Consider the following 113,873-nt stretch of genomic DNA (forward strand, 5'->3'; position numbering starts at 1 on the left):
TGTAACAATTCCACCTGTAAATCAAAACGCAGCGCGCGATCCAGTGCTCCAAAAGGCTCATCCAGCAACAGCAGAGAAGGGCGACCTGCTATGGCCCGGGCAACTGCAACGCGTTGCTGCTGACCACCGGAAAGCTCACGCGGCAGACGATTGCCATATTCGCTGAGGCGCACCATTGCCAGCATCTCTTCAACACGCTGTTTACGTTCAGCACGCGAAACTTGCTGACAAGCGAGCGGATAGGCGATGTTTTCGGCGACAGTGAGATGGGGAAACAGAGCGTAGTTCTGGAAAACCATGCCGATACCCCGCGCCCTGGCCGAGACCAGGGCCAGATCCTGATTGCCCAGTTCAATTTTTCCAGCTTTAGGCTGAATAAGTCCGGCTATTGCCCTTAACACGGTGGATTTACCACAGCCGCTTGGCCCCAGCAGTGCCACTATTTCACCGGGTTCAATCGTGAAAGAGACATCGCTGATTGCGTTGTTGCCACCGTAGCTGTGAGTAAGGCCCTGAACGTTCAAGCGCTTACGTTCGGACGAGTTCTGCATATCTGCCATAGTGCTTCCCTGGTTCTGAGTCGCGAGATGAAACGAAAAATTCACATGGAAAAGGAGTTGCAAGCGGTATGCCAGGATCACAGGTCGTTGGGTTTATTTATCATAACTAATGGAATTGTAATGATAATTATCTTTTAAAATATGTGCGAAAGTTTGTGCGAAAATTAGTGATACTGAATTTCATTAAGTAAATTCGGAATTATTTTTCACTAAATTGGTGCGTCCTTATCATCAGAATGGTGCAGAACCACCGGTAATGGGGCAACGGGGGAGGGAAAAATGGGGGTTTTCAGGCTGCGATCGGGATTGGTTGACTGAAAATCCTCTATCAACAATATTAATTTTATTGAATAATGTTTCTCACTAACTTAATAATTAACTTTATACAAAAAATTATTAAATTTATTTTGTTGTTTATCAATGAATTAAAATTATTTTCCAGGCCGATGGCATGCTGCTTGCAGGTGCTGTATCGACACACCATCCCAAAAAGGAGTACGACATGAAATTAGGTATCGACGGTTTAAAACTGCCTGAAGCAAAAAAACGTGGTCCCTTAGCGAGTCTTGAACATGCAAAAGCACTGGGTTTGAGTGGGATTTTTTTCAGCACATTACTGGATATGAGTCCCGATCTGGACAAAGGGCGGTTACGTGATATCCGTGCGAAAGCAGATGAACTGGGTCTGTATCTGGAAGGGGGACTTGGTAAAATCAACCCTTACTGTAGCGCTGAATCTCCTGAGCTGCGTGACATTGGCAACGGCGATATCATCGCCGGTTTGACGCGAATGATAGAGGCGGGGGCGGAGATAGGTTGCTGCGAGTTGTGGGTTTCTCCGGGTAACTTCAAACCAGCCTATCCAGGGCGTCTGGCGGTGGATCGCTTCCGCACCGACGTGACCTGGGATGAACAATTGCTGGCTATGGAAAAGGTGTTGCGCAAGCTGGCACCTGTCGCACGCGCCAATGGTGTGCATATGAATATTGAAACCCACGATGAAATCACCTCATTTGAAATTTTGCGACTGATTGAATCTGTGGGTGAGGAGTGCGTTGGCGTTGTACTGGATACCGCGAATATGTTGCAACGCGGAGAGCATCCCGTCTTTGCTGCCCGTCGTCTGGCCCCCTGGGTGCGGCAGACCCATATTAAAGATGCCTATATTGGGCGCGCGCCTGGCGGTCTGGATTTTCAGCCCCGTCCCTGTGGCATGGGGATTGTCGATTTTGCCGCCATCCTGCCGCTGCTGGCTGAGGTAAACCCGCAACTGCATCTGTCGCTGGAGATTGCCCAGTCATCTGACGATAAACGTCGTGCGGCCAATCCGCGTCAGTGTATCCAGATTGATGACCCTCTGTGGCGCGTTGGCCACCCTGATCTGACCGGGGAGGAGCTGGAAGCCTATTTTGCCATGTTAAACGCTTATGAGAAGCGGGTCACAGCAGGGGAAATTCCCGATTGGGCGAGCTATGAAAGTGCCAATTATGGCTACCCCAGTTATGAGCACCAGCATTATGGTTTTGCACAGGCGTTAGGATTTATTGAACAATCTGCCAGCCATATTCGCAACATCTGTGCCGAAAAGGGTATCGTGTTAACACGATAAGTTACGCAAGAATATTATCACAAAGATAGATAAGCCGTTTTACGGGCTGTTATGATAGTTGCAGTCGACGTGTTGGATGAAGTAGGGAGAGGATAATGAAAAAGACACGCAGTCGAGTGACGCCAGCAACCAGTAAGGCTGCCAGTAGCGCTGACAGCCATGATGATGTCTCAGAGCGAATTCGTATCACGCTGGCCACGGCCATCGGGGAAGGGGCGCTAAAGCCAGGTAGCAAGATCCTGGAAGAAGCCATCGCTGAACATTTTGGCGTGAGCAGAACAGTGGTGCGGGGCGCACTTGGCGTGCTGGAAAGTGATCATTTGCTGGAAAGAAAGCGCAACCGCGGCACCTTCGTGGCTGAACCCAGCATAGATGAAGCGAAAAGTCTTTTTGAAGCGCGGCGTAAATTAGAGGCGATCTTGCTGGCGTTGATCGTCGAGCGGGCAACCATCGCAGAACTTAACGCGCTGGAAAAACTGGCGGATGAAGAAGAGCATATTCATCAGCATGGCGACGAGAAATCAAAAACGGTGCTGTCAGGTAAGTTTCACATCGTTCTGGCGGAGATGGCGGGTAATGCCGTGCTGACAGAAATGTTATCTAAAATCGTAGCCCGACTGTCGCTGGTGATGGCGTTATATGAAGAGAATCATAAAGATGATTGTGGGGCAGACCATCACCGCATGATCGTCGCGGCGCTGAAAGAAAAGGACCTTTCGCGTGCGCAGCAATTGATGGATCACCATCTGGCCGACATTGAGGGACGGGTCAGACTGACTGAAGGGCAGGGCGATCGTTACTCCTTCCTGTCGGTGCTGGAGAACTTCTCCTGAATGTGGCGGCGCGATAAAACGCGCCGCCACAAATGATTACCGGGCGTTAAAATCCTCGGCATCGACATCGTAACCCGATGGCTCCCAGCGAATCGCCAGCAGCGCCAGCAGACCAGCCAGCGGTGCGAGGAAAATCACCCAGAACACTCCGGTGCCGAACGCGGCGACCAGCAGCGGGAACACAAACAGCGACACGGTAGAACTGCCACGCATCAGCGTCTGGTTAAAACCAACGCCCACGCCGCGCAGCGAGGTCGGATAGCTCAGCGACGCAAAGGTCATGGTATGTGAACCGGGACCGAAGCCCTGGCCGAACAGGAACAACGCCAGCATGGCAATCGCCACCGCCGCCTGTTCGCCCCCTTCAGGACGACCAATTAGCGCCAGCCCCAGCAGCGCCACGCACTGACAGGTGTAGCCGGTCACCGACATTTTCCACGCACCGAGACGAGGCACCAGCCGTACCGCCAGCAAACCGCCAACAAAAGCAAACAGCAGGTTGAGCGCCAGCGACACCAGAATGGTGGTCAGCATCGACTGCGCAAAGAAGCTGGAGATAATCACCGGCAGACCAAAAGCCACGGCGTTATACGCAAAGGAAGAGGCGATGGAGGTGACGGTCGCCAGAATGGTGCGGCGGCGATAAACACCCTGCAACAGCGCGCCATAGTTACGCCAGCTGGCTTTACGTACGCGGGGTTGTTGGCTCAGATCGGCATCGTCTGCCACCCGGGCATTGATATTGTACGAACGGCGCAAAATCTCTGCCGCGCCGTGCAGGTTGCCCTGGTTAGCGGCCCACACCGGAGACTCGCTCATATAACGGCTGCGGATGGCGATAATCACGATCGCCGGGACCGCACCAAAGCCGAGAATCAAGCGCCACAACCAGTCGGTATGGCTTTCCGGCAACACCGCATACAGCAGCAGCACCAGCAGGTAGGAGATACTGATGGCCGCGTACCAGGTGGGGCACCACATCGCCACGCTGGCGGCTTTATTACCCTGACCGCGCAGTTTAGAAAACTCGGCAAGGAAGGCCATCGCCACCGGTAGATCGATCCCGACGCCCAACCCCATCACAAAGCGCGCACCGCCAAGCACATATTCGTTGGGGGCAAAGGCACAGGCCAGCGCTGCCACCACAAAGAAGAACATATCGGCCATAAACACCCGGTAGCGGCCAATTTTATCCGTCAGATAGCCGCCAATCAGCGCGCCAACGATAGCGCCAAAGGTGATCGCCGCTGCCACCATACCGGTGCCGGTCGGTGTCAGCTGGAACTCGCGGGCCACATCTTTGATACCAAACGCCAGCGCACCCAGGTCATAGGCATCGAGAAACACCCCGCCCAGTGCGATAGCGATGACGATGCGTGCGTTACTGCGCGACTGCTCGCTGTTATTAATCAGGTTTGATACATCGGACGCACTGCGGATCCATTGTGTCTCACCCTGAGGTTGATTCCCTGCCAGCGCCACATGGGCGGGAGAAGTTAAGTCGGACATGATGTTGTTGTCTGTATTTTTGTAAATTTGGGCCTATGAGAATAATCCTCAGTTGGCGGCTGAAAAATTCCATTTGGTTATATGAGCAATGAAATGGTTATAACTGATTTGAAATGGCTAGCAGAAATTGACCGAAGTGAAACCCTAACCGCTGCTTGACCGCGCCCATCCCGGTTCGCCAGGCTACGCTTGTAACTCACCACACGATAACAATACTGAGGGCGAACGCCATGATTAAGCAGGGTTTACTGGGACTGATCGCATTAGCAATGAGCGCCACCGCAGCACAGGCCGCCGACCCGGTGCGGGTGGGGTCGAAGATTGATACCGAAGGTTCGCTGCTCGGCAATATCATCCTGCAAGTGCTGAATAAACATGGAGTGCCGACGGTGAATAAAATTCAGCTCGGTACCACGCAGGTGGTGCGCGGTGCCATCACCGCCGGCGCGCTGGATATCTATCCTGAATACACCGGCAACGGGGCGTTTTTCTTCAATGATGAGAAAGACCCGGCGTGGAAGAATGCACAGCAGGGTTATGAGAAAGTGAAAACCCTGGACGCGGAGAAAAACCATCTGGTGTGGCTCACCCCAGCGCCAGCTAACAATACCTGGACCATCGCGGTACGCAGCGATATCGCCGAGAAAAACAATCTCACCTCGCTGGCGGATCTCAGCCAGTACCTGAAAAAAGGCGGCACCTTCAAACTGGCGGCCTCGGCAGAATTTATCGAACGCAGCGATGCGTTACCGGCGTTTGAAAAAGCCTACGATTTCAAACTTGATCAATCACAGCTGCTGTCGCTGGCGGGCGGTGATACGGCGGTCACCATCAAAGCCGCCGCCCAGCAGACTTCCGGGGTGAATGCGGCGATGGCTTACGGCACCGACGGCCCGGTGGCGGCGCTTGGGCTACAAACCTTAACCGATCCCAAAGGCGTACAACCGATTTACGCACCGACCCCGGTGATCCGCGACGTGGTGCTGAAGCAGTATCCTGACATTGGCAAGTGGTTGCAGCCGGTGTTCAGCAAACTTGATGAGAAGACGCTGCAACAACTCAATGCGCAGATTGCGGTGGATGGCCAGGATGCCAGCCAGGTGGCGCAGCAGTGGTTACAGCAGAATAAGTTGCTGTAACGGGTGGCACGATTATTCAGGCGACCGCAGCCGGTTTTGCTGGTACTGGTGGTGTTGATCAGCGTGGCGCTTGCCGCGCTGCCAGTGCTGACCTATGCGGCGAACCGGCTGGTTTCAGGTCAGCCGCTGATGCTGTGGCAGATACCCTTGGGCGGATATCTGCTGCTGCCGTTGCTGGCGTTGTGGCTGTTGGTCTTCTTGCCAACCCGGCGCAGCGCGTTGCTGCTGTTGCTCGGCTGCGAATGCCTGTTTGTGCTGCTGGTCTGGCTGAGTGGGCATCAGGCGACACTGCTGGCGCAAAGCGGCAGCCGGCTGGCGCGTACCGCGTTTGGCAGCGGTTTCTGGAGTGCTGCGGCGCTGACGTTGCTGCTGGCGGCAGAGGCGATTCGTCAGCGCCAGCGCCAGACAACGTGGCGCATCTTACTCAACCTGCAAATGTGGTTGCTCCCGCTCGCCCTGTTACTGAGCGGCCATCTTAACCCGCTTTCCCTGTTAAAAGAGTACGCCAATCGCAGCACGGTATTTGATGCCGCGTTCATCCAGCATCTGACACTGCTCGGCGGGACCTTGTTGCCAGCCATACTGATCGGTCTGCCGCTCGGCATTGTTATTGCCCGGCGTACGCGCTGGCAGCAAACCGCTTTCAGCGTATTAAACCTGATCCAGACTGTCCCCTCGGTAGCGTTGTTTGGCCTGTTAATTGCCCCCCTGGCCGGGCTGGCAGCAACGTTTCCGTTGCTGGCGAGTTGGGGGATTGCGGGCATCGGTATGGCTCCGGCGCTGATAGCGCTGGTGTTGTACGCGTTGCTGCCGCTGGTGCGCAGTGTGGTGGCCGGTTTGCAGCAGGTGCCTGCGGAGGTACGGGAAACCGCGCGTGGCATGGGGATGAGCCGTTGGCAGCAGTTCTGTTTTGCCGAACTGCCGCTGGCGCTCCCGGTGTGGCTCTCCGGTTTGCGTGTGGTGGTGGTTCAGACGCTGGGGCTGGCGGTGGTGGCGGCGTTGATTGGTGCCGGTGGATTCGGGGCCATTTTGTTTCAGGGATTATTAAGTAGTGCACTGGATCTGGTGCTGCTCGGGGTGATCCCGGTGGTGGCGCTGGCGGTGATCGCCGATGCGCTGCTGCGCCTACTGGCTGCGCTGCTGGAGAGACAATATGATTGAATTTCATCAGGTAAATAAAGTTTTCAACGGCAAAGCAGCGGTGCGCAATTTGTCGCTGCATATTGAGAAAGGCAGTTTCACGGTGCTGATTGGTACTTCGGGTTCCGGTAAATCCACCACCCTGAAAATGATTAATCGGCTGGTGGAGCATGACAGCGGGGAGATCCGCTTTGCCGGAGAAGCCATTGAACGGATGGATGCCCGTGCCTTGCGTCGTCGCATTGGTTATGCGATTCAGTCCATCGGGCTATTTCCGCACTGGAACGTCGCGAAAAATATTGCCACCGTGCCATCGCTACTGGGCTGGTCACAGGCGCGTATTCGTGAGCGCGTGGCGGAGCTATTGACGCTGCTCAATCTGGACAGCGAGTTGGCGACACGTTATCCGCATCAGCTTTCCGGCGGTCAACAGCAGCGTGTGGGCGTGGCGCGGGCGCTGGCGGCGGACCCTGAGTTGCTGCTGATGGACGAACCCTTTGGCGCGCTCGATCCGGTCAACCGTCAGGCGCTGCAACAGGAGATGCTGCGCATTCACCGCCTGTCCGGGCGCACCATCGTGTTGGTGACCCATGATATCGATGAGGCGCTGACCCTGGCCGACCAGTTGGTGTTAATGGATGGCGGCGAAATTGTTCAGCAGGGCAAACCGATTGAATTGCTGACGCAACCCGCCAGCGATTTTGCGCGTGAATTTTTTGGTCACAGCGAACTCGGCGTACGCTTGCTGGCTCTGGGACGGGCAGGGAGCGCGGTTCGCCGCGGTGAGTGGCTGGAGGCCGAACCGATCGCCGCCGGGTTAACCCTGCGTGAGGCATTGTCGCAGTTTATCGCCCGGCGCACTGACAAGCTGCCGGTGGTGGATCAACACCAGCAACCGCTCGGCGTGCTGCACTTCAGCGATTTGTTGCGTCAGCGCGAGGCGAGTTGATGAGCTGGCTGAAAGATCCGCTGTACTGGCTGCTGGCGTTGTTTCTGCTGCTGCTGCTGTGGGGACTGCCGCACAGCGCGCCGCTGTTTGCCCACTGGTTTCCACAACTGGAGCGGCCTTTATATCAACAGGATAGTTTTTGGCGGCTGGCGCTGGCGCATCTGTGGCTGGTGGTCAGCGCCAGCGTACTGGCGATTGTCGTTGGAGTGAGTTGTGCGGTGTTTGCCACCCGGCGTAAGGGGAGGGCGTTTCGGCCGCTGCTGGAAACCCTCGCTGCCGCCGGGCAGACCTTTCCGCCGGTGGCGGTGCTGGCGATTGCGGTGCCGGTGATGGGGTTTGGCGCGACCCCGGCGGTGATGGCGTTGTTTCTGTATGGTTTGCTGCCGATTTTGCAGGGTACGTTGGCTGGTCTTGATAGCGTACCGGCCAGCAATCGCGAGATTGCCACCGGTCTGGGCATGGGGCCGTGGCGGCGTTTATGGCAGATCGAACTGGCGCTGGCGGCACCGGTCATTATGGCCGGGGTGCGCACCTCGGTGATGATCAATATCGGCACCGCAGCAATCGCCTCAACCGTCGGCGCGGAGAGTCTGGGATCGCCGGTGATTATTGGCCTGAGCGGCTTTAACACCGCCTATGTCATTCAGGGGGCACTGCTGGTGGCGCTGCTGGCGTTGGTGTGCGATCGTCTGCTTGAACGCGTGCAGCGCTGGCTTAGTTGGCGTGCAGAATAAGGCTGTAGCCTACCAGCATCAGGCCGCCCATGCCGCCCAGTGCCATCACGGCAAACAGGGTAGAGATGAAGATTTTTTGCCAGTTCATGTCAAAACCTGAGAAATGTCATTGAGGGCGGCATGATAACGCGCACATCAGCCGAGGCAAAGGCCGATGTGTGCGTTTTTACGCGTTGGGGTCGTGGAGGTGAACGTTAAAGCCCTGGGCCTGCCAGTGCTCCAGTTGTTCATGCTGACGACGGGTGAGCTTTTTGCCGGTCCAGACAAACAGATTCTGACCGGGGAATAACTCCGGGCGCGGCAGTTCCAGCGGTTCCGCCAGCACATCCATACGCCATCCCTGTTGCGAGAGACGCCAGGCTTCCAGCCAGATGCGGGTGCGATCGTCAACGCCCCAGCCAATCATCAGTGCATCTTTGCCGGCTTTTTTACGCGATCCGGTCAGGCAAAACGCCACGTAATCTATTAACGCGCCATCAAGCAGGCTGCACATGGCGCGTGCGGTGTTTTGATCTAATCCGAGACGCTGGCGAACCGGCACAATCACATGATCAATCAGCGCATCCACCGGATGCTCACGTCCGACCGTGGCGATCTTGGCACGCAACTTTGAAGGTCTGACATGGCGCAGTACGCTCATCAGTTCTTCCTGCAACGTATTCCAGCCGTCGTGCACATTGACGCTTTCCCCTTCCAGCAGGGCCTTGACCTTGCCAACGGGCACGCCGCTTTCTATCCAGCGCTTGATCTCTTCAATGCGCTGAACATCTTCGTCGTCAAACTGACGGTGACCACCTTCGGTGCGCTGGGGCTTTAACAGACCGTAACGTCGCTGCCATGCGCGAAGTGTTACCGGATTGATTCCACAGCGTTCGGCAACGTCGCCGATACTGTATAAGGCCATATCTTCCTCAATATACTGACCTGCATCGCCACACCTTAACCGCGGCGAATAAGTTGTACAACATATTTTTCCTTGTACAACTTGACGGAGATGGTGTTTTCAGGTTTTATCTCAATTATGAGATTATTTCCCATAATTGAGAGGTGATGATGTCTGAACCGGATACCGAAGATCGGCTGGCCGCTCGTTTAGCTGAATTGCGCCTGCAACGCGGCTGGTCACTGGACGAACTGGCGATGGCCACCGGCATCAGTCGGGCCACATTGTCGCGCATTGAGCGCGCCGAGACCAGTCCAACGGCAGCATTACTCAATCGACTTTGTGTCGCCTATGGCCTCACCATGTCGCGCCTGCTGAGTGAGGTCGAAGACGACGCGCTGTTGTTACTTAAACCCGAACAGCAGCCGGTGTGGGTCGATGAACTGAGCGGCTTTCAGCGCCGCAACGTTTCGCCGCCTGCCACTCATTTTAGAGCAGAAATGGTGGAAGGGGTGTTACAACCCGGTTCGCGTATTGATTATGACGCGCCGCCGATTCAGGGGCTGGAGCAGCATATCTGGTTACAGTCCGGCGAGCTGACCATCAGCATGGATGCGCAAAGCTGGACTTTGCAGGCGGGTGACTGCCTGCGTTTCCATCTGACCGGCAAATCCTCCTTTACCGCGCACCCGCAGGGTGGTGCACGTTACATTCTGGTGGTATGCAAACCATGATTGAGATCGAACAGCTTAGCGCCAGCCAGGCGCAGCCTCTGGTGGGGGCGTTATGTGATGTGTTGCAGGGATGTGTGGCGGAGGGGGCCAGCGTCGGGTTTATCGATGCCAACGATCGTGCGGTGATGGAACGTTTCTGGCAGGACAAAATCTTCAGCCTTGCCAGCGGCGACAATCAACTGCTGGTGGCACGCCTGCACGGAAAGATCGTGGCGACGGTCATGGTGGGGTACAGCGCCATGCCGAACGGTCGCCACCGCGCAGAGATCAGTAAGCTGCTGGTGCACCCGCGCGCGCGTCGCATGGGGATTGGACGTCGGTTGATGCAGCAGGCGGAACAGTTGGCGGCAGAGAACGGCAAAACCTTGCTGGTGCTGGACACGCGCAGCGGCGATGTGGCGACCGATCTCTACCTGTCGCTCGACTGGAAAATTGCCGGCTCCATTCCCCACTATGCCGAATCCACCGCCGGGGTGCTGGACGCCACAACGGTGATGTTTAAAACCTTGCGGCTGCCTGCATGATCGTGGTGACGCCGGAGTCGATTCAGCAGCCGGACGCTGAATGGTTGCTGGATCGTCTGTCAGCTACCCTGGCACAGTTGACCGGTAGCAGCGGGCGTGCCAGCTTTGATCCCGACGCAATGCAGCAGCCGGGCAGCTGTTTCGTGATCGCGCGTGATGAGCAACGCAGGCCGGTGGGCTGTGGCGCGTTTCGCCCGCTGCAACCGGGGGTGGCGGAGCTGAAACGCATGTATGCGTTAAACGCCGGGCAGGGCATTGGCGCAGCGATTTTGCAGTATCTGGAGCAGCAGGCGCGGGCGCAAGGCTATCAGGCGATGTGGCTGGAGACGCGCAAGGTGAATCAATGCGCGTTAAGGTTTTATGCCCGCCAGGCGTATCAGCCAATTGCACCCTTTGGACATTATGTGGGTAATACGGCGGCGCAGTGTCTGGGGAAAGTATTGGATTGATTTTTGTACATATCATGCTGTTCAATGTCAGCCAAAACCCGCGCGATAAATCGCGCCGCTACGTCAGGTGCGAACATCGGTAGCGGCGCGATTTATCGCGCGGGCGTGCACCAAATCAGTGCGCCGCTTCCGCCTCCGGGATCGACAGCGCCTGCATAAACAGCTTAATAATCGGATTTATTTTGCGGCCCTTCTTCATCATCAGGCAGAACGGATTCTCCATACGAATCGATTCATCCCCCAATTCACACAACTGGCCGCGTGCAATAAACGCCGCCGCGTAGTGTTCGGGTAAATAGCCAATAAAATGCCCGGTCAGAATCAGCATGGCGACGGATTCAACCTGAACAGCCTGTACGCCGCTGTCCTGTAATGGAATAAGTCGTCGTGCATCGCGCGGCGTAACATATAAATGATTTATGACTTTTTGTTCGCGTAATAATGCCAGCGATATTTTATGCTCGGCGCTGTCGGAATAAAGTGGATGACCAGCAGAGCAATATAATTTCGAATATTCTTTATATAACGGGAAGTAATCGAAATCACTTTTCATTTCATAAACCGGCGCAATGCCGCAATGAAAACGCCCTTCGCTAATACCGCGTTCAATATCATCTAATTGTGCCGTTTGCAGACGGATTTGTACCTTTGGTGCATTTTGGTGCAGCTGTTGCACCGCGCTGGTGACCGGGGAGTGCGGGTCGGAGATGGTGTTATCTACCACGCAAATCGCGATGTCGCCCAGCAGCTCGTTGCGGCTGTTGTGCAGCCGCTCGCGGAACAGATTAAGCGAGACGAACAACTCCAGCGTCGCCTGATAGACGTTGATACCGTACTGCGTCAGTTCAAAGCCTTCGCGCCCACGACTGCACAGCGTCATGCCGAGGCGAATTTCCAGATCGGAAACCTGTTTACTGATTGCTGCCAGACCAATATTCAGCTCGTGGCTGGCGGCAGTTAATCCACCGGCTTCTACCACGCATTTAAATACGCGCAGCAATTTTAAATCGATATTACTTAATGCCAGCACCGCATTGTCGCTGCGATTGATTGCATTGTTTCCAGACTGGGAAACTTTACTTTCCATCTTTGCTATTCAACTCCGGAATTATTGCGGTGAAAGTGTAGTGAACCTGAAATGTGCCGCGTTTACCAGCGTAGCAATAAAATAAGTTTTTATTATCGCTGGTGCCTAATTTATCTCGCTATTGATTATTGGTAAGGGGAAATTGCATGTCTGAGAAAGCAGAACTGTTATGGGGTGCGCGTTTTAAAGCCGCACCGGCGGCCAGTTTAACCGCGCTGTCGCGTAGCCCGGATTACTACTTTGCCCTGGCTCCTTACGATTTTGCTGGCTGCCGTGCCCACGCCCGTGAACTGGCGCGTGGTGAACTGCTGAGCGACGCGGAACTGAGCACCATGCTGGCGGCAATTGATGAGTTGGATGCTGAGTTCCGCGCCGGTCAGTTGCATCCCATCGCGGCGGATGAAGATGTGCATACCTTTGTTGAGCGCGCACTGACCGAACGCTTAGGGCCGCTGGGCGGCAAGCTACGCGCCGGTCGTTCACGTAACGATCAAACCGTCAACGACCTGCGCCTCTACCTGCGCGATAACGGCCGTAAGGTGGTCACCGCGCTGCTCGGGCTGCAACAGGCGTTGGTCGAGCAGGCGGCACAGCACACCGAAAGCGTGGCGCCGGGCTTTACCCATCTGCAACAGGCGCAGCCGATTGTGTTTGGTCATCAGTTGCTGGCGCATGCGCAATCCTTCGCCCGCGATATCGAGCGTATGCAGGACTGGGATCGCCGTAGTGCGCGCTGCCCGCTCGGCGCGGCGGCAATGGCCGGTTCCGCCATTGCGCGTCAGCCAGAATTAGCCGCCGCCGACCTGGCCTATCTCGCGCCGTGCGAGAACTCAATTGATGCGGTTGCCAGCCGTGACTACGCCGCCGAATTCCTGTTTGTCACCAGCATGATTGGCATCAACCTGTCGCGCCTGTGTGAAGAGGTGTGCATGTGGGCCTCGCGTCAGTTCCGCTGGGTTGAGCTGCACGACAGCTACGCCACCGGTAGCTCGATCATGCCGCAGAAGAAGAACCCGGATATCGCCGAGTTGACGCGTGGCCGTTCGGGCCGCCTGGTCGGCAACCTGACGGCGCTGCTCACCACCATGAAAGCGATGCCGCTGTCTTACAACCGCGACCTGAGCGACGACAAACGCAACGTGATTGACGCCGTCGATACCCTGTTGCTGGTGCTGCCTGCGATGGCCGGCATGATGGCGACGCTGAAATTCAACACCGAGGTGATGCGCGAGCAGGCCCCGGATGGTTTCACCCTGGCGACGGAAGTGGCCGACTGGCTGGCGATGCGCGGCGTGCCGTTCCGTGAAGCACACGAAATCACCGGTCAACTGGTACAGCTGTGCGAGCAGCAAGGTTGTGGCCTGTCCGATCTGAGCGATGCGCAGTTACAGGGGGTCGATAGCCGTCTGACCGCCGAAGTCCGTGGCGCACTGACGCTCGAATCCGCGCTGGCAGTCCGTAACGGTTACGGCGGCACGGCACCGGTGCGGGTACGCGAGCAACTGGCGCGTCTGCAAACCCTGATGCAGGCCCAGCAACAGTGGGCTGACGACTACGCTGGCCCGCGCGCCTGAGGAGACGCTGATGTCGCAATCGACCACCACCGCAACCAACAACGTCAGTAGCCAACCGCATTACGATCTCGATCGTTATCAGGTGGTGCCGCGCCGTTATTATGGCCGTATCACCGCCTCGGCGGTCATCCTGATCCTGCTGGCATTGCTGGTTAACGCCTTTGCGCACGGCAATATCGAATGGTCGTTTGTCGGCCAGTTCTTTACCGCCAAAGCGATTCTCGACGGGGTGGTCAACACCCTGATTATGTCCGTGCTGGCGATGGGCTTCGGCGTGTTGTTCGGGGTAATCACCGCCATCATGTACATGTCGCCCAACCCGGTGCTGCACTACATCGCGGTTGGTTACGCCTGGATCTTCCGTGGCACGCCGCTGATTCTGCAACTGCTGTTGTGGTTCAACCTGGCGTTGGTGTTTCCCACCATCAGCATTCCCGGTGTGTTCAGCGTACAAACCGTCACCGTCATGACACCGTTCCTCGCGGCACTGCTCGGCCTGAGCATCAACCAGGGGGCGTACACCTCCGAAGTGGTACGTGCCGGTCTGCTGTCGGTGGATACCGGTCAGTATGAGGCGGCGAAAGCCATCGGTATGCCGCGTTTGCAGGCGTTGCAGCGCATTATTTTGCCGCAGGCGATGCGCGTCATCCTGCCGCCGGTAGGCAACGAATTTATCAGCATGATCAAGACCACCAGTCTGGCGAGCATGATCCAGTACTCGGAACTGCTCTACAACACCCAGAACATCTACTTCGCCAACGCGCGCGTGATGGAACTGCTGTTTGTGGCCGGTATCTGGTACCTGATTGTGGTGACGGTGCTGTCGTTTGGTCAGAGCCAGCTGGAACGCTACTTCTCACGCGGCCATCGCCGTCGTCACTAAGGAGTGAGAGAGATGAGAAACATCGTGCGCGCCGTCAAGGTGAACAAATATTTCGACCAGTTCCACGCCTTGAAGGATGTCAGCCTTGAGGTGAATTACGGCGAGGTGATGTGCATTCTCGGGCCATCCGGCTCCGGTAAAAGCACCTTTCTGCGCTGTATCAACCAACTGGAGAAAATCGACCAGGGGGGGATCTGGGTCGATAACGAACTGGCGGGCTACCGTATCAACGGCAACAAACTTTACCCGTTGAGTGATAAGCAGATCGCCCGCCAGCGCCTGCAAACCGGCATGGTCTTTCAGCGCTTCAATCTGTTCCCGCATAAAACCGCGCTGGAAAACATCATCGAAGGACCGTGCCGCGTGCTGCTGCGTCCGAAACGTGAAGCCAGCGAAGAGGCGATGGCGCTGCTGGATCGCGTCGGACTGGCGCACAAAGCCCACGACTATCCACAGTCGCTGTCCGGTGGCCAACAGCAGCGTGTGGCGATTGCCCGTGCGCTGGCGATGAAACCGAAATTAATGCTGTTTGATGAACCCACCTCGGCACTCGATCCGGAAATGGTCGGCGAAGTGCTGGCGGTGATGCGTCAACTGGCAAAAGAAGGCACCACCATGCTGGTCGTTACCCATGAAATGGGCTTTGCCCGTGAAGTGGCGAACCAGGTGGTGTTTATGGATGAGGGACGCATTATCGAGCAGGGCGCACCGGAAGACATTCTGTTGAACCCGCAAAACCCACGGATGAAAAACTTTATCAACGCGATTCTTCTTTAACTGACCGGGGTGATTTGAATGAAAAAACTGTTACTGAGCGCCGTAAGTGCCGCGCTGTTGCTGCAATCGTCGGCCTGGGCCGATATCGCTGTGCCAGCGTCGATCAAAGAGAAAGGTTTGACCGTGGCGATCATGCCGAACTATCCGCCGATGGATTTTAAAGATCCGGCCAGCAACCAGTTGACCGGCGTCGATTACGATCTCGGCATGGCGATTGGTCAGAAGCTGGGCGTGAAGATCAACTGGCAGGAGATCGCGTTCGAACAGATGGTCAACGCCGTGGTGACCAAACGCGTTGATATGGTGATGTCCGGTATGACCGACACCAAAGAACGGCAGAAGGTGGTTAACTTTATCGACTACTTCAAAACCGGCCCGCAGTTCTACACCTTATCCGCGCGCAGCGACATCAACAGCGCGATGGATTTGTGCGGCAAGCGCGTAGGCACCAGCCGTCGCACCACCTTCCCGCAGGAAATTGCTAACTGGAGCAAAGCCCACTGCGAAGCCGCCGGTAAGCCCGCCATCATTGTGGTCGGGGCGGAAGGGACGGCGGATGCCCGCACTCAGTTGCGTCAACGTCGTCTGGATGGTGCGGTACAGGGCAGCGAAACCCTGCCGTACATCATGAACCTGGAAAAGGGCACCTTTAAGCCGCTCGATAAAGCCTTCTCCTTCCAGTACACCGGCATGGCGATCGGTAAAGATGCATCGGATCTGACCACCGCCGTGCAGGGCGCGCTGGATGCGATGATTGCCGACGGCACTTACCAGAAGATCCTCAGCAAATGGGGTCTGGGCGACAACGGTGTGGCAAAAGCCACGGTAAACCAGGGCTAACAGGAGGCGGCTGATGCAACAACCGGGCGCAGTGCGCTGGCCACAGGGCAAGCGCGGCTGTATGGCGCTGGCGTTTGACCTTGATGGTCCCACCGGCGATGCCATGTTGAATGGCAGCCTGTGGTCGACGCCGGAGTATTTCACTTTTGGCGCTTACGGGCCGTACCGCGCGCTCGGGCGTTTGCTCGATCTGCTGCGGGCGTTTCAACTGCCCGCCACCTTCTTTGTTCCCGCGTGGGTGGTGGAGCAGTGGCCGCAGCAGTGCCAGGCGATTATTGAGCAGGGCCACGAAGTGGCTTATCACGGCTATCGCCACGAATCTTTCTGGGCGATTTCGCCGGAAGAACAACGGGCGGTGATGGCAAAATCGGCGGCGATCTTTAAACAATATCTCGGCATTACCGCTTGTGGCTTTCGCACGCCGTCAGGTGACTGGCATGCAGAAACGCCGCAGATCCTGCGTGACGCTGGGGTGATCTACTCCAGCAGTATGCGCGGCGACGATCGTCCCTACAGCATCCCGGTAGCCGGACATACGCCGCTGGTGGAAATCCCCGGCAAATGGGAGATGGATGATTACGCCTCGCTGGCCTATACGCGCCAGCCGGACTTCCCGAAAGGCGGCGATCGTATTGCCAGCTATGCCCACACCCGCGACAACTGGCAGCGCGAATTTGATGGCGCGATGGATGAGGGCTTATGCCTGACCACCCTGTTCCATCCGAAAATCTCCGGTCAGCCAGGGCGGTTGCTGCTGCTGGAACAGCTGTTTGAACATATGACAGCGCGCGATGATGTGTGGTTTGCGCGTTGCGATGCGGTGGCGCACTGGTACTTGCAGGAGCAGCAGCATGACTGAATCTTCCCGCTGGCCGCTGGGCTTCCAGTCGGCGGCGATTATCACCATCGATTTTAACGATATTCATGGCATTCTCACCCAGGCACCGGCGGTGGCAGGGCGCGACAAAACCCTGTCGGTATGGCGCTATGGCACGCTGCGCGGCGTCGATCGTCTGTTGAGTTTGCTGGCGGAAAAACAGCTTAAAGCCAGTTGGTGTCTGCCAGCGATTGTGGCGGAGGAGCAGCCGGAGCTGGTGCAACGTATCATCGTCGATGGCCATGAAATCGCCTGTAGCGGCGACCGCCATGAGGATTTCTCCACGCTGACCCTGGAACAACAAATTGCCAGCATCACGCGGGGTTGCGACAAACTGGCGCAGCTAACCGGCCAACCGATTCAGGGGTTTCGTACCCCGGCAGGGCAGTGGAAACCGGGGCTGGCCCAGGCGTTGATTGAGCAGGGAATTCGCTGGTCCTCCAGCTGGCGCGGAGACGATCTGCCCTATTTCCACCCCGGCACCCGGTTGGTGGAACTGCCGATGCACTACACGCTGGAAGATGAACCCTATTTTGCCTTTAACCTCAGTCCGGCGATTCCACCGGGACAGTCGCGTATTGCCCCCTATGGCGAAACCCTCGACAACCTGACCCAGGATTTCCGCGGTTTCCATCGTTTTGGCCTGTGTTATCTGCTGCGTTTGCACCCGGAGATTATCGGCACGGCCGGACGCATTGGTCTGCTGCGATCGCTGCTCGATACGCTGCAACAACACAACGTATGGATCGCTACGGCGCAGCAGGTGGCAGCGCATTGGCAGAGCCAACCCGACAACGGCGCGGATCATCCGGCTGAAGTTTTCACCCGCATCATCGGAGAGAACAATGCTTAATCAGCTGGCGAGTTTTATTGCTGAAACCCGTTTTGACCAGTTGCCTGTGGCGCTGGTGGAGCAGGCTAAACGTCACTTCCTTGATACCCTTGGCGCTTCGCTGGCGGGTAGCGATAGCCCGATCTGGCGTGAGTGCCAGACGTTGGTCGAGGCCGAGGGCGGTTATGCTCAGGCGCAGGTGTGGGGCAGCGCGCAACAGGTCAATGCCCGTCAGGCAGCGTGGCTGAATGGCGTGGCGGCGCATATGTATGAGCTGGACGATACCGGGGGCTGTGACCATTCCGGTGCGGTGGTGATCCCGGCGTTGCTGGCAGTACTGTCGCTGGCCCCGCAGCCAGTGAGTGGCCAGGCGCTGCTGACCGCAATGGTGATCGGTTATGACATTGGGCGTCGGGTGCTGGAGGCTTGCGGCGGTTATTCGGCGCATAACGGTGCGGGCTGGCACTCCACCGCCAGCTGTGGCGTGTTTGGCGCGGCGGCAGCGGTGTGTTCGCTGTTGCAACTCACCCCGGCGCAAAGCGCTTCGGCGCTGGGTATTGCGGCCAGTTTCAGTGGGGGATTGTGGGGCTTTATTCACGACGGTTCGCATACCAAAAAACTGCACGCAGCGCGTGCGGCAGAAGGTGGGGTACAGGCAGCACTGCTGGCGCAACGTGGTATCAGCGGTCCTGCGGCGGTCTTCGAGCCGCGCTGGGGTGGTTTCCTGCAAACCCTGGCGCTGGACACTCAGCAGCCCGAGGCGCTGGTGGCCGATCTCGGCGTGGTGTGGAAGCTGGCGCGCTGTTCGATCAAACCCTATGCCGCCTGTCGTGGCACCCATTCGGCAATTGATGCGCTGGGTATGCTGTTGCAGCAACAAGCGCTGGCGACCGCAGATATCGCGCGCATTGTGGTGGGGCTAAACCCCTTCCTGCTGGAGATGTGTGGCACCCGTGATGTCGCCAGCCTGGCGGCGGCGCAGATGAGTTTGCCTTATGCGCTGACGGCGCGCGCGTTGTATGGCGCGGCAGACCTGGCCAGCTATGATGAGGCAAAACGCCAGCATCCTGATGCCGAAGCCTTGATGGCGCGGGTGGAGCTGGTGATCGATCCTGAACAGAACCGCGACGCTGAACCCTGGGTGCGGCTGGAGACGGTGCAAGGTGAGCAGTGGCAGCAACATGTGGCGGTGCCGTCCGGAGCACCCGCCAATCCGCTGAGCCTGGAGGCACTGCTGGCGAAATACCGTAGCCTCGCGGCGCGCGTCCTGCCAGAAGCGCAGGTGGTGCAGTTGGAAACGGTGTGCATGGCGTTGGATGACATTAGCGATGTCAGTCAGATTGCGGCGTTACTGGCAGTCAAACAACATTAACGTTGCGCGATGAATCGCGCCGCTACACATATTGGTACATCTCGTAGCGGCGCGATTTATCGCGCGGTTACTGTGTTGCCAGTTTCTCAACGCGTGCGATTGCTGCCAGCAAGCGCTCATCCGTCACCGTTTCCGCCATATTCGCCATATCCGGCGCATGCACCGATTCACGTACAATCAGCGCCAGCTCGGCTGTGTCCAGATCGGCAATTTCAGTCAACGTCAGCGGTACACCGCAATCGCGTGCCAGACGCATTTCTGCCAGCACTTCGTCATCGCTGCGCTGTTCCAGCGCCAGCAGACACAGATTGCCGAAGCCGACCAGCAGGCCATGACCAAACTCTCGCGTCTTATCGCAGAAGGTAAAGCCTTCGTAGATAGCATGAGATGCCGCTGCGTGTGCTCCGTTGCTCATCAGCGAGGTTAAACCCGCCCAGGTAAAGATGGCATCCAGTACCTGATCCAGTGCGGAGCTGCTCTCACCGCGCAGCACGGCGGCATAGGCGGCCGGGCCATGTTCGGCAATCACGTCATAACAAATTTTGCTGTGCGCCAGGGATGACAGCGCGTTGCCTTCTTTGGCCGGATGGCGGCTGCTGACGGCACGGAACTCGTACCATTTCGCCAGCGTATCGCCCAGCCCGGCAGCCAGCCAGCGGGGCGGGGCTTTTGCCAGCAGCGTGCTGTCGATCACCACCGCTGCCGGAGCCTGTGGCAGTGGGAAGATATCAAAGAAGTTACCGTTATCGTCGTAGCGGATACTCAGCGGCGTCACCGCCGAACAGGTTGCGGCGATGGTGGGGATGGTCACCACCGGCAGGCCGAGCTGCGCCGCCACGGCTTTACAGGTATCCAGCGATTTACCGCCGCCAACACCGATAATCACCTCTGCTTGCAACTCGGTGGCGATGGCTGCCAGTCGGTTGATCTGGTTGAGCGACGTCTCGCCACCAAACCACTCCTGCGCCAGCAGCGTCACATCCGCCGCCAGCAATTGGGCGCGTACCTGCGCTTCCACCGCTTGCAGCGCCTGATGACCGCCGATCAGCAGCGCGCGTTGTCCGAGGCTGGCACAGATTTCACCCAATTGATTAATCACCCCCGCGCCGCGTAACACGCGGGCCGGGAACACCAGATTCATTTGTGTCATTGTTTCTTCTCTGTATAACGGACGCCAGGCAACACGCACAGCATCTCATAAAGGATATTGGCCGCCAGTTGGGAGGTCATGCCGCTCAAATCATAGGGAGGCGAAACCTCAACCAAATCGCCGCCGACCAGGTTTAACCCACGGCAACCGCGCACGATCTCCAGTCCCTGCATTGAGGTCAGGCCGCCCACCTCCGGCGTACCGGTGCCGGGCGCCCAGGCGGGATCGAAACTGTCGATATCGTAAGAAAGATAAACCGGGCCGCTGCCGATACGTTCACGCACCTCCGCCATTAACGGTGTCAGCGAACGATGCCAGCACTGCTCGGCAGGGATCAGATGGAAACCCTGATCGACACCCCACTGAAAATCATCCGCTGCGTAACCCTGCGCACGTTGACCAATCTGTACCACGCGTTGGCAATCCAGCAAACCCTCTTCCACCGCGCGACGGAAGGTGGTGCCGTGGGCAATCTTCTCGCCAAACATCTCGTCATTGGTGTCGGTATGGGCATCAACGTGAATTAGCCCCATCGGACCGTGTTTTTTTGCCAGCGCACGCAGAATCGGCAGCGTCAGGGTGTGGTCGCCGCCCAGCGTCAGCGGAATCAGCGGCCACGGGTTTAGCGCGCTGTAAAAGTCTTCAATGATATCGACCGACTTCAGCAGGCTGTAAGTATTGATCGGCACATCGCCAAGATCGCCCACGCGCAGCGAGTCAAAAGGGGCGGCACCGGTTGCCATATTGTAAGGGCGGATCATCACCGAATCGGCGCGGATGGCGCGTGGCCCGTAACGGGTACCGCTGCGTTGCGAAGTGCCGATATCCAGCGGGATACCGATAAACGCCACATCCAGATCGGCGGGGGACTCACTGGCCGGTAAACGCATCATGGTGCCGCGTCCGGCGAAACGCGGCATTTCATTGCCGCCCTGCGGTTGGGGAAAATGGGTCATGACCGGCTCCTTAACTGAACAGGCTGACATCATGACCCGATGCGCGAGCGGGAAAAATCCTTGACAGCAGATAATCACTTCAGAGATTACTTAACTTTAACCAGCAATCACTGAAGGAAAAGGGAGGCACTGACGTAGCGGCGCGATAAATCGCGCCGCTACGTCACAATATTATGCAACCGTTACCCAATCTTAAACTGCTCCAGGTGTTCGCCAGCGTGGTGGAAAACCAGGGCTATTCACGCGCCCAGCAGGCGCTGAACATGACCACGCCGGCGATCAGCGCCTATATGAGCGAACTGGAAACCCAACTGGGGTTTATTCTGTGTCAGCGTGGGCGCGGTGGCTTTACCCTGACCAGCAAAGGGGAAGAGTTTTATCGTTACAGCCAACAGATGCTGACCACGCTGGCAGACTGGCAGACGCAGGTGGAGACGCTGAAAAGCGCGCAGGGCGGTGCCTTTTCCCTCGGGGTGGTGGATGCCACCGTCACCGACAGCACGCTGGATTTACCTGCCGCTATCGCCCGCTTTAATCAGCGTTTTCCGGCGGTATTTTTCAACCTCAGCGTGCGCGATCCCAATGAACTGCAACAACAGCTACTGGAAGATCGCCTCGACCTGGCGATTGGTCACTTCCCGCTGCGCGCCAGCAATCTGGTGACGATTCCGCTGTACGACGAACAGCATTGGTTGTATTGCAGCCCGCAGCATGCGCTGGCGCAGGGGACGCCGGATGTGCGCACCGTGCAGCAAACCGGGATGGTGACGCGACGCTACTGGAACCAGCAGGAACTGAACAAACGTGGTTTCCGTCAGACGAATGCATCGGTGGAGAGTATCGAAGCGCAGTTGACGCTGATCCTTAGCGGGCGGTTTATTGGTTATCTGCCGGAGCATTACGCACGTAGCTGGGAACAACAGGGGGCGCTCTGTCGTCTGCTGCCGCAAGATTTCCACTTCCGCGCGCCGTTCTCCTTTGCTTTTCGCCGTGGCCGGGCGCGCGAAACGTTGATCCGTGCGATGCGAGATATTCTGAATCCAGCGCGAAAAAATAGCAGCGAAAGCTGACGCTGTGGCGATACTGTGTAAAAATACAGGCCATTTTCCCGAAAACAGTTAAGACAATGGCCCTGACAGCAGCGATAAAAAGCCAGATTGCGCAATGGTATAAGGCGCTGCAACAGCAGGTTCCTGACTTTATTCCGCGTGCGCCACAGCGCCAGATGATCGCCGAAGTGGCGAAAAGCCTGGCCGGTGACGAAGGCCGTCACCTGGCGATTGAAGCGCCCACCGGGGTGGGTAAAACCCTGTCATATCTGATCCCCGGCATTGCCGTCAGTCGTGCCGAGGAGAAGCGACTGGTGATCAGCACCGCCAACGTGGCGTTGCAGGATCAAATCTTCAGCAAAGACCTGCCGCTGCTGAAAAAAATCATTCCCGACCTGACCTTTACCGCTGCATTCGGGCGTGGGCGCTACGTTTGCCCGCGCAACCTCGCCGCGCTGGCGGCCAGCGAAGATCAGCAAGGGGATTTGCTGCTGTATCTTGATGAAGAGGCGGTAACCGGCTCCAAAGAGGAGCAAAAGTTATGCGCCGGACTGGAAAAGCAGCTCAGTCGTTACCAGTGGGATGGGCTGCGTGATCACACGGATGTCGCGATCAATGACAGCCTGTGGCAGCGCCTCTCCACCGACAAAGCCAACTGCCTGGGCCATCATTGTCGCTGGTATCGTGAATGCCCGTTCTTTGTGGCGCGACGTGAGATCGAGCAGGCGGATGTGGTGGTGGCGAACCATGCGCTGGTGATGGCGGCGATGGAAAACGAGTCGGTACTGCCGCCTGCGAAACATCTGATGCTGGTGCTGGATGAAGGCCACCATTTGCCGGAAGTCGCGCGTGATGCGCTGGAGATGAGCGCAGAGATCACCCCTGGCTGGAGCAGCCTGCAACTGGATCTGTTTGTGCGCCTGGTGGAAACCATCATGGCGCAGTTCCGCCCCAAATCCCCGCCACCGCTGACCAATCCGGAGCGGCTGAAAGGCCATTGCGATGAGATGCGCGAGCTGTTGCAGACGTTATGCAACGCCCTGAATCCGCTGCTGCCCGACCATAACCAGCCAGGTGAGTTTCGTTTTGTGCTGGGGGAACTGCCGGAAGAACTGCTGACGCTGTGCGCCCGCTTGTTCAAACTCAGCGATGCGCTGCGTGGTCTGGCGGAAGGGTTATTGAATGAGCTGGGCGATCAAACCGGTAAAGCCGACATCATGCGGCTGCATAAAGCGATTTTGCAGCTCAATCGCCACTTTGGCTGGTTTGAATCCATCAGCAAGCTGTGGCGACTGGCGGCTATGGAAAAAGCCTCAAATGCACCGGTGTCCAAATGGGTGACGCGTGAATTGCGCGACGGCCAGGCGCATCTGCTGTTTCACTGTGCCGGGATACGCGTTAGCGATCAGCTGGAGAAACTACTGTGGCGTAAAATCCCCCATGTGGTGGTGACCTCCGCCACGCTACGCTCGCTGAATAGCTTTAACCGGCTACAGGAAATGTCAGGGCTGAATGAGAAGGCGGGTGACCGCTTTGTGGCGCTTGACTCGCCTTTCCAGCATATCGACCAGGGCAAGCTGGTGATCCCTCAGATGCAGTATGAACCGCTGATGAGCAGTGAGGTGGAACATATCGCCGAGATGGCGCGCTTTTTCCGTGCGCAAATGGCGGAAGAGAAACATAAAGGGGTGCTGGTGTTATTCGCCAGTGGCCGTGCCATGCAGCAGTTTCTCACCCACGTCACCGACTTACGCCTGTCGATGCTGGTGCAGGGCGACCAGCCACGTTATCGGCTGGTGGAGCTGCATCGCCAGCGCGTGGAGCAGGGCAAAACCAGCATTCTGGTTGGCCTGCAATCCTTTGCCGAAGGGCTGGATTTGAAAGGCGATCTGCTGTCGCAGGTACATATCCATAAAATTGCTTTTCCCCCGGTGGACAGTCCGGTAATTTTGACCGAAGGGGAGTGGCTGAAGAGCCTCAGACGCTACCCGTTTGAAGTGCAGAGTTTACCCAGCGCCTCATTTACCTTGATCCAGCAGGTAGGCCGTCTGATTCGCAGTCACCAATGCTTTGGCGAGATCGTTATTTACGATCGACGTCTGATCAGCAAGCCGTATGGCAGCCGTCTGCTGGCCGCATTGCCGGTGTTCCCGATTGAACAACCGCCGATGCCCGAGGCCACATCCAGTGCAGCGCCACGCAGAAGGCGCGCAAGCAGAAGGAGTTGAGCATGTTGTATACGCCACGGGCGTTTAACCAGCCGGATGCTGAAGCGCAGCGCCAGCTGGTGCAGCGCCATCCGCTGGGGCTGTTGATCTCCAACGGGAACGATGGCCCGCAGGCAACGCCGTTGCCGTTTTTATTGCAGGTCGATGCTCAGGGGGAGTGGGTGTTGCAGGGGCATTTGTCCCGCGCCAATCCGCATCTGAAAGCGCTGGAGGATGGCATGCCGGTGCTGGTGGTGTTCCAGGGGGAACAGGGTTATATCACCCCGGCGTGGTATGAAGAAAAAGCGCGCAGCGGCAAAGCGGTGCCGACCTGGAACTACCTGACGCTTCACTGCCGTGGTCCACTGATCCGCCATGATAATGCTGACTGGCTGCGGGCGCAGGTCGAGCGGCTTACCGCGCAGCAGGAACAGGGGATGCCGCAGCCGTGGGCGGTGAGCGATGCCCCGGCCACTTACATCGACAGTATGATCAAAGCGATTGTCGGGGTGGAGATTCGCGTGACCCAGCGCGAAGGCAAGTGGAAACTCAATCAAAACCGCAGTCTGACGGATCGCCAGCAGGTGGCCGACGGTTTAGCACAGCAGCACAACACCTCTTTGGCCGCCGAGATGCGGCGCACTCTGGAAGCGGAAACTCCTGATGGAACTGAATAAAATTATCAAAGAAATCGGGCGCGGGAAAAATCACGCGCGCGATATCGATTTCGACAGCGCCGTGGCGTTGTATAGCGCGATACTGGCCGGAGAAGTGCCGGATCTTGAACTGGGCGGTGTGCTGATCGCGTTACGCATCAAGGGAGAAGGTGAGGCGGAGATGCGTGGCTTTTATCAGGCGATGCAGCAGCAGATGATGCGCCTGCAAGCACCTGCTGACCGCCCGATGCCGATCGTCATTCCCAGCTATAACGGCGCGCGCCGTCAGGGCAACCTGACGCCGTTGCTGGCGTTGCTGTTGGTCAAACTTGGCTTTCCGGTGTTGATGCACGGCGTCAGTGATGACCCAACGCGCGTAACCAGTGAAGCGGTGCTGGCGGCGCTGGATATCAACCCGGCCACCAGTGCGCAACAAGCGCAGGCGCTGTTGGATAACGGCGAGCTGGCGTTTATCACCATCGATCATCTGTGCACGCCGATGGCGAAACAGCTATCGCTGCGCTGGCGTATGGGGGTGCGCAATAGCGCACACACCCTGGCGAAACTGGCAACGCCGTTTGCCGAGCGGGCTGCGCTGCGGCTTGCCAGCGTATCGCACCCGGAATATGTGCCGCGTGTTGGCAAATTTTTTCAGGATATCGATGCGCCCGCGTTGCTGCTGAACGGGACTGAAGGCGAAGTCTATGCCAATCCGCAGCGCTGCCCTGCCATCAGCTATATTCAGGGAGCAAATGCCGAGGCTGAAGAGTGGGTTGCGCGTCAACCGGAATGGGAGGTCGCGTTGCCGGAGTCAAAAAATGCGTTGGATACCGCCACCTGGATCCGTGCGGTGCTGGCGGGGGAACGTGCGGTTCCGCAGGCGCTGCGTTTGCAACTGGCCTGCTGCCTGGTCGCCAGCGGGGAAAACGCCAGCCTGGCTGACGCTGAACAGCGCCTCAACCAGGCCGGTATCTGAAGATCAGGCTTTCGCCAGCGTACTCTCCACCAACTGCTGCCAGAAGGTGATGCCGATGGGCAGCAGTTCATCATTGAAGTCGTAACAGGCGTTGTGCAGCGGTGCAGAGGGTGTCGCACCATCGGCACCCAGCCAGAAGTAGGCACCGGGGCAGGCTTCCAGCATACAGGCGAAATCTTCCGATGCCATCGACGGATTCACCTGCCAGTGCACCTGCTGCTCACCGAGTAAGCTTACCGCCGCCTGACGCACCTGTTCAGCCGGTTGTTCATGGTTAGCGGTGACCGGATAACCTGGATACCAGTGAATCTCGCCGCTGACGCCAAACGGGCGCGGCAGCGTACTGACAAAATCCTCAATCAGGCCACGTACCCGATTACGCACATCGGTTTGCAGACAACGTACCGTGCCGCGTAACACAATTTGCTCGGGAATGACGTTAATCGCTTCGCCGCCGTGGATTTGCGTCACGCTGACCACCGCCGATGCCAGCGGTGACAGGCGGCGTGACGGAATGGTTTGCAGCGCCAGAATCAATTCTGCGGCCACGACGATGGGATCGGCACCGCTTTCCGGCATTGCCGCATGGCAGCTCTTGCCGTGCAGAGTGATTTCAAACGAATCGAGCGATGCCATCATGGCACCGGCATTGACCGCCAGCGAACCAACCGGCAGGCCAGGCCAGTTATGCATGGCGTAGACGGCATCCATCGGGAAGCGCTGGAACAGGCCTTCTTCCACCATTTTTCGGGCACCACCGAGGTTCTCCTCGGCGGGCTGAAAGATAAAATGCACCGTGCCGCTGAACTGACGTGTGGCCGCCAGGTGACAGGCTGTCGCCAGTAACACGGCGGTGTGACCATCATGACCACAGGCGTGCATCACGCCCGGCTGGCTGGATTTCCACTCTGGATGGCCTTTTTCGGTGATCGGCAGCGCATCCATATCGGCGCGCAGGCCAATCACCGGTCCGGGGCCATTTTCCAACGTACCAATCACCCCGGTGCCCGCCAGCCCTCGAAACACCTGCAAACCGGCATCCTTCAACACCTGCGCCACCAATTCGCTGGTACGTTGTTCCTGGTAACCCAGTTCAGGATGTTGATGGAGCTGGCGACGCCAGTGCAGGGCGTTTTCCAGCAAAGTGGCAGGCAGGGTCATAGGGCAGGATTCTCCATTATCAGCAGTACGTCCGTGGGCAGGTACCGCAAGAAATTATGTTCCCACTGTAGTGGCAAGCGCGGAGAGCGTCTATCGCGAAACGGGATAATTTGGCTATAGACTATATCCAAATGGAATAAGTAGGTTTTATCCACTGCGAGATAAATTTTATCCCCAGGGACCCCTTTGTTGTGCTTGCTCAACCTGGGGTTAAATCTGATTGTTTTATCACTATATTATGAAGTTCTTAACTCTCTCTGATATTTTCACGCCTTAGATATCAGTGAGATAACTGCTGTGATAACGTCCGGACACTCTCATCACTATGGTGGTTGAACTTGTCGTTAAAATACTGATGCAAGCCAAACCGCAACTCAAGGAACAGATTATGACGATCGAACAACAGTGGCGGCAGGAATCTTATCTGCAAGGGTTTAAAGAAGGGTTTATGGAAGGCTTTCTGGAAGGTTTTCAGGAGAGGCTTCAGGAAGGTAAATTGCAGGTGGCGCAGCGTATGCTGCGGGAGAACGTAGATATTAAAACCATCATGAAATTCACCGGTCTGAGCGAGAAAGACTTACAGCAGATCAATGCCTGAACCACGCAAATTTTGCCGAGTCTTGTGGAGTGATAAATTGCGCAAAGACAGGCAAAAAAATGGCGGGCCTGACGCCCGCCAGCCAGGTTATTTCATCATCGGCAGATTTAGCCCATGCTCTTTCGCACAAGCCTGTGCCTGCTCGTAACCCGCATCCGCATGACGCATGACGCCAGTGGCCGGATCGTTCCACAACACGCGGGCCAGACGCACATCGGCTTCGGCGCTGCCGTCGCAGACAATCACCACCCCGGCATGTTGTGAGAAGCCCATACCGACGCCGCCGCCGTGATGCAGGCTGACCCAGGTCGCGCCGCCTGCGGTGTTCAGCAGGGCGTTGAGCAGTGGCCAGTCGGACACTGCATCCGAGCCATCTTTCATCGCTTCCGTTTCACGGTTCGGTGAGGCAACGGAGCCACAATCGAGGTGGTCACGGCCAATCACAATCGGTGCTTTCAGCTCGCCATTGCGCACCATCTCGTTGAACGCCAGCGCAGCTTTATGGCGCTCACCCAGTCCCAGCCAGCAGATACGTGCCGGTAAACCCTGGAACGCGATGCGCTCCTGCGCCATATCCAGCCAGCGGTGCAACGTTTTGTGGTGTGGGAACAGTTCTTTCAGTTTGGCGTCGGTTTTATAGATATCTTCCGGATCGCCCGACAGCGCCACCCAGCGGAACGGGCCTTTGCCTTCGCAGAACAACGGACGGATATAGGCCGGAACAAAGCCAGGAAAATCAAAGGCGTTTTTCACCCCTTCATCCAGCGCAACCTGACGGATATTGTTGCCGTAATCGACGGTCGGGATACCCATATGGCAGAAGTCGAGCATCGCCTGGACATGGGTTGCCATTGAGGCGCGCGCCGCTTTTTCTACTGCTTTCGGGTTGCTGGCACGCTCGGCCTGCCAGCGGTCCACATCCCAGCCAATCGGCAGGTAGCCGTTGACTGGATCGTGCGCGGAGGTCTGGTCGGTCACGATATCCGGTTTCATGCCGCCCGCTTTGGCGCGTTTTACCAGCTCTGGTAAGATTTCCGCCGCATTGCCCAGCAGGCCAACTGAAATGGCTTTTTTCGCTTTGGTGGCTTCGTCGATCAGCTGCAACGCTTCATCGAGGGTATAGGCTTTGTGGTCGACATAACGGGTACGCAGACGGAAATCGATGCGCGATTCCTGGCATTCAATTGCCAGCACACAGGCACCGGCCAGCACGCCAGCCAGCGGTTGTGCGCCGCCCATGCCACCCAGACCGGCGGTCAGGATCCAGCGGCCGCTCAGGTCGTTATCGTAATGCTGACGGCCCGCTTCGACGAAGGTTTCGTAGGTGCCCTGCACGATGCCCTGAGCACCGATGTAGATCCACGAACCGGCGGTCATCTGGCCATACATCATCAGGCCGGCTTTATCCAGCTCATGGAAATGATCCCAGGTGGCCCAGTGCGGTACCAGGTTGGAGTTAGCCAGCAGCACGCGCGGCGCGTCAGCATGGGTACGGAACACGCCAACCGGTTTACCCGACTGGATCAGCAGGGTTTCTTCCGGCTGTAACGCGCGCAGCGAACGCAGAATCTGCTCAAAGCATTCCCAGTTGCGCGCTGCTTTACCGATGCCGCCGTACACCACCAGATCTTCCGGGCGTTCCGCCACATCAGGATCAAGGTTGTTCTGGATCATGCGGTAAGCCGCTTCAATCAGCCAGTTGGCGCAGTGCAGTTCACTCCCCTGTGGGGCTCGGATTTCACGGGCAACTGCCTGGGTCAGAGTTTCGCTCATCATCAGTTCCTTTATTCAACATTGGTGGTGCGCATGCTCGGCAGCAGCGCAGAAAGGGCTTCCGGCCAGGCATTGCTGCTGGCCCACAGGCGCATGGTGTCAATATCCGGCGCCAGTAAACGGTCCTGATCGAGGAAGGCGACTTGCGCGCGAATACGGCTCATCTCCTGCTCGATAAGGGTGGAACTTTGCAGAGGGCGATGGAAATCAATGCCCTGCGCGGCAGCCATCGCTTCAATCCCCACCACGGCGGCGGTGTTGAAGCACATGCTGCCGAGACGGCGCGCAGCATAGGTCGCCATCGAAACATGGTCTTCCTGATTGGCGGAGGTCGGCAGGCTGTCAACGCTACCCGGATGGGCCAGCGATTTGTTTTCCGATGCCAGCGCCGCTGCGGTCACCTGGGCGATCATAAAGCCCGAGTTGACGCCGCCATCGCGTACCAGGAACGGCGGCAGGCCGGATAAACCGGTATCCAGCAGCAATGCGAGGCGACGTTCGGAAATCGCACCTACTTCGGCCACTGCCAGCGCGATGATATCAGCGGCAAATGCCACCGGTTCGGCATGGAAGTTACCGCCGGAAATCACATCGCCGCTGTCGCTGAACACCAATGGGTTATCCGAGGCGGCGTTGGCTTCAATCTGCAAGACGCGCGCGGCGTGGCTCAGGTTATCCAGGCATGCCCCCATAACCTGCGGGACGCAGCGAATGGAGTAGGGGTCCTGCACCCGGCCACAATTGGCGTGTGAGCTGAGAATTTCACTGCCTTCCAGCAGCGCGCTTACGGCGGCGGCGACACTGATTTGTCCCTGCTGACCGCGAGCCTGGTGGATACGGGCATCGAAAGGTTTGATCGAACCTTTGATGGCTTCCAGCGACAGCGCACCGGCCATCAATCCGGCGGCAAACAGGTTTTCCCCTTCAAACAGGCCACGCAATGCCAGCGCGGTGGAAACCTGGGTACCGTTCAGCAGCGCCAGTCCTTCTTTCGGACCCAGCACAAACGGCGTCAGGCCGACACGCGCCAGACCTTCGGTCGCCGGGAGCAGCACGCCATCAACACGCACCTGACCTTCACCCAGCAGCATCAGCGACAGGTGCGCCAGCGGGGCCAGGTCACCAGAGGCACCCACTGAACCTTTTTCCGGGATACACGGCATCACACCGGCATTAAACAGCGCCAGCAGCGCTTCGATCAGGGCGATGCGGACGCCGGAATGGCCGCGTGCCAGGCTGATGATCTTGGTGGCAACCACCAGACGGGTAACATTATCAGGCAGCAGTTCACCCAGGCCGACGCTGTGCGACAGCACCAGGTTACGTTGTAGTTCGGCAAGACGATCCGCCGGGATTTGCGTCTGTGCCAGTTTGCCAAAGCCGGTGTTGATGCCGTACACCACGTTGCCCGAGGCGACGATGGCATCTACCGTGGCACTGGCGCTACCGATCGCGGCCCGCGCTTCATCAGCCAGCGTTAATGCGACGCCACCCTGGTAAATCGCGCGCAGTGTGGCGAGGTCCACTTCACCGGGAACGAGGCGAATATTCTGAACCGAACCTGACATAGTCTACTCCTGTCTATACAAGTAAAGCGGCAATCACGGACAACATTGGCTTGTGGAAGTTTTGTCGGCGATGCCATGAATAATGCGAGTGAAGCATAAGTGTCTATTCTTGTCTATACAAGTAGCAAGCGCTGTGCCAGATTGATCACATTCTGTGAACAGCGTAGTGATGCGGATTGATATCCAGGTCGCGTGGCGCTTTGCACTGTAATAAGGCAAATGCTGCACAAGCAGTGGGCTGGTTGCACTGCGGGATGTATATACATTTACCGCCTGAGACAGTAAACTCTGGGCACTATCAGGAAAAGGAACAGGATATGGTTGAGCAAACGGCAATAGCACAATTGGCCGCGGCCATGGGTGATGAGCCTGCGCCGATTTACCAGCGCGTTAAACAGGCGATCATCAGCCAGATCCGTGAAGGTCACTGGAAGGCCAATCAACGTGTACCGTCGGAAAGCGAGTTGGTGAACGAGCTGGGCGTCAGCCGTATGACCATCAACCGGGCGTTGCGCGAACTGACCAGCGAAGGTTTTCTGGTGCGTATGCAGGGCGTGGGCACCTTTGTCGCCGAGATGAAGGGCTACACCGCGATGCTGGAAGTGCACAACATCGCCGATGAAATCGCCCAGCGCGGCCATCGCCACAGCTGCAAAATTTTGTCGCTCGGGCAGATGAAGGCCGACCCGGAGCAAGCGGCGGTGCTGGGTTTATCCACCGGACAGACGTTGTACCATTCGTTGATCGTGCATTACGAAAACGATATGCCGGTGCAACTGGAAGATCGTCTGGTCAACCCGCTGGTGGCACCGGATTATCTCAGCCAGGATTATCATCAGTTAACGCCTTACACCTATTTGATGCGCGTCGCGCCGTTAACCGCCGGCGAGCATATCGTTGAAGCGGTGTTGCCGGATCTGCGCCAGCGTAAGCATCTGGCGCTGGATGAGCACGAACCCTGTTTGCTGATCCGTCGTCAGACCTGGAGCGATACCAAAATTGTTACCTACGCGCGCCTGCTGTACCCCGGCTCGCGTTACAAGTTACTGGGTCGTTTCAGAGGACACGGCTGAGTGCGGTAAACAGCAGGCTGGCATCGGCAGAATACGGTGCCAGCTGCGTCTCTTCATCCAGCCACCACATCCCCTGATTCACCTCCAGCACCTCACCTTCGGCGCTTTGCCAGAGACCAGACAGCACCCAGGCCACACCATGCGTGGCCCGCACCGCCTGCTGCTGCACCGTCACCAGTGCCTGCCAACTGTCGCGGCGTGTCATGATGTTGAAATCCTGACAGGCGCTTGCGCCGATACGGGCATCGATCGCCCATTCACCCGGGAACGGCCAGGGTTGATGCGGCTGAAGTTGTTGCTCGCCCTGCGCGCTGGTCAGCAACACGCTGTCACCGTGCAGCAGGGTGATCACCCGATCAATACCGGGGAAGGGGGAAAAGGGACCATCAGCGGCGATAGTGGCAATGCTGGCGCGCCAGGCAAAATCCGCCACACCGGGCGGATAACTGATGATCTCGCGAGTTTCGCCGCCGCCGTTGCGCCAGCGGCTGACCGGTAAGGTGTCGTAAGCGAAACGGGTTCTCATCGTAACGCCCTCATCGCTGCGGCAAAACGTGCCGCACAGGCTTCCTGCGCCGGGTGCTGGCCTTGTTCAATCACCGCCTTGCCCGCGACAAATACATCACGAATTTGCTCGCGCTGTCCGGCAAACAACCAACGATTGAGCAGCGAGGCGTTTTCAACGCTGCCGAGCCAGGCATCCTGATGCAGCACCAGCCAGTCGGCACGTTTACCGACCGCCAGCTCACCGCTCTTGATACCGCAGGCCTGTGCGCCGCCTTGCGCCGCCTGTTGCCACAGCAGATCGCCAACGGAAGCCTGATCGGGGGTGGTGATGCGGTTACGACGACGATCGCGTAGCCGTTGGCCGTACTCCAGCCAGCGCAATTCTTCGAGCGTGCTGAGCGACACATGGCTGTCGGAGCCAATCCCCCAACGACCACCACGGGCGATGTACTCCACCGCCGGGAAGATGCCGTCACCGAGGTTAGCCTCCGTGGTCGGACACAAGCCCGCCACCGCGCCGCTGGCTGCCAGACGCGCGATTTCGTCATCATCGAGATGGGTGGCATGAATCAGACACCAGCGTTGATCGACCTTAAAGCGATTCAACAGCCAGGCCACCGGACGTTCGCCGCTCCACGCCAGACTGTCGTTAACTTCTTTTTCCTGCTCCGCCACATGGATATGCACCGGCAAGTGATCCGGGCTGGCGGCCAGGACCTCGCGCATCTGCGCTTCATTCACCGCGCGCAGCGAATGGAAGCACAGGCCGTGATTAAACAGCGGTTTGTCAGCGACCCAGGTTGCCAGCCGTTGCTGCTGGTGCAGATACGCGTCGGTCTGCTGAATAAAGCGGCGCTGCCCGTCGCTGGCCGGTTGCGAACCAAAACCGCTGTAGCTGTAGAGCACCGGCAGCAGCGTCTGGCCAATCCCGGCGGTCGCCGCCGCGGCCATCAGTTGTTGCAGCATGTCATCATCGGGATAGGCTTTGCCCTGAGCGTCATGGTGCAGGTAGTGGAACTCCGCCACCTGGCTGTAGCCGCCTTTCAGCATCTCGATATACAGCAACGCGGCGATATCGCCGACCTGTTCTGGCGAGAGGCGCTGCACCATGCGGTACATCAGATCGCGCCAGGTCCAGAAACTGTCCTGCGGATCGCCAGCCACTTCCGCCAGACCGGCCATCGCGCGTTGAAACGCATGCGAATGCAGGTTGGCAATGGCCGGGATCACTGATCCCGCGAGGCGCGAGGCGTTACCCGGTTCGCTATTGGGGGTGAGATCGGTAATCACTCCGGAAGAATTAACAGAAATCAGCACTTGCTCATGCCAGCCATCGGCCAGCAATGCCCTGGGGGCAAAAAAAGTCGTCATGGTTGATCCTACACGGCGGTTGGTTGTATATACATATACATACTTTGATGAGCAGTGTAAATCGCCAAAGGCGAAGGGGACACGGGGGATGGCAGAAGCGAAGCAGATCGACAGCCTGTGGCTGGGCGCAGATATTGTGACCATGCGCGAGGGCCGCTACAACCTGATTGCCGACGGCGCGCTGGCGGTGGATCAGGGAAAACTGGTGTGGGTAGGCCCGCGCAGTGAGCTACCGGCATTTAACGCGCGTGAGCAGCACCAGTTTGAGGGGGGCATCATCACGCCGGGTTTGGTGGATTGTCACACCCATCTGGTATTTGGCGGTGACCGCAGCGCGGAATTTGAGCAGCGCCTGAACGGTGTCAGCTATGCTGAGATCGCCGCGCAGGGCGGCGGCATCCTCTCCACGGTACGTGCGACGCGTGCGGCGACTCAGCAGGAACTGGTGGCCTCGGCGCGCTGGCGGCTGGATCGCCTGCTGGCGGAGGGGGTGACCACAGTTGAGATCAAGTCCGGTTACGGGCTGGATGAAGCCAGTGAACTGACGATGCTGCGTGCCATTCGCGAGCTGGCGCAAAGCGTGCCTGCCGATGTGCTGGCGACCTGTCTGGCGGCGCATAGCTTTCCGCCCGAGTTTAAAGACAACCCGCAGGGCTGGGTGGAGATTATTTGCGAGCGACTGTTGCCGCAGGTGCAGGCGGAAGGGTTGGCGGATGCGGTGGACGCGTTCTGTGAACATCTGGCCTTCTCGCCACAGCAGGTCAGCGCGGTGTTCGATAAAGCCAGGGCGCTGGGGATGCCGGTGAAACTGCATGCCGAGCAGCTCTCCTCACTGGGTGGTGCGGCGCTGGCCGCAGGTTACGGCGCATTGTCGGCAGACCACCTCGAATATGCCACCGAAAGCGATGTGCAGGCGATGGCGCAACATGGCACCGTCGCGGTGCTGCTGCCGGGCGCGTTTTACCTGCTGCGCGAAACGCAGAAGCCGCCGGTAGCGCTGTTCCGTCAGTATGGGGTGCCGATGGCGCTGGCCAGCGATGCCAATCCGGGTACGTCACCGGCATTATCGCTACGTCTGATGCTGAATATGGGTTGCACGCTGTTCGGCATGACGCCGGAAGAGGCGTTGGCAGGTGTGACCCTGTGGGGCGCACAGGCACTGGGTTTACAGCAGACGCATGGTTCGCTGGAGTCAGGCAAAGTGGCGAACTTCGTCCACTGGCCGTTGGCGCGTCCGGCGGAGCTGGTTTACTGGTTGGGCGGCGAATTGCCGTGCCAGGTTATCTATCGTGGAGAAGCGCAATGACACCGTTTCATTTTACTGAAGGGAAGCTGCCGCTGCTGGTCAGCATTCCGCATGCCGGGACGCAACTGACGCCAGAAGTCGATGCCGGATTAAGCGACGCCGCTCGTGGTTTGCCGGATACCGACTGGCATATCCCGCTGCTGTATGATTTTGTGCGCGATATGGGAGCCAGCGTGCTGATTGGCCACTACTCGCGTTTTGTTATCGATCTCAACCGTCCGCCGGACAATCAACCGTTGTACAGCACTGCCACCACCGGGTTGTACCCGGAAACGTTGTTTGATGGCACGCCAACCTTTGCGCCAGGCAAAACGCCGACGGCGGCGCAACGTCAGGGGTATCTGGATAATATCTGGCATCCGTACCATCAGCAGATTCAGCAGGAACTGGCGCGTATCAAGGCGCAGCACGGCTACGCGTTGCTGTTTGATGCGCACTCAATTGCTTCGGTGATCCCCCGTCTGTTTGAGGGGCGTCTGCCGGATTTGAATATCGGGACCAATGACGGTGCCAGTTGTTCATCAGCGGTGACGACAGCGATTCAGGACGTGTGCAGCGCGCAAACGGATTACAGTTGGGTGATCAACGGACGCTTTAAGGGCGGCTATATCACCCGTGCTTATGGGCAGCCAGAGCAGGGCGTGCAGGCGGTACAGCTGGAGCTGGCGCAGATCAATTATATGGATGAAACCCCACCTTTCGCGTGGCAGCAGGCACGCGCCGCCCAGTTGCAGAAGGTGTTGAAGCCGTTGTTGCAGGCGTTTTTGCAGCAGGGTAAAGCGTAAACCCCCCACGATAAAGCGTGCCGCTATAAATGTTTGCACGTTACCGTAGCTACCGTCTTGAACGTCAAGCGGTAGCTGCGTAATTTTCATCCCACTTCATCCGCGTTTTCAGCACCCCGAAGCACTGATGAACCAGCTTGCGCATCACCGCTCCAAGCGCGGCCTTGCTGGCTTTGCCCTTCGCGATTAGCCTCTGGTACAGCGCCTTCGCTGGGGCATTCCACCTGATCGCTACGATCGCCGCCATATACAGTTTCGCCCTTACGTCTGCCGGGCCTGTTTTTGACATCCGCGCACGCCCCCTGACTGAGCTCCCGGACGTTTTTTCCACCGGTACCACACCCAGCCACGCAGCGACCTGTGAAGCACTCCGGAACGGACACGAGCGCAGCACCGACAGCATTGTCGTGCCCACCACGCTGCCTATTCCTTTTATCGATTCCAGCAGCTCACGGTCTTCCTTCAGACCCGGATGATTATCTGTGTGGTCTGAGATGAGCGCTTCAATACGCTTCAGCTCGTCCCTGTGGGCTTTCAGGGTTCTCTCCAGCGAGTCAATGATTTCAGGCGCTGTGCGGGTTGAATGGGCTTTTTCCAGTCGGTTCTCCGCCCGCTGGACATCAGCCTGAAGTGAGTCCCGCAGACGCACCAGCTCCCGAAGTTTACGGACCTCCGGGGAGGGTGGCACCCAGGCATCAGGCTGTTTCAGCTCGCCATAACGGGCCAGGATGTAAGCATCAACGGAGTCGTTTTTAGTCAGGATAGCCATTCCACGGGCGAACTCCCTGACCCGCTGAGGATTGCTGATGCAGACCGTGACGGGGGTATTTTCATGAAGACTGAAGGCGACGTTTTCGTGATAAATGCCGGTCGCTTCGAGCACCACCATCACCTGTTCAGGATGGCATTTTTGCCTGATTAACCAGTCATTTATCTCCCGGCCGGCGTCGGGATGATTTTTGAGGGTTTTGGTTTTCTTTTTCCCGTTGCCGGGCAACAGGCAGAGGTCGAGTTTGTTTTTACTGACATCAATACCGAGATAAATCATAAGACAGCTCCCTTTCACATGAACCATCACGCCATCTTGCCTTGTACATACGAAGTCAGAGCTTCTGGTTACCGTTCAGAGTAGATGCTGGCGTGAAAGGAGAAACGGAGGGCTTTAAGCTACGGCACAAGATCGGGTCTTAAGCGGCGCGACAAGCTGCCTCCGTTTCGTGTAACGGGTAGCTAACCAGTTACAACTTCAAGATACAAGCGGCGCGATTTATCGCGCAATGTTTTGGCGCGGAAAGCAAAACCCGCGCGATAAATCGCGCCGCTACGATGCGTGTCTGTTACTGAAACCTTGCGCCAGTGTGGTGCGAGCCTTGCCACTCCATAGTGCAACTCACCGTTCCGTTGCTTCATATCCCCTGATTCCACCTGGCATTACGAGCTGGCACAACGTTTGCTAGGTTGTATGTACAAGTACAGACCGCATCGCCATTCACACGATTTATTGCATCTGGCTCACAAAAAACTCAAGCCGACAATGATCTGGCGCAGGCTAACTTGTATATACATGAAATGTCATTTGCGAAAAAACGCAAAGACAGCACCTACCGATTATCGACCAGGAGAAGCCGCATGACGCACCGCACCACATTTCGCCGTTTTTGCCTCACGACCCTGTTTTCCAGCCTGCTGCTGAGCGGTGTTGCCGTGCAGGCCAAAGAGTGGAAATCGATCACCATTGCTACCGAAGGCAGCTATGAACCCTGGAACCTGACCCTGCCGGGCGGCAAACTGGGTGGCTTTGAACCTGAGCTGATGACCGATCTGTGCAAACGCATGGGGGGTCAGTGCAAGCTGGTGGTGCAGAACTGGGACGGGATGATCGCCGGACTGAACGCCGGAAAATATGATGTGATCATGGATGCGATTGTTATCACCCCGGATCGCAAAAAAGTGGTCAGCTTCACCACGCCGTATGCCTCTACGCCAGCCACCTTTATCACCGTAAAAGATTCTCTGCTGCCGCCAGACAGCAAAATCATCAAGCTGCACGACGATGCCAAAGAGATCGAGCCGGCGATTGCACCCCTGAAAGCTGCGTTGAAAGGTAAAACCATCGGCATTGCCTCCGGCACCGTCTACACCCCGTTTATCGATAAATACTTCAAAGATGTCGCTGACGTACGCGAATACACCACCTCGGCGGATGCCATCCTTGATCTTCAGGCCGGTCGTATCGACGCGGTGTTCGACGATGTCACCTTTGCGCAGTCGATGCTGGCGCGTAAAGAGAACAGCAACCTGACCTTCAGCGGCCCGCAACTGGGTGGCCCGATTTGGGGTGAAGGCGAAGCGATGGGCGTGCGCATGGCTGACAGCGATCTGAAAGCCAAACTGGATGCCGCCATCCATGCGGCGCTGGCCGATGGCACCGTGAAAACCCTGAGTGAGAAGTGGTTTAAAACTGACGTAACCCCGTAAGTGAGGTCAACCATGATGAGCCTGTTGAGTTTTGGTGCTGACGGCTGGGGCCGTCTGATCCTGAGCGCTGCCCTAACCACCTTGCTGCTGTCGCTGGCGGCGTTGCTGATTGGCGCGCTGGTGGGATCCGGCATCGCAGCGGCGAAACTCTCCACGCAACGCTGGCTGCGCTGGCTGGGCGAAGCCTATTCCACGGTGTTTCGTGGTATCCCGGAATTGTTGGTGATCTACCTGTTCTACTTCGGTGGTTCCGGATTGATCACCCTGATCGGTCAGATGTTCGGTGCGGATGGTTTTATCGAAGCGCCGCCGTTTCTGATTGGTGCTCTGGCGATCGGGCTTATCTCGGGTTCTTATCAGGGTGAAGTCTACCGGGCAGCGCGGCTGGCGCTGGCGAAAGGTGAGATTGAAGCTGCCGTCGCCATCGGTATGCCGCGATGGCGCATCGCCCAACGCATTTTGCTGCCACAAGTGGTGCGCTATGCGTTGCCCGGCATGTCAAATGTCTGGCAGATGAGCCTGAAAGATTCGGCGCTGGTGTCGGTAACCGGCATCGTTGAATTGATGCGCGCCAGCCAGATCGCCGCCGGTTCTACCCGTGATTACTTCACCTTTTATTTAGTGGGCGGTGCCTGTTATCTGGTGCTGACTCTGCTTTCCAACCATGCGTTTCGCCGGGCGGAATTACGCCTTGGCCGCGCCTGGCAAAGTCGCACTGCGGCGCAGCATTAAGGAGCAGCAGTATGATCGACTTTGCCTTTCTGAGTGACACCTTTCTGAAACTGAGCGCCGCGCTGCCGGTCACGCTCGGCCTGTTTATCAGCGCCTTTCTGTGTGGTGGGGTGCTGGCGTTGGGCATTCTGACGCTGCGCATGAGCCGCTGGCGGGTGCTGAGTGGCTTTGCGCGCGGCTATATTCTGGTGTTTCGTGGCTCACCGCTGTTGATTCAACTGTTTTTGATTTACTACGGTCTTGGTCAGTTCGGCGTGATCCGTCACAGCTTTGTCTGGCCGTTTCTGCGCGAACCCTTTACCTGTGCCGTGCTGGCGTTGTCGCTGTGTACCGCCGCCTATACCGCCGAGATCCTGCGTGGCGCGCTGTTGGCGGTGCCACCAGGTCAGGTAGAGGCGGGGCTGGCGTGCGGCATGTCGCGTGGCCTGCTGCTGCGGCGCATTATCGCGCCGATTATGTTGCGTTACGCGCTACCGGCTTACTCCACCGAGGCGATTTTGCTGGTGAAATCCACCGCCCTTGCCAGTCTGGTCACCGTCTGGGACGTGACCGGTGTGGCACAGCAGATCATTCAGCGTACCTACCGCACTATGGAGGTGTTCCTGTGTGCGGCGGCTATCTATTTGATTCTTAATTTTATTATCGTCCAGCTTTACGCGCTGCTTGAGCGCCGTCTGACCCCGGTGCATCGCGTTGAAAAAAAGCCGTTGCCCGCCGTTAAACCGATTGCCGGAGAGTGATATGCACCATTTACCCCCGATTACCCTGTCGGCCACCGACATCCATAAATCCTTCGGCGCGATGGAAGTGCTGAAAGGCATTAATTTACAGGCGCGCAAAGGCGATGTGATCTCCATTCTCGGTGCCAGCGGATCGGGCAAAAGCACCTTGTTGCGCTGCATCAACTTGCTGGAGACGCCGGATGCCGGTGTGGTCAGCGTGGGGGGCGAAACCATTGAGATGAAGCGCCACGCCCGTGGTCATCAGTTGGCGGCCAATCCGAAACAAATTGAGCGTCTGCGTTCACGGCTCGGCATGGTGTTCCAGAGCTTCAATCTCTGGTCACACATGACGGTGCTGCAAAACGTGATTGAAGGGCCGCATTACGTGCTGAAGCGCGACAAAAAAAGCTGCATCGCCCAGGCCGAGCAACTGCTGGATCGCGTTGGTCTGCTCAATCGCAAAGATTTTTATCCGGCGCAGTTATCGGGTGGTCAGCAGCAACGCGTGGCGATTGCCCGTGCGCTGGCGATGGACCCGGAAGTGATGTTGTTTGATGAACCCACCTCGGCGCTGGACCCGGAACTGGTCGGCGAAGTGCTGAAGGTGATGCGTAGCCTGGCGGAAGAGGGGCGCACCATGCTGGTGGTCACGCATGAGATGGGCTTTGCGCGCAACGTATCGAACCGCGTGGTGTTTATGCATCAGGGCACCATCGATTGTGAAGGCGCGCCGGAAGCGCTGTTCGGTGAACAGGGTTCGCAGCGGTTTAAACAATTTATTTCCAGCCATCAACGTACGGAGCAACCGGCATGAGTGGCACGGTAACCTGGGGCGACAGCCCGTTAAGCTGGCAGGATGTGGTCGCAGTGGCGCGTCACGGCGCGGAGTTAACCCTGAGCACCAGCGCCTGGCAGCGCATTGCCGACGGGCGTGCCATCGTGGACGAGATTGTCGCCAGCGGCCATATCGCCTATGGCATCAACACCGGGTTGGGGGCGTTGTGCAACATCACTTTGCCGGAAGAACAACTGGGGCAGCTGTCGCGCAATACGCTGCTGAGTCACGCCTGTGGTGTCGGGCCGCAGCTGCCTGCGGATGACGTGCGGGCGATTATGTGTGCCGCTATCGCGAACTACAGTCACGGTAAATCCGGTGTCTCGGTGGCGCTGGTGCAGCAACTGCTGGCGTTACTGAATCAACATATTATCCCGCAGGTGCCGTCACAGGGGTCGGTCGGTTATCTCACGCATATGGCGCATATCGGTCTGGCGCTGATTGGTGTGGGGGAGGTGACGTATCAGCAACAAGTCATGCCTGCCGAACAGGCGTTGGCGCTGGCCGGTTTAACCCCGTTCCGTCCGGGTGCGAAAGAGGGGCTGAGTCTGGTCAACGGCACGCCCTGTATGACCGGCATGGCGTGTCTGGCGCTGGACGATGCAGCACGCCTGCTGGACTGCGCGGATGTCACCGGGGCAATGAGTTTTGAAGCGCTGCGTGGGCAACTGGCGGCTTTCGACAAGGAAATCATCGCGCTGAAGGCCAGTCCGGGCATGCAACTGAGCGCCGAGCGGCTGCGTCAGTTACTGAGCGACAGCCCCTTGCTGGCGGCCAGTGTCGGGGTACGCACTCAGGATGCGCTCAGTCTGCGATCCATGCCGCAGGTCCACGGAGCGAGTCGCGATCAGTTTGATCATGCTGCACGCCAGGTCAATATTGAACTGAACGCCTGCACTGACAACCCGCTGGTGCTTGGCACGCCGGAGAACTGGCGCGTGGTGTCGCAGGCCAATCCACACGGTGAATCCGTGGCGATGGCCTGTGATTTGCTGGCAATTGCCCTGGCGGAACTGGGGAGCATTGCGGAGCGTCGGCTTGACCGTCTGGTGAATCCGCTGGTGAGCGGGTTACCGGCGTTCCTGGTGGCGCAACCGGGGGTGAATTCCGGCATGATGATCGCGCAATATGTTGCGGCTGCGCTGTGCGCGGAGAACCGTCAACTGGCGCAACCGGCGGTGCTGGATAACTTTGTGACTTCCGGTTTGCAGGAGGATCACCTGAGTCTTGGTACCGGCGCGGCGCTGAAGCTGCTGAAACTGGTGGGGAATGTCTGGCAGATCCTCGCTATCGAATATCTGCTGGCGGCGCAGGCACTGGATTTCCACGGTGAAGACCAGCTGGCAAGCGGCACGGCGCAGGCGTTGCGTCGCCTGCGTGCGGTGGTTGCCAACTGGCAGGAGGATCGCTGGCTGGCACCGGAAATGGCGCGTGCTGTGCAGGTCCTCAAAACCCACCAGGGTTAAGCGCGGCGGGCGTCCGGTCGCACCAGATCAAAGCGCAACGCTTCACTGATGCCGTAGTAGGCCGAGGGGCCACCGGCACGCAGGATGGGTTGCGCTTTCGCTGTTTGATAGATGCCGTTTTCCAGCAGTTGTTCATCAATATGAATCGCCACCACTTCACCCAGTACCAGCCAACTGTCCAGCTCCGCACCCTGCACATCCTGTAAACGGATGCACTGCGTCAGCCGACACTCAAAGTTAACCGGGCTTTCCGCCACCATGCTGACGTTGACATGCGAAGCGGGGGTTGGCGTTAAGCCAGCCAGCGCAAACTCATCCTGCTCAGGGGGAATTGATGCGGAGCTTTCATTCATCGCTTCGGCCAGTGGACGCGTTGCCAGGTTCCAGACAAATTCGTTGCTCTCGCTGATATTACGCACGCTGTCTTTCCAGCCGCTGCTGGCAAAACCAATGATGGGCGGATGGTAGTTGAAGCAGTTAAAAAAACTGTAAGGGGCAAGGTTGCGCACCCCGTTGGCACTTTGCGAACTGATCCAACCAATGGGACGTGGGCCGATGATGGCGTTGAGGGGATCGTGCGGTAAGCCGTGACCGGCACGGGGTTGGTAGGTATAGCGCTGACGCGTCATAACATCTCCTGGCGTGGCTGAAATAGGGCAAAACGCGCAATAAATTGCGCCGCTACGGAATTTAACAGCGTAACGCAAATGGGCAGAGATTTTCTTTTTTTCCCAACACGGAGTATCTTACGCCGCGTTATCGATCGGAGAACCTATGAACAAACCAGCCGCCACCTCGCCCTTCCACCCGCGTAACCGCCATCAAGGCCGTTATGATTTTGCTGCTTTAACGGCGGCGCATCCGCCACTGGCAGACAAGGTGCGCCCGAACGGCTACGGCGAGCTGTCGGTGGATTTTGCCGATCCGCAGGCGGTGATGTTACTTAATCAGGCGCTGCTGAAGCTGTTTTATAACCTCAACTGGCAGTTGGCGGAAGGCTATTTGACGCCGCCGGTACCGGGCCGGGCGGATTATATTCATGCGCTGGCCGATTTGCTGGCGACTGATAACGGCGGGGTGATCCCGCGCGATGTGGACGTGATGGATATTGGTTGCGGTGCCAACTGCATCTATCCGTTGATTGGTCATGCCGAGTACGGCTGGCGCTTTACCGGCACCGATATCACGGCAGAAGCGATCACCGCCGCCAACCAGATTGTTGCCAGCAATCCGGGGTTACAGCGTGGCATTCGCCTGCGCCGTCAGAAGCAACCCGAGGCGATTTTCGCCGGGGTGGTGCACAAAAATGAACGCTATCAGGCGGTCCTGTGTAATCCACCGTTCCATGCTTCGGCAGAAGACGCTGCGGCGGGCAGCCAGCGTAAAGTGCGTAACCTTGGCTTGAAGAAAAGCACGCCGCTCAACTTTGGTGGTCAGCATAACGAGTTGTGGTGCGACGGCGGCGAGCGCAAGTTTGTCGGTCAGATGATTGCCGAAAGCGTTGCTTTTGCTGACCGTATTGTGTGGTTCACTTCGCTGGTGTCACGCAAGGAGAATTTGCCCGCGCTGCGCGACCAACTGCGCGATCTTGATGCGTACGAGGTACGCATTATCGAGATGGCGCAGGGACAGAAGCAGAGCCGGTTTATCGCCTGGACCTTCCTGCCGCCAGCCTCGCGCGCTCAGCGACTGAAGCGCTAAATTCACGCGCCCGGCGGCAACGCCTGAAAACTGGCGGCGGATGCGACATCGCTGCCGGTTTGCATCACCTCCACCGTCTGATGCGGCGCTTTGATGCCCGCAGCATCGAAGTGTTTTTTCACCTTATCATCCAGCGCAAACCGCACCGACCACTGCTTCAGCGGTTGGGTGGTGAAGGAGACACGCACGGTGAAGGATTGGTTGGTCAGCCCGACCAGCCCGGCAAAGCTGGGTTCCCCAATCACCATGCCGCGAATTTCCGGATTTTCCAGCAATTCTTGCACCGCCGCTTGTAAGGTGGCATTCACTTTCTCCGTGTCTTCGCTGCGGTCAACATCATAGTTGGCGACGAACGAGCCGATGCCGCGCACAAAGTTGGCGAAGGTGGTGATCGAGGACCAGGGAATAATATTTAACGCACCGGTATCCTGGCGTACTCCGACGGAGCGAATCGACATCCGTTCCACCGTGCCGGTGATGGTGCCGATAGTCACCAGGTCGCCGGTATTCATCCCGTTCTCAAACTGGATAAACACGCCGGTGATGATGTCTTTCACCAGCGTTTGCGAACCAAACGATACCGCCAGCCCCAGCGCGCCTGCGCCCGCCAGCAATGGGGCGATATTCACCCCAACTTCAGACAACAAAATCATAATGGTGATGGTGCTGATCACCACTGCCAGCGCGTTGCGGAATAGCGTCAGCAGCGTGCGGGTACGGGCGCTTGGCATTGGACGACCGTGGGAATCCGATGCCAGACGGCTCTCAATCAGGCTCGCCAGCAGCGTCCAGCCAATCGCCGACAGCAACACAATCATCACGATGCGGATCAGCACGTCGACCATCTTCTGTCCGGTGCCAAAGGTCAGCCAGTGCAAGAGGTCAAACAGGTTCCACGCATTCAGCAACAACAGCAGGGTCGCCAGCACGGTGATCACCCGCGCCAGTTTGAGCAGCGCTTTTACCCAGTCGTTGACGCGCTTTTGTAACTCCGGGTAGTTACGGCGCAACTCTGGGGAGAGCGTGAGCGTTTTACCAATCCAGCGCGTTAACATGCCGGAAATCAGCGCGGCGATACCAATAATCGCCAGACTGCGCACCGTGGCTGACATCATAAACTTCAGGCTGTCACCGGGATTAAAAATGGAAAGCAGAAACAGGGCGATAAAGTAAGCGCTTGCCAGCCAGTGCCATACCATAGCGTAGGCGCGGATAAACAGCGCAAAAAAACTCAGGCTGCGATCGGCAAGGCGCGCGAGGGCATCGTGGATGCGACGCTTGTTGCGAAAAATCAGCCACAGCGCCCAGACGGTCATAATGCCCATCACCAGGACATTAACCAGTGCCGCGACCTGCATATTCACCTGATTAGACACGACAGGTACCACCACCAGCAAACCGTAGCCGATGATGCCACTTAACCAGCTCAGACGGGTATTCCAGTAACGAGCGCGATCGTCTGGCAAATGGAAAAAACGTAACGTTGGGTAGTTGGGGCAAAAGATTAAGCGCAGCACCGCTTTGAAGAACTCAATTAACGCAAAGGCATTGAGAAACAACCCCTGTTGGTAAGCAATGGTGCGGTTATCACCGTGGTAGTTGTCGCTGATGATCTGACCAATAAACAGCGTTAACGCCAGCAGCAGCAAATCGATAATGAACGCCAGCGTGATGGTCGCGGGCAGATGCAGCCAGTTGTTGTGATCGCGGTTTTTATCACGGCCCCATTGTCCCATGCGATGCCAAAACGGTGACATCAGGCGGCGTACCAGCCAGTAAAAGGCAAACACCGCCACTGCCAGCACCACAAAATGCTTCAGGGCATTAAAGAAGGTTTGCTGGTTGAAAGGTTTGTGCGGGGCATTGGCGATGTTGTTATGCAGCTGGGCAAATTGTGACGCCACCTCGCCACCATATTCTCGGGTCACGCTGGTGACGCTCTCCAGCACGGTAGGATCTTCATCTGTCGCTTTTGGCGGTTCGAGTACCGGTGCTGCGCTGGTGGAAGGAGTACTGGCTGCCTGGCGTAACTGATCAATCAACTCCTGACGTGAGTCATTATTTTCCAGTATGTTAGCCAGTGCGGCATAGGCGGCTTTTTTCTCTTCCAGGGTTGGGGTGCTGTCACTGCTGGCGGGGGGAGAGGATTGCTGTGCGGCAACTGCCGCCTGTGGCAGCGTGACCGCCTGAGTGGTCGGGATCAGCAGCAGGCAGATAAGACTGAGGCTCCAACAGATGGCACGACGCCATTGTGGGCGGGCAAACGACATGGCTTTCTCCTTCAGCTTCGCACAAGGGGAAAGTATAGACAGTGGGGGAGGGAGATGAGTCCGAAAGGGGGATGCCGTAACGGCGCGCGATAAACCGCACCGTTACGGTACAACAGCGGATTAAGATACGTGCTGTAAAAACTCGCGCAGACGATCGCTCGGCGGGTTGGTGATCAACGCGTCCGGGTCGCCATCTTCGGCGATGGTGCCTTTATCGATAAAGATCAGGCGCGAGGCGACTTTCTGTGCGAAACCCACTTCGTGCGTCACGATGACCATCGTCATGCCTTCTTCAGCCAGATCCTGCATCACTTTCAGCACTTCATGGCGCAGTTCAGGGTCGAGGGCAGAGGTTGGCTCATCGAACAACATCATTTTCGGCTTTACCGCCAGTGCGCGCGCAATGGCGACGCGTTGTTGCTGACCACCGGAAAGTTCAGACGGGAAATGGTGCGCGCGTTCGGCAAGGCCCACTTTACCCAGCAGCTCACGCGCCAGCTTCTGCGCATCTTCTTTCTTCGCACCGCGCACGCGGATCGGACCGAAGGCCACGTTATCCAGGGCGCTCATCTGCGGAAACAGGTGGAACTGCTGAAACACCATGCCTGCTTCCTGACGGATCAGGCGTTCGTCGACTTTCGGGTCGTTCACCTTCATGCCATCGACAATCAGATCGCCGGTGGTGATCTCTTCCAGCTTGTTAATGCAGCGCAGCAGCGTTGATTTACCGGAACCGGATGGGCCGATAATCACCACCACTTCACCCTGATTAATTTTCAGGTTGATGTCGTGCAGAACCTGGGTCTGGCCGAAGTTTTTAGAGACGTTTTTAAATTCAATCACAGGATTTTCACCCTTTTCTCAATACGGCGCAGCACAAAGCTCAACACCAGCGTAATAACCAGATAGATGATGGCAACGGCGCTCCAGATCTCCAGCGCGCGGAAGTTACCGGCGATGATTTCCTGGCCCTGGCGGGTCAGTTCTGCCACACCAATCACGATAAACAGCGAGGTGTCCTTGATGCTGACAATCCACTGGTTACCCAGCGGCGGCAGCATACGACGCAGCGCCAGCGGCATGATCACGTAACGCAGCGTTTCGCGACGAGACAGACCCAATGCCAGACCGGCTTCACGGAAGCCTTTGTTGATTGACAGCACCGCACCGCGCGTGATTTCCGCGATGTAGGCACCCGAGTTGATCATAATGGTCACCACCGCAGCGGTGAACGGATCAATCCGCAGGTCCGGGAAGGCCATCGGCAGGGCGAAGTAAATAAACATCACCTGCACCACAATTGGCGTGCCGCGAATCAATTCAATGAAAACCAGTGCGATGTTGTTAGCGATCCAGCCGCCGTAAGCGCGGGCGAAACCGGCCACCAGGCCGATAATCAAACCGCCGACCAGGCCGAGGACCGAAATAATCAGGGTCATTTTGGCGCCTTCCAGCAAAATTGGCAGGGCAGGCCAAATGACGCTCCAGTCAAACTCCATGGTGGAACTCCAGAATTTGTTGCGATGGAAAAAGCAGGGCTGAATCAGCCCTGCTGCAAAGATAAAAATAGAACAAGATGCGAATTATTTAGGCTCGCTGCCGAACCATTTTTTATAGATGGTGTTGTAAGTGCCGTTGTCACGCAGGGTTTTCAGCGCGCCGTTCACTTTTTCACGCAGGTCGTCGCTGCCTTTCGGGAACGCGATACCGTACTGCTGGGCTGAGATTGACTCACCAACCGCTTTGAAGCGACCTTTGCCCGCGGTGTGGATGAAGTACAGGATGTTCGGGGTATCGTGCAGCACGGCGTCAGCACGGTTGGTGCCTAACTCCATGTATGCGTTGTCGATGTTCGGGAACTGACGCAGATCTTTCGATTTGATGTGCGCTTTGGCGTAATCAACAGAACCGGTGCCGCTTTTCACTGCCACCACTTTGCCGTTCAGATCATCGATGCTTTTGATGTTGTTTTCGTTGCTACGCACCATCACCAGCAGACCGCTTTTGTAGTAGCCGTCAGAGAAATCGATGGCTTTTTTACGTTCATCGGTAATGGTGATACCTGCCAGCGCCACATCGACGTTGCGGGTTTGCAGTGCCGGGATGATGCCGCTGAAATCCATTGGCTTCAGGGTGTAGTCCAGTTTCAGTTCTTTAGCGATAGCGGCCCACAGGTCGATATCAAAACCGACATATTGGTCACCCTGCTTAAATTCGAACGGAACGAAAGCGGTGTCAGTGGCGACAACCAGTTTTTTATCTGCTGCGGTGGATGAAAGAGAGAAGGCCAGCGCCAGGGCTGCCACGGAGACTTTAATCAGTGACTTCATCATTTTTCCTTATTACCTTCCAGACCTGCTGGCCTGATTTGCGGCTGATCATATGAAAAAACTATGCCAACTTTTCATTTGTCGCGAAATCAGCAGGTTGCATAACGTTGCTGACACGATTTTGCTTACAGAAAACGAAATGCACCATCATGAAGCACCAAAATAGTGCGTGGTGCCTTTGTGGTGCAGGGCACAGTGTGCCCCAGAGCGCAGGGCAGGAAAAGCAGGGATGAAGAAATTGTTAACGGTGTCAAAAAAAGCACCAGGATGTTACACAGGCATAAAAAAGGCGGGTTAAACCCGCCTGATTAAGAATTTACTGATTATTCGATATTAGATTCGATAAACCACAAGAACTTATCGAGATCGCGTGATGCGGCGGTGAAAATATCCGCGCTATCTTCATCGCTCACTTCACTGATGGCTTTACGGACATCGTTTGCCACGATGGCATAACGGTCGGCCAGCGCTTTCAGATGATCCTGTACGCTGTGGATATTTAGCGGGTAGCTTTTCAGTGGCGTTTTATCGTTGACCACCTGAGTGGTGCCCAGCGCAACGCCGCCCAGCTGTACCACACGTTCAGCAATGGTGTCCTGATGATCAGTAATCGCGGTACGGAAGCCGTCCAGCATTTCATGCACCGCAATAAAGTTCGCGCCGCGCATGTTCCAGTGCGCCTGTTTGGTGATCAGCGACAGGTCAATAAACTCCACTACCAGACGGTTGAGCACCTCAATGGTGGCTTTCTTCTCGCTATCAGCCACGTCGTTACGGGTGTAAATCAGATCGGAAGATTTTGTTTTAACCAGTTTTGCGGTACTCATCATTAAATTCCTCTTGTTGATGGGTTGTCCTAATCAAGCACGGGGATAAGTATAGCAGCACTTCCCTGGCTTGCAGGATTGATTCAGTCAATATCAGGAATAGGTAAACACCCATTGATCATCGCTGGGAGATTAAATGCTGTGAGGGTAAGTTAATTACAAAAACTAGTTTTATCATGCAGATAAAATATATCTGTTAATTGTCTTTCATGAATGTTGCAAAATAATAACAAAACAGGCCGGCAAGAAATAAAAATTGATAATGAGAATGGTTTATATATTCAGCCAGTCAGAGAACTGGCTGAATATATCGATATTTATTGTGGGGGATTTAAATCTACTTCGTTAATTTGTGGGCTTTTCGGTTTCATCGTTAGCGTGGAACCGGCTGAGGCGATAATGATCGCCAGCAGGGCAAACCATTGTTTTAACGTCAGTAATTCACCAAGGAATAACATGCCGGAGAGCGCGGCCATGGCGGGTTCCAGGCTCATCAACGTGCCAAAGATACGCGCGGGTAAGCGGGTGAGCGCCATCATCTCCAGCGAATAAGGAATGGCGCTGGAGAGTAAGGCAATCAGCAGGGCTAGCGGCAAAATTTCCCAGTGCCAGATACCGCTATGCGCAAAGGTCAGACCGAGAGGGACAAAAATAACGGAGGCGATTAAGGAACCCATCGCTACCGTCGCCGGGCCGTGTTCAGCCCCCGCGCGCTGACCCGCCAGAATGTAGATCGCCCAGCAGGCACCAGCCGTGACGGCCAGCAATGCACCCAGCGGGTCGATATGACTCATTCCTTCACCAATCGGCAGTAGAAACCATAAACCGATTACTGCCAGCAGCACCCAGAGAAAGTCCAGTGGACGTCGGGAACCCAGCAACGCCAGCGTCAGCGGCCCGGTAAACTCCAGTCCAACCGCGACACCCAGCGGCACGGTACGGATGGAGAGATAGAAGGAATAATTCATGCAACCGAGCGCCAGGCCATACATCAGCAGTGGCATACGTTGTTCACGGGTAAAACGCAGACGCCAGGGTTTAAAGATGGCGCAGAGGATAAGGGTACCCAACCCAAGACGCAGGGCGGTGATGCCGGGCGCACCGACGGTGGGGAACAACGATTTCGCCAATGATGCGCCGCCTTGTAGCGACAGCATGGCAATCAGCAGCACGGCGATTGGGAAAACCACCGGCGTCAGTTTTTTGGCAGTCAGAGGTGCAGACATGCTGGAATCAATCCCTGTTGTTATTAACATCAAAGTAACAGCCAGCAGTGTAAAGGAATTGCGCGCAAATAAGGAGGCGCACTTTCGGCAAAAATAATCGCAACGGCAGCTGAAAAAACAGCCAATTTCAGGTCCATTTCCGTAAAGAAATGTCAGCCAGGATTAGGAATTTACTTAAAGGTGTAAATGGCGGGAAGAAAGTTCATTGCAGTTTGATGACGCTTTTTATAAGAAAAATGAATGACATAGGAAACTTCATTAACTTTCTGTTACACCAAACAATCTGTTAGACAACAAATTAACGGCAGAGTTTCGCGCTATTTTTTGTTATATTTTTAGGCGTTGTCAGGAGAGAAGTTTTATCACATTTGAGGTGGTTATGAAAAAAATTGCATGTCTTTCAGCACTGGCTTGTGTACTGGCAGTCGCAGCAGGTTCTGCCATGGCGCAGAGCACCGTTACCGGTGGTTACGCTCAGAGCGATTACCAGGGTGTTGCCAACAAAGCTAACGGTTTCAACCTGAAATACCGTTACGAAGACGGTACTAACCCGCTGGGTTGGATCGGTTCTTTCACCTACACCGAGAAAGATCGCACTGACGCTGGCGTGTACAACAAAGGCCAGTACTACGGCATCACTGGTGGTCCTGCTTACCGTCTGAACGACTGGGCAAGCATCTACGGTGTTGTAGGTCTGGGCTACGGTAAATACCAGTCTAACGGTGCTGACCGTCAGAAATCTGACACCAGCGACGTAGGTTTCTCTTACGGTGCAGGTTTGCAGTTCAACCCGATTCAGAACGTTGCACTGGACGTGGGCTACGAGCAGAGCCGCATCCGCAGCGTCGACGTAGGCACCTGGATTGCTGGCGTAGGCTACAGCTTCTAAGTTTTTGCTTAGACCAGAGTTGCAAACGAAACGGCCCCGATGGGGCCGTTTTTTTTATGTCTTTTTCGCAGACAAACAAAAGCAGCGCGATCAATCGCGCCGCAATCAAAATTAGTCAGGGGATGCGCTTAGCCGCGCCAGATCAGATTCGGGCAGGGGCGCTCGGCAAGTTTTTTGCCGGTGAGCTTTTCGATCAACATCAGACGCAGCGCGAACGGTGAGCGGCTCAACAGGCACAGCAGCGATTTCAGCTCGAAAGCTGGCGCGCTTTTTTCCGCCTGGAAGCATTTGCCACAGTCAAGGCAGCTTTTCATGGTGGTCATATTCACCTCCCGATTATTGACGACGTAACAGTAAGCACAGACCTGCGATAAACAACAGGAAAAGGAGCAACAGCAAATAAGGGTCATGCATCGTTTGCCTCCTTTGTGAGCATTGCTGCTTACATTATCAGCGAATATAGCACCGGCTATACCCTTTAGCCAAGGCTATTTAGGAAAATTTTGTGCTTATTTGTGCCTGGTTTACAATGAGCGCAGCTAGCCCGTACCGCAGTTCTGGTATGGCAAATAATAAAGAGGAAGCTGAATGAGTCGTCGTGCCAAGAGCGCCATTACCCCGCCGCAGGGGCCGCTTAAAGATATAGAGGAGCATGTCGAAGGATTTCGCCAGGTGCGCGAAGCACATCGTCGTGAATTAATTGATGACTACGTTGAGTTAATCTCTGATTTGATTCGTGAATTTGGTGAGGCGCGCCAGGTAGATATGGCTGCGCGGCTCGGTGTTTCCCAACCGACCGTAGCGAAAATGTTGAAGCGCCTCGGCAGCACCGGACTGGTTGAGCAGGTGCCCTATCGCGGGGTCTTCCTGACGCGTGAAGGGGAGAAACTGGCGGAAGAGAGCCGTGCGCGCCATCACATTGTAGAAACTTTTCTGCTGGCGCTGGGCATCAGTCCCGAAACGGCGCGTCGTGATTCGGAAGGTATTGAACATCACGTCAGTGATGAAACCCTCGCCGTGTTTAAGAAGTTTTATGAGAGTCGCTAACTGTTAAGGCTTTTCGCCATCATGCCCATCGTGCTTCGTTCTTTCATGCGTGATCGCATTTTGCATTTGTTGTTGCTGTTGGGTGTGATATTGCTGCCATTTGCGGATTTCCGCTGGCAGCAGTTGCCGGGTGCCGTGGACTGGCACACCATCATGACGCTCACCGGGTTGTTGATGTTGACCAAAGGCCTGGAAAACAGCGGCTATTTTGATGTGCTGGGCGCGCGGCTGATCCAGCGATTTCAGCATGAACGGGCGCTGGCGTTGTTTATGGTCTGTGCCGCTGCGCTGCTTTCTACCTTTCTCACCAATGATGTTGCGCTGTTCATTCTGGTGCCGCTGACCCTGACGCTGCGTAAGTTTTCCCGCCTGCCGATTTCGCGCCTGATCATCTTCGAAGCGCTGGCGGTCAATGCCGGATCGCTGCTTACGCCAGTGGGGAACCCACAAAATATCCTGTTGTGGAGCCACGGATCGCTGAGCGTCTCCGCCTTTATTCTGCAAATGCTGCCGATTGCGGCCTGGCTGATGTTGACGCTGATGGCGTTGACCTGGTGGAGCTTTTCGCCGCGTGCCATCCAGAAACATGACGCCGGGCAGGAACATCAGTGGCAAAAACCGCTGTTTATCCTCAGCGTGGTGTTGTACCTGCTGTTTGTGATGGCGCTTGAACTGAAGCTAACGGGGTGGGCGCTGCTGTTGGTTGCGGGGTGTTTTTTACTGCTGGCCCGTCAGGTACTGATCAGCATCGACTGGAGTTTGCTGCTGGTATTTGTAGCGATGTTTATCGACGTCTTTTTACTGATGCATCTGTCGCTGTTACAGCCGCATTTCGCCGCCATTGGCCAGTTAGGCGAGGGCGGGTTGTATCTGCTGGCGATTGGTCTGTCGCAAATCATCAGTAATGTGCCCTCAACTATCCTGTTGTTGCAAAAGGTGCCGCCCTCCGATGTTCTGGCCTGGGCAGTCAATATCGGTGGATTTGGCTTGCTGCCGGGGTCGCTGGCCAACCTGATTGCGTTGCGGATGGCACAGGATCGCCGCGTCTGGTGGCGCTTCCACCTCTTCTCACTGCCGATGCTGGCGTGGTCGATGCTCAGTGGCTGGCTGCTGTTGCAATGGCTGCGCTAAACCAGCGAATTCTCTTCACCTGAGGCGGTTAGTCACCGCCTTTTCAGTATGTTATCGCGCCTTTTAGCTGAAAATGCGTGCTTTCACTGTTTTGTAAAGAAACACTGGAATTTGTCAATTTGTTATCTAAGGTTAACTTGACCGCTTACGCCCGGGGATCGGGGCCAGGATTAAGATGACAATTTATGAGTGATAACAAAAATCAGCCGTCTGTACACGCGGCACAAAACCCACATCAGCCAGAAGAATCGAACGTCAATTCATCAAATAATAATGAGCCGGAACGTAAACGACCAGGTAAAAAGCCGTTGGTTATCCTGGTAATTGTTGCCGTGATCATGCTGCTGGTGATTTTCTGGTTCTGGTTTAGCAATCGCAACATTGAAACCACCGATGATGCCTTTACCGAAGGCAATGCCGTCACCATCGCACCGAAAGCCGCAGGTTATGTGGTGAATCTGTTGGTACGAGATAACCAGCGGGTGAAGAAAGGCGATTTGCTGGTTGAGATTGATCCGCGTGATAACGTGGCACAACGCGATCAGGCGAAAGCCCAACTCGGGCTGGCGCAAGCGCAGCTGCATCAGGCGCAGGCGCAACTGGCGTTGTCCCGCGTACAATATCCGGCACAGCGCGACCAGGCATTAGCCGATCAAGCGAAAGCACAGGCGAATTTGCTTAATGCCCAAGCCGATTATCGCCGGCAACATGCGGTCGATCCGCGCGCCACCTCACAGCGCAATATTGACAGCGCGACGGTGCAATTACGCTCCGCCGAAGCACAGTTGCTTAGCGCGAAGGCGCAGGTTGAGGTGGCATCGCAGGTGCAATTGCAGCTTCGTGCCCAGGAAACCAATGTCGAAGCGCGTCAACAGCAGGTTGAGCAGGCGCAGGCGCAACTGAATACCGCCGAACTGAATCTGTCTTACACCCAGGTACGTGCGCCATACGAGGGCTTCGTCACCAAACGTAATGTCCATATCGGTTCACTGGTGCAGGCGGGAACTGCGTTGTTCTCGCTGGTTTCGCCCGATATCTGGATTACCGCCAACTTTAAAGAGTCGCAACTGGAGCGGATGAATCCGGGCGATAAAGTGGAAATCAGTGTTGATGCCTGGCCGAGCCTCAAGCTGGAAGGGCATGTGGACAGTATCCAGATGGGGACCGGTTCGCGCTTCTCCACCTTCCCGGCAGAGAATGCAACCGGTAACTATGTGAAAATCGTCCAGCGTGTGCCGGTGAAAATTGTCATCGATAAAGGTCTTGATGCCAACCATCCATTGCCGCTGGGACTGTCAGTTGAACCGAAGGTGACTGTGGAATGAGTGCGAGCCAGAGCTGGAAACCCGCCAGCAATCCCTGGCTGGTGGCGATCACGGTAACGTTGGCGGTGTTTATGGAGATCCTTGACACCACCATCGTGAACGTCGCGCTGCCACATATCGCCGGATCGCTCTCCTCCAGTTATGACGAATCCACCTGGGTGCTGACGTCATACCTGGTGGCGAACGGCATCGTCCTGCCTATTTCGGCCTTCTTTACCCGCCTGTTTGGTCGCAAACAGTTTTTCCTGATTTGTATCGTGATGTTCACCGTCTGTTCATTTCTATGCGGCATTGCGACGGAGCTGTGGCAAATCATTCTGTTTCGCGTGATGCAGGGATTTTTCGGCGGTGGTCTGCAACCAACGCAGCAATCGGTGCTGCTCGACTATTTCAAACCGGAAGATCGCGGCAAGGCATTTGGCCTCTCCTCGATTGCGATTATTGTGGCACCGGTGATTGGTCCCACGTTGGGCGGTTGGATCACCGACAACTACAGCTGGCGCTGGGTATTCTTTATCAACATCCCGGTCGGGATTCTGACGGTGCTGGCAATTTACCAGTTGCTGGAAGATCCGCCGTGGGAAAGCAAATGGGAAAAAGGCCGCCTGAAGATTGATTACATCGGTATCGGGCTGATCACCCTTGGGCTGGGATGTTTGCAGGTGATGCTGGACCGTGGTGAAGATGCCGACTGGTTCGCTTCCCACTTTATTCGCCTGTTTGCCGGGTTGGCGGTGGTGGGGATTGTTGGTGCCGTTTACTGGCTGCTCTACGTGCGTAAGCCGGTGGTGGATCTGACGGTGATGAAGGATCGCAACTTCTGGGTCGCCGGGTTGCTGATGGCGGGTATGGCGATGATTCTGTACGGCAGTTCGGTGGTGTTGCCGCAGTTGGCGCAGCAGGATCTGGGTTATACCGCCACCTGGTCTGGCCTGGTGCTGTCGCCCGGCGCGGTGCTGATTGTGCTGACCATCCCGCTGGTGCTGAAGCTGATGCCCATTGTGCAGACACGTTACATCATCGCCTTTGGTTTCAGTTGCCTGGCACTGGCGTTCTGCTATTCCACCCGCCTGACGCCGAATGTCGATTTCACCACCCTGGTATTGATGCGCAGTGCCCAGTCGATTGGCCTTGGCTTCCTGTTTGTGCCGCTGACCACTATTGCGTTTATCACCGTACCGCAGCGCTTAAACGCTGATGCAGCTGCGTTATTTACCATGTTCCGTAACGTGGCGGGATCAATCGGTATCTCGCTGTCAACGGCGGCGATCACCGAGCGAATGCAGACGCAGTCGGCCAATATGGTGCACAACATGACGCCGCTCAATGAGCCATTTAACCTCACATTGCAGCACTGGGCGCAGGCGATCCGTGATTACACCACGGCGGTGGGCGATCCGCTGCAAATTGCCAGCGGTCAGCTTTACCAGGAGATGATCGCCCAGTCACGCATCCTTGCCTATATCGATGTCTTTATGGGGCTGAGCATTGTGGCAGTACTGTTGATTCCTTTTTGCTGGTTGCTTTCGCCGATTAAGAGTGAAGGCAGTGCAGGAGCCCATTAAAATGAACAAGTTCGTGCGCAGCGCGCCGTCACGGAGTGCTATCTCGCTCGCGCTATTGTTGGCCGGGTGTGCGGTGGGGCCAGATTATCAGCCACCCCATGCACAAACGCCTGCCAGCTACCGTGATCTCCCCTCGGAGGAAGCGTCAAAACCGTTGTCAGCAGCGACCAACCCGCTATGGTGGAAAAGTTTTAACGATCCGTTGCTCGACAGTCTGATCACCCGTGCGATAGCCGATAACCTGACGCTGCAACAGGCGGTGCTGCGCATTGCCGGGGCGCGTGAGCAGCTGGCGCAGGCGAGTGGCGGACTGTTTCCGACGCTGAGCGGTTCGGCCAAAATGACCCGTCAGCAGCTTGGGTTAAAGGGGTTGCTGGAATCGAACGGTGTATATAATCAGGTCGATAGCGATGTGGCGGATCAGCTCAATGGTTTGACGCATTCGGTGAATTTGTATCAGGGAAGCTTCGATGCCAGTTGGGAACTGGATCTTTGGGGCAAAGTGCGACGTCAGATCGAGATGGCCAATGCGCAGCAGCAGGCGGCGATTGAGCAGCGTAACGATGCACTGGTTTCGCTGCAAGCTGAAGTGGCGCGAGCGTATCTGCAACTGCGCGGTGCGCAGGCGGTGCTGCAAACTTTGCAGGAGCAGATTACCGTCGCGCAACAAACCTCAGAACTGACCCAGAGCCAGCAGCGCAACGGTATGGCACCGCTGACTGATGTTGAGAACGCCCGTGCGCAGTTGTCATCCCTTAACGCGCAGTTGCCGCAATATCAGGCGCAGGAGCGCCAGGCGATGAATGGGCTGGCGGTGCTGTTGGGGAAAACCCCTGGCGCGCTGGACAGTGAACTGGCGAGCGTAAAACCGCTGCCTGCGTTACCGAAACTGGTATCAGTGGGTATTCCTTCCACGCTGGCACGACGTCGACCGGACATTCGTCAGGCGGAAGCCACGCTGCACGCGCAAACCGCCAATATTGGTGTGTCGGTGGCAGAGCTGTTCCCCAGCTTGTCACTGACCGGACAGCTTGGCGTGCGTAACACCGACGCCAGCTATCTGGACAACTGGAGCAGCCACTTTTATAGCATTGGCCCGTCACTTTCGATCCCGATCTTTCAGGGCGGGCAACTGGTGTCCAGCGTGAAACTGGCGCGCGCGCAGCAGGCCAATGCGGCGCTTGAGTATCGTCAGACGGTACTCACGGCGTTACAGGACGTGGAAAACGCGCTGGTCAGTTATCGTGCTGATCAACAGCAGGTGACGGCGTTGGATGAAACCACCGGGGCGCTACAACGGGCTTTTGATCTCGCGACTGACAGCTATCGCCAGGGGATCTCCACCTTCCTCGACGTGCTGGATGCACAACGTCAGCTGGCGCAGGCGCAGGCGCAATCCACTCAGGCGCGGATGCAAACGGCTTTAGACCTGGTGGCGTTGTATAAAGCGCTCGGTGGTGGCTGGGAACCGTATCAGACGGTCAATCTGCCTGACTACGCGGTATTTGGTCCGGCAACTGAAGTCAAATAATCTGTCAGGGCCGCAGCGGGTACAGTTGCGGCTCACGATGTTGACTCCCGCGTATTCTTTATTTTCCTGAGCGTAAATTCCGTGACCTCTCTGACTTTACCCGCCAACGGCCAGAACATTATTTGTCCGGCTGTTTGTCATGATGAGCAACAACAACCGGCAAGACGAAAGCCATAAAGAAAAGTCGCTGAACATGCCGATGAAAATGTGATACAGGCCGGTGAAATACCGGCCTTTTTTATGTTTGTTTGCGTAAAAATGTGACTTAACCTGGTTATGCTATAAATAAGCATTGCATAGCTAAAAACATGTTTTCATCAGTCCATTAATCTTTGTTTACCTTTGTGCTCACTTCTACCGCAGAGACAATATCCTCTGAAAATCGATGCAGGATTTCGCTGAGGGTACAAGTTGTCGGTGTTAATTTGGGGTAAATAAAGCGGCCCGCCTGGTTTAATCAACTGCGTGATCATTATCGTTATCCCTTAAGAATTATCCGCGATGTAAAATTAATTTATTTTTTTATTTGAATTGGGTAATCTTGCCACTACAGTTTATTTAAACCCCCTTAAGCAAGGACATTGTGATGAGTGACGTATTCTTTAAAGTTCTGAACAACATTCGCACATTACGTGCACAGGCTCGCGATCTGCCACTGACTGACCTGGAAGAGATTCTGGAAAAATTAACTGTGGTCGTCACCGAGCGTCGTGAAGAAGTACAAGCGGAAGAAGCGCAGAATCGCGAAAAAGAAGAGAAGCTGTCTAAATACCGCGAAATGTTGCTGGCTGACGGTATTGATCCGAACGAATTACTGGGTGCGCTGGAAACCGGTAAAAAACGCGCCAAGCGTGCGCCGCGTCCGGCAAAATATTCTTACACTGATGAAAACGGTGAAGAGAAGTCATGGACTGGTCAGGGCCGTACTCCTGCTGCGATTAAAAAAGCACTGGATGCTGGCAAAAGCCTCGACAGCTTCCTGATCAAATAATCTGCACAATCCTTGTAAGCGGGAGCCGAAGGTGACATCACCTTCGGCTTTTTTTATGGGGTAATAAACAACGGCTTGTTGTACCTGGCCCGCACAATGGTGGCATCCCGGTGCCTGCTTCTGGCATAATGCCCGCTGTTTTTTCCTCCACTGCGTAACAAAGGTCAATGCCGTGTTAGTTTCCAGCAATATCACCATGCAGTTCGGCAGTAAGCCGCTGTTTGAGAATATCTCCGTTAAATTTGGCGGCGGTAATCGTTACGGTTTAATCGGTGCAAACGGCAGCGGTAAATCGACCTTCATGAAAATACTGGGCGGTGACCTGGTGCCAAGCGCGGGAAATGTTTCCCTCGACCCGAATGAACGTATCGGTAAGTTGCGTCAGGACCAGTTTGCGTTTGAGCAATATAGCGTGCTCGATACCGTGATTATGGGGCACCATGAATTATGGGCCGTCAAGCAGGAACGTGACCGCATATATGCCTTGCCGGAAATGAGCGAAGAGGAAGGCTATAAAGTTGCTGACCTCGAAGTGCAATACGGTGAAATGGATGGTTACAGTGCTGAATCCCGCGCAGGGGAATTATTACTGGGTGTAGGTATCCCGGTAGAACAACATTACGGACCGATGAGCGAAATTGCGCCCGGCTGGAAATTACGTGTGTTGCTGGCGCAGGCATTATTTGCCAACCCGGATATTCTGTTACTCGATGAACCGACCAACAACCTGGATATTGACACCATTCGCTGGCTGGAGCAGGTACTGAACGAACGTAACAGCACCATGATCATCATTTCGCATGACCGTCATTTCCTGAATATGGTTTGCACGCATATGGCGGATTTGGATTACGGCGAGCTGCGCGTTTATCCGGGTAACTATGACGAATATATGACCGCAGCCACCCAGGCGCGTGAGCGTTTATTAGCAGATAATGCGAAAAAGAAAGCGCAAATTGCCGACCTGCAATCTTTTGTCAGCCGTTTTAGCGCTAACGCCTCAAAATCGCGTCAGGCAACCTCGCGTGCTAAACAGATTGAGAAAATCAAACTGGATGAAGTGAAAGCGTCCAGCCGTCAGAACCCCTTTATTCGTTTTGAACAGGATAAGAAACTGTTCCGCAATGCGCTGGAAGTGGAAGCCATCACCAAAGGTTTCGATAACGGCCCGTTATTTAAAAATCTGAACTTGCTGCTGGAAGTCGGAGAAAAAATGGCGGTGTTGGGTGCCAACGGTATTGGTAAAACCACCTTGCTGAAAACGCTGGTAGGCGAGCTGACACCGGAAAATGGTACGGTTAAATGGTCCGAGAATGCGCGCATTGGTTATTACGCGCAGGATCACGCGACAGATTTTGCCGACGACCTGACGGTGTTCGACTGGATGAGCCAGTGGAAACAGGAAGGGGACGACGAGCAGGCAGTGCGTAGCATTCTTGGTCGTCTGCTGTTTAGCCAGGACGATATCAAGAAGCCAGCTAAAGTTCTGTCCGGTGGTGAGAAGGGCCGTATGTTGTTTGGTAAGCTGATGATGCAGAAACCGAACATCCTGATTATGGACGAACCGACCAACCACCTCGATATGGAATCCATCGAATCGCTGAACATGGCGCTGGAGATGTACGAAGGCACGCTGATTTTCGTCTCGCATGACCGTGAGTTTGTCAGCTCGCTGGCAACCCGTGTGCTGGAAATCAAAGGCGATCGCGTGGTGGACTTCACCGGCAACTACGAAGATTATCTGCGTAGCCAGGGGATTGTGTAAAAACAGCGTAGCGGCGCGATTTATCGCGCCGCATTGAGTTGGTACGGTTGTTTATTTCCCCCCGCACACCTCACAATGCACATCCTGCGCCACTTTCATCGTGCGGAACTCGGCGCTCAAGGCATCGTACATCAGCAACCGTGAGCTGGCTGGGGTGCCAAAGGCCGTCAAAACTTTAAGGGTTTCCATCGCCTGCATGGCCCCCATAACCCCAACTAACGGAGCCATCACACCGGCTTCAACGCAGCTCAGCGCCTGCTCGCCAAACAAACGGCTGATGCAACGATAACAGGGCGTATCCGGCTGCCAGGTAAATACGCTGAGCTGGCCTTCCATGCGAATCGCGGCAGCAGAAATCAACGGTACCTTGTGTTGCCAGCACCAGCGGTTGATCTGTTCACGCGTATGGACGTTATCCGTGCAATCCAGTACCGCATCATGACGGGCAATCAGGGTGCCCAGTGCCGTATCCTCAAGCTGCGCATTGAGGGTTTCTAACTGGCAATGGGGATTGATCGCTGCCAGCTGCTGTGCAGCAGAATCCACTTTCGCCATACCAATCGTACTGTCACGATGCAGGATTTGCCGTTGCAGGTTACTGAGCGCGACGGTATCGAAATCCAGCAAGGTCAGTTGCCCCACGCCCGCTGCGGCCAGATAAGGTGCGGCGGCACAACCCAGCCCGCCAAGCCCAACGACCAGAACACGCGCGGCTTTTAGTTTTTCCTGCCCGTCAAAATCGAAGCCACGCAACACGATTTGCCGGTTGTAGCGCAGCATCTCTTCATCGCTTAACTCCGCGTGCATTTATCCCTCCAGCAGGCTGTTGAAGGGTTCAACGTCGACCCATTCACCGACTTCCACGTTACCGCGTTCACGCTCCAGCACGATAAAACAGTTCGCCAGTGCAAAGGAACTGAACACATGTGAACCCTGCGGCCCGGTGCTGCGAACTTCCAGCATCCCGTCTGCGCCACGGCTGAAGATACCGCGTTGGAAATCGAGGCGTCCCGGTGATTTTTTCAGACGCTGAGTGGCTTTGGCGCGCAAACGTGCCGGTATCAACGGCGCTTGCTGGCCGGTGAGGGTACCGAGCAACGGCTGAACCAGTTGATAGAAGGTCACTGCCGCCGATACCGGGTTGCCCGGCAGGCCGCAGAACCAACTGTTGGCGAGTCGACCAAAGGCAAAAGGTTTACCGGGCTTGATCGCCAGTTTCCAGAAGGTGATGGCCCCCAGCTCCTCCAGCATGGCTTTGGTAAAGTCGGCTTCACCGACCGATACACCGCCCGTGCTGATCACCACATCGGCCTGGCGATCTGCTTCACTGAATGCCTGACGCAATGCCACAGGATCGTCGCCAATCACGCCAAGGTCGATCACTTCGCAACCAAGGCGGTTTAGCATCAACGACACGGTGAAGCGATTGGTATCGTAGATCTGTCCTGCTGCCAGTGGTTGTCCCACCGCCTGTAATTCATCGCCGGTGGAGAAAATCGCCACCCGCAATTTACGCAGCACGCTGACCTGGGCGATGCCCAAAGAGGCCAATAGCGGCAGCTCAGCGGCACCGAGACGCACACCGGCGTCCATTACCTGTTTGCCCGCCTGAATATCTTCACCACTGCGGCGGATATGCTGCCCGGCGTTGACCGGTGCGGTGATGACAATCCCACCGTCACGTTGTTCGGTTTCTTCCTGCATCACCACCGCTTCACAGCCTGCGGGGACCGGCGCGCCGGTCATGATGCGGATAACCGTTCCCAGCGGCCATTCGCCGTTGAAAGGTCCACCGGCAAAGGCTTTGCCCGCGACAGGCAACACGCGATCCGGTGCAACATCGGCGAGGCGTACCGCATAACCGTCCATCGCGGCATTATCGAAGGGGGGGACATCCAGCGGTGATAACACCGGCTGGGCGGTGATACGCCCGGCGGCTTCGAATAACGATACCTGTAATGAATCGGTAATCGGGGTAAGTTGCGCCAGCATTTTTTGCTGGGCGTCTTCGAGGGAGATTAAGCCCGCAGTAAAAGGTTCCATGTCCATATCAGCCTGGTTATGTCAGATGCTGCCTATTATGGCAGGCAAATGCCTGCCGCCGCATTATTACGGCAAATGTTTTATCAGCACATCAATGTTTAACCGGTTGATGTATTCCATGGAATTGGAGGTGAGGACCCCCATAAAGCGGTTATGGTGTCCGACAATCACTAAATCGATATGTTTTTCGGCAATGCATTTTTCGACGTCTTTAAAGCGGCGCAACGTAACCAGCTCATGGCATTTAACCGGCAGACTTACGCTGGCGGAGAGCTTGCTCATCAGCGCCTTCGCCCGAATTACATCCTCCGACACCACATCGTTCATCAGGCTGTCCGACACATAATTCATTTCCCGGTAATCATCGCTGATATGGGCGAGGGTGACTGTCATCGCCAGTTCTTCAGCCAGCGTCACGGCGTGGTTCAACAGCAATGCGCCATCCTGATTTCCCTGAACCAGCACCAGGGCATGGTTATAACTGTTCATGGCTTGCTCCGGCATGATCTTTGCTGTGAGTATAGTGTTTCGCCCCTGCTAAACCGGGCACTGCTCACGCTTTTGTCAAACTTAAAGGCATAAACCACAATAAAAGGTTATGACCCGGCAGCACAGTTTCTGCTTTACAAGGCGGGATGGCCTTTCTATATTCGAAAGTTGCCAAAAAATAATGAAAACCATTCTAAATCAGTGTTTTTGGTTCTGATTCCTTGACAGGGTAACGGGTATGACTAAAGCAGTTATCGCCATTCACGGCGGCGCGGGTGCCATCACTCGCGCGGCGATGAGCGCCGAAAAAGAGCAATATTATCGTCAGCAACTGGCGGCGATTGTCGCCGCTGGTCAGCAAATTCTGGCCGATGGCGGCAGCGCGATGGACGCGGTGACCGAGGCCGTGCGCTTGCTGGAGGAGTGTCCGTTGTTTAACGCCGGTAAAGGGGCGGTGTTTACCCATCAGGGTACGCATGAACTGGATGCCAGTATTATGGATGGCCGTACGCTGGAAGTGGGCGCGGTCGCCGGGGTTAACCATATCCGTAACCCGGTACTGGCGGCGCGCACAGTGCTGGAGGTCAGCCCGCATGTGCTGTTTATCGGTGCCGGTGCGGAAGCCTTTGCCACCCAGCAGGGGCTGGAGATGGTTGAGGCAGACTTTTTCTCCACCCCTGAACGCTGGGAGCAGCTGCAACGCGCGCTCGGCAGCGATCAGGCGGTGCTGGATCATGACGGTGCGGCGCAAAGCCACAGCGATGACCCACTCGATCCTGATCGTAAATTTGGTACGGTCGGTGCAGTGGCACTGGATTTACATGGCAATCTGGCCGCTGCCACCTCAACCGGCGGCATGACCAACAAACAGGCGGGACGCGTGGGCGATTCACCGTTGGTCGGTGCCGGGTGCTACGCCAACAACGATTCGGTCGCGGTTTCCTGTACCGGCACTGGCGAGGTGTTTATCCGCACTCTCGCCGCTTACGACGTGGCGGCACAAATGCGTTATGCCGGTCGCACGCTGCAACAGGCCAGCGCCAATGTAATTCACGATAAAGTCCAGGAACTGGATGGCAGCGGTGGGCTGATTGCCGTTGACCGTGATGGCAATGTGGCGCTGCCGTTTAACAGTGAAGGAATGTACCGCGGATTCGCTTATGTGGGCGGCGAAGTTGAGGTAGCCATTTACCGCGATAGCTAAAGGAGCAGGCATGACGGATCGGCAACGGCAATTAACGCCAGACCAGGTTCTGGCGGTACGGGATCTGAACGTACGTTTCCAGCATGAAGGACGTATTACCGAAGCGGTGCGCCAGCTCTCGCTTGATCTGCATCGTGGTGAAACCCTGGCGCTGGTGGGGGAGTCCGGTTCGGGTAAATCGGTCACTTCGCTGGCGTTGATGCGGCTGATCCAGCAGGCGGGTGGGGAAGTCAGCGGTGAAATCACCCTGCGACGGCGTAATGGCGAGTTGCTGGATGTGATGCGGGCTCCTGCCAGCCAGATGCGACGCGTACGCGGTGCAGATATGGCGATGATCTTCCAGGAGCCGATGACCTCGCTGAATCCGGTGTTCACCGTCGGTGAGCAAATCGCCGAATCGATCCGTCTGCATCAGGGCAAAAGCCATCAACAGGCGTTGGCTGAAGCGCGCCATATGCTCGATCTGGTGCGCATCCCCGAAGCGCAAAATGTCTTGTCGCGCTATCCGCATCAACTTTCCGGAGGCATGCGTCAGCGCGTAATGATCGCTATGGCGCTCTCCTGTAAACCCGCTCTGCTGATCGCCGACGAACCCACGACCGCGCTGGATGTCACCATTCAGGCACAAATCCTGCAATTGATCCGCGTGCTGCAAAAAGAGATGCAGATGGGGGTGATTTTTATCACCCACGATATGGGCGTGGTGGCGGAAATGGCCGACCGGGTGCAGGTAATGTATCGCGGCGATGTGGTTGAACGTGCGCCAGTGCAGCAACTGTTTAACCAGCCACAGCAACCCTACACCCGGGCACTGCTCTCCGCCGTGCCTAAACTGGGGGCGATGAATGGACAACCGCTTCCGGCAAAATTTCCGCTTATCCACCGTGATGGTCGCGAAGAAGCCCAGACGCCGCAGGATACGGTGCGTGTTGACCGCCCGCCGGTGCTACAGGTACGCGATCTGGTTACGCGTTTCGATATCCGCAGCGGTTTACTCAATCGGGTAAAACGTCGCGTCCATGCGGTGGAGAAGGTCAGTTTTGATCTTTATGCCGGTGAAACGCTCGCCCTGGTGGGGGAGTCCGGCTGCGGTAAGTCGACCACCGGTCGTTCTCTGCTACGCTTAGTCGCCAGTCAGGGCGGCACCATTACTTTTGACGGGCAACGCATTGATGCGCTCGAGGGACGGGCGCTGGCGGCCTTGCGTCGTGATATTCAGTTTATCTTTCAGGACCCTTACGCCTCGCTCGACCCGCGTTTGACGGTGGGTTTCTCCATCATGGAGCCGCTGCTGGTGCATCAGACGATGAACCGCCGCCAGGCCGAGCAACGTGTCGCCTGGCTGCTGGAGCGCGTCGGGTTGTTGCCGGAACATGCCCAACGTTATCCGCATGAATTTTCCGGTGGTCAGCGTCAGCGTATCTGCATTGCGCGCGCGCTGGCGCTGAACCCCAAAGTGGTGATTGCTGATGAGTCGGTCTCGGCGCTGGATGTGTCGATTCAGGCGCAAATCATCAATCTGATGCTCGATTTGCAGCGCGAATTTGGCATCGCGTTTCTGTTTATCTCGCACGATATGGCGGTAGTGGAACGCATCAGCCATCGTGTGGCGGTGATGTATCTTGGACAGATCGTGGAGATGGGGCCACGCCAGGCGGTGTTTGAGCAACCGCGCCATCCCTATACCAAAAAACTGATGGCGGCAGTGCCGGTGGCCGATCCGGCACACCGGCGTCGTGAACGGGCGTTGCTGGTGGATGAAATCCCCAGCCCGATACGTCCGTTGGGCGATGAGCCGGAAGTCGCGCCATTGATTGAGGTGGCACCGGGGCATTTTGTCGCCCGCCATGCCATCAGCGGCACCTGAACAGCAGCAACTCATCCGCGTCACCGGCTGGTGTGCGCAAAGACAGGGACTACAGGAGAACGATAACGATGCACCATATTATGCGTAAAGGGGTTATCACTGCCGGGTTGTTAAGTTCGGCGTTGGCGCTACCGGCCTGGGCGGCGAAAGATGCGGTGATTGCCGTGGCTTCAACATTTACCACCCTCGATCCTTACGATGCTAACGACACCTTGTCGCAGGCGGTGGCGAAGTCCTTCTATCAGGGATTGTTCGGCTTCGACAAAGATATGAAGCTGACCAACGTGTTGGCTGAAAGCTATCAAACCAGCAGCGATGGCCTGACTTACACCATCAAACTGCGTCCCAATGTGAAGTTTCAGGATGGCACCGACTTCAATGCGGAGGCGGTGAAGGTCAACCTCGATCGCGCCAGCAACCCGGATAATCACCTCAAGCGTTACAACCTGTTTAAATACGTCGCCAGCACCGAGGTGGTCGATCCGTTGACGGTCAAAATCACCCTGAAGCAGCCGTTCTCGGCCTTTATCAATAACCTGGCTCATCCGGCGGCGGTGATGATCTCCCCAGCGGCGCTGAAAAAATATGGCAAGGATATTGGTTTCCATCCGGTGGGAACCGGGCCGTTTGAATTTGTCACCTGGAACCAGACTGACTTCGTCAAAGTGAAGAAGTGGGATGGCTACTGGAAAAAGGGCTATCCAAAGCTCGACAGCATTACCTGGCGTCCGGTGGTGGATAACAACACCCGCGCGGCGATGTTGCAGACCGGCGAAGCCACTTTTGCTTTCCCGGTGCCGTTTGAACAGGCCAAATTGCTGGAAAAAAACAGCAAGCTCGATGTGGTCACGACCCCGTCGATTATGCAGCGCTATATCAGCCTGAACGTGACACAAAAGCCATTCGACAATCCGAAGGTGCGTGAGGCGCTGGAGTATGCCATCAACCGCCAGGCGTTGGCGAAGGTGGCGTTTGCCGGTTATGCCACGCCCGCCACGGGCATTGTGCCGCCAGCCATCGATTTTGCGCAGAAGTATCCCGCCATTGCTTACAATCCGGCCAAAGCGCGTGAACTGCTGAAAGAGGCGGGTTACCCGAATGGTTTTGAAACCACCTTGTGGTCATCACATAACCACAGCACCGCGCAGAAGGTGTTGCAGTTCACCCAGCAACAGTTGGCGCAGGTTGGAGTTAAAGTGAAGGTGTTGGCGATGGATGCCGGCCAGCGTGCGGCGGAAGTGGAAAGCAAAGACCAGAAAGAGAGCGGCGTGCGCATGTTCTATACCGGCTGGTCAGCCTCGACCGGTGAAGCCGACTGGGCGCTGACGCCGCTGTTTGCCACCAGCTCATGGCCGCCAGCGATCTTCAATACCGCGTTTTACAGCAATCCCCAGGTTGATAAAGATCTGGCCGATGCGCTGAAAACCACCGATCGCGACCAGAAAGCCAAACTGTATAAAGATGCACAGGATCGCATCTGGAACGACCATCCGTGGATCCCGCTGGTGGTGGAGCAACTGCTGTCTGCCAGTAACAAAAACCTGAGCGGTTTTTACGTCATGCCTGATACCTCATTTAACTTTGATGAGGCCGACCTGAAGTAACCCTGAGGGGCAGCCCGCGTGGCTGCTCCTCACCGTGCAGGACTTCGCATGCTGAATTATTTTCTCAAACGATTACTGGGACTGATTCCCACGCTGCTGATTGTGGCGGTGCTGGTGTTCCTGTTTGTACATCTGTTGCCGGGCGATCCGGCACGCTTGATTGCCGGGTCCGATGCCGATGCGCAGGTCGTCGCGCTGGTGCGTCAGGAACTGGGCCTTGATCAGCCATTGATCCAGCAGTTCTGGCATTTCATCTGGAATGCGGTGCAGGGGGATTTTGGTCAGTCGATGGTGTCGAAACGTCCGGTTTCCGAAGAGATCGCCACGCGTTTTTTTCCGACACTGTGGCTGACATTAAGCAGCATGATCTGGGCGGTGCTGTTTGGCATGGTGATTGGCATCGTCTCTGCGGTATGGCGTAACCGCTGGCCGGATCGACTGGGTATGACGCTGGCGGTGTCGGGGATCTCTTTTCCGGCGTTTGCCCTCGGTATGCTGCTGATGCAAATTTTTTCCGTGGATTTAGGCTGGTTGCCGACCGTGGGTGCCGACAGCTGGCAGCATTACATTCTGCCCTCCATCACCCTCGGCGCGGCGGTTGCGGCGGTGATGGCACGCTTTACCCGTGCATCGTTCGTGGAGGTGATGCAGGAGGATTATATGCGCACCGCGCGGGCCAAAGGGGTGCGGGAAACGCTGGTGGTGGTCAAACACGGGCTACGCAATGCCATGATTCCAGTGGTCACCATGATGGGGCTGCAATTTGGCTTTTTGCTCGGCGGTTCGATCGTAGTGGAAGTGGTGTTTAACTGGCCCGGTCTGGGTCGTCTGCTGGTGGATTCGGTGGAGATGCGTGATTACCCGGTGATTCAGGCCGAGGTGCTGCTGTTCTCGCTGGAGTTCATTCTGATTAACCTGATTGTCGATATGTTGTACGCGGCGATCAACCCGGCTATTCGCTACAGGTAAGGAGTCGCAATGAAAAACTGGCGACGCGAGGCGGCACTGAAAATCATGCCGACGATGACGGAAAACCGGGTGCGCACCCCCTGGCGCGAGTTCTGGCGACGCTTTCGTCGCCAGCATGTGGCGCTGCTGGCGGGGGCGTTTGTGTTGTTGCTGATCGTGGTGGCCTTTATCGCCCCCTGGATCGCGCCCTTTGACGCCGAAAACTATTTCGATTATGACCGCCTGAATGAAGGCCCGTCGCTGATGCACTGGTTTGGGGTTGACTCCCTCGGACGCGATATTTTTAGCCGTGTGTTGGTCGGCACGCGCATTTCCTTAATTGCCGGTTTCTTTTCGGTAGCGATAGGGACGGTGATCGGTACCTTATTAGGTTTGCTGGCAGGCTACTACGAAGGTTGGTGGGATCGTATCACCATGCGCGTCTGCGACGTGTTGTTTGCCTTTCCGGGCATTCTGCTGGCGATTGCTGTGGTGGCGATTATGGGCAGCGGCATGAGTAACGTGATTGTCGCGGTGGCGATTTTCAGTATCCCGGCGTTTGCGCGTTTGGTGCGGGGTAACACCCTGGTGCTCAAACATCAGACTTATATTGAATCGGCCCGCAGCATCGGTGCCTCGGACTGGACCATCATTATGCGCCATATCCTGCCGGGTACGGTTTCATCGATTGTGGTCTACTTCACCATGCGTATTGGCACCTCGATTATCACGGCCGCCAGCCTGTCGTTTCTTGGCCTGGGTGCGCAGCCGCCCACGCCAGAGTGGGGCGCGATGCTCAATGAAGCACGCGCCGATATGGTGATTGCCCCCCATGTGGCGATTTTCCCCAGCCTCGCCATTTTCCTGACGGTGCTGGCGTTTAATTTGCTGGGCGATGGGCTGCGTGATGCATTGGATCCGAAATTGAAAACCTGAACCAGGTGAGCAACGGCGCGATTTATCGCGCCGTTTTACCTTAAAACGTTTCCCAATTGTCATTGCCGGAGGCAGCAGGGGCCTTCAACGCGCGCGGAGCTACAGCTGGCGCTGACGGACGCACCAGCGCCGCCACCGCCTGACGTGTGCCGGTGTTAAAACGCGCTACCGCCGCAGACAAACGGCTGGCCTGTTGTTCCAGCGATGCCGACGCATTCGCCGATTCCTGCACCAGGGTGGCGTTCTGTTGCGTAACGCGATCCATCTCGTTCACCGCCTGGCCAATTTGGTCGATACCACGGCTCTGCTCATCCGATGCGGAGGCAATCTCACCCATAATATCGGTCACGCGGGTGACGGCGCTGACGATTTCCTGCATGGTATCGCCCGCGCTGCCAACCTGTTGTGAGCCGAGATTGACACGCTGAACCGAGTTCTCAATCAACAGCTTGATCTCTTTCGCTGCCTGGGCACTGCGTTGGGCCAGGTTACGTACTTCACCTGCCACCACCGCAAAACCGCGTCCCTGTTCTCCGGCGCGAGCCGCTTCGACTGCCGCGTTAAGGGCGAGGATATTGGTCTGGAAGGCAATGCCATCAATCACGCTGGTAATATCCGCGATCTTTTTCGAACTGTCGGCGATATCGTGCATGGTTTTCACCACGCCAGCCACCACGTTGCCACCCTTATCGGCGGTATCGGAAGCGGTTCTTGCCAACTGCGTGGCCTGGCGCGCGTTATCGGCGTTTTGTTTCACGGTGGCGGTGAGCTGCTCCATACTGGCGGCGGTCTCCTCCAGTGATGCGGCCTGTTGTTCGGTACGTGAGGAGAGATCGTTATTCCCGGTAGCGATTTCACTGACGCTGCTGAAGATCGCATCAGCGCTGTCACGGACATTGCTGACGGTACTGAGTAGCGCCTGTTGCATATGATTCAGGCTGGCAGCCAGCGCCGCCATTTCACTGCGGCCTTCTACGTGCAGACTGCCGGAAAGATCCCCTTCAGCAAAACGTTCCATCTGTTTTTGCAGTTGCTTCATCGGGGTGAGCAGAATACGGCGAACCAACACCCAGACTGCTGCCAGCATCAGCACCACCACCACGGCCATCACTGCAACCATAGCCAGCACACGTTGCCAGGCGCTTTCGTTTTCCGCGCTGCCTTGTGCCAGCAACTCGACGTTCTGCGCACGCCACTGCTTGTAAGCCTCTTCGAGGTCATCCTGCGCTTGCTGGGCATCAAGATTGCCATACGAAGGGTAATCATTGGCTTTCAGAAAGGTGGCGGATTGTTGCAGCAAATCCGTCATGGCGGTGAATTTTGCTTCAACAAGGGCGGCGGCAGCATCACTCTGGCCTTTGATGCGTGGCAGACTTTTGTACTGGGCAAAGTGCTGCTGCGCTTCATTCAGCGAGACGCCCGCCGCCGTGATCAATTTGTCAATCGCCGCCAGTGAGGCTGCATCGGTCTGCTTTTTCAGGATACGTATGGCGACGCGGTTAATGGTGACGCGGGTTTTTACCAGCGTTTGCCAGCCATCGGCCAGTTCGCGCTGCTGGTGGGATAATTGATCGCTGGTGGTGAAGTTACGCTGACCCGCCATGAGCGAGGTCAGAAACAGCGAGCCGGAAACGACTTGCATGGCTGTAAAGACCACCAGAATCACAATAATGGCGGTCACGACTTTCATTCTTTTAAGCATCCTGAACTCTCTGGGCAAAAGGGGCGTGTACAGAGGTTATCGGTGTAAAAGAAAGGCGCTTTACTGTCGGGGAAAAATAATTTCGGCGGAAAATGATATCCCCCATGACGGGCATGGGGGAGGAGGGATTAAACGCGTGAACCCCAAAGATCGTATTCGTCGGCGTGTTCCACTTTGACGCGCACCACGTCACCGACTTTCACCTGACGATCGCCGTTCAGGTAGACCGCACCATCGATTTCTGGCGCATCGGCCATGCTGCGACCGACCGCTCCTTCTTCATCGACTTCATCGATGATCACCAGAATTTCGCGGCCAATTTTCTCTTGCAGACGTTCAGCCGAGATCTGCTGTTGCAGCTGCATAAAGCGTTCGAAACGTTCCTGCTTCACCTCTTCCGGTACCTGATCCGGCAGCTGGTTGGCGGTCGCGCCTTCAACCGGGCTGTACTGGAAGCAGCCGACACGATCCAGACGCGCTTCTTTCAGGAAGTCGAGCAGCATCTGGAAATCTTCCTCGGTTTCTCCCGGGAAGCCGACGATAAAGGTGGAACGCAGCGTCAGTTCCGGGCAAATTTCACGCCAGCGCTTAATACGCTCCAGCGTACGTTCAACCGCACCCGGGCGCTTCATCAGCTTCAGAATACGCGGGCTGGCGTGTTGCAGCGGAATGTCGAGGTACGGCAGGATCTTACCTTCAGCCATCAGCGGAATGACATCATCCACATGTGGGTAAGGGTAGACGTAGTGCAGGCGCACCCAGACGCCAAGTTTTGCCAGTTGTTCACACAGGCTGACCATGCTGGTCTTCACCGGGGAACCGTTCCAGAATCCGGTACGATGCTTAACATCGACGCCGTAGGCGGAGGTGTCCTGAGAAATGACCAGCAGCTCTTTCACACCGGCTTCCACCAGACGTTTGGCTTCGTCCAGTACCTCGCCAATCGGGCGGCTATCAAGATCGCCACGCATTGACGGGATGATGCAGAAGGTACAGCGATGGTTGCAGCCTTCCGAAATCTTCAGGTAGGCATAGTGGCGCGGCGTCAGCTTCACGCCCTGCTGCGGCACCAGGCTGAGGAACGGGTTGTGCTCTGGCTTCGGCACATAGTGATGAACGTGTGACAGCACCTGCTCGTAGCTGTGGGGACCGGTGATTTCCAACACCTTCGGGTGCACTTCGCGGATTTGATCCACTTTGGCACCAAGGCAGCCGGTGACGATCACTTTCCCGTTCTCGTTCAACGCTTCACCAATCGCTTCCAGGGATTCCTGCACGGCGCTGTCGATAAATCCACAGGTGTTAACAATGACGATCTCCGCGTCATCATAGCGTGGTACCACGTCATAACCTTCGGTACGCAGTTCCGTCAGGATACGTTCCGAGTCAACGAGGTTTTTTGGGCAGCCGAGTGAGACAAAGCCCACGCGTGGAGGATTGGTGACATGGCTCATAAGAATAAAAATTCATCATAATTAGTGTGGATAGGGGGGCGATTGTACAGGTGTCCGCGGGGAAATTGTATAGTCTGTTTTAAAGCCGCAACTTGCTCAGGGTTGTCTTCACCGGGTGATTTTGCTTAAATGCCCGGTTGGTGCCTGTAAGCTATTATCGATACAAGAAAAAATTATGCAGCGCTGACGGTGAAATTGCTCACTGCCAGGGCAGAAGTGGATAATGTGAGAGCAGAGAAATGAAAGAGATCATCAAAGGTTTTCTGAGTTTTCAACAGAATGTGTTTCCTGAAAGGAAGGATCTTTTCAAAAGCCTGGCGTCCAACCAAAATCCTAAAGCCCTGTTCATCTCCTGCTCAGACAGCCGTCTGGTGCCGGAACTGGTTACACAGCAGGAGCCGGGTCAACTGTTCGTTATCCGTAATGCGGGCAATATTGTGCCGTCATTCGGACCTGAGCCAGGCGGTGTATCCGCCACCATCGAATATGCCGTGGTGGCGCTGGGCGTGAGCGAAATCATCATTTGCGGCCACTCCAACTGTGGCGCGATGAAAGCCATTGCCGAGTGCTCCTGCATGGATACCATGCCTGCGGTGGAACACTGGCTGCGTTATGCAGATGCTGCGCGCGCCGTCGTAGAGAACAAAAAGTACGACACGCCGGAAATCAAGCTTACTGAGATGGTGAAAGAGAACGTTATCGCCCAGCTCCACAATATCAAAACACATCCTTCTGTCGCGGTAGCGCTGCGTAAAGGTTCGCTGCGTCTGCACGGGTGGGTTTATGATATTGAGAGCGGCAAAATCATGGCGCTGACTAAAGGCGGCGATGAGTTTGTTTCCCTGTCCGATAACCCGGAAACCTGCTTCGAATAAGCCCCAGACCGCCTGTGTTGCGTCAGTAACCCAGGCGGTTGCTATTCACATTTCTTCAATTTTTCTTACTGCTCGTTACTGCTCAAACTAAGCTTGAAAAGCCATTTCTACTCATAAGGGCTTTCGTATGCGATCACATCTCGTTGTTCCCCTGGTGACGCTGGCTTTCCTCACAGCAGGGTGCACCTCCCATGTTGCTGATACCAAACAATATTCAGGCTTTCTCGGTGATTACAGCCAGTTAAAAATGGCGGAATCGGCGAGTGGCAAACCGACGATGCGCTGGATATCGCCCGATTATCATGCGGCGAAGTATCCCAACGTCATTTATACCCCAATAGTTTATTACCCGGCGGCGCATCCGACGCAGCGTATCAGCCAGCAGACGCTGGACGCGATACGACAATATGCCGACCAAAAACTGAAAGACGGCATCACGGTGCATAAAAATCTCGTGACCCAGAAGGGACCCAATACGATGGTGGTGAGAGCGGCAATCACCGCCGTGGGTAGCGAAAATGAGGGGGTGCAATTCTATGAAGTGGTACCCGTTGCAGCGGTCATCGCCGGAACCATGGCCGCGACCGGTCATCGTACCCAGAACAGTACGCTGTACCTCGAAGTTGAAGCCAGCGATGCGCAAACCGGCAAACCGTTGATTAAAGTGGTGCGTAAGGCCTTCGGTAAGACGCTCCCTAACAATAGCTCGCCCATCACTCTGAATGATCTGCGTCCAGGCATTGATGAAATGGTCCGTGATGCAGTTTCTTTCAGCGCGCCCTGAAATGTCCATGCCCGGGCCACCGGGCTTAATGTTTTGTAAATCCTGCACATCCTTTTTTACCGGCTGACTACCCTTAACGTCAGACGGTTAAAAAGGAGACACCCATGCGATTGATGCGTGCAGCGTTGCTGTTTGGCAGCGTGTTGAGTGGTTCCCTGCCAGCGCTGGCAGCGGATGTTCAGGTTCAGGTTTTACAGGACCATCTGGATCACCCCTGGTCGGTGGCATTTCTGCCCGACAATCACACCTTGCTTATCACTGAACGTTCGGGTCAGTTACGCAGTTGGCAGCCTGACAAAGGCTTATCCGCGCCAATTAGCGGCGTGCCAAAAGTGTGGGTGCAACGGCAGGGTGGGTTGCTGGATGTGGTGCTGGCACCGGATTTCGCACAAAGCCGTCGTGTATGGCTCAGCTATACCACGGCTGACGCGGCGGGGCGTGCGGGTGGCGTAGTCGGCTATGGTCGCCTGAGTGATGACAATCGTCAGTTGAACGACTTCCGGGTGGTGCTGGAGCAAACGCCAAAACTCTCCAGCGGGGCCAATTTGGGCACACGGCTGGCGTTCGACCAGGCAGGATTTTTATGGATTGCCTTCGGTGACAATTTTGCCAGCAGCAGCGCACAGGATCTGGACAAGCTCTCCGGCAAGATCGTGCGCCTGACGGCTGACGGTAAGATCCCGGCAGACAACCCCTTTGTGCATCATCAGGGGGCGCGTGGTGAAATCTGGTCATATGGCATGCGTAATCCACAGGGGCTGGCGTTGAATCCGTGGACGCAGCAGATGTGGGAAAGTGAGCACGGACCTCGCGGAGGCGATGAAGTCAATATCCCGGAAAAAGGCAAAAATTATGGCTGGCCGTTGGCGACCTGGGGCATTGATTACAGCGGGCAGAAAGTGCCGGAATCCAGGGGCGGCGAAGTTGCGGGCACGGAGCAGCCGGTATTTTACTGGAAGGTTTCCCCGGCCATCAGCGGGATGGCGTTTTATAACAGCGCGCGTTTCCCGCAGTGGAAAAACTCGTTGTTTATCGGCGCGCTGAAGGAAAAAAGTCTGATTCGCCTGATGGTCAATGGCGAGAAGGTGGTAGAGGAGCAGCGCCTGTTGACGGAACGGGGAGAACGTATTCGCGATGTTCGTCAGGGGCCGGACGGTTTCCTGTATGTGCTGACCGACGAGCGTAACGGTAAATTATTGAAAGTGGGGCTGGCCGCGAACGCCAGTGCCCCACGCGGGTAGTTAGCGTACCCAGTTACACACTTCCCAGCCACGCTGCTGCGCTTCCTGATGCAGCAGCTGATCCGGGTTAATGACCCAGGCATGATCGGCGTGGGCCAACAACGGCAGGTCGTTCATCGAGTCACTGTAGGCCCAGGTGCGCTCAAAACGTCTCTCCTGTTGCAACGCTTTCCAGTCGCTCAATCGCGCCACTTTGCCCTCTTTGTAGGTCATGGTGCCGTAGGTCAGGCCGCTGTAGCGGTCATCGACAATCTCCACACCAATGGCCAGCGCACCATGCACGCCAAGGCGCTCGGCAATCGGTACAGCCAGGTGTTCACCGCTGGCGGTGATAATCATTACGGTGTCGCCACGTTGTTGATGCCAGTTGATGCGTTCGCGTGCGGCGGGAAAGACACGCGGCAGGATATCGCGGTGGATAAAACGCCGCACCCAGCCAGATACCGTCATGGTTGCCATTCCGGCCAGCGGGGCGAGGGTGGTGTTCATATATTCTTCAATTGAGAGCGTTCCTGCGTGATATTGGGTCATTAGCGACTGTTCGGCGCTAATCAGTTCGGCGGGGGCAAAACCCTGTGAAACCAACCAGCGTAGCCACAGGCTGGTGCTGTCTTCACAAATCAGGGTTTCGTCGAGATCGAACACGGCTAAGTCCATCATGATTCTCCTCAGGCTGACTGAAATCAGGTTAGCGGAAATTTGTGACTGGCTTAACTGATCTGCGAAAAATCGGAATTTCTCGCAATTTTTCACAGATGGCGACAGAACAAAGGTGGCAGCGCAACGGTGATGGTGCCAGGGTTACTGTAATAATTTCTATAAAACTTTACCGACAGACGGTTTTTTTCCGCAGCGCAAACCGGTAGTTTTTTAGGCAACGTGCGTCTTGCAGGAATGAGCCACGATTTAACAAGGACAATTATCTGGTCATACACATGAAAAAATTACTTAATGCTTCTACCTGGCGGCCTTTTGCTGCCTCCTCCCTTCTGTTCGTGCTTCTTCCGGTTTCCGCCCTGGCTGAAGAGGCCCCTGCCGCGCCACAAATTGAAGCCAAAGCCTGGATTTTGATGGATTACAACAGCGGTAAGGTGCTTACCGAGTCTAACGCCGATCAGCGTCTGGACCCCGCCAGCCTGACCAAAATGATGACCAGTTATGTGGTCGGTCAGGCGCTGAAGTCAGGCAAAATTCATGAAGACGACATGGTGACAATCGGTCAGGATGCCTGGGCTACGGGTAACCCGAAGCTGAAAGGATCGTCGCTGATGTTCCTTAAACCCGGTGACCGCATCCCGGTTTCTGAGCTGAACAAGGGGATTGTCATCCAGTCTGGTAACGATGCCTGTATCGCGATGGCCGACTACGTCGCGGGGAGCCAGGATTCGTTTATTGGCCTGATGAACAACTACGCGAAATCCTTCGGCCTGCAAAACACCCATTTTATGACGGTGCACGGCCTCGATGCGGATGGGCAGTACAGCACTGCGCGCGATATGGCGATTATCGGTCAGCGGTTGATCCGTGATGTACCGGAAGAGTATGCGCTGAATAAAGAGAAAGAGTTTACCTTTAACAACATTAAGCAGATGAACCGTAACCGTCTGCTGTGGAGCAGCAACCTCAAGGTTGACGGTATCAAAACCGGCCATACTTCGGGCGCGGGCAACAATCTGGTTTCATCGGCGACTGACGGTGACATGCGCCTGATTTCCGTGGTGCTGGGTGCTGAAACCGATGCCGTTCGCTTCCGTGAGAGCGAAAAACTTCTCACCTGGGGTTTCCGTTTTTATGACACCGTGACCCCGATTAAAGCGGATAAACCTTTTGCTCAACAGCGTGTCTGGTTTGGTGATCGCCAAGAGGTCAACCTGGGTGTGGAGAAAGATGCCTCTATCACCGTGCCAAAAGGGCAGATGAATAACCTCAAAGCCAGTTACACCCTGACGTCACCGCAGCTGGAAGCGCCGCTGAAGAAAAATCAGGTGGTGGGTACCATCGATTTTCAGCTGGATGGCAAAACGGTTGATCAACGTCCGTTGGTGGTGATGGAAGATGTGCAGGAAGGGGGCTTTATCGGCCGTATCTGGGATTTCATTGTGATGAAATTCGATAGCCTGTTTGGTAAGTGGTTTAACTAACCGTCATCCGTAATGGCGCGACAAATCGCGCCGTTACGGAATCCTTTTACCCGCGAACCCATCCCTTACGAATCGGCAGTGCGAACAGCGCGCGGTAGATCTGATGTGTCAGCGCTAACATGCGTGAACCGTAGAGTTGCCATGCGAGATTTGAGGCCAGGCAGCCGAGCATCCCCACCAGAAATCCTCCCAGCATATCCAACGGCCAGTGCACGCCAAGATAAACGCGTGACCACGCGATGGCGATGCCGGTGAGCAACAAAATCACACCCGACCATAAACGGTGCCAGCAAATGAACGCCAGCGAGAAAGTGAAAATGGTGGTGCCATGATCGCTGGGGTAGGAGTCATCGGCGGCATGCGACAGGAACTGATGGCCCAGTCCGATCACAAACGGGCGGGGATGCGGCAACAACTGACTGATGCACCAGGAGATACTCAGGGCATAAATCAGCGCCATACCGGTTTTTAATACCAGGGTGCGCTGTGAGGCCACCTGTTCACGCGGTCCCCATAGCCACAGCATCACGATCAGCAGCGGGACAATGGCGATCAAGTCGCGTGCGATAAAAGTGGCCAGGCTCAGTAACCATTCCGGTGAATTCGGCGTGGCGTTAATCCATAAAAACAGCGTGCGGTTGATCTCTTCCATTACGCTCTTCTGTTCCTCGTCTTGTTTACCCAAAAAGAAACGCCAGCAAAAATCAGCATCTGGGTCAGCCATACCCACCATCCCGCCCACAGATTGTGGGAGAAGAAGTGCGCGCCACGCATTACCTGGCCGTATCCCATCAATAATCCGAGGGCAATACCGGCCAGCAACGCCAGCAGGGCACGGCGTGGCTTCTCTGGCCACCACAGGAAAAATAACCCCATTACCGCAAACCCGCTCGACGCATGACCACCCGGGAAGCATTGACCGGGACCGCTGTTCTCAGGCACTGCGCTCAGCAGGGTAAAGTTCGCGGCTTTACCACCGAACATCGCCAGATCCCAGGGACAGGAGTGCGCGCTGTGTGCCTTCAGAATGCCGATCACCAAGGGTCCCAAGCCCAGCAGCAACGCGACCAGAACCCGCCTGCCATCACGTATCTGAATGCCACGCAACAGCATCACGACACCGCCAATGATGATTGCATCCTTCAGCAAGCGATGGTTGATCAGATCCAGCCAGCGGTTGTGTTGCCACGGGAAACGCTGGGTTAGCGGATCAAACCAAAACTGACTGATGGCGATATCAAGGCTTTCATGGCGTGACCACAGCAGGAAAACCGATGCTAAAAATGCCAGCAAAATAAAGTTGATAGCGTAAAAGCGACGTGACAGCGGGTAAATAGCCGGGTTCTGAATCCTGATACGGGTTGTTGAATTGTTTAGTTTTGATGACAGCGACATGAATGTTTGCGGATAGTGAAACCAGGTGCACAGGGTCGCAATTCGCGCTTAAGAGAACCTTAAGCCACTTACGACGGGCATAAAAAAACCCGTCAGTCAGTGACTGGCGGGCTCCTCAACTTGGGGATTTCAAAGAAAAGCAGTGGCATTAATTCAGACTGCACCCCGGAAAAAAAGTTCTGGACTCAGTCGAAAAATTTTTATAAGGGCAAAATTGGCCAAATAATGACGATTAGCGTACCGGCCAGCGTCAGCAGCACGTTGGCAATCGCATAGGTTCCGGCATAGCCCAGCGCCGGAATATTGCTGCGTGCGGTGTCGCTGATAATCTCCATTGCCGGGGCGCAGGTGCGTGCCCCCATAATCGCCCCGAACAGCAGTGCGCGGTTCATTCGCAGTACATAAGCACCAAACAGGTAACAAATCACCACCGGCACCAGACTGACCAGCAGGCCACTCAGTAACATCAGCGCACCTTCACTGCCCAGCCCGTGTTGCAGGCCGCTGCCTGCGCTAAGGCCAACGCCCGCCATAAACACCATCAGGCCAAACTCTTTTACCATCGTCAACGCGCCCTGAGGGATGTAACCAAAGGTCGGATGGTTGGCACGCAGAAAGCCCAACATGATTCCGGAAAACAGGAGCCCGGCCGCGTTACCGATACCAAAACTGAAATTGCTGAACTGGAAAGTGATCATGCCGATCATCAAACCAATAATAAAGAAGGCGCAAAATGCCAGCAGATCGGTCATCTGACTATGGATGGCGATAAAGCCGATGCGATCGGCAAGACTTTTCACGCGCTTAGCCTCACCGCTGACCTGCAACACATCACCTTTGTTCAGCATGATGCTGTCATCGATCGGCATTTCAATCTGGCTGCGGATAACGCGGTTGAGGAAACAGCCATGATCGGTCAGCTTCAGATGATTGAGACGTTTATTCACCGCATTATGGTTCTTCACCACAATCTCTTCGGTCACGATGCGCATATCCAGCAGGTCACGGTCGAACACTTCTTTGCCGTTACGGAAGCTGGGATCGAGACGGGCATGGGCATCGGGATAACCCACCAGCGAAATCTCATCGCCAAGTTGCAACTGAGCATCCCCATCCGGGCTGGCAAGGATACCGTTGCGGCGCAGACGCTCGATATAACAGCCGGTCTGACGATGAATGCCCAGTTCACGCAGATTTTTGCCGCCACTCCATGCCACCAACTCTGGCCCAACGCGGTAGGCGCGGATCACCGGAAGGAAAACTTTACGCTGACTGTCAGCATCCAGACCGCGCTCACGGGCAATTTGCTGGGCGCAGGTCGGCAGGTCCTGATGTTGCAGACGTGGCAGGTAGCGTGCGCCGAAGATCAGGCTGACCAGACCGACCAGGTAGGTAATGGCATAGCCGAGGCTGAGATGATCCTGCATCAGGTTCAGTTGCTGATTGTCACTGATACTATGCCGGAGCGTGTCCCCGGCACCCACCAGCACCGGTGTGGAGGTCATGGCGCCTGCCAGCATGCCAGCGGTCAGGCCAATATCCCAGCCGAACACTTTACCCAACAGCAGCGCCAGCAGCAGGGCGCTGCCCACCATCACGATGGCGAGAATAAAATAGTTTTTACCGTCACGGAAAAAGATCGAAAAAAAGTTGGGTCCCGCTTCGACGCCGACACAAAAAATAAACAGCATAAATCCGAGGCTCAATGCAGCGGTATTTATGGCGAAATGTTGTTCACCTAAAATAAGCGATACTACTAATACGCCAATAGAATTTCCGAGCTGGACAGAGCCAAGGCGTAATTTACCCAGACAGAGGCCGAGGGCTAAAACCACAAATAATAACAGGACGTCATTTCCGCTTAACAAATCTGCGACGTTAATATTCACGCTTTAACTTCTTATTTACCTGTAACATGTTGATGAAAAGGTCGTTTTTCGCTATCTTGTGGCGACCGCAGGTGCCCGTTTTGCCGGGAGGGCAGGGACCGAATTTTGAAGCGGCGTCATTCTAATCATAATTAACACCCTCAGCTATCGGCAGTTTTCATTCCTTCCGCATTCAGCTGTTTCTTTTTATTTCCACTCGTGTGCCAGGGCAGTTAAAAGTTTCAATATTGTTAACACTGAAGTTGAGGTTGGTTATGTTGCAGCGTAATAATCGCTGGCCTGCATCGGTGCTGGGCGTAACGCTATATACGCTGGTGTTTATTTTTGCCCATCATTTTTGGGTCTCACCGGGTGAAAGGTCGATAGGTGGTCAGCCAGAGTTGCTGCTGTTTCTGCTGCCGGGCATTGTGGTGGCGCTGATGCAGCCGGAAAGTCCGTTAAAAAGTACGCTGTGGGTGGCACTGGCGGGGACGGTGCTGGGTACGCTGTGGGTGTTGCTGGTGCTGAATCTGAGCCATAGCGGCTGGATGGTCATCTGGGGATTGAGTGCGCTGTTTTGGGCGGGCTGTGGCGCGCTATTGGTACGTTTGCTGCGCATCATGCTGGCGATGCGTTCATGAGGCAGGTGTAGCGGCGCGATTTATCGCGCGGTTTTCTGCTGGCAAAACCCGCGCGATAAATCGCACCGCTACGATCTGTTATACCGCGAAATCCAGATTCTCTTTCGTCCATGCGGCGAAATCGGTATAGCCACCGATATGCTGCTGGTCGAGGAAAATCTGCGGCACCGTAGTGACCGGTTTACCCGCACGGGCTTCCAGATCGGCTTTGGTGATGCCTTCCACCTGAATGTCGACGTACTGATAATTAAAATCGTCACGTTCGGTGGTCAGTTTGGCGGCCAGTTCCTGGGCGCGTACGCAGTAAGGACAGCCGGGACGACCAAAAATCACTGCAAACATTGCTTCTCTCCTTCCGCTGCTGTTTTGTGATGAAAGTCACATCACAGCGTGAATAATGGCAGACATGATGCCCGTCCATCCCGCTTAAAGAAAGAAGAAAATGCCTGTTACTCTGATGCCCGCCATCTATGCAATTGCGTAAGGGTCCGCTATAACAGACGGCTTAACGGATTGAACTGTGGGAGAGTCATCTCATGAGCAACCTGGCCCGATTACCAAAGCCGGTGCTGTTACTGGAAGCCATCGGCGTGATCGCCGTGATTGGCGCACTGGCGTTAATTAATGACTGGATCGCGGCGCCTGCCGCTATCAGTGAAAAGACGCTGGCGACGGTGTTGTTCATTGTCGGCATCGTGCTGATGCTGCCTGCCGCCTGGTTGATGATGTGGCGTACCGCCAAAGCGATGGCCCCCCAGTTGTTCAATCAACATGACAAAAAGAAGTAACCGGAGAGGATTATGACGCCGACCATTGATTTACTGTGCAGCCACCGTTCCATTCGTGCTTTTACCGATCAGGATATTGATCAGGCGCAGCGCGACGCCATTATTGCAGCGGCACAAGCGGCTTCAACCTCCAGTTTTTTGCAGTGTTCCTCGATTATTCGTATCACCGATCGGCAGAAGCGTGAGCAACTGGTGACACTGACTGGCGGGCAGCCGTGGGTGAGTGCCGCTGCGGAGTTTTGGGTGTTCTGCGCCGATTTTAATCGTCATCTGCAAATTTGCCCCGAAGCGCAACTGGGGCGCGCCGAGCAGTTATTGCTGGGTTGCGTGGATACCGCGCTGATGGCGCAGAATGCGATGATAGCAGCGGAATCGCTCGGTCTGGGTGGTGTATTTATCGGCGGTATCCGCAACAACATCGCGGATGTCACCACGCTGCTCGGCCTGCCCAAGTTTGTGCTGCCATTATTTGGTTTCTGCATCGGCCATCCTGCCGCGGTGCCGGATATCAAACCCCGTATCCCGCAGGCGATGCTGGTGCATGAAAACACCTATCAACCTTTCGATGCGGCGGTGCTGGCGGAATACGACAGCCGTACCAGCATCTATTATCAACAGCGTGACAGCAATCAACGCGCGGAAACCTGGAGCGAGCTGATTCAACGCCTGATCATAAAAGAAACGCGTCCGTTTATGCTGGATTACCTGCACCAGCAGGGCTGGGCAACCCGTTAAGCACAAGGAATTCTGCGATGAAAATGGCCATTCTCTCCCGTGATGGACAGCTCTATTCGTGTAAGCGTCTGCGTGAAGCAGCGGAAGCGCGTGGTCATCAGGTGCAAATTATCGATCCGCTTTCCTGTTATATGAATATCAACCCGGCGTCGCCTGCGGTGCATTATCGCGGTGAACCGCTCGGGCATTTTGATGCGGTGATCCCGCGCATCGGATCCGCCATTACCTTTTACGGCACGGCGGTGCTGCGCCAGTTTGAGTTGTGCGGCAGCTATCCATTGAATGAGTCGGTGGCGATTACCCGGGCGCGTGACAAACTGCGCTCGCTGCAACTGCTGGCGCGCGAAGGGATCGATATGCCGGTCACTGGCTTTGCTTCGTCACCGGATGATACCGATGATCTGATCACCATGGTGGGCGGCGCGCCTTTGGTGGTGAAGCTGGTGGAAGGGACGCAGGGCATTGGCGTGGTGCTGGCGGAAACCCGTCAGGCGGCGGAGAGCGTGATCGATGCGTTTCGTGGTCTTAACGCGCATATTCTGGTGCAGGAGTTCATCAAAGAAGCGCAGGGGCGGGATATTCGCTGCCTGGTGATTGGCGATGAGGTGGTCGCGGCGATTGAACGCGCCGCCAAAGAGGGCGATTTTCGTTCCAATCTGCATCGCGGCGGCAAGGCTTACCCGGTGCGCATCACCGATCAGGAACGTGAGATTGCGGTCAAAGCGGCCAGTACCCTGGGACTGGAAGTGGCCGGTGTTGACATTTTACGTGCCAACCGAGGGCCACTGGTGATGGAGGTGAATGCGTCTCCTGGTCTTGAGGGCATTGAATGCACCACCGGGATGAACATCGCTGCCATGATGATAGACTGGATTGAACAGCACGCGCTGCCCGGTTTCCGTCTTAAAACTGGTGGCTGAGACGCGCTTTTCAGCGTTTTTCGTGGCATCGATTTCATTTTTTCCGTAAGCTAAGGCGCTTATTTCTTCACCCCACGGGACATGACGATGGATTCACTGGTCGTTCCTGACATCGACGTGCTGCGTCGCTGGCTGGATCAACAAAATATCACCTGGTTCGAATGCGATGCCTGCCAGGCTTTGCATCTGCCGCATATGCAGAATTTTGACGGGGTGTTTGATGCAAAAATCGACCTTGTGGATGGTGTAATCCTGTTCTCAGCGCTGGCTGAAGTCAAACCGACGGCGTTGATTCCGCTAGTGGGCGATCTGTCGCAAATCAATGCCAGCTCCCTGACGGTGAAAGCCTTTATCGACATTCAGGATGATAACTTGCCGAAGCTGATTGTCTGCCAGTCGCTCAGTACCACCGCCGGATTAACCTTTGGTCAGTTCTCGCACTTTATGAAGCAAAGCGAGGAGCAGGTTTCTATGGTGATTATGGAAGCCTTCGCCAATAATTTGCTGATGATGGGCGAGGAAGAGGAGCGACAACCCAGCTCACTCGGCCGTGCGATGCTGCACTGATTTTCCTGTCTGATTAACTGCCGCTTTTTGCGGCAGTTTTCATTTTATCCCCACCACTTTTTATTCTGCATTTTGCCCTAAATCGCCAGATATTTGTCGTGCTTTATGCCGCGCATGCCGAACCCCATAGCAGAAACATGCATAACTTATCGCAAAAAGGCGTTTTTTACGCTGGGATCTGGTACAGGTGAGGCGGGGCGGCTATTCTTGCGGGGCTGCTTGAGACGTGCAACCTCAGCGCAGGTATAGGTTTTTACTATTAAACTCCCGCTGAATATTGATTCATTGTGTGCCTGTAAATAAACAGAAAACGCAACGTCCGGATCGCGTGTATGCAGCGTTGTGATGACCCGCTCAGGAGGAAGGAAAACATGTTCAACCAACGTAAAAAATGGTTGTCAGGTGTGGTTGCTGGTGTACTGATGACAGCGTCAGCTGGTTCACTGGCCGCAGATAAAACGCTGCACGTTTATAACTGGTCTGATTATATTTCGGCGGACACGGTTCCGAATTTCGAAAAAGAGACGGGCATTAAAGTCGTCTATGACGTGTTTGATTCCAACGAAGTACTGGAAGGCAAACTGATGGCCGGTAGCACCGGTTACGACGTGGTCGTGCCGTCGTCGAGCTTCCTCGCGCGCCAGCTGCAATCTGGTGTGTTCCAGGAGCTGGATAAGAGCAAACTGCCGAACTACAAAAATCTCGACCCGGACCTGATGGCGAAAGTGGCTCAGCACGATCCAGGCAACAAATACGCGATTCCTTACCTGTGGGGCACCACCGGTATCGGCTATAACGTCGATAAAGTGAAAGCTATTCTGGGTAAAGACGCGCCGGTTGATAGCTGGGATCTGGTGTTGAAACCGGAAAACCTGGAAAAACTGAAAAGCTGTGGTGTTTCCTTCCTCGATGCGCCGGAAGAGATTTTTGCCACGGTGCTGAACTACCTCGGTAAAGATCCGAACAGCTCTGACCCGAAAGATTACTCCGGTGCAGCGACCGATCTGCTGCTGAAACTGCGTCCGAGCATTCGTTATTTCCACTCGTCGCAGTACATCAACGACCTGGCGAACGGCAACATTTGTGTGGCGATCGGTTGGTCGGGTGACATCCTGCAAGCGAAGGACCGTGCTGCTCAGGCGAAAAATGGCGTGAACCTGGCCTACAGCGTTCCGAAGCAGGGCGCACTGGCGTTCTTCGACATGATGGCGATTCCGAAAGATGCCAAGAATCTCGACGAAGCCTACCAGTGGCTGAACTACATCATGGATCCGAAAGTGATCGCCGACATCTCTAACAAGATGAACTATGCCAACGGCAACAAGGCGTCACTGCCGCTGATCAATGCCGATGTACGTAACAACCCAGGCATCTTCCCGCCAGCCGAGATTATGTCCAAGCTGTTCGTGTTGAAAGTCCAGGATCCGAAACTGGATCGTGTACGTACCCGTGCATGGACTAAAGTTAAAAGTGGTAAGTAATTCGTTCTGAACGGATTCACTTGTATTAGGACGACAACAGAGGCGCGGTGATGGCCTCTGTTGTGCCATTTTTAGCGGCTGATGTTAACAGTCGCTAAGCGTTGGAGATAAGTTAGTGAGCGACGCGATTCCCCGCCCCCATAACAAAACCGCAAAGGCATTAACGCCGCTGCTGGAAATCCGCAACCTGACCAAATCCTTTGACGGCCAGCACGCCGTGGATGATGTCAGCCTGACCATTTACAAAGGTGAGATTTTTGCTCTGCTCGGTCCTTCGGGCTGCGGCAAATCGACCCTGCTGCGTATGCTGGCAGGATTCGAGGTGCCGAGTAGCGGTCAGATTGTGCTGGATGGGCAGGATCTCTCCCATGTGCCGCCGTATCAGCGGCCGATCAACATGATGTTCCAGTCCTATGCGTTGTTCCCGCACATGACGGTGGAGCAAAATATCGCGTTTGGCCTCAAGCAGGACAAACTGCCGAAAGGCGAAATCGCCAGCCGCGTTGAAGAAATGCTGGCGCTGGTGCACATGCAGGAGTACGCCAAACGTAAACCGCATCAACTTTCTGGCGGTCAACGTCAGCGTGTGGCGCTGGCACGTAGTCTGGCTAAGCGTCCGAAGCTGCTGCTGCTGGATGAACCGATGGGGGCGCTGGATAAAAAGCTGCGCGACCGTATGCAACTGGAAGTGGTGGATATTCTGGAGCGCGTCGGCGTGACCTGCGTCATGGTGACCCACGACCAGGAAGAAGCGATGACCATGGCGGGACGTATCGCCATTATGAACCGCGGTAAATTCGCCCAGATCGGTGAACCAGAAGAGATTTACGAACACCCAACCAACCGCTTCAGCGCCGAATTTATCGGCTCGGTAAATGTGTTTGAAGGATTGCTGCGTGAGCGCCGTGAAGATGGTCTGGTGCTGGAAAGCCCGGGTCTGGTGCATCCGCTGAAAGTGGAGACGGATGTCTCCATCGTCGATAACGTTCCGGTGCATGTGGCGCTGCGCCCGGAAAAAGTGATGCTGTGCGACGAAGTGCCTGCCGATGGTTGTAACTTCGCGGTGGGGGAAGTGGTACACATCGCCTATCTTGGCGATTTGTCGATCTACCATGTGCGTTTACAGAGCGGTCAGATGATTAGCGCCCAGTTGCAGAACGCCCATCGTTACCGCAAAGGCGCGCCCACCTGGGGCGATGAAGTGCGCCTGTGCTGGGATGCAGACAGCTGTGTGGTTTTGACGGTTTAAGGAGGCGGAATGAGCCAGATTTCTCAACCCGGTGCCACGCAGGCTGAACAGCCGGGCACCCCGCTACAGCGCTGGGCCACGCGCATCAAAATGCAACATGGCCGTAAGCTGGTGATCGCACTGCCGTACCTGTGGCTGGTGCTGTTTTTCCTGCTGCCGTTCCTGATCGTGCTGAAAATCAGTTTTGCCGATATCGCGCGCGCGATCCCGCCTTATACCGATTTGGTCACCTGGGCTGATGATCAGCTCAATCTGGTGCTTAATCTCGGTAACTATCTGCAACTGACGGATGATCCGTTATACGCCGATGCCTATCTGCAATCGCTGAAAGTGGCGGCTATCTCCACCATTATCTGCCTGGTGATTGGTTATCCACTGGCGTGGGCGGTGGCGCACAGTAAGCCTTCCATGCGTACCATCCTGCTGTTGCTGGTGATCCTGCCGTCATGGACGTCGTTCCTGGTACGTGTGTATGCCTGGATGGGGCTGCTGAACAATAACGGTATCCTCAACCGTTTCCTGATGTGGCTGGGCGTTATCGATCATCCGCTGGTGATCCTCTACACCAACACCGCAGTGTATATCGGTATTGTCTACTGCTATCTGCCGTTTATGGTGCTGCCCATTTATACCGCGCTGACGCGTATTGATTATTCGCTGGTGGAAGCCTCACTGGATCTGGGTGCGCGTCCGTTGAAGACCTTTTTCAGTGTCATTGTGCCGCTGACCAAAGGCGGGATTATCGCCGGTTCGATGCTGGTGTTTATCCCGGCGGTGGGTGAGTACGTCATCCCTGAATTGTTGGGCGGCCCGGACAGCATCATGATTGGACGTATCCTGTGGCAGGAGTTCTTCAACAACCGTGACTGGCCGGTGGCGTCAGCGCTGGCGGTGATCATTCTGTTGATTCTGATCCTGCCGATTGTCTGGTTCCACAAACATCAAAACCGTGAAATGGGAGAGAAGGGATGAATCAGTTACCGGCTATCCGCTCCCCCTGGCGTACCGCGATTCTGGTGCTCGGCTTTCTGTTCCTGTATGCACCGATGCTGCTGCTGGTGGCCTATTCGTTTAACAGTTCACAACTGGTAACGGTGTGGGAGAGCTTCTCGTTCCACTGGTACCATGTGCTGTTCCAGGACGATGCGATGATCGATGCGGTGCTGCTCAGCCTGAGCATCGCCGCGATGTCTGCCAGTATGGCGGTGGTGTTGGGCACTATCGCAGCGGTGATTATCGTGCGTTTTGGCCGTTTTAAAGGGCACAACGGCTTTGCGTTTATGCTTACCGCGCCGCTGGTGATGCCGGACGTGATCACCGGGTTGTCGCTGTTGCTGCTGTTTGTGGCGATGGGCAATACCCTTGGCTGGCCGAGCGATCGTGGCATGCTGACTATCTGGTTGGCACACGTCACCTTCTGTACCGCTTATGTGGCGGTGGTAATCAACTCGCGCCTGCGTGAGTTGGACCGTTCGATTGAAGAAGCGGCAATGGATCTCGGCGCAACGCCCCTTAAGGTGTTCTTCGTGATTACCGTACCCATGATCGCCCCGGCCATCATTACGGGCTGGCTGCTGGCGTTTACCCTGTCGCTCGATGACCTGGTGATTGCCAGTTTTGTGACCGGTCCGGGTGCGACCACCTTGCCGATGGCGATCTTTGCCACCGTGCGTCGTGGCGTGAACCCGGAGATCAACGCCCTGGCATCGCTGATTCTGTTTGTCGTCGGTCTGGTCGGTTTTATCGCCTGGCGCTTTATGGCACACGAAGAAAAGCAACGTTTGCGCGATATTCAGAAAGCAAGACGTGGCTGAAATCCGTAACATTTGCCACTATAGGAGAGGCTGGAGCTGACGTAATGCTGCTCAGGTAGGATACATCTCATAGCGGCGCGATTTATCGCGCGGGGTTTTACACCTGCGACAGCGCGATAAATCGCGCCGCTACTGATTCGTGCAAACCTGATCAGCATGATGGCGCAGCCAGCCTTTTGTTATGGAGCCTGGTCGATGTCGGAAACCCTGAAAAAAGTGCCTTTGTTCACGCCTGCGCCGGTGTTGGTTGCCGGTATCGCCATTATTGCGACACGCTGCATCAGCGTGGTGATGCTGGCGAATGAACTGGGTTACGAAGAGTTAGTCAATTTTGTCCACCGTAGCGCTCAGGCCTGGGATTCCACCGTCATTTTCATTGCCAGCCAGCTGATCTTTTTGTTTGAGCTGCGCTGTGCTTTCACCCTGATGCGCGGCAGTAACCGAGGGCGCTGGGGTTATGTGGCGACCCAGATTATCGTGCTGGGATATATGCTGATGGCGTCGATGGGCTGGATTTATCCGGAGATCTTCAGTATTGATGGCGAAACTAACGCGCAGATCATTCACCATACCCTGTCGCAGAAACTGCCGGATGTGATGGTTCTGCTGCTGTTGTTTGTCCCGGCCAGCAGCCGCGCTTTTTTCCGGCGTCGGTGATACAATCGCCCCCCGTTTTTTCTCCCGATTCAGAATACAGGCCCCACCATGCATTGCGCGCTTTATGATGCCGACCGCTGCCGTTCCTGCCAGTGGCTGGAAAAACCTTACCCGCAGCAGATTTCTGAGAAACAGTCGCTGCTGGAGCAACTGCTGGCGCAGCAGGCGGTAGGGGAGTGGCGCGCGCCGGTCACTTCGGTTGAACAGGGGTTTCGTAATAAAGCCAAGATGGTGGTGAGCGGCAGTGTCGAGCGTCCGGTGTTTGGCATGATGTCGCGTGATGGCGAGCCGGTTGATCTGTGTGCCTGCCCACTCTATCCCGCCAGTTTTGCTCCGGTGTTTGCCGTACTCAAACCCTTTATCGCCCGCGCCGGTTTAACACCGTATAACGTGGCGCGCAAACGTGGTGAGTTGAAGTTCCTGTTGCTGACGGAGAGCACCCAGGGCGGCATGATGCTGCGTTTCGTGCTGCGTTCTACCAGCAAACTGGAACAGTTACGCGCCGCGCTGCCGTGGCTGCAACAGCAACTGCCACAGCTGACGGTGATCTCTGCCAATATTCAGCCGGTGCATATGGCGATCCTCGAAGGCGAGGAAGAGATTGCGCTGACGCCTGATCAGGCGCTGGCTGAGACGTTTAATCACGTACCGCTGTATATTCGCCCACAAAGTTTCTTCCAGACCAACCCACGGGTGGCAGCCAGTTTGTATGCTACCGCACGCGACTGGGTGGCGCAGTTGGCGGTGAGCAGCATGTGGGATCTGTTTTGTGGCGTAGGCGGTTTTGGTCTGCACTGTGCCAGCGCAGAGATGCAGTTAACCGGGATTGAGATCAACGCGGAAGCTATCGCCTGTGCTCGGCAGTCAGCTCAGCAACTGGGACTGGAGAAGGTCAGTTTTGCCGCGCTGGATTCCACCCAGTTCGCCACCTCGCGGGATCAGGTACCGGAGTTGGTGCTGGTCAATCCGCCACGCCGTGGCATTGGGGCTGAGTTATGCGCCTACCTTAGCCAGATGGCACCGGAATACATTCTCTATTCCAGCTGCAATCCGCATAGCATGGCGCAGGATATCGCGCGTCTGAGTGCCTATAGCGTCAGCCGCGTGCAGCTGTTCGATATGTTTCCCCACACCGCCCATTTCGAAGTGCTGACGTTACTGACTAAACGCTGAAGGGGTGGGGCGACGCCGTGCTCATCCTGAACCGAGGACAGTGCAGAACCTGTCAGGCATCACACCGCGCCGACCCCATAGCTATTATTCGGGGAACCACTTCTGATTGAGTTGCTGATACGTACCGTTGGCTTTGATTGCCGCCAGCGCGCCATTCAGCTGATCGCGTAGTTCGGTATTACCTTTACGTACCGCAATGCCCAGCCCGGTGCCAAAATAACTGGCATCCGTCACATGCGCGCCAACCGGGGCCAGATCAGCATTGGTTTTCAGCCACTGATTTACCACGGCGGTATCACCGAATACGCCATCCAGACGGCCATTTTTCAGGTCGAGAATGGCGTTCTGGTAACTGTCATACGCCACCGCGACCACTTCCGGATGCTGCTCCAGCAGGTACTTCTGATGGGTGGTGCCGTTTTCCATACCAATCCGTTTGCCCTTCAACTGGGCGAAATCACTGAACTGGCCTTTACGCGCAATGACGACAGCCGAGTTGGCATAATAGGGTTGGGTGAAATCCACCTGTTTGCTGCGATCGGCGGTGATATCCATACCGGAGATGATGGCGTCATAGCGGCGGAATTTCAGAGAGGGGATCAGGCTGTCAAATGCGTTGTTGGTGAAGGTACATTCGGCCTTCATTTGTTGGCATAACGCTTTTGCCAGATCGATATCAAAGCCAACGATTTGATTTTCACGGTCCAGAGATTCAAATGGAGGATAAGTCGCGGAAGAGGCGAAGCGGATTTTCTCCGCCGCAAAGGCATTCATTGCCAGAGTTGCCAGTGCAGCAGCAACGATCCATTTTTTCATTTTTGAGGCTCCTGTAGATCATTTACGCCCGGAGGCGAACGCGTTACAAGATGCCATCGAATGCATCATTATGCAAGAATGTTGTATAAATAATGAAAAAAGGCGGGAAAACCCGCCTGGATATTAATTTCTACGCTCAAATGCCAGCGCGCGTCGTTCAATCAGGCGCATCATCAATGTCAGCAAACCATTGACGCACAGATACACCAAACCGGCGGCGGCGAACACCGTGACATCATAGGTGCGGCCATACAGCAATTGACCGTGGCCCATTACCTCCATCAGCGTGATGGTATAGGCCAGAGAGGTACTTTTGAACACCAGCACCACTTCATTGGAGTAAGACGACAGCGCACGTTTAAACGCATACGGCAGCAGAATTCGCAGCGTGTCTTTACGATTCATCCCGAGGGCAGCACAGGATTGCCACTGACCGGAAGGAATGGCACGTACCGCGCCGTAAAACAATTGCGTAGTGTAGGCTGCGCTGTTGAGCGACAGCGCCAGCAGGGCGCACAGCCACGGCTGCGACAGCAAATGCCACAGCCAGGGAATGTTCTGGATGCTGGGGAACTGGCCGGGGCCGTAGTAAATCAGGAAGATCTGCACCAGCAGCGGCGTACCGGTGAACACCGTGATGTAGCCTTTGACGAGGGAATTCACCACCGGCACTTTCAGCGCCAGCACTACGGTGAACAGCAGCGACAACACCAACGCGGCGATCAGTGAAGCGACGGTCAACGTCAGGCTGGTATGCAGACCTTTCAGCAGTTCGGGTAAATATTGCAGCATATCAGACTCCCCGCTCAAAACGCGTGGTGCGCGATTCAATACGGCGCAGCACCGCCTGACTGAACAGCGTGATAATCAGATAGATGGCCGCGGCCACCAGATACCAGGTAAAGGGCTCCTGCGTACGGGTAGCGATGCTTTTGGTTTGCAACATCAGATCGTTAACGCTAATCAGCGACACCAGCGCGGTATCCTTCAGCAGCACCAGCCACTGGTTACCAAGGCCGGGTAATGCGTGACGCCACATCTGCGGCATGATCAGGCGGAAGAAAATCGCTGACTTCTTCATCCCCAGCGCCTGACCGGATTCCCACTGACCCACTGGCACCGCTTTTAACGCGCCGCGCAGGGTTTGTGATGCGTAAGCCGAGTAAAGCATCGCCAGCGCAATCACGCCGCACAGGAATGGGCTGACATCGAAGTTCTCAATCTGTACCTGCACCGGAATGCTGAACAGACCAAGGTTGATATGGAAGCCATCCGACAGTGTCAGCAACAATTGCGAGGCACCGAAGTAGATAAACAGCACCACGAGGATTTCCGGCAGACCGCGAATCAGCGTCACCAAACCGGTGCCAACCCAGGCCAACGGCTGCCAGCGCACCGATTCCCAGCCAGCAAAAATCATCGCCAGCACAAGGCCGGCGATCAATGCACAAACGGCAAGGCCGACGGTCATACCGGCGGCGCTTGCGAGTGGAATCATTTCATTCATCAGAAATTACTGCTGAAACCATTTGTTGTAGATGGTTTTGTAAGTACCGTCGGCTTTGACTTTATCCAGCGCGGCGTTGAATTTTTCCTGCAACTCGGTGTTACCCATGCGCACCGCGATGCCGAGACCGGTGCCGAAGTAGGCTTTGTCGGTCACTTTATCACCCAGCGCGGCCAGGTTCGGGTTTTGCTTCAGCCACTCGTTGACCACCGCAGTGTCACCGAAGACGGCATCGATGCGGCCATTTTTCAGGTCGAGGATGGCGTTCTGGTAGCTGTCATACGGCACCACGGTGATGTCGCTGTGCTTATCAGACAGGTATTTCTGATGGGTAGTGCCGTTCTGCACGCCGACACGCTTGCCTTTCAGCGCCGCGACATCCGCCACTTTGCCTTTCTGCGCGATAAACAGCGCCGAGTTGTCGTAGTAAGGTTTGGTGAACAGCACCTGCTTTTCACGCTCTGGCGTGATGTCCATACCAGCCATCACCGCGTCGAAACGGCGGAATTTCAGGCTCGGGATCAGGCTGTCAAAGGCCTGATTGGTGAAGGTACAGGTGGCATCAATCTCTTTACACAAGGCATTGGCCAAATCGACATCAAAGCCCTGAATTTTATTGTCAGAATCGACGAATTCAAACGGAGGATAAGAGGCCTCGGTCGCGAAACGCAGGGTCTGCGCAGCGGAAGCGCTCAGACTCAAACCAGCAAGCAGTGCAGCAAGTACGACTTTTTTCATTAGAGACATCCTGACTTAGTGCGAAAGATAGTGAGCAAACGCGTCGGTTTGCGGCTGTGTAAAGTGGCTGGCGTCGCCCTGTTCCACAATGTGGCCATTTTCCATGTACACCACACGGCTGGCGGTCTTACGTGCGACTTCCACTTCATGGGTGACGATCACCTGGGTAATCCTGGTCTGCGCCAGCTCATTGATAATGCTGACGATCTGCGCGGTGATTTCCGGGTCGAGTGCGGCGGTCGGCTCATCAAACAATAGCACCTGGGGTTCCATCATCAGGGCGCGTGCAATCGCCACGCGTTGTTGCTGGCCACCGGAAAGGTGCAAGGGAAAACGCTCGGCATAAGGGGTCAGACGCAGACGATCCAGCAGTTTTTCGGCGCGCGCACGGGCCTGATCCTTGCTTAAACCCAGCACGCGGCAGGGCGCTTCGATCAGGTTTTGCAGCACCGTCAGATGCGGCCACAAGTTGTATTGTTGGAACACCATACCCACGTTCTGACGCAATTCTCGAATCGCGCTGTCAGACGGAGTCTTACTGAAGTCGAAATGATTGCCGGCGATCTGCAAACTGCCAGAACGCGGCTGCTCCAGCAGATTCAGCACGCGCAGGAGTGAACTTTTCCCCGCGCCGCTCGGACCGAGCAACACCAGCGTCTCGCCCTGTGGGCAGGCCAGGTTGATATCGAACAGCGCCTGGTGGGCACCGTAAAAACAGTTAATGCCGGTTAGTTGAATACTCATGCGCAATAAATGAATAGCAATTGATGCCGCGAATCTTAACGTCACCAGAATAGTTATGCAATTGAGGCGGGTTAAAATTTATTAAACAGCAGTTAAAGGTAAAAAGCGTAGCACAATATCTCGACATCGCGGTGTGGCAGACAAAAAGCGCGATAAATCGCGCCGCTACGCTCAGGGTGGATATGGTCGCGGCGTGATTCAGGTGATTAACGCTCCTCCAGCAACTGGCTCAGCGAGCCACCACCCGGATGCGGCCAGTTGCCAACGTAACGCACATCATCCACTACCCAACAGCTGCCTTCGTGGATCATCAGTACTTCGTCCTGCCACTTCTTATCGCCCCGCGTCAGGTCAACACGCAGCGGGATATTGCGGGCATCCCGGTTGGGGATGGAGGAGGCGCTGGCTACCTCAGCAGAGGTGGGGCCTTGCGCCAGGCTGGAGAACAGGTCACCACTGCGCCAGTCGGCAGGTTTATTGCTCAACCCGTTTGACTGCACCAGCTTCTGATACAACCGGTCGCTCAGGTAGGGACGATATTTCGCCAGCAGCGCATTATCTGGCAGGCCCTGGGTGGGTTGGCTGACGCGTAAATCGTAGAATTGCTGCGCCACGCTATCCGGGCCGCCTTCGACACACGACGCCATACGTGGACCATTATCCTTTATCACGGGCTCAACGGTGGTACAGGCGCTGAGCAGCACCGCTACGGGAACAACTAGCGCAAAAGCATTGTTTCTCATCTCGATTTCCTTATTGTTCACTGGCAAAGCGGCATAATTAGCATAAAGTATAGCGTTGGTTTCGGTGCCAGACGGGGGAGAGGATGTTGATGTGGCTGATGCGTGGTGGGTTGCTGCTGGCGATGCTGATCCTGAGCGGGTGTCAGTCGGCGATTGAAGCACGCCACGGCTATTGGGTCGATACCTCCCACCCGGCGCAAGGCGCGCGGCCACGCATTAAGGTGGTGGTGATCCACTACACCGCCGAAGATCTTCCTTCCTCGCTGGCGACCTTGACCGATCGTGAAGTCAGCGCGCATTACCTGATTCCGGCGCAACCCGAACAGCGCAGAGGAAAAGGGGTGATCTGGCAACTGGTGCCCGAAAGTCAATTGGCCTGGCACGCCGGACCGAGTTTCTGGCGCGGCGCGACGCGTATCAACGACACCTCGATTGGCATTGAACTGGTAAACAGCGGCTATCAACGCACGCTGGTCGGATTGCGTTGGCAGCCGTTCAGCACGGCACAAATCGCGGCGCTGGAAGTCTTAGTCAAAGACATCACCAAGCGTTACGGTATTTCGCCGGAAAATGTGGTGGGGCACAGCGATATCGCGCCGCAGCGCAAACAGGATCCTGGTCCACTGTTTCCGTGGCAGCAACTGGCGCAGCAGGGGATTGGGGCCTGGCCCGATACAGCCACGGTACAGCGTTACCTTGGCGATCAGGCCGCCGATGCGTTGGTTGATCAACAAGCATTATTGGATGTGTTACAGCGCTACGGTTATGACGTCACGGCTGCCACCACGCCTGCGATGCAGCGTAAGGTGATTGCGGCATTTCAGATGCATTTCAGGCCGCGGGATTACCGTGGCCTGGCGGATGCAGAGACGCTGGCAATTGCCCGCGCGTTACTGGCGAAATATGGTGCTGCCTGAGGTTATGCCTGTTGCAGAAAGGCCTGCCAGTGAGAGACCAGTTGTGCCAGATCGTCACGGCTGACATCCAGATGGGTAACAATACGCGTTACCGGGCCGACGCTAATCAACACGTCACGCGCCTTCAGCCACGCTTTTAACCCTTCAACCTGCTGCGGTGGGACCTGTACAAATAACATATTGGTTTGCTGGCTTACCACCGTCACGCCCAGCGCTTGCAACTGCTCGCCCAGCCAGGCCGCGTTGTCATGGTCGTCCTGCAAACGCGCCACGTTATGTTGCAGCGCATACAGGCCTGCGGCCGCCAGAATTCCGGCCTGACGCATCCCGCCGCCGGTCATTTTGCGCCAGCGGCGAGCCTGTTCAATATACGCAGCATCACCACACAGCAGCGATCCCACTGGGGTGCCAAGCCCTTTGGACAGGCAGATGGTCAGGGTGTCGCAGTAACAGGCTATCTTTTCCAGCGTGGTGTTTTGCGCCACCACCGCGTTGAAGATACGCGCGCCGTCAATATGCAACGCCAGCTTATGTTCACGGGTGAATTGCCACGCTTGCTCCAAATACGCGAGTGGTAGCACTTTGCCGTGATGGGTGTTTTCCAGGCTAAGCAGCCGGGTGCGGGCAAAGTGGATATCGTCCGGCTTAATAGCGGCAGCGACATCGGCCAGCGGCAAGGTACCGTCTTCAGCCGCCAGAATCGGTTGAGGCTGAATGCTGCCCAGCACTGCCGCACCACCGGCTTCGTATTTGTAGTTATGCGCCTGCTGTCCAACGATATACTCTTCACCGCGCTGGCAGTGGCTCAATAGCGCCACAAGATTCGCTTGTGTTCCGGTAGGAAAAAATAACGCGGCTTCTTTGCCGCTCAGACGTGCAGCTTCGGCTTCCAGTGCATTGACGGTAGGATCGTCACGATAAACATCATCGCCGGTTTCAGCCGCCATCATGGCGTCCAACATGGCGGAACTCGGGCGGGTTACGGTATCACTGCGTAAATCGATCACGTCGCTCTCCTGAAAGAAAAAGCGGGCTGAGCGCCCGCATACGATTTTTTGGTTTGCTGAAACCGTTTTACCTCAGCCAGTTGGTTTTCGCCAGCTCCACAACTTCATCGCCACGACCATTCAGAATCGCGCGCAGCATATACAAACTGAAGCCTTTGGCCTGTTCCAGTTTGATTTGTGGTGGGATAGCCAACTCTTCTTTGGCGGTAATCACATCCAGCAGCACCGGACCATCATGGGCGAATGCTTCCTCCAGCGCGCTGTCGAGCGCCGAGGCTTGCTCTACCCGAATCCCTTTGATGCCACAGGCGGTGGCGATGGCCGCAAAGTCAGGATTTTCCAGTTCGGTGCCATCAGTGAGATAGCCTCCGGCTTTCATCTCCATCGCCACAAACCCCAGCACGCTATTGTTGAAGATCACCAGCTTTACCGGCAACTTCAGTTGTGCCACGGAAATAAAATCGCCCATCAGCATGCTGAATCCGCCATCGCCACACAGCGCCACCACCTGACGGTCGCGGTTGAGCGCCTGTGCGCCTAATGCCTGGGGCATTGCGTTAGCCATCGAACCGTGATTAAACGAGCCGAGCAGCCGCCGTTTACCGTTCATTTTCAGATAACGTGCAGCCCAAACCGTGGGGGTGCCGACATCGCAGGTAAAGATGGCATCATCAGCGGCAAAATGGCTGATTTGCTGCGCCAGATATTGAGGATGGATTGCCTGTTTATCATTGGCGGTTGCCAGCTCGTCCAGCCCTTTGCGGGCATCGGCATAGTGTTCCAATGCGTTGTCAAGGTGCTGACGATCGCTTTTGCTGGTGAGCTGTGGCTGCAATGCCAGCAGGGTGGCTTTGATATCGCCCACCAACGCCATATCCACATGGCTATGCGCGCCGAGACTGGCGGGATTGATATCAATCTGAATGATGTTGGCTTCTGCCGGGTAGAAGGGACGGTAGGGGAATTGCGTACCCAGCAGCACCAACGTGTCGGCGTTCATCATGGCGTGAAAACCGGAAGAAAAACCGATCAGACCGGTCATGCCAACATCATAAGGATTGTCGTACTCGATATGTTCTTTGCCACGCATCGCGTGTACCACCGGTGCTTTCAGCGCCTCCGCCAGCTTTACCACTTCAGCATGCGCACCGGCGCAACCGCTGCCGCACAGCAGGGTAATATTTTTTGCGCCATTCAGCGTCAACGCCAGTCGGGCGATTTCACTGGCGGACGGCACCACCTGCGGCAATTGTGGCGGATACCAATCGGCGCGTGCACCTTCTGGGGCTGCTTTCAGTGCCACATCACCGGGTAATACCACCACCGAAACGCCACGATTGAGGATGGCTTTACGCATCGCGATGCCCAGCACCTGCGGCAGCTGCTCCGGGTTGGACACCAGCTCGCAATAGTGGCTGCATTCGCGGAACAACTCCTGGGGGTGGGTTTCCTGAAAATAGCCACTGCCGATTTCACTGGATGGGATGTGCGCGGCAATGGCCAGCACCGGGACATGATTGCGATGGCAATCAAACAGGCCATTGATCAGGTGAAGATTGCCCGGCCCGCAGGAACCGGCACACACCGCCAGTTGCCCACTGATTTGCGCTTCGGCACCGGCGGCAAAAGCAGCGACTTCCTCATGTCGGGTGGGCATCCACTGGATGGTGCCCATGCGGTTGAGGCTGTCATTTAGCCCATTCAATGAATCGCCAGTTACGCCCCAGATGCGTTTAACACCTGCGTTTTCCAAGGTTTTCGCCAGCAGCGCTGCAACAGTTTGCTTCATCAAACACTCCTTTCCGGGAAAATGAGGTCAGTCTGAAGCGTAGACGATGGGATAACCGCGCAGCCGTGAAAAAATGCGCTGCGCGTAATCGGGTCAGGCGGAGAACAGGGCGATCAGAATCGGCGCCAGCAGGCTCATGATAAAGCCGTGCACAATGGCCGCCGGGACAATCTCCATCCCCCCTGCGCGCTGCAAGATGGGGAGGGTGAAATCCATTGAGGTGGCACCGCTCAACCCCAACGCCGTGCAGCGATGGCGTGTGACCAGCAGGGGGATTAGCATGATGGCGAATAATTCGCGTAGCAGGTCATTGAAGAACGCTGCACTGCCCATCACCGGGCCGAAGGCTTCGGTCATCAGAATGCCGGAGAGGGAGTACCAGCCAAATCCGCTCGCCAGTGCCAACCCGGTTTTTAGCGGCAAACCCAGTAACGTAGCAGCCAGAGCACCGCCACACAGGGCGCTGACCAGCGATACCCCCGCCACCAACAGGCCACGGCGATTCAACATAATCTGCCGTAATGTCATGCCGCTGCCGCGCAACTGAATGCCGACCAGGAAAAGCATCAGGATCAACGCGTATTCGCTGGCGGTGGCAGCGTGACGCAGGGGGGACGCATGGGTCAATCCCAGCAGAAATCCCGCGGCAACAGTGGCACACAATTTCACCGATTCCAGCGCCATATGCCAGCGTGAGGGCAATGTTTGCGGGCGATGGTTATGCTGCCACGGATAACGTTTTTCCAGCAGCCACAGCACTCCCAGCGAGCAGGCAAGGATACACAACATGCTGATGAGCGCGGTATGGAAGATCGTCAGCAGATTGCTACCAAGATTGTCGAGAAACGCCAGGCTGATGCCCATAAAAAACAGGATCAGGTAAACAATGTGTCCCAACGAGCGATTGGCGATTTTCAACAGACGTGGGCTTTGCTGTGGCAACAACCAGCCGAGGATCAGTGGCAGCAGGATAATGATCAATCCGGTATACATCATGTGATTCGTCCCTGAAAAAATGAGGCGTCACGCTAACGAAAAATATCTGAAGTGTAAACCTTTTCCCGGTGAGACGGCTTGACCAACGCCACAAGGCAGACCATGCTCAGGCAAAGAACAGGATGGATGCTGCGATGATTCTGGAACATATCGATATATATGGTTTTCGCGGGATAAACCGACTCTCATTGTCGTTGACTGCGACCAATCTGTTGATTGGCGAAAATGCCTGGGGGAAATCGAGTCTGCTGGATGCGTTGACGCTGTTGCTGGCTCCCGCTACCGAATCCTATCTCTTCACCGAAAACGACTTCCACTTCCCGCCAGGCGATCTTGAGGCGCGCACTCACCAGTTACAGCTGGTATTCCGTTTTCGCGGCGAAAACCACGATGAAGAGCCGGTACTGGAGCCGTTTTGGCAACGTGATGGTGACGGACGTTACCTCTGCTTCAGCGCACGCGGTAAGCGGCAGGAGCATCAGGTGAAAACCACCCATCGCTTTATTGATGCGCGCGGCGATGTATTACCGCTGGACGGGACGGCGCAGGCGCTGGTCCACTTAAGAACCTTTTACCCGGTGTTGCGCGTGCGCGATGCCCGCTTTAGCCGTCGGGCGCGTCAGGTGGAGACTGATCCGGTGCAACGTGCCAGTACCCTGAGCGAGCTGGCGCTGGAAGTTGATAAACTGACGCGTGATCTGGTTTCGCGACCACAAATGCTGAGCGATGAACTGCTGCGCCAGGGGCTGCATACGATGCAGCAATTGCTGGAGCATTACTTTTTGGTCCAGCATCCGGGGGGCAACATGGCCAGGGTATCGCCGGAAGCCCGAAACGGGGGAGAGGGTTGGCGTTCTCTGGATAAGCTCAATCATCTGATTGCGGGTACTGAATCGCGCAGCCGCCAGGTCATTCTGTTACGCATGTTTTCGCTGTTGATCCAGGCGCACGGCAACGCTGCGCTACCGGTCGGCGCTCGCCCCATGTTACTGGTTGAGGACCCGGAAACCCGCCTCCATCCCATTATGCTGGCGGTGGCGTGGAACCTGCTGGATCTGATGCCAGTGCAAAAAATCGCTACCACCAATTCAGGTGAATTGTTGTCTCAGGTACCGCTGGAGAGTGTTTGTCGTCTGGTACGTGAACCGACACGGGTTGCGGCCTGGCGCATCGGCCCTGAGGGGCTGAGCGCCGAGGAGAGTCGTCGGATTGGTTTCCATATTCGCGTCAATCGCCCATCGGCCCTGTTTGCGCGCTGCTGGCTGCTGGTGGAGGGAGAGACGGAGGTGTGGATTATTAATGAACTGGCACGCCAGAGCGGTTATCACTTTGCCGCGGAAGGGGTGAAGGTGATTGAGTTTGCCCAGTCCGGCCTGAAACCATTGCTGAAATTTGCCCGCCGTATGGGGATAGCCTGGCATGTGTTGACCGACGGCGATGATGCCGGGAAGAAATATGCGGCTACCACGCGCAGCCAGTTACAAGCGCATGAACATGATGCCGATCACCTGACGATGCTACCGGCGCTGGATATCGAGAACTTCTTTTATAAGCATGGGTTTAGTGACATTTATCATCAGACAGCGCACCTGCCGTTAAACGTACCGATGAACGCCCGGCGTATTATCACTAAAGCGATTCATCATAGTTCTAAGCCGGAGCTGGCGATTGCTGTCGCGATGGCTGCTGCCGAACGTGGACCGGCGTCGATTCCGTCCCTGCTGGATAACTTGTTTTCACGGGTAATTTGGTTGGCACATGGCAAGGCCGATTGATTTCACGGCGAAATCTTGTCGGAAGAGGACGTAAAATTCTCAAAAGAAAAATGCCAGCATCACTGGCTGGCATTTTTTTTCGGGAGTGGTCAGAATGGATGAAGTGGCGCAGGTTTATACCGGCACCGATGTCTCCACCGGCACAATCAGGCTGGCGTGATTGCCTTTTGGCCCTTCATGGACATCAAACTGAACCTGCTGGCCGGCTTTCAGCGTTCTGTATCCCTCCATCTGGATCGTGGAGTAGTGTGCGAAGATATCGTCGCCGCCGCCAATCGGACAGATAAAGCCGAAGCCTTTGGCGTTGTTGAACCATTTAACAGTACCCGTCTCCATGCTTTTACTTCCCTCGCAAGACATTTTGATAAGTAGGTGAGGTCATTGAAGCTGTGAGTCGAGCTTGTTCAAAACTCACTCAGCTTGTGTAAGTAGAATGTAGAGAAACGGTCCTTATCGTCAAGCAAACGACCCGGGCGCGCAGGGGGAAATTCATCAAAATTTGAGGCAGTTAACGCTATTGCAAATTTTGTGATACAGGTCGCGCATGTGCTTTCAGGGCCCTTTTTTAGTAATGGGAAAATGGCTTGACAGACATGTTAAACTTTAGGTGTGAGCGCAGAAATGCGCACAACCGTAACGCAGAATTTCGACGGAACATTATGGCAAACACAAACGACTGGCTTAATTTTGAACATCTGGCCGAAGACAAAGTACGCGAAGGGTTAAAGCCGCCTTCAATGTATAAAGTCATTCTGAATAATGACGATTATACACCTATGGAATTTGTTATTGACGTTCTGCAAAAGTTCTTTTCTTATGATGTTGAACGTGCAACGCAGCTGATGTTGAAAGTTCACTACCAGGGAAAGGCGATCTGTGGTGTATTTACTGCGGAAGTGGCGGAAACCAAAGTTGCCCAGGTGAACAATTACGCACGAGATAATGAACATCCGTTGCTGTGTACGCTGGAAAAAGCCTGAAACCGTCTCCATATAGGGGAAAGGTCGTCAGAGCGATAATTGGGGGAGGTGCCTAATGCTCAATCAAGAACTGGAACTCAGTTTAAACATGGCTTTCGCCAGAGCGCGTGAGCACCGTCATGAGTTTATGACCGTCGAGCATCTGTTGCTGGCTCTGCTCAGCAACCCGTCGGCCAGAGAGGCACTGGAAGCCTGTACGGTGGATATCGTGGCTCTGCGACAGGAACTCGAAGCCTTCATCGAACAAACCACACCGGTGTTGCCTGCCAGTGAAGAAGAGCGCGATACGCAACCGACGCTCAGCTTCCAGCGCGTGCTGCAACGTGCGGTTTTCCATGTCCAGTCATCCGGGCGCAGCGAAGTATCGGGTGCCAATGTGCTGGTCGCCATTTTCAGCGAGCAGGAGTCGCAAGCGGCTTATCTGCTGCGTAAACACGAAGTGAGCCGCCTCGATGTGGTGAACTTTATCTCCCACGGTACGCGTAAAGACGAGCCTGGCCAGGCACAGAATGCGGAAAATCCGGTTAACGAAGAGCAAGCAGGCGGGGAGGAACGTATGGAAAACTTCACCACCAATCTTAATCAGCTTGCTCGAGTCGGTGGGATAGACCCGCTGATCGGCCGCGAGAAAGAGCTGGAACGGGCTATTCAGGTATTGTGCCGTCGCCGTAAAAACAACCCGCTGCTGGTGGGGGAATCCGGTGTCGGTAAAACCGCGATTGCGGAAGGCCTTGCCTGGCGGATTGTGCAGGGTGATGTGCCGGAAGTGATGAAAGATTGCACCATCTATTCACTGGACATCGGTTCGCTGCTGGCGGGCACCAAGTATCGTGGTGACTTTGAAAAACGTTTCAAAGCGCTGCTGAAGCAGCTGGAGCAGGACAACAGCAGCATTCTGTTCATCGATGAAATCCACACCATCATTGGTGCGGGAGCGGCATCGGGTGGTCAGGTGGATGCAGCGAACCTGATCAAGCCGTTGCTTTCCAGCGGTAAAATTCGCGTGATGGGGTCAACCACCTATCAGGAATTCAGTAACATTTTTGAGAAAGATCGGGCGTTGGCGCGTCGTTTCCAGAAAATCGACATCACTGAACCGTCGGTTGAAGAAACGGTGCAAATCCTTAACGGTCTGAAACCGAAATACGAAGCGCACCACGATGTTCGCTATACCGCCAAAGCGGTCCGTGCGGCGGTGGAGCTGGCGGTGAAATACATCAACGATCGTCATCTGCCTGATAAGGCAATCGACGTGATCGATGAAGCGGGTGCGCGTGCGCGCCTGGTACCAGCCAGCAAACGTAAAAAAACGGTCAATGTCTCGGATATTGAGACGGTGGTTGCGCGTATTGCGCGTATTCCGGAACAAAGCGTCTCGGCAACCGATCGCGATACGCTGAAAAACCTCGGCGATCGTCTGAAAATGCTGGTATTTGGTCAGGATAATGCCATCGAGGCACTGACTGAAGCCATCAAGATGAGCCGTGCGGGTCTTGGCCAGGAACGTAAACCGGTGGGTTCCTTCCTGTTTGCCGGTCCGACCGGGGTAGGTAAAACCGAGGTGACGGTGCAGCTGGCGAAAGCGCTGGGCATTGAGCTGCTGCGTTTCGATATGTCGGAATATATGGAGCGTCATACCGTCAGCCGTCTGATTGGTGCGCCTCCGGGCTATGTCGGTTTTGACCAGGGTGGCTTGCTCACCGATGCGGTGATCAAACATCCACACGCCGTGGTGTTGCTGGATGAAATCGAGAAAGCGCATCCGGATGTGTTCAACCTGTTGTTGCAGGTGATGGACAACGGCATGTTGACGGATAACAACGGTCGCAAAGCCGATTTCCGTAACGTGGTGCTGGTGATGACCACCAACGCCGGGGTTCGTGAAACCGAGCGTAAATCGATTGGTCTGATTCAGCAGGACAACAGCACTGACGCGATGGAAGAGATCAAAAAGATCTTTACGCCGGAGTTCCGTAACCGTCTCGACAACATTATCTGGTTCCGTCACCTGTCGACTGAGGTGATTCATCAGGTGGTGGATAAATTTATTGTTGAGCTTCAGGCTCAGCTGGATGCGAAAGGCGTGTCGCTGGAAGTTAGCGATGATGCGCGTGACTGGCTGGCTGAAAAAGGTTACGACAAAGCAATGGGTGCACGTCCAATGGCGCGTACCGTGCAGGAAAACCTGAAAAAACCGCTCGCCAACGAACTGTTGTTCGGTTCACTGGTAGATGGTGGCTCAGTCTCCGTCGCGCTGGATAAAGAGAAAAACCAGCTGACGTATCACTTCCTGAGTGCGGAAAAACGCAAAACCGAAGGTACCGTGCATTAATTAAAAGCCTTACAGGTCAAAAGCCCCTCTGGTGCATTGCATCAGGGGGGCTTTTTTATATGCCTGCATTGACTCGTAGTGGCGCGATTTATCGCGCAAATCAGTGCCGGTTGTCGATAAAACCCGCGCGATAAATCGCGCCGCTACGGATTGCGCATGAAAAAGGCCGGATGCAAATCCGGCCTTTTTTCGCGTTCAGAAAACGCGTGACGTGAACAACAAATCAGCGACTACGGAAGACAATGCGGCCTTTGCTCAGGTCGTACGGGGTCAACTCGACAGTCACTTTGTCGCCCGTCAGGATGCGGATGTAGTTTTTGCGCATTTTACCGGAGATATGAGCGGTAACCACGTGCCCGTTTTCAAGCTCTACGCGGAACATGGTGTTAGGTAACGTATCCAGTACGGTACCTTGCATTTCAATATTGTCTTCTTTGGCCATCGAATCCTCTGGGTGAACTACCAAACTGTTGAACCGGCAAGATAATGCCGAATTCCATGATTTATGTAAAGAAACGTTGGTGATTTTGCCAACACTTCGCCGTGCGTCGCGCCAATTGCGCGTGCATTACGGATAAATTCGGGTGTTTTTGACGTCTGCGGGGGATTAGCGGGCTAAGAATCTGTAGCAATTGGCCTCTGATGCGCAACTGAAACAGCTTCGGGAAAACAGTCACTTTCCCAGCCTGGCAATTCCGGCTCGCCACAGCGAAGCGCGGACGACATACCAAACTCGACTATTATATCACTTTCACTGCGTATTGTGTGCAAAACATCTGCGCCAGCGCTCAAAAAAGGGTTTGTGTTTGCCAGCAACCCGCTAAAACAGGCTGCCATGCCAGGGTTTGTACATACTGCAAATAATCCACGCGCGGAATCTCTACGGCACCTAGCGAGGCGGTATGGGGATTCAGTACCTGGCAATCAATCAGTCGGCCATGATGTTGCAGAAAATGTTGACTGAAAACCCACAACGCGGTTTTGGAGGCATTTTCCTGACGACTGAACATCGACTCGCCGCAAAAAATCTGTCCCAGTGCCAGCCCGTACAACCCCCCGACCAGACGTTGTTCATGCCACACTTCAACCGAATGCGCATGGCCCAGTTCATACAACCGTAGCCAGGCGCGTTTGACCTCGAAGGTGATCCAGGTGCCTTCCTGACGATTACTGGCGCAGCCTTCCAGTACCTGCGCGAACGCCTGGTTCATGGTGACCCGATAGGGGGATTGACGGTGAAAACGCGCCATACTGCGGCTGAGGTGGAATGATTCCGGCAACATCACCGCGCGCGGATCGGGCGACCACCAGAGAATCGGGTCGCCGGGCGAAAACCACGGAAAAATACCACGCTGGTACGCATTCATCAGACGAGCAGGGGAGAGATCACCCCCCATCGCCAGCAAGCCATTTGGCTCGCGTAGCGCCATTTCCGGAGGCGGGAAATGCAGCGAATCGCGTGACAGTTGGACCAATCTCATTGCGTTAATCACCCTTACGGCAGTTCGCTAAGACTATAGCGCAAACCGTTGATGGAAACGCCAGTAGCGTCCTGCTTTTGAGATTAATTCGTCATGGGTACCCGATTCAATGATTTGTCCCTGGTCCATCACACAAATACGATCCATGTGCGTCAGGCCGCTAAGACGATGCGTCACCATAATCAGGGTTTTGCCGTGGCTGACCTGCTGCAATAGCGTCAGGATTTGTTGCTCAGTGGTAGCATCCAGACCTTCGGTTGGTTCATCCAGCAACCATAAATCGCCACCATGCAGCACCGCGCGCGCAATCGCCAGACGACGCAGTTCGCCACCGGAAAGAGGGCGGCCACCTTCCCCCATCCAGGCATTCAGACCTTCGCTGTGATCCGCCAGATGGCCGAGGCCGACCTGATGCAGGGCTTCGATGAGTTGTTCATCGCTTGCCGTCGGTGCTGCCAACAACAAATTGTCACGCAGGGTCTGGCTAAACAGATGCACCCGTTGTGTTACCACGCTAATGCGCTGACGCAACGAGGCTTCATCCCAGTTGGCGAGAGGCTGGTCGTTCAGCGTGATGCTGCCCTGTTGCGCTTCCCAACCTCGGGTAATCAATGCCAGCAGGCTGGATTTGCCACATCCGGTTGGCCCAAGCAGCGCCAGATGTTCGCCTGGCTGCAAATGCAGGGAAAAATGATTCAAAACCGCTTCAGGGCGTTGTGGATAGCTGAACTGAATATTATCCAGCGCCAGGCTAATGCCGGGTGTGGAGTGGATTTTGGCGCTCGGGAAACGAATGGCCGGAGGCTGATCGATAATCTCCTGTACCCGCTGCGCCGCGCTGGTGACCTGCGCCAGAGGCAGGAACGCACCTGCGACCGGTGCCAGTGCTTCAAAGGCCGCCAATCCGCAGAAGACGAACAACGCAATCAACGCGCCAGGCGCGCTATCGTAACCGACGCCTGCCGCAGAGATCCACAGCAACAGCGTGACCGTCACACCGGTGATAAGTAGCAACAAACTTTGCGCCAGCGCCTGTAAACGGTGTTGTTTACGTTGTGCCTGCTGCCAGTCGGTTTCTTCCTGATCCAGTTGCGCGCGCCAGCGTACGGCCGTGCCATAAATTTGCAACTCGGCTAAACCAGTGAGCCACAGCGTCAGCTGTAACCGCCAGTTGGCCTGATGGCGTGCAATACGCTGACCTGCCGCTGCGCCAACGCGCCAAAACAGCGGTGGCATCAGCAACAAGGTTGCTAACATGATGCCGCCCAGCAGCAGCGCCAGTGGCACATCCAGCCAGGATAATCCCAGCGTCACGGCGAGAATCACCGCCGCCGCGCCAATCAGCGGGGAGATCACACGCAGATAAAGGTGGTCTAGCGTATCGACATCGCTGACAAAGCGGTTCAGCAAATCACCCTGACGGAACTGCGCCAGTTGTTGCGGTGCCAGCGCAATTAATTTACTGAAAGTAAAGACACGCAAATGCTGCAATACGCGGAAGGTCGCGTCGTGGCTGACCAGACGCTCAAAATAGCGGGCGGCAGTACGAATAATGGCTGCACCACGCACGCCAGCGGCGGGCAACATGTAGTTGAAACTGTACAAACCGGCCACGCCGGCCACCGAAGAGGCGGCGAGGAACCAGCCGGAGAGCGTCAGCAGGCCGATGCTGGCTAACAGCGTGGCGATGGCCAGCACGATCCCCAGACCAAGACGCCACGGATGGCGTCGCCACAGACGTAAAAAAGGCATCAGGCTATGCATCAGGCAATCTCCCTCTGGCGATGTTGCACCATCTCACGCAACGGACCTTCCTGCTGATGCAACTGCTGCCAGTCACCCTGTTGCACCAGTTGGCCGTTTTGCATCACCCAGATCTCATCCCAACTGGCAAGATCGCTGAGTTGGTGCGTAATCATCAGGGTGGTTTGCCGCGTAGCGGCCTGTTTCAGGGCGCTCATCACGCGCTGCTCGCTTTGGCTATCCAGGCCAGAACCGGGTTCATCGAGCAGCAGCAGTTGTGCCGGTTTCAGCAGGGCACGCGCAACGGCAATGCGCTGTGCCTGGCCGACGGATAAGCCGGTTGCGCCATCGCCGAGCGTTGTATCCAGCCCCTGAGGTAAACGCGGCAGAAATTCAGTGACCCCGGCTTGATTGAGGGCGTTTTCCAGTTCAGCCTCACTCACGGTACGTCCCATCAGCACATTGTCGCGCAAGGTGGCAGCCGGAAGGTGCGGGTTTTGGCCGACCCAGGCGAGATGGTGTTGCCAGTCTGAACGTGGCATATCACGCAACTCGTGACCATTAATTTTCAGGGAGCCCTGATAGGGGAGAAAGCCGAGCAGGACATTCATCAGCGCGGTTTTACCGGCACCGCTTTGCCCTACCAGCGCGACCCGTTTACCTGCGCTCAGGTTAAAGCTCAACGGCTGGGACAGTGACTCTCCTTTGGCCGTCATTACCACCAGATCCTGGGCTGTTAGTTGAAGCGGGGCGGAGAAGGTGAACGGCTCGCCTGATTCGTCAGATTGCACTTCCGGGCTTTCTTGCAGGAAACGATCCAGTGCATCGGCACCGCCCACCGCCTGGGCTTTAGCATGATAAAAAGTGCCTAAATCGCGTAGCGGCTGGAAGAATTCGGGCGCGAGGATTAAGGCCAGGAAACCGGCAAACAGCGTGACGCCGCCGTGGTAATGACCAAAATTCAGCTCGCCAAGATAGGAAAAGCCGAAGTACACCGCGACCACGGCAATCGCCAGGGAGGCAAAAAACTCCAGCACCGCCGAAGAGAGGAAGGCCAGACGCAGAACTTCCATGGTGCGCTGACGAAAATCGGTGGTGCTGCGGGTGATGGCCTGTTGTTCTGCACTGGCGCGATCAAACAGGCGCAATGTTTCACGGCCACGCAGACGATCGTAGAAATCACCGCTCAGACGCGCCAGCGCAACGAAATTGCGGCGGTTGGCATCGGCCGCGCCCATACCGACCATTGCCATAAACAGCGGAATCAAGGGTGCTGTAACCAGTAAAATCAGGCCAGCCGCCCAGTTAATCGGGAAGATCGCCACCAGAATGGCGCAGGGAATAAACACCGCCAGCGACATCTGTGGCAGATAGCGCGCGTAATATTCCTGCATCTCCTCAATTTGCTCCAGCAGCAGGGTGGCCCAGCTACCGGCGGGCTTGCCCTGAATCCATGCCGGACCCAACGTATTCAGACGGTCCAGAACCTGCTGACGCAAGGCGCGGCGAATCGCCATTCCGGCGCGCTGGCCTGCCATTTCGCGACCATAATTCAGCGCGGCACGCAGCACAAAACACAGCAGCAACAGGGCAAACTGGCTCAACAGTTCCGTGCGAGGTTGATGGGCGATGATCAGAGCTTGAAGTAGCGTGGCGAGCAGCCAGGCTTGGGCGATAATCACCAGGGCGCTGGCAAATCCCAATAGAGAAACCAGACGCAAACTACGCGCACCGTGATGACGTTGCTGGCGGAGCCAGCGGAGAAGTTCCTGTTGTCGCGATTTGTTCATACGAAGCCGTTCAATTACTCAGAAGAGAAGTCGTTGCGAAGCAAAAACCCCAACAACGTCAGGCGCATGAACTGTAGCACGCAGGTAATAAAAAAGGCGACCAAAACAGGTCGCCTTCAGCAAATATGATCAGGTTATTAACAAGTTACTTATCGTTTTTAACCAAACCATCCAGGTAATGCTCTGCATCCAGCGCCGCCATACAGCCGGTGCCTGCTGAGGTGATTGCCTGGCGATAGATATGGTCCATCACATCGCCCGCGGCAAACACGCCAGGGATGCTGGTCTGGGTCGCATTGCCATGCAGACCAGACTGAACTTTGATGTAACCATTCTCGAGGGCTAACTGGCCTTCAAAGATGGCGGTGTTGGGGCTGTGGCCGATAGCGACAAACAGGCCGGCCACTTCCAGTGATTCAGCCGCGTCACCTTTGGTCGACAACAGTTTCAGACCGGTTACGCCCATCTGATCTCCCACGACTTCGTCCAGCGTACGGTCGGTATGCAACACGATATTGCCGTTGCGTACCTTTTCCATCAGGCGGTCGATAAGGATTTTTTCGGCACGGAAGCTATCACGACGGTGAATCAGATGCACCTCAGCGGCGATATTCGCCAGGTACAGCGCTTCTTCCACGGCGGTGTTGCCGCCACCGATGACCGCGACTTTCTGATTGCGATAGAAAAAACCGTCGCAGGTTGCACAGGCCGATACGCCTTTACCTTTAAACGCTTCTTCTGACGGCAAGCCGAGATAACGGGCGGAAGCACCGGTCGCGATGATCAGCGCATCGGCGGTGTACTCGCCGCTGTCACCGGTCAGGCGGAAAGGACGGTTCTGCAAATCGACCGTGTGAATATGGTCGAAAATGATTTCGGTATTAAACTTTTCGGCATGTTCGTGCATGCGTTCCATCAGCGATGGACCTGTCAGATCGTGCGGGTCGCCTGGCCAGTTCTCCACTTCGGTGGTGGTGGTGAGCTGACCGCCTTTTTCCAGACCGGTAATCAATACCGGATTCAGGTTGGCGCGCGCGGCATAGACTGCAGCGGTGTAACCGGCAGGGCCGGAGCCCAGAATGAGCAGCTTACTGTGTTTGGCCGTACTCATGTGTTCCTCAGTTTTTTGTCTGACAACATAGCTAGCGATTGTAGGGAAATTGCCGCCGCAAAAAAAGTCTTCAGCAATTTTGTTAACAATCGCTGCGAGCGGCGTAGACGATGAGAAGGAATTCTGCACGCGGATTGCGCCAAAAGGGGGCAATGCTCGGTAATTTGTGGTGCAGCTGTATAAAAAATCTCATTAGAAAACAGGAACCCAGCACTCTGTCTGGCATCTTGTACTGAATTTGGATGTTTTACTTTGACAATCGCCTGCGCATTTGCGAAAACATTGTCAGAAGCAAAGAAGATTTAGCGATACAAAACAGAATTTCATACCTGTTTTGGTTTGTTTCGCCAGATTTAAACAGTCTGACATTGGTAATGACGCATGATGTGGACAGACAACATGCGTCATACGGATGGTCGCATTACTGCACAGGCTTATCGTCTTCACTTCGAGTAAGGCCCTGAGCAATGAATGTTTTCAGGGTGTGGCAGGTTAAGGGAAGGAATTAAGAGAGACAATAATAATGGTAGACAATAAGAAGCGCCCCGGAAAAGATCTGGATCGTATCGACAGAAACATTCTGAATGAATTGCAGAAAGACGGTCGTATTTCCAATGTCGAGCTTTCGAAACGTGTTGGATTATCACCGACGCCGTGTCTTGAGCGTGTTCGTCGCCTGGAACGTCAGGGTTTCATTCTTGGCTATACCGCACAGCTCAACCCGCACTATCTCGATGCTTCGCTGCTGGTATTTGTTGAGATTACTCTGAATCGTGGCGCGCCAGATGTGTTTGAGCAATTTAACGCCGCCGTGCAAAAACTTGAGGAAACTCAAGAGTGTCACCTCGTTTCCGGTGACTTTGACTATCTGCTGAAAACCCGTGTGCCGGATATGTCAGCATATCGCAAGCTGTTGGGTGAGACCTTGCTACGCCTGCCGGGCGTAAACGACACCCGCACCTATGTGGTAATGGAAGAGGTCAAACAGAGCAATCGCCTGGTGATCAAAACCCGTTAACGCAGGGCAGGTGCAAAGCGTGCAGGATTTCGGTACACTCCTGTGAATTCATACAGGACCAGCGTCGGGCCAGCCCGACGCTGTTGCCTTCTTAATTTACAGGCACCTGGAGTGTTCTCTTGAGCCAGGAATATACAGAAGACAAAGACGTTTCATTACAACCGCTGAGCAGCGGACGTCGGCTGCTTGAAGCGTTGCTTATCCTTGTGGCCCTGTTTGCCATCTATCTGATGGTTTCTTTGGTCAGTTTTAACCCTTCCGATCCCAGTTGGTCGCAAACGGCCTGGCACGAGCCTATCCACAATCTGGGTGGCAGCGTCGGTGCATGGCTAGCCGACACCTTGCTGTTTATCTTCGGCGTGATGGCCTATGCCATTCCTCCGGTCATTATTGGCTTGTGCTGGATTACTTTCCGTCAGCGCGATCGTCACGACTACATCGATTACTTTGCGGTGGGGCTGCGCCTGATTGGCGTGCTGGCGCTGGTGGTAACCACCTGTGGTCTGGCGGCGCTTAACGCTGACGACATCTGGTATTT

At 55.7% G+C, this 113,873-nt stretch carries 111 protein-coding genes (2 of these 111 cut by a window edge); 64 read left to right on the plus strand and 47 right to left on the minus strand.

Annotated elements, in window-relative coordinates:
• Window positions 1–560: the 5' portion of an ABC transporter ATP-binding protein gene (locus AC6I8T_RS06300; protein ID WP_021182492.1), read on the minus strand. Its footprint begins 556 nt before the window's first position; 560 of the gene's 1,116 nt are visible here — the first part of the coding sequence; it begins with the start codon at window positions 558–560; its stop codon lies beyond the left edge, outside the window.
• 502 nt (window positions 561–1,062) lie between these two features.
• On the opposite strand from AC6I8T_RS06300, the gene AC6I8T_RS06305 reads away from it, so the two are divergent.
• Together AC6I8T_RS06305 and AC6I8T_RS06310 are read left to right on the plus strand one after the other, a co-directional pair.
• A complete protein-coding gene (locus tag AC6I8T_RS06305; RefSeq protein ID WP_208725066.1) occupies window positions 1,063–2,169 on the plus strand; it encodes a sugar phosphate isomerase/epimerase family protein in 1,107 nt (368 codons plus the stop codon).
• 95 nt (window positions 2,170–2,264) lie between these two features.
• Window positions 2,265–3,002: a GntR family transcriptional regulator gene (locus AC6I8T_RS06310; protein ID WP_021182494.1), complete on the plus strand. Its 738-nt coding sequence runs from the start codon at window positions 2,265–2,267 to the stop codon at window positions 3,000–3,002.
• 36 nt (window positions 3,003–3,038) lie between these two features.
• On the opposite strand, the gene AC6I8T_RS06315 is transcribed toward AC6I8T_RS06310, so the two are convergent.
• Complete coding sequence (locus AC6I8T_RS06315; RefSeq protein WP_021182495.1) at window positions 3,039–4,511, minus strand: MFS transporter; 1,473 nt, start codon at window positions 4,509–4,511, stop codon at window positions 3,039–3,041.
• A 230-nt stretch (window positions 4,512–4,741) separates the two neighbouring features.
• Here AC6I8T_RS06315 and osmF point away from each other — a divergent pair, with 230 nt between their 5' ends.
• From osmF to AC6I8T_RS06335, 4 genes are read left to right on the plus strand one after another with little or no spacing between them, the layout of a single operon-like run.
• On the plus strand, window positions 4,742–5,650 hold the full coding sequence (osmF, locus tag AC6I8T_RS06320) for a glycine betaine ABC transporter substrate-binding protein OsmF (RefSeq protein WP_208725067.1): 909 nt from the start codon (window positions 4,742–4,744) through the stop codon (window positions 5,648–5,650).
• A gap of 3 nt (window positions 5,651–5,653) precedes the next feature.
• Window positions 5,654–6,811 carry an ABC transporter permease gene (locus tag AC6I8T_RS06325; protein ID WP_497833602.1) on the plus strand — a complete coding sequence of 386 codons (1,158 nt, stop codon included), beginning with the start codon at window positions 5,654–5,656 and terminating at the stop codon, window positions 6,809–6,811.
• Window positions 6,804–7,739 (plus strand): ABC transporter ATP-binding protein, encoded by a 936-nt coding sequence (locus AC6I8T_RS06330; protein ID WP_208725069.1) that lies wholly within the window; start codon window positions 6,804–6,806, stop codon window positions 7,737–7,739. The genes AC6I8T_RS06325 and AC6I8T_RS06330 overlap by 8 nt, the downstream gene beginning before the upstream one ends.
• Window positions 7,739–8,473: an ABC transporter permease gene (locus tag AC6I8T_RS06335; protein WP_497833603.1), complete on the plus strand. Its 735-nt coding sequence runs from the start codon at window positions 7,739–7,741 to the stop codon at window positions 8,471–8,473. The genes AC6I8T_RS06330 and AC6I8T_RS06335 overlap by 1 nt, the downstream gene beginning before the upstream one ends.
• Here AC6I8T_RS06335 and AC6I8T_RS06340 read toward each other — a convergent pair.
• The gene (locus tag AC6I8T_RS06340) at window positions 8,454–8,561 is read right to left on the minus strand and encodes a YohO family small membrane protein (protein ID WP_013508398.1); all 108 of its coding nucleotides are present in this window, start codon (window positions 8,559–8,561) and stop codon (window positions 8,454–8,456) included. The two genes, AC6I8T_RS06335 and AC6I8T_RS06340, sit on opposite strands and share 20 nt — an antisense overlap.
• A gap of 78 nt (window positions 8,562–8,639) precedes the next feature.
• On the minus strand, window positions 8,640–9,377 hold the full coding sequence (locus tag AC6I8T_RS06345) for a MerR family transcriptional regulator (RefSeq protein WP_021182500.1): 738 nt from the start codon (window positions 9,375–9,377) through the stop codon (window positions 8,640–8,642).
• Window positions 9,378–9,526: 149 nt separating this feature from the next.
• Between AC6I8T_RS06345 and AC6I8T_RS06350 the strand changes: the two genes are divergently transcribed.
• From AC6I8T_RS06350 to AC6I8T_RS06360, 3 genes are read left to right on the plus strand one after another with little or no spacing between them, the layout of a single operon-like run.
• The gene (locus AC6I8T_RS06350) at window positions 9,527–10,090 is read left to right on the plus strand and encodes a helix-turn-helix domain-containing protein (RefSeq protein WP_021182501.1); all 564 of its coding nucleotides are present in this window, start codon (window positions 9,527–9,529) and stop codon (window positions 10,088–10,090) included.
• Window positions 10,087–10,614: a GNAT family N-acetyltransferase gene (locus AC6I8T_RS06355; RefSeq protein WP_208725071.1), complete on the plus strand. Its 528-nt coding sequence runs from the start codon at window positions 10,087–10,089 to the stop codon at window positions 10,612–10,614. Before AC6I8T_RS06350 ends, AC6I8T_RS06355 begins: the two co-directional genes overlap by 4 nt.
• Window positions 10,611–11,063 carry a GNAT family N-acetyltransferase gene (locus AC6I8T_RS06360; protein WP_208725072.1) on the plus strand — a complete coding sequence of 151 codons (453 nt, stop codon included), beginning with the start codon at window positions 10,611–10,613 and terminating at the stop codon, window positions 11,061–11,063. Before AC6I8T_RS06355 ends, AC6I8T_RS06360 begins: the two co-directional genes overlap by 4 nt.
• A 115-nt stretch (window positions 11,064–11,178) precedes the next feature.
• Here the strand turns inward: AC6I8T_RS06360 and AC6I8T_RS06365 are convergent, their stop codons facing one another.
• Window positions 11,179–12,150 (minus strand): LysR family transcriptional regulator, encoded by a 972-nt coding sequence (locus AC6I8T_RS06365; protein WP_497833604.1) that lies wholly within the window; start codon window positions 12,148–12,150, stop codon window positions 11,179–11,181.
• 146 nt (window positions 12,151–12,296) lie between these two features.
• On the opposite strand from AC6I8T_RS06365, the gene argH reads away from it, so the two are divergent.
• The 7 genes from argH to AC6I8T_RS06400 are packed head-to-tail and all read left to right on the plus strand — an operon-like array spanning window position 12,297 to window position 19,305.
• Window positions 12,297–13,724: an argininosuccinate lyase gene (gene argH, locus AC6I8T_RS06370; RefSeq protein WP_497833605.1), complete on the plus strand. Its 1,428-nt coding sequence runs from the start codon at window positions 12,297–12,299 to the stop codon at window positions 13,722–13,724.
• A 10-nt stretch (window positions 13,725–13,734) separates the two neighbouring features.
• Window positions 13,735–14,607, plus strand: coding sequence for an amino acid ABC transporter permease (locus tag AC6I8T_RS06375; RefSeq protein ID WP_021182506.1), 873 nt, complete (start codon window positions 13,735–13,737; stop codon window positions 14,605–14,607).
• Between the two features lie 12 nt (window positions 14,608–14,619).
• Window positions 14,620–15,384 (plus strand): amino acid ABC transporter ATP-binding protein, encoded by a 765-nt coding sequence (locus AC6I8T_RS06380; RefSeq protein ID WP_021182507.1) that lies wholly within the window; start codon window positions 14,620–14,622, stop codon window positions 15,382–15,384.
• 18 nt (window positions 15,385–15,402) lie between these two features.
• Window positions 15,403–16,224, plus strand: a complete 822-nt coding sequence (locus AC6I8T_RS06385; RefSeq protein ID WP_021182508.1) for an ABC transporter substrate-binding protein — start codon at window positions 15,403–15,405, stop codon at window positions 16,222–16,224.
• A 13-nt stretch (window positions 16,225–16,237) separates the two neighbouring features.
• Window positions 16,238–17,083, plus strand: a complete 846-nt coding sequence (locus AC6I8T_RS06390; RefSeq protein WP_208725076.1) for a polysaccharide deacetylase family protein — start codon at window positions 16,238–16,240, stop codon at window positions 17,081–17,083.
• Complete coding sequence (locus tag AC6I8T_RS06395) at window positions 17,076–17,954, plus strand: polysaccharide deacetylase family protein (protein ID WP_208725077.1); 879 nt, start codon at window positions 17,076–17,078, stop codon at window positions 17,952–17,954. The genes AC6I8T_RS06390 and AC6I8T_RS06395 overlap by 8 nt, the downstream gene beginning before the upstream one ends.
• Window positions 17,947–19,305 (plus strand): MmgE/PrpD family protein, encoded by a 1,359-nt coding sequence (locus AC6I8T_RS06400; RefSeq protein ID WP_208725078.1) that lies wholly within the window; start codon window positions 17,947–17,949, stop codon window positions 19,303–19,305. Before AC6I8T_RS06395 ends, AC6I8T_RS06400 begins: the two co-directional genes overlap by 8 nt.
• Before the next feature lie 67 nt (window positions 19,306–19,372).
• On the opposite strand, the gene AC6I8T_RS06405 is transcribed toward AC6I8T_RS06400, so the two are convergent.
• Window positions 19,373–20,455 (minus strand): iron-containing alcohol dehydrogenase family protein, encoded by a 1,083-nt coding sequence (locus AC6I8T_RS06405; protein ID WP_497833606.1) that lies wholly within the window; start codon window positions 20,453–20,455, stop codon window positions 19,373–19,375.
• Entirely contained in the window at window positions 20,452–21,411 is a 960-nt protein-coding gene (speB, locus tag AC6I8T_RS06410; protein ID WP_021182513.1) for an agmatinase, read from the minus strand. The genes AC6I8T_RS06405 and speB overlap by 4 nt, the downstream gene beginning before the upstream one ends.
• 173 nt (window positions 21,412–21,584) lie before the next feature.
• On the opposite strand from speB, the gene AC6I8T_RS06415 reads away from it, so the two are divergent.
• From AC6I8T_RS06415 to ybiB, 4 genes are read left to right on the plus strand one after another with little or no spacing between them, the layout of a single operon-like run.
• Window positions 21,585–22,481, plus strand: a complete 897-nt coding sequence (locus AC6I8T_RS06415) for a LysR family transcriptional regulator (protein ID WP_497833607.1) — start codon at window positions 21,585–21,587, stop codon at window positions 22,479–22,481.
• 56 nt (window positions 22,482–22,537) lie between these two features.
• On the plus strand, window positions 22,538–24,688 hold the full coding sequence (gene dinG, locus AC6I8T_RS06420) for an ATP-dependent DNA helicase DinG (RefSeq protein WP_497833608.1): 2,151 nt from the start codon (window positions 22,538–22,540) through the stop codon (window positions 24,686–24,688).
• A 2-nt stretch (window positions 24,689–24,690) separates the two neighbouring features.
• The gene (locus tag AC6I8T_RS06425) at window positions 24,691–25,344 is read left to right on the plus strand and encodes an FMN-binding negative transcriptional regulator (RefSeq protein WP_208725082.1); all 654 of its coding nucleotides are present in this window, start codon (window positions 24,691–24,693) and stop codon (window positions 25,342–25,344) included.
• A complete protein-coding gene (gene ybiB, locus AC6I8T_RS06430; RefSeq protein WP_208725083.1) occupies window positions 25,331–26,299 on the plus strand; it encodes a DNA-binding protein YbiB in 969 nt (322 codons plus the stop codon). The genes AC6I8T_RS06425 and ybiB overlap by 14 nt, the downstream gene beginning before the upstream one ends.
• Window positions 26,300–26,302: 3 nt before the next feature.
• Here the strand turns inward: ybiB and AC6I8T_RS06435 are convergent, their stop codons facing one another.
• Window positions 26,303–27,460, minus strand: coding sequence for a M20 aminoacylase family protein (locus AC6I8T_RS06435; RefSeq protein WP_208725084.1), 1,158 nt, complete (start codon window positions 27,458–27,460; stop codon window positions 26,303–26,305).
• A gap of 388 nt (window positions 27,461–27,848) precedes the next feature.
• Between AC6I8T_RS06435 and AC6I8T_RS06440 the strand changes: the two genes are divergently transcribed.
• Complete coding sequence (locus AC6I8T_RS06440; RefSeq protein ID WP_208725085.1) at window positions 27,849–28,058, plus strand: Rpn/YhgA-type helix-turn-helix domain-containing protein; 210 nt, start codon at window positions 27,849–27,851, stop codon at window positions 28,056–28,058.
• 87 nt (window positions 28,059–28,145) lie between these two features.
• On the opposite strand, the gene hutU is transcribed toward AC6I8T_RS06440, so the two are convergent.
• Entirely contained in the window at window positions 28,146–29,831 is a 1,686-nt protein-coding gene (gene hutU, locus AC6I8T_RS06445) for a urocanate hydratase (RefSeq protein WP_021182520.1), read from the minus strand.
• A gap of 11 nt (window positions 29,832–29,842) precedes the next feature.
• Window positions 29,843–31,399 carry a histidine ammonia-lyase gene (gene hutH / locus AC6I8T_RS06450; protein ID WP_497833609.1) on the minus strand — a complete coding sequence of 519 codons (1,557 nt, stop codon included), beginning with the start codon at window positions 31,397–31,399 and terminating at the stop codon, window positions 29,843–29,845.
• Window positions 31,400–31,716: 317 nt separating this feature from the next.
• Here hutH (AC6I8T_RS06450) and hutC point away from each other — a divergent pair, with 317 nt between their 5' ends.
• Complete coding sequence (gene hutC / locus AC6I8T_RS06455) at window positions 31,717–32,472, plus strand: histidine utilization transcriptional repressor HutC (protein ID WP_013508421.1); 756 nt, start codon at window positions 31,717–31,719, stop codon at window positions 32,470–32,472.
• Here the strand turns inward: hutC and AC6I8T_RS06460 are convergent.
• Both AC6I8T_RS06460 and AC6I8T_RS06465 read right to left on the minus strand, forming a co-directional pair.
• On the minus strand, window positions 32,456–32,998 hold the full coding sequence (locus tag AC6I8T_RS06460) for a HutD/Ves family protein (RefSeq protein ID WP_497833610.1): 543 nt from the start codon (window positions 32,996–32,998) through the stop codon (window positions 32,456–32,458). The genes hutC and AC6I8T_RS06460 overlap by 17 nt on opposite strands.
• Window positions 32,995–34,350 carry a formimidoylglutamate deiminase gene (locus AC6I8T_RS06465; RefSeq protein ID WP_497833611.1) on the minus strand — a complete coding sequence of 452 codons (1,356 nt, stop codon included), beginning with the start codon at window positions 34,348–34,350 and terminating at the stop codon, window positions 32,995–32,997. The genes AC6I8T_RS06460 and AC6I8T_RS06465 overlap by 4 nt, the downstream gene beginning before the upstream one ends.
• 88 nt (window positions 34,351–34,438) lie before the next feature.
• Between AC6I8T_RS06465 and hutI the strand changes: the two genes are divergently transcribed.
• Entirely contained in the window at window positions 34,439–35,656 is a 1,218-nt protein-coding gene (gene hutI / locus AC6I8T_RS06470) for an imidazolonepropionase (RefSeq protein WP_208725089.1), read from the plus strand.
• The gene (gene hutG, locus AC6I8T_RS06475) at window positions 35,653–36,441 is read left to right on the plus strand and encodes an N-formylglutamate deformylase (RefSeq protein ID WP_208725090.1); all 789 of its coding nucleotides are present in this window, start codon (window positions 35,653–35,655) and stop codon (window positions 36,439–36,441) included. Before hutI ends, hutG begins: the two co-directional genes overlap by 4 nt.
• A 64-nt stretch (window positions 36,442–36,505) precedes the next feature.
• Here the strand turns inward: hutG and AC6I8T_RS06480 are convergent, their stop codons facing one another.
• Window positions 36,506–37,489 carry an IS110 family RNA-guided transposase gene (locus AC6I8T_RS06480; protein WP_497833612.1) on the minus strand — a complete coding sequence of 328 codons (984 nt, stop codon included), beginning with the start codon at window positions 37,487–37,489 and terminating at the stop codon, window positions 36,506–36,508.
• 182 nt (window positions 37,490–37,671) lie between these two features.
• On the minus strand, window positions 37,672–37,851 hold the full coding sequence (locus AC6I8T_RS06485) for a hypothetical protein (protein ID WP_303464509.1): 180 nt from the start codon (window positions 37,849–37,851) through the stop codon (window positions 37,672–37,674).
• Window positions 37,852–38,070: 219 nt separating this feature from the next.
• Here AC6I8T_RS06485 and AC6I8T_RS06490 point away from each other — a divergent pair, with 219 nt between their 5' ends.
• The 5 genes from AC6I8T_RS06490 to hutH (AC6I8T_RS06510) are packed head-to-tail and all read left to right on the plus strand — an operon-like array spanning window position 38,071 to window position 42,674.
• Window positions 38,071–38,919: a transporter substrate-binding domain-containing protein gene (locus AC6I8T_RS06490; RefSeq protein WP_497833613.1), complete on the plus strand. Its 849-nt coding sequence runs from the start codon at window positions 38,071–38,073 to the stop codon at window positions 38,917–38,919.
• Between the two features lie 12 nt (window positions 38,920–38,931).
• Entirely contained in the window at window positions 38,932–39,651 is a 720-nt protein-coding gene (locus AC6I8T_RS06495) for an ABC transporter permease (RefSeq protein ID WP_021182527.1), read from the plus strand.
• Between the two features lie 11 nt (window positions 39,652–39,662).
• On the plus strand, window positions 39,663–40,391 hold the full coding sequence (locus AC6I8T_RS06500) for an ABC transporter permease (RefSeq protein ID WP_208725091.1): 729 nt from the start codon (window positions 39,663–39,665) through the stop codon (window positions 40,389–40,391).
• Between the two features lies 1 nt (window position 40,392).
• Complete coding sequence (locus tag AC6I8T_RS06505; protein WP_208725092.1) at window positions 40,393–41,187, plus strand: ABC transporter ATP-binding protein; 795 nt, start codon at window positions 40,393–40,395, stop codon at window positions 41,185–41,187.
• On the plus strand, window positions 41,184–42,674 hold the full coding sequence (gene hutH / locus AC6I8T_RS06510) for a histidine ammonia-lyase (RefSeq protein WP_497833614.1): 1,491 nt from the start codon (window positions 41,184–41,186) through the stop codon (window positions 42,672–42,674). Before AC6I8T_RS06505 ends, hutH (AC6I8T_RS06510) begins: the two co-directional genes overlap by 4 nt.
• Here hutH (AC6I8T_RS06510) and AC6I8T_RS06515 read toward each other — a convergent pair.
• Window positions 42,671–43,303 carry a flavin reductase family protein gene (locus tag AC6I8T_RS06515; RefSeq protein WP_021182531.1) on the minus strand — a complete coding sequence of 211 codons (633 nt, stop codon included), beginning with the start codon at window positions 43,301–43,303 and terminating at the stop codon, window positions 42,671–42,673. The two genes, hutH (AC6I8T_RS06510) and AC6I8T_RS06515, sit on opposite strands and share 4 nt — an antisense overlap.
• A 145-nt stretch (window positions 43,304–43,448) precedes the next feature.
• On the opposite strand from AC6I8T_RS06515, the gene rlmF reads away from it, so the two are divergent.
• Complete coding sequence (gene rlmF, locus AC6I8T_RS06520) at window positions 43,449–44,375, plus strand: 23S rRNA (adenine(1618)-N(6))-methyltransferase RlmF (RefSeq protein WP_208725094.1); 927 nt, start codon at window positions 43,449–43,451, stop codon at window positions 44,373–44,375.
• 2 nt (window positions 44,376–44,377) lie between these two features.
• Here the strand turns inward: rlmF and ybiO are convergent, their stop codons facing one another.
• The 6 genes from ybiO to rhtA all read right to left on the minus strand — a co-directional run bounded on the left by ybiO (window position 44,378) and on the right by rhtA (window position 51,028).
• Window positions 44,378–46,645, minus strand: coding sequence for a mechanosensitive channel protein (gene ybiO / locus AC6I8T_RS06525; RefSeq protein WP_497833615.1), 2,268 nt, complete (start codon window positions 46,643–46,645; stop codon window positions 44,378–44,380).
• 120 nt (window positions 46,646–46,765) lie between these two features.
• The gene (glnQ, locus tag AC6I8T_RS06530) at window positions 46,766–47,488 is read right to left on the minus strand and encodes a glutamine ABC transporter ATP-binding protein GlnQ (protein ID WP_013508434.1); all 723 of its coding nucleotides are present in this window, start codon (window positions 47,486–47,488) and stop codon (window positions 46,766–46,768) included.
• Entirely contained in the window at window positions 47,485–48,144 is a 660-nt protein-coding gene (gene glnP / locus AC6I8T_RS06535; RefSeq protein ID WP_013508435.1) for a glutamine ABC transporter permease GlnP, read from the minus strand. Before glnP ends, glnQ begins: the two co-directional genes overlap by 4 nt.
• Before the next feature lie 84 nt (window positions 48,145–48,228).
• Complete coding sequence (glnH, locus tag AC6I8T_RS06540) at window positions 48,229–48,975, minus strand: glutamine ABC transporter substrate-binding protein GlnH (protein ID WP_013508436.1); 747 nt, start codon at window positions 48,973–48,975, stop codon at window positions 48,229–48,231.
• A gap of 323 nt (window positions 48,976–49,298) precedes the next feature.
• The gene (gene dps, locus AC6I8T_RS06545) at window positions 49,299–49,802 is read right to left on the minus strand and encodes a DNA starvation/stationary phase protection protein Dps (protein ID WP_036624544.1); all 504 of its coding nucleotides are present in this window, start codon (window positions 49,800–49,802) and stop codon (window positions 49,299–49,301) included.
• Between the two features lie 317 nt (window positions 49,803–50,119).
• Window positions 50,120–51,028 (minus strand): threonine/homoserine exporter RhtA, encoded by a 909-nt coding sequence (gene rhtA, locus AC6I8T_RS06550; RefSeq protein ID WP_497830336.1) that lies wholly within the window; start codon window positions 51,026–51,028, stop codon window positions 50,120–50,122.
• Between the two features lie 379 nt (window positions 51,029–51,407).
• Here rhtA and ompX point away from each other — a divergent pair, with 379 nt between their 5' ends.
• Entirely contained in the window at window positions 51,408–51,917 is a 510-nt protein-coding gene (gene ompX / locus AC6I8T_RS06555; protein WP_021182536.1) for an outer membrane protein OmpX, read from the plus strand.
• Window positions 51,918–52,045: 128 nt separating this feature from the next.
• On the opposite strand, the gene AC6I8T_RS06560 is transcribed toward ompX, so the two are convergent.
• Window positions 52,046–52,240 carry a hypothetical protein gene (locus tag AC6I8T_RS06560; protein WP_021182537.1) on the minus strand — a complete coding sequence of 65 codons (195 nt, stop codon included), beginning with the start codon at window positions 52,238–52,240 and terminating at the stop codon, window positions 52,046–52,048.
• Window positions 52,241–52,505: 265 nt separating this feature from the next.
• Here AC6I8T_RS06560 and mntR point away from each other — a divergent pair, with 265 nt between their 5' ends.
• The 7 genes from mntR (at window position 52,506) to AC6I8T_RS06595 (ending at window position 61,272) form a co-directional block, all read left to right on the plus strand.
• The gene (gene mntR / locus AC6I8T_RS06565; protein ID WP_013508441.1) at window positions 52,506–52,964 is read left to right on the plus strand and encodes a manganese-binding transcriptional regulator MntR; all 459 of its coding nucleotides are present in this window, start codon (window positions 52,506–52,508) and stop codon (window positions 52,962–52,964) included.
• Between the two features lie 21 nt (window positions 52,965–52,985).
• Window positions 52,986–54,095: an SLC13 family permease gene (locus tag AC6I8T_RS06570; RefSeq protein WP_208725096.1), complete on the plus strand. Its 1,110-nt coding sequence runs from the start codon at window positions 52,986–52,988 to the stop codon at window positions 54,093–54,095.
• 185 nt (window positions 54,096–54,280) lie between these two features.
• Window positions 54,281–55,420, plus strand: coding sequence for an HlyD family secretion protein (locus tag AC6I8T_RS06575; RefSeq protein WP_208725097.1), 1,140 nt, complete (start codon window positions 54,281–54,283; stop codon window positions 55,418–55,420).
• Window positions 55,417–56,985 (plus strand): DHA2 family efflux MFS transporter permease subunit, encoded by a 1,569-nt coding sequence (locus AC6I8T_RS06580; protein WP_208725098.1) that lies wholly within the window; start codon window positions 55,417–55,419, stop codon window positions 56,983–56,985. The genes AC6I8T_RS06575 and AC6I8T_RS06580 overlap by 4 nt, the downstream gene beginning before the upstream one ends.
• A gap of 1 nt (window position 56,986) precedes the next feature.
• A complete protein-coding gene (locus AC6I8T_RS06585; RefSeq protein ID WP_497833616.1) occupies window positions 56,987–58,516 on the plus strand; it encodes an efflux transporter outer membrane subunit in 1,530 nt (509 codons plus the stop codon).
• 586 nt (window positions 58,517–59,102) lie between these two features.
• Window positions 59,103–59,507: an H-NS family histone-like protein gene (locus AC6I8T_RS06590; protein ID WP_021182542.1), complete on the plus strand. Its 405-nt coding sequence runs from the start codon at window positions 59,103–59,105 to the stop codon at window positions 59,505–59,507.
• A 172-nt stretch (window positions 59,508–59,679) separates the two neighbouring features.
• Complete coding sequence (locus AC6I8T_RS06595) at window positions 59,680–61,272, plus strand: ABC-F family ATPase (protein WP_021182543.1); 1,593 nt, start codon at window positions 59,680–59,682, stop codon at window positions 61,270–61,272.
• A 51-nt stretch (window positions 61,273–61,323) separates the two neighbouring features.
• On the opposite strand, the gene moeB is transcribed toward AC6I8T_RS06595, so the two are convergent.
• The 3 genes from moeB to AC6I8T_RS06610 all read right to left on the minus strand — a co-directional run bounded on the left by moeB (window position 61,324) and on the right by AC6I8T_RS06610 (window position 63,804).
• Window positions 61,324–62,079, minus strand: a complete 756-nt coding sequence (moeB, locus tag AC6I8T_RS06600) for a molybdopterin-synthase adenylyltransferase MoeB (RefSeq protein WP_497833617.1) — start codon at window positions 62,077–62,079, stop codon at window positions 61,324–61,326.
• On the minus strand, window positions 62,080–63,315 hold the full coding sequence (gene moeA, locus AC6I8T_RS06605; RefSeq protein WP_497833618.1) for a molybdopterin molybdotransferase MoeA: 1,236 nt from the start codon (window positions 63,313–63,315) through the stop codon (window positions 62,080–62,082). It abuts the gene before it with no gap.
• A 66-nt stretch (window positions 63,316–63,381) separates the two neighbouring features.
• Window positions 63,382–63,804: a universal stress protein gene (locus AC6I8T_RS06610; RefSeq protein ID WP_021182546.1), complete on the minus strand. Its 423-nt coding sequence runs from the start codon at window positions 63,802–63,804 to the stop codon at window positions 63,382–63,384.
• Between the two features lie 238 nt (window positions 63,805–64,042).
• Between AC6I8T_RS06610 and AC6I8T_RS06615 the strand changes: the two genes are divergently transcribed.
• From AC6I8T_RS06615 to gsiD, 5 genes are all read left to right on the plus strand, one after another.
• Entirely contained in the window at window positions 64,043–65,008 is a 966-nt protein-coding gene (locus AC6I8T_RS06615) for an isoaspartyl peptidase/L-asparaginase family protein (RefSeq protein WP_208725102.1), read from the plus strand.
• A gap of 10 nt (window positions 65,009–65,018) precedes the next feature.
• Window positions 65,019–66,875: a glutathione ABC transporter ATP-binding protein GsiA gene (gene gsiA, locus AC6I8T_RS06620; protein ID WP_208725103.1), complete on the plus strand. Its 1,857-nt coding sequence runs from the start codon at window positions 65,019–65,021 to the stop codon at window positions 66,873–66,875.
• A gap of 68 nt (window positions 66,876–66,943) precedes the next feature.
• Window positions 66,944–68,479, plus strand: coding sequence for a glutathione ABC transporter substrate-binding protein GsiB (gene gsiB / locus AC6I8T_RS06625; protein ID WP_021182549.1), 1,536 nt, complete (start codon window positions 66,944–66,946; stop codon window positions 68,477–68,479).
• A gap of 48 nt (window positions 68,480–68,527) precedes the next feature.
• On the plus strand, window positions 68,528–69,448 hold the full coding sequence (gene gsiC / locus AC6I8T_RS06630) for a glutathione ABC transporter permease GsiC (RefSeq protein ID WP_021182550.1): 921 nt from the start codon (window positions 68,528–68,530) through the stop codon (window positions 69,446–69,448).
• 9 nt (window positions 69,449–69,457) lie between these two features.
• Window positions 69,458–70,363, plus strand: a complete 906-nt coding sequence (gene gsiD / locus AC6I8T_RS06635) for a glutathione ABC transporter permease GsiD (protein ID WP_021182551.1) — start codon at window positions 69,458–69,460, stop codon at window positions 70,361–70,363.
• 40 nt (window positions 70,364–70,403) lie between these two features.
• On the opposite strand, the gene AC6I8T_RS06640 is transcribed toward gsiD, so the two are convergent.
• A complete protein-coding gene (locus AC6I8T_RS06640; protein WP_208725105.1) occupies window positions 70,404–72,065 on the minus strand; it encodes a methyl-accepting chemotaxis protein in 1,662 nt (553 codons plus the stop codon).
• A gap of 128 nt (window positions 72,066–72,193) precedes the next feature.
• Window positions 72,194–73,519, minus strand: a complete 1,326-nt coding sequence (gene rimO / locus AC6I8T_RS06645) for a 30S ribosomal protein S12 methylthiotransferase RimO (protein ID WP_021182553.1) — start codon at window positions 73,517–73,519, stop codon at window positions 72,194–72,196.
• 239 nt (window positions 73,520–73,758) lie between these two features.
• Between rimO and AC6I8T_RS06650 the strand changes: the two genes are divergently transcribed.
• From AC6I8T_RS06650 to AC6I8T_RS06660, 3 genes are all read left to right on the plus strand, one after another.
• Entirely contained in the window at window positions 73,759–74,394 is a 636-nt protein-coding gene (locus AC6I8T_RS06650; RefSeq protein ID WP_208725106.1) for a carbonic anhydrase, read from the plus strand.
• 127 nt (window positions 74,395–74,521) lie between these two features.
• The gene (locus AC6I8T_RS06655; protein ID WP_208725107.1) at window positions 74,522–75,178 is read left to right on the plus strand and encodes a DUF3313 domain-containing protein; all 657 of its coding nucleotides are present in this window, start codon (window positions 74,522–74,524) and stop codon (window positions 75,176–75,178) included.
• Window positions 75,179–75,282: 104 nt separating this feature from the next.
• Window positions 75,283–76,419, plus strand: coding sequence for a PQQ-dependent sugar dehydrogenase (locus AC6I8T_RS06660; RefSeq protein ID WP_208725108.1), 1,137 nt, complete (start codon window positions 75,283–75,285; stop codon window positions 76,417–76,419).
• Here the strand turns inward: AC6I8T_RS06660 and AC6I8T_RS06665 are convergent, their stop codons facing one another.
• Window positions 76,420–77,076: an HAD family hydrolase gene (locus AC6I8T_RS06665; protein ID WP_208725504.1), complete on the minus strand. Its 657-nt coding sequence runs from the start codon at window positions 77,074–77,076 to the stop codon at window positions 76,420–76,422.
• 278 nt (window positions 77,077–77,354) lie between these two features.
• Between AC6I8T_RS06665 and AC6I8T_RS06670 the strand changes: the two genes are divergently transcribed.
• Window positions 77,355–78,560 carry a serine hydrolase gene (locus AC6I8T_RS06670; protein WP_021182559.1) on the plus strand — a complete coding sequence of 402 codons (1,206 nt, stop codon included), beginning with the start codon at window positions 77,355–77,357 and terminating at the stop codon, window positions 78,558–78,560.
• A gap of 46 nt (window positions 78,561–78,606) precedes the next feature.
• Here the strand turns inward: AC6I8T_RS06670 and ybjG are convergent, their stop codons facing one another.
• The 3 genes from ybjG to AC6I8T_RS06685 all read right to left on the minus strand — a co-directional run bounded on the left by ybjG (window position 78,607) and on the right by AC6I8T_RS06685 (window position 81,844).
• The gene (gene ybjG, locus AC6I8T_RS06675; RefSeq protein ID WP_497833619.1) at window positions 78,607–79,212 is read right to left on the minus strand and encodes an undecaprenyl-diphosphate phosphatase; all 606 of its coding nucleotides are present in this window, start codon (window positions 79,210–79,212) and stop codon (window positions 78,607–78,609) included.
• Entirely contained in the window at window positions 79,212–79,955 is a 744-nt protein-coding gene (locus AC6I8T_RS06680; protein WP_244634024.1) for a phosphatase PAP2 family protein, read from the minus strand. The genes ybjG and AC6I8T_RS06680 overlap by 1 nt, the downstream gene beginning before the upstream one ends.
• 200 nt (window positions 79,956–80,155) lie before the next feature.
• On the minus strand, window positions 80,156–81,844 hold the full coding sequence (locus tag AC6I8T_RS06685; protein WP_036624566.1) for an aspartate:alanine antiporter: 1,689 nt from the start codon (window positions 81,842–81,844) through the stop codon (window positions 80,156–80,158).
• Window positions 81,845–82,098: 254 nt separating this feature from the next.
• Here AC6I8T_RS06685 and ybjM point away from each other — a divergent pair, with 254 nt between their 5' ends.
• Window positions 82,099–82,464, plus strand: a complete 366-nt coding sequence (gene ybjM / locus AC6I8T_RS06690; RefSeq protein ID WP_021182563.1) for an inner membrane protein YbjM — start codon at window positions 82,099–82,101, stop codon at window positions 82,462–82,464.
• 78 nt (window positions 82,465–82,542) lie between these two features.
• On the opposite strand, the gene AC6I8T_RS06695 is transcribed toward ybjM, so the two are convergent.
• Complete coding sequence (locus AC6I8T_RS06695; RefSeq protein ID WP_013508468.1) at window positions 82,543–82,806, minus strand: GrxA family glutaredoxin; 264 nt, start codon at window positions 82,804–82,806, stop codon at window positions 82,543–82,545.
• Window positions 82,807–83,000: 194 nt separating this feature from the next.
• On the opposite strand from AC6I8T_RS06695, the gene AC6I8T_RS06700 reads away from it, so the two are divergent.
• The 10 genes from AC6I8T_RS06700 to rlmC all read left to right on the plus strand — a co-directional run bounded on the left by AC6I8T_RS06700 (window position 83,001) and on the right by rlmC (window position 91,848).
• On the plus strand, window positions 83,001–83,252 hold the full coding sequence (locus tag AC6I8T_RS06700; RefSeq protein WP_021182566.1) for a DUF1418 family protein: 252 nt from the start codon (window positions 83,001–83,003) through the stop codon (window positions 83,250–83,252).
• 12 nt (window positions 83,253–83,264) lie between these two features.
• Entirely contained in the window at window positions 83,265–83,987 is a 723-nt protein-coding gene (nfsA, locus tag AC6I8T_RS06705; RefSeq protein ID WP_021182567.1) for an oxygen-insensitive NADPH nitroreductase, read from the plus strand.
• A 17-nt stretch (window positions 83,988–84,004) separates the two neighbouring features.
• A complete protein-coding gene (gene rimK / locus AC6I8T_RS06710; protein ID WP_021182568.1) occupies window positions 84,005–84,907 on the plus strand; it encodes a 30S ribosomal protein S6--L-glutamate ligase in 903 nt (300 codons plus the stop codon).
• Window positions 84,908–84,994: 87 nt separating this feature from the next.
• Entirely contained in the window at window positions 84,995–85,474 is a 480-nt protein-coding gene (locus AC6I8T_RS06715; protein WP_013508474.1) for a YbjN domain-containing protein, read from the plus strand.
• Between the two features lie 371 nt (window positions 85,475–85,845).
• On the plus strand, window positions 85,846–86,955 hold the full coding sequence (gene potF, locus AC6I8T_RS06720; RefSeq protein WP_021182569.1) for a spermidine/putrescine ABC transporter substrate-binding protein PotF: 1,110 nt from the start codon (window positions 85,846–85,848) through the stop codon (window positions 86,953–86,955).
• A 115-nt stretch (window positions 86,956–87,070) separates the two neighbouring features.
• Entirely contained in the window at window positions 87,071–88,204 is a 1,134-nt protein-coding gene (potG, locus tag AC6I8T_RS06725; RefSeq protein ID WP_021182570.1) for a putrescine ABC transporter ATP-binding subunit PotG, read from the plus strand.
• Between the two features lie 9 nt (window positions 88,205–88,213).
• Window positions 88,214–89,176, plus strand: a complete 963-nt coding sequence (gene potH, locus AC6I8T_RS06730; protein WP_021182571.1) for a putrescine ABC transporter permease PotH — start codon at window positions 88,214–88,216, stop codon at window positions 89,174–89,176.
• Complete coding sequence (gene potI / locus AC6I8T_RS06735) at window positions 89,173–90,018, plus strand: putrescine ABC transporter permease PotI (RefSeq protein WP_021182572.1); 846 nt, start codon at window positions 89,173–89,175, stop codon at window positions 90,016–90,018. Before potH ends, potI begins: the two co-directional genes overlap by 4 nt.
• Window positions 90,019–90,213: 195 nt before the next feature.
• On the plus strand, window positions 90,214–90,675 hold the full coding sequence (locus AC6I8T_RS06740) for a YbjO family protein (RefSeq protein ID WP_036624572.1): 462 nt from the start codon (window positions 90,214–90,216) through the stop codon (window positions 90,673–90,675).
• Between the two features lie 48 nt (window positions 90,676–90,723).
• Entirely contained in the window at window positions 90,724–91,848 is a 1,125-nt protein-coding gene (gene rlmC, locus AC6I8T_RS06745) for a 23S rRNA (uracil(747)-C(5))-methyltransferase RlmC (RefSeq protein ID WP_208725109.1), read from the plus strand.
• 84 nt (window positions 91,849–91,932) lie between these two features.
• Here the strand turns inward: rlmC and artJ (AC6I8T_RS06750) are convergent, their stop codons facing one another.
• The 6 genes from artJ (AC6I8T_RS06750) to AC6I8T_RS06775 form a co-directional block, all read right to left on the minus strand.
• A complete protein-coding gene (gene artJ, locus AC6I8T_RS06750; RefSeq protein ID WP_208725110.1) occupies window positions 91,933–92,664 on the minus strand; it encodes an arginine ABC transporter substrate-binding protein in 732 nt (243 codons plus the stop codon).
• Window positions 92,665–92,787: 123 nt separating this feature from the next.
• Window positions 92,788–93,456 (minus strand): arginine ABC transporter permease ArtM, encoded by a 669-nt coding sequence (gene artM, locus AC6I8T_RS06755; RefSeq protein ID WP_208725111.1) that lies wholly within the window; start codon window positions 93,454–93,456, stop codon window positions 92,788–92,790.
• Window position 93,457: 1 nt separating this feature from the next.
• Window positions 93,458–94,171 carry an arginine ABC transporter permease ArtQ gene (artQ, locus tag AC6I8T_RS06760; RefSeq protein ID WP_497833620.1) on the minus strand — a complete coding sequence of 238 codons (714 nt, stop codon included), beginning with the start codon at window positions 94,169–94,171 and terminating at the stop codon, window positions 93,458–93,460.
• 6 nt (window positions 94,172–94,177) lie between these two features.
• On the minus strand, window positions 94,178–94,909 hold the full coding sequence (gene artJ / locus AC6I8T_RS06765; protein ID WP_021182578.1) for an arginine ABC transporter substrate-binding protein: 732 nt from the start codon (window positions 94,907–94,909) through the stop codon (window positions 94,178–94,180).
• A 15-nt stretch (window positions 94,910–94,924) separates the two neighbouring features.
• Window positions 94,925–95,653: an arginine ABC transporter ATP-binding protein ArtP gene (artP, locus tag AC6I8T_RS06770; RefSeq protein ID WP_208725113.1), complete on the minus strand. Its 729-nt coding sequence runs from the start codon at window positions 95,651–95,653 to the stop codon at window positions 94,925–94,927.
• A 206-nt stretch (window positions 95,654–95,859) separates the two neighbouring features.
• Window positions 95,860–96,396 carry a lipoprotein gene (locus tag AC6I8T_RS06775; RefSeq protein ID WP_036624578.1) on the minus strand — a complete coding sequence of 179 codons (537 nt, stop codon included), beginning with the start codon at window positions 96,394–96,396 and terminating at the stop codon, window positions 95,860–95,862.
• 83 nt (window positions 96,397–96,479) lie between these two features.
• On the opposite strand from AC6I8T_RS06775, the gene AC6I8T_RS06780 reads away from it, so the two are divergent.
• Window positions 96,480–97,313 (plus strand): N-acetylmuramoyl-L-alanine amidase, encoded by an 834-nt coding sequence (locus AC6I8T_RS06780; RefSeq protein ID WP_497833621.1) that lies wholly within the window; start codon window positions 96,480–96,482, stop codon window positions 97,311–97,313.
• Between the two features lie 2 nt (window positions 97,314–97,315).
• Here the strand turns inward: AC6I8T_RS06780 and ltaE are convergent, their stop codons facing one another.
• The 3 genes from ltaE to AC6I8T_RS06795 form a co-directional block, all read right to left on the minus strand.
• Entirely contained in the window at window positions 97,316–98,320 is a 1,005-nt protein-coding gene (gene ltaE, locus AC6I8T_RS06785; RefSeq protein WP_208725114.1) for a low-specificity L-threonine aldolase, read from the minus strand.
• Window positions 98,321–98,387: 67 nt separating this feature from the next.
• Window positions 98,388–100,109, minus strand: coding sequence for a ubiquinone-dependent pyruvate dehydrogenase (poxB, locus tag AC6I8T_RS06790; RefSeq protein ID WP_208725115.1), 1,722 nt, complete (start codon window positions 100,107–100,109; stop codon window positions 98,388–98,390).
• A gap of 93 nt (window positions 100,110–100,202) precedes the next feature.
• Window positions 100,203–101,102, minus strand: coding sequence for a LysO family transporter (locus AC6I8T_RS06795; protein ID WP_208725508.1), 900 nt, complete (start codon window positions 101,100–101,102; stop codon window positions 100,203–100,205).
• A 137-nt stretch (window positions 101,103–101,239) separates the two neighbouring features.
• Between AC6I8T_RS06795 and AC6I8T_RS06800 the strand changes: the two genes are divergently transcribed.
• A complete protein-coding gene (locus AC6I8T_RS06800; protein ID WP_497833622.1) occupies window positions 101,240–102,880 on the plus strand; it encodes a DUF2813 domain-containing protein in 1,641 nt (546 codons plus the stop codon).
• A 114-nt stretch (window positions 102,881–102,994) separates the two neighbouring features.
• Here AC6I8T_RS06800 and cspD read toward each other — a convergent pair whose 3' ends face one another.
• Entirely contained in the window at window positions 102,995–103,216 is a 222-nt protein-coding gene (gene cspD, locus AC6I8T_RS06805; protein WP_013508492.1) for a cold shock-like protein CspD, read from the minus strand.
• A 323-nt stretch (window positions 103,217–103,539) separates the two neighbouring features.
• On the opposite strand from cspD, the gene clpS reads away from it, so the two are divergent.
• Both clpS and clpA read left to right on the plus strand, forming a co-directional pair.
• Window positions 103,540–103,860: an ATP-dependent Clp protease adapter ClpS gene (clpS, locus tag AC6I8T_RS06810; protein WP_021182586.1), complete on the plus strand. Its 321-nt coding sequence runs from the start codon at window positions 103,540–103,542 to the stop codon at window positions 103,858–103,860.
• A 55-nt stretch (window positions 103,861–103,915) separates the two neighbouring features.
• A complete protein-coding gene (clpA, locus tag AC6I8T_RS06815; RefSeq protein WP_021182587.1) occupies window positions 103,916–106,192 on the plus strand; it encodes an ATP-dependent Clp protease ATP-binding subunit ClpA in 2,277 nt (758 codons plus the stop codon).
• 223 nt (window positions 106,193–106,415) lie between these two features.
• Here the strand turns inward: clpA and infA are convergent, their stop codons facing one another.
• The 5 genes from infA to trxB all read right to left on the minus strand — a co-directional run bounded on the left by infA (window position 106,416) and on the right by trxB (window position 112,317).
• Window positions 106,416–106,634: a translation initiation factor IF-1 gene (infA, locus tag AC6I8T_RS06820; protein ID WP_002211347.1), complete on the minus strand. Its 219-nt coding sequence runs from the start codon at window positions 106,632–106,634 to the stop codon at window positions 106,416–106,418.
• Window positions 106,635–106,980: 346 nt separating this feature from the next.
• Window positions 106,981–107,673: a leucyl/phenylalanyl-tRNA--protein transferase gene (gene aat, locus AC6I8T_RS06825; protein WP_021182588.1), complete on the minus strand. Its 693-nt coding sequence runs from the start codon at window positions 107,671–107,673 to the stop codon at window positions 106,981–106,983.
• 33 nt (window positions 107,674–107,706) lie between these two features.
• Window positions 107,707–109,437, minus strand: coding sequence for a heme ABC transporter ATP-binding protein/permease CydC (cydC, locus tag AC6I8T_RS06830; RefSeq protein WP_208725117.1), 1,731 nt, complete (start codon window positions 109,435–109,437; stop codon window positions 107,707–107,709).
• Window positions 109,437–111,206 carry a heme ABC transporter permease/ATP-binding protein CydD gene (gene cydD, locus AC6I8T_RS06835; protein ID WP_497833623.1) on the minus strand — a complete coding sequence of 590 codons (1,770 nt, stop codon included), beginning with the start codon at window positions 111,204–111,206 and terminating at the stop codon, window positions 109,437–109,439. The genes cydC and cydD overlap by 1 nt, the downstream gene beginning before the upstream one ends.
• A 145-nt stretch (window positions 111,207–111,351) precedes the next feature.
• Window positions 111,352–112,317 (minus strand): thioredoxin-disulfide reductase, encoded by a 966-nt coding sequence (gene trxB, locus AC6I8T_RS06840; RefSeq protein ID WP_497833624.1) that lies wholly within the window; start codon window positions 112,315–112,317, stop codon window positions 111,352–111,354.
• 523 nt (window positions 112,318–112,840) lie between these two features.
• Here trxB and lrp point away from each other — a divergent pair.
• Both lrp and AC6I8T_RS06850 read left to right on the plus strand, forming a co-directional pair.
• The gene (lrp, locus tag AC6I8T_RS06845) at window positions 112,841–113,335 is read left to right on the plus strand and encodes a leucine-responsive transcriptional regulator Lrp (protein ID WP_006118610.1); all 495 of its coding nucleotides are present in this window, start codon (window positions 112,841–112,843) and stop codon (window positions 113,333–113,335) included.
• Window positions 113,336–113,454: 119 nt separating this feature from the next.
• Window positions 113,455–113,873, plus strand: the 5' end (the start) of a protein-coding gene (locus AC6I8T_RS06850) for a DNA translocase FtsK 4TM domain-containing protein (protein ID WP_497833625.1). The gene runs 2,950 nt beyond the window's last position; the window shows 419 of its 3,369 coding nt (coding positions 1–419); its start codon is at window positions 113,455–113,457; its stop codon lies beyond the right edge, outside the window.

Source organism: Pantoea sp. X-Soil-OKNW-556 (genome assembly GCF_059730695.1).

Coding starts and splice junctions, on each gene's coding strand:
- artJ (WP_021182578.1), bottom strand. CDS start 94,909: ATGAAAAAAGTCGTACTTGCTGCACTGCTTGCTGGTTTGAGTCTGAGC.
- rhtA (WP_497830336.1), bottom strand. CDS start 51,028: ATGTCTGCACCTCTGACTGCCAAAAAACTGACGCCGGTGGTTTTCCCA.
- poxB (WP_208725115.1), bottom strand. CDS start 100,109: ATGAAGCAAACTGTTGCAGCGCTGCTGGCGAAAACCTTGGAAAACGCA.
- potF (WP_021182569.1), top strand. CDS start 85,846: ATGTTCAACCAACGTAAAAAATGGTTGTCAGGTGTGGTTGCTGGTGTA.
- ybiO (WP_497833615.1), bottom strand. CDS start 46,645: ATGTCGTTTGCCCGCCCACAATGGCGTCGTGCCATCTGTTGGAGCCTC.
- moeA (WP_497833618.1), bottom strand. CDS start 63,315: ATGGAACCTTTTACTGCGGGCTTAATCTCCCTCGAAGACGCCCAGCAA.
- AC6I8T_RS06425 (WP_208725082.1), top strand. CDS start 24,691: ATGTTGTATACGCCACGGGCGTTTAACCAGCCGGATGCTGAAGCGCAG.
- hutG (WP_208725090.1), top strand. CDS start 35,653: ATGACACCGTTTCATTTTACTGAAGGGAAGCTGCCGCTGCTGGTCAGC.
- nfsA (WP_021182567.1), top strand. CDS start 83,265: ATGACGCCGACCATTGATTTACTGTGCAGCCACCGTTCCATTCGTGCT.
- AC6I8T_RS06495 (WP_021182527.1), top strand. CDS start 38,932: ATGATGAGCCTGTTGAGTTTTGGTGCTGACGGCTGGGGCCGTCTGATC.
- AC6I8T_RS06775 (WP_036624578.1), bottom strand. CDS start 96,396: ATGAGAAACAATGCTTTTGCGCTAGTTGTTCCCGTAGCGGTGCTGCTC.
- AC6I8T_RS06585 (WP_497833616.1), top strand. CDS start 56,987: ATGAACAAGTTCGTGCGCAGCGCGCCGTCACGGAGTGCTATCTCGCTC.
- AC6I8T_RS06340 (WP_013508398.1), bottom strand. CDS start 8,561: ATGAACTGGCAAAAAATCTTCATCTCTACCCTGTTTGCCGTGATGGCA.
- glnH (WP_013508436.1), bottom strand. CDS start 48,975: ATGAAGTCACTGATTAAAGTCTCCGTGGCAGCCCTGGCGCTGGCCTTC.
- dinG (WP_497833608.1), top strand. CDS start 22,538: ATGGCCCTGACAGCAGCGATAAAAAGCCAGATTGCGCAATGGTATAAG.
- gsiB (WP_021182549.1), top strand. CDS start 66,944: ATGCACCATATTATGCGTAAAGGGGTTATCACTGCCGGGTTGTTAAGT.
- lrp (WP_006118610.1), top strand. CDS start 112,841: ATGGTAGACAATAAGAAGCGCCCCGGAAAAGATCTGGATCGTATCGAC.
- speB (WP_021182513.1), bottom strand. CDS start 21,411: ATGACCCATTTTCCCCAACCGCAGGGCGGCAATGAAATGCCGCGTTTC.
- AC6I8T_RS06740 (WP_036624572.1), top strand. CDS start 90,214: ATGTCGGAAACCCTGAAAAAAGTGCCTTTGTTCACGCCTGCGCCGGTG.
- rimK (WP_021182568.1), top strand. CDS start 84,005: ATGAAAATGGCCATTCTCTCCCGTGATGGACAGCTCTATTCGTGTAAG.
- AC6I8T_RS06680 (WP_244634024.1), bottom strand. CDS start 79,955: ATGTCGCTGTCATCAAAACTAAACAATTCAACAACCCGTATCAGGATT.
- AC6I8T_RS06405 (WP_497833606.1), bottom strand. CDS start 20,455: ATGACACAAATGAATCTGGTGTTCCCGGCCCGCGTGTTACGCGGCGCG.
- AC6I8T_RS06460 (WP_497833610.1), bottom strand. CDS start 32,998: ATGAGAACCCGTTTCGCTTACGACACCTTACCGGTCAGCCGCTGGCGC.
- moeB (WP_497833617.1), bottom strand. CDS start 62,079: ATGCACGCGGAGTTAAGCGATGAAGAGATGCTGCGCTACAACCGGCAA.
- AC6I8T_RS06560 (WP_021182537.1), bottom strand. CDS start 52,240: ATGACCACCATGAAAAGCTGCCTTGACTGTGGCAAATGCTTCCAGGCG.
- ybiB (WP_208725083.1), top strand. CDS start 25,331: ATGGAACTGAATAAAATTATCAAAGAAATCGGGCGCGGGAAAAATCAC.
- AC6I8T_RS06660 (WP_208725108.1), top strand. CDS start 75,283: ATGCGATTGATGCGTGCAGCGTTGCTGTTTGGCAGCGTGTTGAGTGGT.
- cspD (WP_013508492.1), bottom strand. CDS start 103,216: ATGGAGACGGGTACTGTTAAATGGTTCAACAACGCCAAAGGCTTCGGC.
- dps (WP_036624544.1), bottom strand. CDS start 49,802: ATGAGTACCGCAAAACTGGTTAAAACAAAATCTTCCGATCTGATTTAC.
- AC6I8T_RS06780 (WP_497833621.1), top strand. CDS start 96,480: ATGTTGATGTGGCTGATGCGTGGTGGGTTGCTGCTGGCGATGCTGATC.
- AC6I8T_RS06305 (WP_208725066.1), top strand. CDS start 1,063: ATGAAATTAGGTATCGACGGTTTAAAACTGCCTGAAGCAAAAAAACGT.
- AC6I8T_RS06800 (WP_497833622.1), top strand. CDS start 101,240: ATGATTCTGGAACATATCGATATATATGGTTTTCGCGGGATAAACCGA.
- AC6I8T_RS06350 (WP_021182501.1), top strand. CDS start 9,527: ATGTCTGAACCGGATACCGAAGATCGGCTGGCCGCTCGTTTAGCTGAA.
- rimO (WP_021182553.1), bottom strand. CDS start 73,519: ATGAGCCATGTCACCAATCCTCCACGCGTGGGCTTTGTCTCACTCGGC.
- potH (WP_021182571.1), top strand. CDS start 88,214: ATGAGCCAGATTTCTCAACCCGGTGCCACGCAGGCTGAACAGCCGGGC.
- hutH (WP_497833609.1), bottom strand. CDS start 31,399: ATGTCAGGTTCGGTTCAGAATATTCGCCTCGTTCCCGGTGAAGTGGAC.
- AC6I8T_RS06355 (WP_208725071.1), top strand. CDS start 10,087: ATGATTGAGATCGAACAGCTTAGCGCCAGCCAGGCGCAGCCTCTGGTG.
- AC6I8T_RS06440 (WP_208725085.1), top strand. CDS start 27,849: ATGACGATCGAACAACAGTGGCGGCAGGAATCTTATCTGCAAGGGTTT.
- artQ (WP_497833620.1), bottom strand. CDS start 94,171: ATGAATGAAATGATTCCACTCGCAAGCGCCGCCGGTATGACCGTCGGC.
- AC6I8T_RS06500 (WP_208725091.1), top strand. CDS start 39,663: ATGATCGACTTTGCCTTTCTGAGTGACACCTTTCTGAAACTGAGCGCC.
- hutH (WP_497833614.1), top strand. CDS start 41,184: ATGAGTGGCACGGTAACCTGGGGCGACAGCCCGTTAAGCTGGCAGGAT.
- AC6I8T_RS06485 (WP_303464509.1), bottom strand. CDS start 37,851: ATGAAGCAACGGAACGGTGAGTTGCACTATGGAGTGGCAAGGCTCGCA.
- trxB (WP_497833624.1), bottom strand. CDS start 112,317: ATGAGTACGGCCAAACACAGTAAGCTGCTCATTCTGGGCTCCGGCCCT.
- gsiD (WP_021182551.1), top strand. CDS start 69,458: ATGAAAAACTGGCGACGCGAGGCGGCACTGAAAATCATGCCGACGATG.
- hutU (WP_021182520.1), bottom strand. CDS start 29,831: ATGAGCGAAACTCTGACCCAGGCAGTTGCCCGTGAAATCCGAGCCCCA.
- AC6I8T_RS06330 (WP_208725069.1), top strand. CDS start 6,804: ATGATTGAATTTCATCAGGTAAATAAAGTTTTCAACGGCAAAGCAGCG.
- AC6I8T_RS06695 (WP_013508468.1), bottom strand. CDS start 82,806: ATGTTTGCAGTGATTTTTGGTCGTCCCGGCTGTCCTTACTGCGTACGC.
- argH (WP_497833605.1), top strand. CDS start 12,297: ATGTCTGAGAAAGCAGAACTGTTATGGGGTGCGCGTTTTAAAGCCGCA.
- AC6I8T_RS06315 (WP_021182495.1), bottom strand. CDS start 4,511: ATGTCCGACTTAACTTCTCCCGCCCATGTGGCGCTGGCAGGGAATCAA.
- AC6I8T_RS06335 (WP_497833603.1), top strand. CDS start 7,739: ATGAGCTGGCTGAAAGATCCGCTGTACTGGCTGCTGGCGTTGTTTCTG.
- AC6I8T_RS06395 (WP_208725077.1), top strand. CDS start 17,076: ATGACTGAATCTTCCCGCTGGCCGCTGGGCTTCCAGTCGGCGGCGATT.
- infA (WP_002211347.1), bottom strand. CDS start 106,634: ATGGCCAAAGAAGACAATATTGAAATGCAAGGTACCGTACTGGATACG.
- AC6I8T_RS06380 (WP_021182507.1), top strand. CDS start 14,620: ATGAGAAACATCGTGCGCGCCGTCAAGGTGAACAAATATTTCGACCAG.
- AC6I8T_RS06390 (WP_208725076.1), top strand. CDS start 16,238: ATGCAACAACCGGGCGCAGTGCGCTGGCCACAGGGCAAGCGCGGCTGT.
- ybjM (WP_021182563.1), top strand. CDS start 82,099: ATGTTGCAGCGTAATAATCGCTGGCCTGCATCGGTGCTGGGCGTAACG.
- hutC (WP_013508421.1), top strand. CDS start 31,717: ATGGTTGAGCAAACGGCAATAGCACAATTGGCCGCGGCCATGGGTGAT.
- aat (WP_021182588.1), bottom strand. CDS start 107,673: ATGAGATTGGTCCAACTGTCACGCGATTCGCTGCATTTCCCGCCTCCG.
- AC6I8T_RS06360 (WP_208725072.1), top strand. CDS start 10,611: ATGATCGTGGTGACGCCGGAGTCGATTCAGCAGCCGGACGCTGAATGG.
- AC6I8T_RS06490 (WP_497833613.1), top strand. CDS start 38,071: ATGACGCACCGCACCACATTTCGCCGTTTTTGCCTCACGACCCTGTTT.
- AC6I8T_RS06615 (WP_208725102.1), top strand. CDS start 64,043: ATGACTAAAGCAGTTATCGCCATTCACGGCGGCGCGGGTGCCATCACT.
- AC6I8T_RS06505 (WP_208725092.1), top strand. CDS start 40,393: ATGCACCATTTACCCCCGATTACCCTGTCGGCCACCGACATCCATAAA.
- cydC (WP_208725117.1), bottom strand. CDS start 109,437: ATGCATAGCCTGATGCCTTTTTTACGTCTGTGGCGACGCCATCCGTGG.
- AC6I8T_RS06345 (WP_021182500.1), bottom strand. CDS start 9,377: ATGGCCTTATACAGTATCGGCGACGTTGCCGAACGCTGTGGAATCAAT.
- AC6I8T_RS06465 (WP_497833611.1), bottom strand. CDS start 34,350: ATGACGACTTTTTTTGCCCCCAGGGCATTGCTGGCCGATGGCTGGCAT.
- AC6I8T_RS06400 (WP_208725078.1), top strand. CDS start 17,947: ATGCTTAATCAGCTGGCGAGTTTTATTGCTGAAACCCGTTTTGACCAG.
- AC6I8T_RS06580 (WP_208725098.1), top strand. CDS start 55,417: ATGAGTGCGAGCCAGAGCTGGAAACCCGCCAGCAATCCCTGGCTGGTG.
- AC6I8T_RS06435 (WP_208725084.1), bottom strand. CDS start 27,460: ATGACCCTGCCTGCCACTTTGCTGGAAAACGCCCTGCACTGGCGTCGC.
- ybjG (WP_497833619.1), bottom strand. CDS start 79,212: ATGGAAGAGATCAACCGCACGCTGTTTTTATGGATTAACGCCACGCCG.
- gsiA (WP_208725103.1), top strand. CDS start 65,019: ATGACGGATCGGCAACGGCAATTAACGCCAGACCAGGTTCTGGCGGTA.
- AC6I8T_RS06665 (WP_208725504.1), bottom strand. CDS start 77,076: ATGGACTTAGCCGTGTTCGATCTCGACGAAACCCTGATTTGTGAAGAC.
- glnP (WP_013508435.1), bottom strand. CDS start 48,144: ATGGAGTTTGACTGGAGCGTCATTTGGCCTGCCCTGCCAATTTTGCTG.
- AC6I8T_RS06365 (WP_497833604.1), bottom strand. CDS start 12,150: ATGGAAAGTAAAGTTTCCCAGTCTGGAAACAATGCAATCAATCGCAGC.
- AC6I8T_RS06590 (WP_021182542.1), top strand. CDS start 59,103: ATGAGTGACGTATTCTTTAAAGTTCTGAACAACATTCGCACATTACGT.
- AC6I8T_RS06310 (WP_021182494.1), top strand. CDS start 2,265: ATGAAAAAGACACGCAGTCGAGTGACGCCAGCAACCAGTAAGGCTGCC.
- AC6I8T_RS06640 (WP_208725105.1), bottom strand. CDS start 72,065: ATGCTTAAAAGAATGAAAGTCGTGACCGCCATTATTGTGATTCTGGTG.
- osmF (WP_208725067.1), top strand. CDS start 4,742: ATGATTAAGCAGGGTTTACTGGGACTGATCGCATTAGCAATGAGCGCC.
- AC6I8T_RS06700 (WP_021182566.1), top strand. CDS start 83,001: ATGAGCAACCTGGCCCGATTACCAAAGCCGGTGCTGTTACTGGAAGCC.
- AC6I8T_RS06570 (WP_208725096.1), top strand. CDS start 52,986: ATGCCCATCGTGCTTCGTTCTTTCATGCGTGATCGCATTTTGCATTTG.
- artP (WP_208725113.1), bottom strand. CDS start 95,653: ATGAGTATTCAACTAACCGGCATTAACTGTTTTTACGGTGCCCACCAG.
- AC6I8T_RS06385 (WP_021182508.1), top strand. CDS start 15,403: ATGAAAAAACTGTTACTGAGCGCCGTAAGTGCCGCGCTGTTGCTGCAA.
- potI (WP_021182572.1), top strand. CDS start 89,173: ATGAATCAGTTACCGGCTATCCGCTCCCCCTGGCGTACCGCGATTCTG.
- AC6I8T_RS06650 (WP_208725106.1), top strand. CDS start 73,759: ATGAAAGAGATCATCAAAGGTTTTCTGAGTTTTCAACAGAATGTGTTT.
- AC6I8T_RS06515 (WP_021182531.1), bottom strand. CDS start 43,303: ATGACGCGTCAGCGCTATACCTACCAACCCCGTGCCGGTCACGGCTTA.
- rlmF (WP_208725094.1), top strand. CDS start 43,449: ATGAACAAACCAGCCGCCACCTCGCCCTTCCACCCGCGTAACCGCCAT.
- artJ (WP_208725110.1), bottom strand. CDS start 92,664: ATGAAAAAATGGATCGTTGCTGCTGCACTGGCAACTCTGGCAATGAAT.
- AC6I8T_RS06575 (WP_208725097.1), top strand. CDS start 54,281: ATGAGTGATAACAAAAATCAGCCGTCTGTACACGCGGCACAAAACCCA.
- AC6I8T_RS06375 (WP_021182506.1), top strand. CDS start 13,735: ATGTCGCAATCGACCACCACCGCAACCAACAACGTCAGTAGCCAACCG.
- cydD (WP_497833623.1), bottom strand. CDS start 111,206: ATGAACAAATCGCGACAACAGGAACTTCTCCGCTGGCTCCGCCAGCAA.
- AC6I8T_RS06480 (WP_497833612.1), bottom strand. CDS start 37,489: ATGATTTATCTCGGTATTGATGTCAGTAAAAACAAACTCGACCTCTGC.
- artM (WP_208725111.1), bottom strand. CDS start 93,456: ATGCTGCAATATTTACCCGAACTGCTGAAAGGTCTGCATACCAGCCTG.
- AC6I8T_RS06715 (WP_013508474.1), top strand. CDS start 84,995: ATGGATTCACTGGTCGTTCCTGACATCGACGTGCTGCGTCGCTGGCTG.
- mntR (WP_013508441.1), top strand. CDS start 52,506: ATGAGTCGTCGTGCCAAGAGCGCCATTACCCCGCCGCAGGGGCCGCTT.
- clpA (WP_021182587.1), top strand. CDS start 103,916: ATGCTCAATCAAGAACTGGAACTCAGTTTAAACATGGCTTTCGCCAGA.
- AC6I8T_RS06655 (WP_208725107.1), top strand. CDS start 74,522: ATGCGATCACATCTCGTTGTTCCCCTGGTGACGCTGGCTTTCCTCACA.
- rlmC (WP_208725109.1), top strand. CDS start 90,724: ATGCATTGCGCGCTTTATGATGCCGACCGCTGCCGTTCCTGCCAGTGG.
- AC6I8T_RS06610 (WP_021182546.1), bottom strand. CDS start 63,804: ATGAACAGTTATAACCATGCCCTGGTGCTGGTTCAGGGAAATCAGGAT.
- AC6I8T_RS06670 (WP_021182559.1), top strand. CDS start 77,355: ATGAAAAAATTACTTAATGCTTCTACCTGGCGGCCTTTTGCTGCCTCC.
- clpS (WP_021182586.1), top strand. CDS start 103,540: ATGGCAAACACAAACGACTGGCTTAATTTTGAACATCTGGCCGAAGAC.
- AC6I8T_RS06795 (WP_208725508.1), bottom strand. CDS start 101,102: ATGTATACCGGATTGATCATTATCCTGCTGCCACTGATCCTCGGCTGG.
- hutI (WP_208725089.1), top strand. CDS start 34,439: ATGGCAGAAGCGAAGCAGATCGACAGCCTGTGGCTGGGCGCAGATATT.
- gsiC (WP_021182550.1), top strand. CDS start 68,528: ATGCTGAATTATTTTCTCAAACGATTACTGGGACTGATTCCCACGCTG.
- ompX (WP_021182536.1), top strand. CDS start 51,408: ATGAAAAAAATTGCATGTCTTTCAGCACTGGCTTGTGTACTGGCAGTC.
- AC6I8T_RS06415 (WP_497833607.1), top strand. CDS start 21,585: ATGCAACCGTTACCCAATCTTAAACTGCTCCAGGTGTTCGCCAGCGTG.